Below are 115,343 nucleotides of genomic sequence, written 5' to 3' on the forward strand. Positions count from 1 at the left end.
GCTGCGGATAGCCGCCGTCGCCTATGCGCAGCACCTGCTCCGGGCAGGCGTCGACACAGGCATTGCAGCGGGTGCAGCCTTCAAGGAAATCGCTGGCGGTCCATGGTGGGCGACGGACTTCGGACGCACCCCCCAGGCGCCGCAGCAGGGCGCGGCGGGCGAGCACCAGTGCGCCCCTACGACGGCGGGCCAGGCGGCCCGGCGATCAGCTGGTACATCCACACGATGAAGCCGTAGCCACCGACGATGGCCACCGACAGCAAGGGGAACAGGCAGATCACGAGGAACAGGAACAGCCGGGTTTCCTTGCTTTTTTCCGCGTCGGCAGCGGTCTTTTCAGTCATGGGGGTCAGCCTCCCGCCAACAATTGGGAATCAGACTAGACCCTGCTTTATGTGTGGGCAAAGTCGTACAGGCGCTGTTCTTTTTTCCTATAGCGCTTTTCGTTCAGCAATGGTTCAGCGGATGGACAGGTTGCGTTCAGTGGCCCGTCGTTAACCTGCTCCCCGTCAACAGATCATTGAAGACCTGACGGGAGAATCCCCATGAAAACCATGAAGAAAATCGCCCTCGCCAGCGCCATTCTCGGTGCCTCCGTCGCCGCCACTGCGGCCAATGCAGCCGATACTTTCGTCGGCATGACCTGGGGCGAAACCAGCAACAACATTCAGAAATCCGATGCGCTGAACCGCAACCTCGACAACCCGAATTTCGATAGCGTGATCAACAACAGCAGCACCTGGGGCGTACGCGCCGGCCAGCAGATGGAGCAGGGTCGCTACTACGTCACCTATGAATACGTTTCCGACACCGACAGTGGCCTGAAGCTGCGCCAGCAGAACCTGCTCGGCAGCTACGACGCCTTCCTGCCGCTGGGTGACAAGGGCACCAAGCTGTTCGGTGGCGGCACCGCCGGCCTGGTCAAGCTGGAGCAGGACTCCAAGGGCTACAGCCGTGACAGCGACGTCGGTTACGCCATCGGCGTGCAAGCCGGTATCCTCCAGGAAGTCGGCAAGAACGCCTCTGTCGAAGGTGGCTACCGTTACCTGCGCACCAACGCCAGTACCGAAATGAGTCCGCATGGCGGCGGCAAGGTCGGATCGCTGGATCTACACAGCAGCTCCCAGCTCTATCTGGGGGCCAACTACTCGTTCTGACCGATACTGCAACCGGGCCATGCTGGCCCGGTTGCCTGATTCAGGGAGCAAGCGCATGAAATTGCTGGTGGTGGAAGACGAGGCGCTGTTGCGCCATCACTTGTATACCCGGCTTGGCGAACAGGGCCATGTGGTCGATGCCGTCGCGGATGCCGAAGAGGCGCTGTACCGTGCCAGCGAATACCACCACGACCTGGCGATGGTCGATCTCGGCCTGCCGGGCATGAGTGGCCTGGACCTGATCCGCGAGTTCCGCAGCCAGGGCAAGACCTTCCCGATCCTCATCCTTACCGCGCGTGGCAACTGGCAGGACAAGGTCGAAGGCCTGGCCGCCGGCGCCGACGACTACGTGGTCAAACCCTTCCAGTTCGAAGAGCTGGAGGCGCGCCTGAATGCCCTGTTGCGCCGCGCCAGCGGTTTCGCCCAGTCGAGCATCGAGGCTGGCCCTCTGCAGCTCGACCTCAACCGCAAGCAGGCGCTGGTCAATGGCGAGTCGTTGCAGCTGACCGCCTTCGAGTACCGCATCCTCGAATACCTCATGCGTCATCACCAGCAGGTGGTGGCCAAGGAGCGGCTGATCGAGCAGCTCTACCCCGACGATGACGATCGCGATCCGAACGTGATCGAGGTGCTGGTCGGCCGCCTGCGCCGCAAGCTGGAGGCGACCTCCGGCTTCAAGCCCATCGATACGGTGCGCGGCCAGGGCTACATCTTCAACGAGTTGTGCAAATGATCCGCTCGTTGCGCCTGCGTCTGATGATCGGCGCGGCGTTGCTGGCCATCCTGTTCATGGCCGCCTTGCTGCCGGCGCTGCAGCGGGCGTTCAGCATCGCCCTGGAAGATGCCATCCAGCAGCGCCTGGCGGCCGATGTGGCCACGCTGGTGTCGGCCGCGCGCATCGAGGGCGGGCGCTTGAACATGCCGGACCACCTGCCGGTGGAGGACTTCAACCTCCCGGAGTCCAAGCTGTTGGGCTACATCTTCGACCAGAAGGGCCAACTGGTCTGGCGCTCCACCTCGGCGCAGGACGAGAGCATCGAGTACACGCCCAAGTACGACGGCCTGGTCGATGAGTTCACACGCATCCGCGATCGTTCCGGCCAGTCGTTCTTCGTCTATGACGTGGAAATCGACCTGGTCGGTGGCAAGCACGCGGCCTACAGCATCGTCACCATGCAGCCGGAGAGCGACTTCCGCGAACTGATGCGGGGTCTGCGTGAGCAGCTCTATGTCTGGCTGGGCGGGGCGTTGCTGGTGCTGCTGGGGATGCTCTGGCTCGGCCTGAGCTGGGGCTTTCGCTCGATGCGCGGGTTGCGCGCCGAGCTCGATCAGATCGAGGCGGGTGAGCGCGAGCGCCTGAGCGACGAGCACCCGGACGAAATGCTGCGCCTGACCGGCTCGCTGAACCGACTGCTCGACAGCGAACGCGCCCAGCGCGAACGCTACCGCAATTCCCTGGGGGATCTCGCCCATAGCCTGAAAACTCCGCTGGCGGTGCTGCAGGGTGTCAGTGAAAACCTCTCGGCGCAGCCGCAGAATCGCGAGCAGGTGCAGGTGCTGCAGACCCAGATCGAACGTATGAACCAGCAGATCGGCTTCCAACTGCAGCGCGCCAGCCTGCGCAAGAGTGGGCTGGTTCGCCACCGGGCGGAGCTCGAACCCTTGCTCGATACCCTTTGTGGCGCGCTGGACAAGGTCTACCGCGACAAGCGCGTGCTGCTGGAGCGCGATATCCCTCCGGGGTTCGCCTTGCCGGTGGAGCGGGGCGCGCTGCTGGAGATGCTCGGCAACCTGCTGGAGAACGCCTACCGCCTGTGCCTGACGAAAGTGAAGGTCAGCGTCCGCAAGCAGGGGCGTTTCGTCGAACTCGTCGTCGAGGACGACGGCCCCGGAGTGCCTCCCAGCCAGCGCGAGCGCATCCTCAAGCGCGGCGAACGCCTGGACACCCAGCACCCCGGCCAGGGCATCGGTACGGCGGTGGTGAAGGACATCATCGACAGCTACGACGGCGAGCTGGCGCTGGAGGACTCCGAACTGGGTGGGGCGTGCTTCAGGATTCGCTTGCCGGGATAGCCCACTCAGCCCATGCTCGCAAGCGCCCACGCACCGAAGCCCCTTTGCAGGAGCGGGCTATGCCCGCGATCCGTCGGCAGGGCCGACGGTCAGCCCCGGTGACATTCCTGCCAGCGTATTCCGGCCTGCTGGATTTCGCGGACAAGGTCCGCTCCTACGGGCGATGGTCCGCGCAATCCTGTAGGAGCGCGCCATGCGTGCGATCGCGGGAATGGCCCGCTCCTACAGGTTGATGCCGTGCCTCCCTGTCATTCCCCCTGCTGCGCCCGATAAGCCCCCGGCGTCAGTCCCGTCCATTTCTTGAACGCCCGGTGGAACGCCGACGGCTCGGAGAACCCGAGCTGGTCGGCAATGTCCTGGATCGACAGCTCATCGCGGCCCAGGTAGTAGATCGCCAGGTCGCGGCGCAGCTGATCCTTCAACTCCTGGAAGTTTGGCCCTTCTTCGCGCAGGTGGCGGCGCAGGGTTTGCGGGCTCATGTGCAGCTGCGCGGCCACCTGTTCCAGGTCCGGCCAGTTGCGGCAGTCGCGGCCGAGCAGGCGGCGGATCTGGCTGGTCAGGCTGTCGCCGCCGTCGGGGCGGGCGAGCAGGTCGGCGGGGGAGTCCTTGAGGAAGTGCTTGAGGGTGCGCTCGTCCTGCAGCAGCGGCATGTCCAGGTAGCGCGCCGGCAGCAGCAGGCTGGTGCTCTGGGCAGCGAAACGGCGCGGGCAGGGGAACAGCAGGTCGTACTCGGCCTGGTGCTCAGGCGTCGGGTAGCTGAAGGTGGCTTCCTCCAGGCGGATGCGCTGGCCGATCAGCCAGCTCGCCAGGCGGTGCCAGATCAGCAGCAGGCTCTCGGCGAGGAAATGGTCAGGGTCGCGCAGGTGGCTCTCGTCCAGGGTCAGGCGTGCCCAATCGCCCTCGCGCACCAGGCGGATCGCTGGCGCCTCGGGAAACAGGCCGTAGAACAGCGAGCCGCGGCTCAGTGCCTTTTCCAGGGTCCGGCAGTGGATGATGGCGTTGCACATCATGGCGAAGGTGCCGCGCTTGCTGGGGCTGCTGCCAAAGCCCATGTACTCGTCGTCCAGCGCTTCCCACAGGCGCTGCATCAGTCGCGTGAACTGGTCGGGGTCGATGCGCGCGCGGGGCTCGTCGAGCACTGCCGGGGCGATGCCGGCGTCGCGCAGCAGGGCCGCGACGTCCAGGCCCTGGCGCTGTGCGCCCTGCACGGCGGCGCGGATGAAATGGCTGGCGATGGTGCGTTCTCGCATGGGAAGTCCTTGTTGCTCCGTCCACGCGTCGTTCGTGCGCGCGGTGTGTCCGGCCGTCCCGGGGCAGGGGGGCCGGGGTCTACAATCTACGGTACGGAGGTCCTGGCGGATACCCGCCAGAGGGCGGGAAATCCGCCAGTCAGGAGGCGGGTTTCCGCCATTTTTAGCTGCCGATGTGCCGTGCCTTTTCGTGCAAGTTATTGAAATTAAAGGATTAAATTTGTTTATAAAGGTCTGGCACAGCACTTGCCATAAGCGTTCAAGGCCTGCCCGTGGGCAGGCCCTGAAAACAAATTCTCCCACTGCAGGGAGATAACGCGTTCGGTCTTGCGTCCCCTGGCGGGAACGCGGGCCCGTGAGGACAGAGCTGCCATGACCAAGCAACCCTTCTACAATAGCCTGTACGTGCAGGTACTGATCGCCATTGCCATCGGTATCGCGCTGGGTCACTTCTACCCCGACACCGCCAAACTGATGAAGCCGTTGGGCGATGGCTTCGTCAAACTGATCAAGATGGCCATCGCGCCGATCATCTTCTGTACCGTGGTCACCGGCATCGCCGGCATGCAGAACATGAAGGCCGTGGGCAAGACTGGCGGCATGGCGCTGCTGTACTTCGAAATCGTTTCCACCATCGCACTGATCATCGGTCTGGTCGTGGTCAACGTCGTGCAGCCGGGCGCCGGCATGCACGCCGATGTCGCCACGCTGACCGCCGAAATGAACAAGAACGCGGCGCTGACCGGGTTCATTGCGTCCGGCGAGAAGCAGAGCACCATCGACTTCTTCATGAACGTGATCCCAAACACCGTGGTCGGCGCCTTCGCCAACGGCGACATCCTGCAGGTGCTGTTCTTCTCGGTGCTGTTCGGCTACGCGCTGCACCGCATGGGTGACTACGGCCAGCCGCTGTTCCAGCTCATCGAGCGCTTCACCCACGTGATGTTCAACATCATCAACGTGATCATGAAGGTCGCTCCGCTCGGCGCCTTCGGTGCCATGGCCTTCACCATCGGCGCTTATGGCCTGGGTTCGCTGGTGCAGCTCGGTCAGCTGATGCTGTGCTTCTACATCACCTGCATCCTCTTCGTGCTGATCGTGCTCGGCAGCATTGCCCGCTACCACGGTTTCAGCATCCTGCGCTTCATCTCCTACATCCGTGAGGAGCTGCTGATCGTGCTGGGCACCTCGTCCTCCGAGTCGGCCCTGCCGCGCATGATCGCCAAGATGGAGAAGTTGGGCGCCGACAAGAGCGTCGTCGGCCTGGTGATTCCCACCGGCTACTCGTTCAACCTGGACGGCACCTCGATCTACCTGACCATGGCCGCCGTGTTCATCGCCCAGGCCACCGACACGCCGATGGACATCAGCCACCAGATCACCCTGCTGGTGGTGCTGCTGATCGCTTCCAAGGGCGCCGCCGGCGTCACCGGTTCGGGCTTCATCGTGCTGGCTGCGACCCTCTCCGCCGTGGGCCATCTGCCGGTTGCCGGGCTTGCACTGATCCTGGGCATCGACCGCTTCATGTCCGAAGCCCGCGCCCTGACCAACCTGGTGGGCAACGGCGTGGCCACCCTGGTGGTCGCCAAGTGGTGCAAGCAGCTCAACGAGAAGACCCTGCACGACGAACTGGCCGCCGGCCCGGGCAATTCGGCGGAAGTGCAGCCTTCGCATTGAGTTCGCCCGTGAAAGCTTTGGCCCGGTGAACGTGAAGCATCGGAGCCTTTCCAGCCCGCTCTTTTGAGCGGGCTTTTTTATGGGCGGGTGGTTGAGGGATCGTTGTAGGAGCGTCATGCCGAGGTGTTTTCCCGGTGGGAGCGCATTCCGCCGCGATGGATTTCGCGGACAAGGTCCGTTCCTACGAAAGCCCGCCATGCCCTTTGCTCTGGCTTTGGCTCTCGAGGACTTCCAGAGAAACGCCCGCGCACTCCCAGCGCCCCTTCAGGAGGCCGAGTGGAGTCGGGGTTTCAGGGGTTGAGCGGCATGGATGCCGCGAGAGCGTCGTTGGGCCATGGATGGCCCGTCGACGCGTGCCCCTGAAACTTCGATGGAGCGAGGGGATTTTTCGCCTAAGCGAAAAACCGGATGCAGGGGCAAGACCTTTTGGTTCCTTTTGGGGCCCCAAAAGGGACTCGCCCGAGGGGGCGAAACAAAATCTCTCAGCACATGCCGAAGCGGCGCAGATACACCCAAGCCCAGAAGCGGCGGATAACGCTTGACGCGTTATGCGCCCTACGAAGAGCTTCGCGGGCATGGCCCGCTCCTACGGTAAGCAGGGGGGCGGGCGTGCGGATCAGAGAATGATCTTGTCCTTGAGCTTCTCGGCAGCCTGCTGCAGCGCCTCGATGACTCGCTCCTTGTCGTAGTTCTGCACGTTGTTGGTGTCCAGGTACATGGAGAAGCCCGGCACTTCGTGCTCGATGAAGCTGGGGTTGGAGCCCAGGTCGCGGCGGAAGTCGACCACCTGGTAGATCTGCACCGGCTTGCTGAAGCCCTTCACCGTGATCTGGCCCTTGTCGCGGCACATCAGGATGTCCTTCACCAGCGAGTAGGTCTCGTGGCTGATGAGGATTTCGCCGGCTTCGGCGGCGTTTTCCAGGCGGCTGGCGAGGTTCACTTCGCGGCCGATGATGGTGTAGTCCATGCGTGTGTCGGCGCCGAAGTTGCCCACGGTGCAGTAGCCGGTGTTCAGGCCCATGCGCACTTCCAGCGGCTTGGTGATGCCCTGGGCGCGCCACTGCTGGCGCATGACCTTCATGTGCTTGCGCATGGCCACGGCCATGGACACCGCTGCCGCGGCGTCCTTCCGTGCGCCCTGGGTGGAGGGGTCGCCGAAGAACACCATCACGCAGTCGCCGACGAACTTGTCGATGGTGCCGCCGTACTTGAGGGCGATCTTCGACATTTCGTTGAGGTAGTTGTTGAGCATGTCGGTGAGGGCTTCGGCTTCCAGCTCCTCCGACAGCTCGGTGAAGCCCTTGATGTCGGAGAAGAACACCGTGAGCTTCTTGCGCTGGGTTTCCAGGCGCACGCTCTTCTTGCCGCTGAAGATCGACTCCCACACCTGCGGCGACAGGTATTTGGCCAGGTTGCTGGCCAACCGCGCGGCCTTCTCCTGTTCGCGGGTGATTTCCGCGCGGGCCAGGGCCAGGCGCAGGCCCTGCTGGTGAACGAAGAAGGCGGTGATGCAGATGTACAGGGTGGAGAACAGCACGCTGACCAGCGCCACGAGGGTCGGGGTGCCGCCCTTGTAGGCCGGGGCGAGCAGCGCTGCGGTGAAGACCGAGGCGCTGAGCATGACCAGCAGGCCCAGGCCGAGGGAACGCAGGCCGCCGATGATCAGCGAAGAGAAGGCCAGCACCAGCACCAGCATCAGACTCGGTACTTCCGAGAAGCCCATCAGTGCGGTGGCGCTGCCGGCGTGCAGGGCATCGACGAACATCAGGACCAGGCGCGTGCGCTGCGGGTGGTCGTGCTTGAAGCGACGGCTCAGCTGTTGCGCGAGATGCGGGTAGAGCAGGGCATAGGGGACCATCCAGAGGATGTCATAGCCGAAGTACTGGCTGAAGGTGCCGGCGGTGATGGTCGCCGCAACGGCGACATAGGCCAGCACGCGGGAATGGTATTCGCGCAGGGGGGCGGAGGTGAGCGGCCCGGCGGGACGCTCGGTGACGATAGGCTTCATGCGCAGGAATAGTCCCTGGTTAGTGTCGGCGCAATCCAGATTGGCGCCTCCCGCGCGATTGCGGGTGTAGGAATCTTATTCCATGCGCTGCCTGCTGGGCCAGCGGCGGTTCGCGACGGCTCGTCGCGGGCCGCCGGGCCGTCTATCTCAAGCCATGCTGCCGTCGGGCCTCTGGTAGATCGAGCGGCGTGGCTGGGCGAAAACCCGGCGCAGCATCGGCTCGAAGAACTCCAGCGGCAGGGATTCCGCGTCCGGATCGAAGGCGGCGGCGTCGTAGCGGGCGCAGAACTCGATGGTCCGGGCGTACTCCGGGTGGTCCTTGAATTGCTCGCGCAGGTGCCGGTCCAGACCCAGATGATGGAAGAAGTAGTAACCCTGGAAGATCGCGTGCTTCTCGACCATCCACAGGTTCTCCTCGGAAACGAAGGGCTTGAGGATGGCGGCGGCAATGTCGGCGTGGTTGAACGAGCCGAGGGTATCGCCGATGTCGTGGAGCAGGGCGCAGACCACGTATTCCTCGTCACGCCCATCGCGGTGGGCCAGGGTGGCGGTCTGCAGCGAGTGGGTCAGGCGGTCCACCGGGAAACCACCGAAGTCGCCGTCGAGCAGGCGCAGGTGGTTCAGGATGCGGTCCGGCAGCAGGGGCGCGTACTGGGCGAAGTCCTTGGCGATGATCGCCCAGTCCTCGGCGCTGCTGTCTTCCATGTGGGTGAAGCTGGCGCGTGCGTTCATCAGGCTGTGCTCTTGTGATTGTTCTGGGAGTGGCTTCGATGACACCGGTCCAGTCTAGAAGCCTGGGCGGGGCGCGGTAGTGTCTGCAGGGGGCCAGCGGGGTGTCCCGCTGGACGCGAAGGGGGCGGCGGTATCGGCGTTTCAGGGGTTCTGCGGGTCATGCCCGAGAGATTGCAGGAACAGCGAGAACAGCTCCGGCTGCGAGGAGATGTCGAGCTTGTTGTACAGGTGGCGGCGGTGCACCTTGATGGTTTCCGGGGAAATAGCCAGGCGCTCGGCCATCGCCTTGGAGGAGTAACCCCGCAGGATCAGCCGGGCGATCTCCAGCTCTCGTTCGGAGAGCACGCCGGCGCCGAAATGGCTCAGCGCGTCCCGCACCTGTACCGCCACACCGTCGCTGGCGCCCGGCAGCAGGCGCTGGCTGCGCTGTTGCCAGTGCTGCTGCATCAGCGCCAGGACCCAGGGGCAGAGCATCGCCAGCAGGCCGGTCTGCTCGGCCTCGAACAGCTTGCGCATACCCAGTGACAGCGACAGCGCCCCCTGGCCGGGCAGCTGCAGGATGAACTGCACCTCGTCCTCCCGCACGTTGTCGTGGAAGTAGCTGAGGAAGTATTCGCTCTGGCGGAACTGGTCCGGGGAGATTTCCTCCAGCCGGTACAAGCCGCTGGACACACCCTCGCGGCAGGCCTGGTAGAAGGGGTCGAGCTGGTACAGGCCGTCGAGGTAGATGGCCATCGCCGCAGGCCCTGCGTTGGGCTCGGCGTCGTACTCCTCCAGCGCCACCGGGGTGCCGCTGGCCGGGTAGAACATCGCCAGGGCGTTATCGAATGGCAGCCACTGGTGCAGCAGCAGGATCAGTTGCTTCCAGAAACGCGGTTGGCCGATCTGCTCGATGGCGCGGCCGAGGTTGGCGTGCATGCCGACCTCGCGGAACAGGGTGTGCATCGGCGAGTTATCTCCGGCAGGCAGTTGTGGAGGGGCAGGCGTGGATTCGGCCCACGGTTTCCTCCTTTTACCGCTTCGCCGTCAAGGGGGCGTAACCCCAAATGGTGATTGGCCGCCACCCTCGCCATGCCCAGACTGCACACCACCCAGCGTCCCGCACAGAGGGCGCGACAAGGTTCTCGTTCCTGCCTCAGCCACCAATAACAACACGAGGAAACAACGATATGAGCGCTTCCCCTGCGCCAGAAAGCGCGCTCAAGCCCAGCCTGGGCGTGATCGACGTGGTCGCCATCACCGTCTCGGCGGTCACCCCCGCCAGCTCCGTGTTCGTCATCGCGCCCTTTGCCATCCAGCAGGCCGGCAGCGGTGCCTTCATGGCTTTCGTCATCGCCGGCTTCCTGGCCCTGATGTTCGCCTGGTGCTATGCCGAGCTGGGCCGTGCCCACAGTTCCGCTGGCGGCGAGTACGTCTACGCCAAGCGCGTGTTCGGCGGCCTTGCCGGCTACGCCACCTTCCTTACCGTGCTGGTCTCGCTGCTGTTCATTCCACCCGTGCTGGCCACGGGGGCGGCGACCTACCTCAACAATGCCCTGGGGACGAACTTCGATACCCAGACGGTCGCGTTGGTGATAGTCGCCGCCAGCTACGTGCTGGGCATCCTCAATATCCGGGTGAACGCCTGGATCACCGGCGTCTTCCTGCTTTGCGAAGTCGCAGCGTTGTTGGTGATAGTCGTGCTCGGCTTCGGCCATGTCAGCCAGCCGGTGAGTGTGCTGCTGCAGCCGCAGCACATCGACGGCGGAGTGCTGGCCGCCGCACCCTGGGCGCTGGTGATCGGCTCCGTGGGCACCGCGTTGTTTGCCTACAACGGCTTCGGCGGCGCGGTGCTGCTGGCCGAGGACATGAAGTGCGGTGGGCGCAATGTGCACCGTGCGGTGATCTGGTCGCTGGTGCTGGTACTGGCCATTGAGTTGGTGCCGATGACCGCGTTGCTGCTCGGCGCGCCCTCGCTGAAAGACATGATCGCCAGCCCCGATCCGGTCGGTTACCTGCTCACCGCCCACGGCAACGAGACGCTGTCGCGGCTGGTCAGCGCTGGCATCTTCCTCTCGGTGTTCAATGCCATCGTCGCCATCGTCATCCAGGTCGGTCGGGTGATCTTCAGCAGTGGCCGCGACGAGCTGTGGACGCCGCTGATGAACCGCGCTTTCACCCGCATCCACCCGCGCTGGGAGTCGCCCTGGATAGCCACGCTGTTCCTCGGAGTCCCCTCGGCCGCGCTGAGCTTCAGCTCGAACCTGGAGGAGCTGACTTCCTTCACCGTCCTGCTGCTGGTGATGGTCTATCTGGTGGTGGCGCTCTGCGCGCTGTTCAGCCGCGTTCTGCGCCGCGACCGCGAACACCCGTACCGCATGCCGCTGTGGCCGCTGCCGGCGATGCTGGCGGTGATCGGCGCCGGGTATCTGTTGCTCAATCTGCTACTGGACGCCTCCTCGCGGGACGTCATGATCATTGTCGGAATACTGGCCGTGTCGGTGATTCTCTACAGCACCTACGGCAAGCTCAGCCCGGCCTTCCAGAAGCTCTGAAAGCCTGCCCAATGTCTGCCTGCGCTTGCTCATGCTGCGTTAAAAGCAGGCTCGTGCGCGAGTCCGATCAAAATACTCATTTACCATTCGTAAACTGCGCTTTTTCGCCTGTTTGACTCGCTGCGCTCGCCCTTCGGGCCAGCCTTCGGCTGTTACTCCCGTTGGTCGTTGCGCCTTGCCTGAGCTGCGCTCGGCGAGACATTGAACAGGCTTTGCACTCAAGGAGACAGCATGCGCGCTCGTCAACTCGGCATCACCCTTGGCCTGGGCACGCCCGGCCCGTTCAACGCCATCACCGATGTTCCCGGCATCCGCGTCGGCCACAGCACCTTGATCGAGCAACGCGACGGTCGTGCCGTGCGCACCGGGGTCACGGTGGTCCAGCCGCGCGATGGCGCGGCACGGCAGCAACCCTGCTTCGCCGGCTGCCATGTGCTCAACGGCAACGGTGACGCCACCGGACTGGAATGGATACGCGAGGCGGGACTGCTGACCACGCCCATCGCCATCACCAATACCCACAGCGTCGGCGTGGTGCGTGATGCGCTGATCGCCGCCGAACATGCCGAGCTGGCGGACCCGTCGATCTACTGGTGCATGCCAGTGGTGATGGAGACCTACGATGGGCTGCTCAACGACATCTGGGGCCAGCACGTTGGCGCCGAGCAGGTGCGGGAAGCGCTGGCTGCCGCCGAGTCCGGCGCGGTTCGGGAAGGCTCGGTAGGCGGTGGCACCGGGATGATCTGCCATGAATTCAAGGGTGGCATCGGCACGGCTTCACGCAAGCTGCCGGCAGAGCAGGGCGGCTGGACGGTGGGCGCGCTGGTGCAGGCCAACCACGGCCAGCGCCGCGAGTTACGGGTGGACGGTTATCCGGTGGGCCGCCAGCTGGGCGATATCCCATCTCCTTTCGCCGACCGTGGCGAGCCGGGTATGGGTTCCATCGTGGTGATCCTTGCCACCGATGCGCCGCTGTTGCCGCACCAGTGCCAGCGCCTGGCGCAGCGTGCGTCCGTCGGCATCGCCCGCACCGGTGGCGGGACCGAGGATTCCAGTGGCGATATCTTCCTCGCCTTCGCCACCGGCAACCGCGATCTGCCGCCGGCGGACTACGGGCGCAAGGACCTGCCGTTCTCCACACCCTTGGCGATGGTCAACAACGACCACATCTCGCCGCTGTTCGCCGCGGCGGCGGAGGCGGTGGAGGAGGCCATCGTCAATGTGCTGCTGGCCGGGAAGGACATGCATACCGATGACGGCGTGCTGGTGCCGGCACTGACCGGGGAGCGTCTGCTGGGCGCTTTGCGCGAGGCGGGCTGGAAGGGATAACGCGTGGCATTTGTAGGATGGCGTGGAGCGCAGCGATACCCATCGATGGGCCTTGTGCCGATGCAGCATGGGTATTGCTGCGCTCCACCCATCCTACGGACCTGGCGCGGATGAAGGTGTAAGCCTGTAGGAGCAACTGTCTTTTGGGCTCCCGCGTTCGCGGGAGTGACGATGTCGTGCACCGCGCTCCGCAATCGTCTTCCCCGCGAACGCGGGGACCCAGAAACAATGTAGGAGCGGACCATGCCCGCGATCGCGCGCATGGTGCGCTCCTACAGGGGAATGTTCGTGCCATGAAAAAAGCCGGAGCTGCTGGGCAGCTCCGGCTTTCATGCTTTTGCAGGAGCGGACTCCGTCCGCGATCCCGCAGCAGGGCCTGATCAGTTCGGGGTATAGATCTGGTCGAACACGCCACCGTCGGCGAAGTGGGTCTTCTGCACGGTGCGCCAGTCGCCGAAGGTCTTCTCTACCGAGAAGAAGTCCACTTTCGGGAAACGGTCGGAGAACTCGGCGAGGATTTCCGGATTGCGTGGACGCAGGTAGTTGTTCGCCGCAATGGTCTGGCCTTCGTCGGACCACAGGTACTTCAGGTAGGCCTCTGCCTCGGCGCGGGTGCCTTTCTTGTCGACCACCTTGTCCACCACGGTCACCGGCGGCTCGGCTTCGGCGGAGACGCTCGGGTAGACCACTTCGAAGCCGCCACGGCCGAACTCGCGGGCGATCATCTCGGCTTCGTTCTCGAAGGTCACCAGCACGTCGCCGATCTGGTTCTGCATGAAGGTGGTGGTCGCTGCGCGGCCACCGGTGTCCAGCACCGGAACGTGCTTGAACAGCTGGCCCACGAATTCCTTGGCCTTGGCCTCATCGCCGCCATTCTTCAGGGTGTAGCCCCAGGCGGAGAGATAGGTGTAGCGGCCGTTGCCGGAGGTCTTGGGGTTCGGTACCACCACCTGCACGCCGTCCTTGAGCAGGTCCGGCCAATCCGTCAGGCCCTTGGGGTTGCCCTTGCGCACGATGAACACCGTGGCTGAGGTGAAGGGCGCGCTGTTGTTGGGCAGGCGCGCGGCCCAGTCCTTGGGCACCAGGCCGCCGTTGTCGGCCAGGGCGTCGATGTCGGTGGCCTGGTTCATGGTGATGACGTCGGCCGGCAGGCCGTCGATCACCGCACGGGCCTGTTTGCTGGAACCGCCGTGGGACATCTGGATGACGATGCTCTGGCCCTTTTCGGCCTGCCAGTGCTTCTGGAAGGCGGTGTTGTAGTCCTTGTAGAAGTCACGCATCACGTCGTAGGAGACGTTGAGCAGGGGCTGGGCGGCCTGGGCGGCGGAGGCCAGGGCGAGGCCGGCGGCCAGCAGCGAGGCGCTGAACAGACGTTTCATTGCAGATCCTTGATCGGAGAGAAGTTCCAATCGCGCGAATATAACGACCAGTTATATAAAGGAAAAATATCGAATTCTGCTTTGCTTAGAACCAAATTCGCCGACTGGCCGTCGATGCCTGTCAGGCGGCGGGGTCGATGCCCGCCGCCCGCCATAAAGTCAGTCCAGCCCGCTGACTGCGAGCTCCTTCGGATACTCCACGCTGAACTTGAAGGTCGTGCTGCGTTTCTCGCCCGGTTTCAGCTGCCAGTCCCACATCAGCTTGCCGTCGTCCTCCCGGGCGACCGACGGGTCCTCGGGCTCCAGCAGGGCCACCTTGATCTGCTCGTTGCGCGAGACCGGCAGCCGGTCCTTGAACTGCAGGCGCTGCTCGGTCTTGTGGTTGTTCTGCGCGTCGATGCGGAATTCGTAGGTGATGCGTTTGCGACCGCCGGTGAGGCCGGTGGACTCGGTGTAGCGATTGACCAGCTTGCGCTTGATCGACATGGCCTCGTCGCCGCCCAGGGCCAGCTCGAAGGTCTCGCCCGGCATCACCGCGCGCAGCTGGCCGCTGGCGACGAAGGTGTTGCCCAGGTAGGTGTTGAGCGTGCCCGGCAGCAACGGATAGTCGCTGGCGTTGCGGGTATCGGCCTGCAGGTAGGCGGCTTCGCGCAGCGACGGCGTGGCGAGGTAGCGGAAGGTGGCCGGCAGCTTGAATTGGGCGATGGAAACCTTCTGCGAGCTGCCGTCGCTGTTCAGCGTGGCTCGGGTGGGGATGTGGAAGGAGGCGCTGGTAGTGGCTCCGCTGACTTCGGCGATGGCGACCGGCATGTCCGCCAGGGAGCCGGCCACGGCCAGTTCGTCCGCTTCGAAGCGCTGCGCCTTCTTCGCTTCCATCGCCATCATCGGCACGACCGGCGCTGGCGCGGGGCTGGCAGCCAGCGCCACGCGCGGGTCGAAGGTGTCGACGAACCATGGGGAAAGAGCCGGCACGCTACTGCCCAGGTTGGGACGCGCGGTGGAGAGCGTGAGGTCGACGTCGGTCCAGTCCTCGCCGCTGCTTTGCCGGACGATGCCCTGGTAGGTCATCTCGATCTGCTCCTCGCCATCGCGAAGACGGGCGTCGTAGGCCGGTCGCCAGGAAGCGTCGTAGAGGGTGTAGCTGAGCTGCAAGCGGACCTGCGCGGGCTTCTCCAGGGCCACCCGGAGGATGGCGCGCTTGTAATGGGTGCCGTCCCCGGCGAGGTGGCTGCGCTGGTTCTCCAGCTCCTGCTTGCGCTGCTGCAGTTCCTCGCTCTGCTGGTCGAGCTTGCGCTGCTCGTCGAGGATGCGCCCGAGATTGCCCTCGCTCATCTGCAGCAGGTTCTTCAACTCATCGATGCTCGGCAGCGCCTGGCCCTTGGCCGGCTTGGTGCTGCTGGCCTGGATGTCGGCGAGGAACTGCTTCTGGTTCTCCAGCACGCTGCCGCGGTCGCTGATTTCCCGCTCCTGCCGGGCGATCTCGCGCAACTGGCTGTCCAGCTGTTGCAGGCGATTATCCTCGGAGGGCGGCGAGACCTGCGGCGCGCTGCTGACATCGAGCAGGGTCGCCGCGGCGCTGGCGCTGAGCGAGGCCTGCAGGCTGTTGTCGTCGATGCGCAGGGGCAACTGCTCCAGGGCAATCTCATGCTGGCCGGCGGGCAATTGCAGGGTGGCGGTGCGGGTGACGATGGCGCGGTCGGTGTAGACGGTGACCGCGCTGATGCGGCTGTCGGCCACCTGGGGGGCGGCGAGCAACGGGGCGCTGGCCAGCGCGCCGGCCATGGCAAGGATCAGTGGATGGAGTCGAAAGGGCATGGGGTCACCTCGGCAAGGCCGTTCCCTGGAGTGCGGCCGACACAGCGGAGCGCCACCATGGCGTCCGTCCATGCTGCTTGTGACGAAGGGGCTGGAGAAAACGGGTTGAGCGCGGGCGAGGGAATGCCGTCATGACCGACGAACGGCAATTGAGGACGCAGCGGATAAGGCGGGGAGCACCGAGGCGGCCGCAGCCGCCCCGGTGGGAGGATCAGGCGCGTTCGCCGGCCTCGGGGCTGTCGGCGTCGTCTTCGGCCAGGCAGGCCGCGGCGGTGAACAGCACGTCGGTAGAGGAGTTCAGTGCGGTTTCGGCCGAATCCTGGAGGATGCCGATGATGAAGCCGACCGCCACCACCTGCATCGCCACTTCGCTGGAGATGCCGAACAGGCCACAGGCCAGCGGGATCAGCAGCAGCGAGCCGCCGGCCACGCCGGAAGCGCCGCAGGCGCAGATCGAGGCGACCACGCTGAGCAGGATGGCGGTGGGCAGGTCCACGGCGATGCCCAGAGTGTGCACCGCCGCCAGGGTCAGCACGCTGATGGTGATGGCGGCGCCGGCCATGTTGATGGTCGCGCCCAGCGGGATGGACACGGAGTAGGTGTCCTCGTGCAGCCCCAGGCGCTCGCACAGCTGCAGGTTGACCGGGATGTTGGCCGCCGAGCTGCGGGTGAAGAAGGCGGTGATGCCGCTCTCGCGCAGGCAGGTGAAGACCAGCGGGTACGGGTTGCGGCGAATCTTGCTGAAGACGATCAGCGGGTTCACCACCAGCGCCACGAACAGCATGCAGCCCAGCAGCATGGCCAGCAGGTGCAGGTAGCCGAGCAGCGCGTCGAAGCCGGATTCGGCGAGGGTGCTGGCCACCAGGCCGAAGATGCCCAGCGGGGCGAAGGCGATCACCACGCGGACGATCAGGGTCACGCCGTTGGCGACATCGTCCAGCAGGTCGCGGGTGGTCTGCCGGGCGTGGCGCAGGGCGATGCCCAGGCCGATGGCCCAGGCCAGGATGGCGATGAAGTCCGCCTCCAGCAATGCCTTCACCGGGTTGGTGGTGACGCTGAAGAGCAGCGAGCGCAGGACTTCGCCGATGCCGCCGGGCGGGGTCAGTTCGTTGCTGGGGGCGTGCAGGACCAGGGTGGAGGGGAAGGCGAAGCTGGCCATCACCGCGACCACCGCGGCGGCGAAGGTGCCGATCAGGTACAGCAGCAGGATCGGCCGGATGTGCGTGCGCTGGCCTTGCTTGTGGTTGGCGATGGAGGACATCACCAGCACCAGCACGAGTACCGGTGCGACGGCCTTTAGGGCGGAGATGAACAGTTTGCCGAGCAGGCCGACGGCGACGGCGCCTTGCGGCCAGATCAGGGCAAGGGCAATGCCGCAGAGCATGCCGATGAAGATCCGCAGGACCAGGCTGGTGTGCTTGAGTCGCTGCAGGAGGGTGGGAGTTGGAAGCGTCATGACATCGTTCGCTGCATGGAAATGGGATCGCACCGGCGGGCCGGATGCGCGAGGGCGCGGATTATGCCGTCGGATTCCGGGAAATGCGCGGTTACCCGTCGATTGAGCGGTCAGCTTCCGCTTCGGTGGGCGTCAGGTGGCAGTCTGGAGGAGGGCGCCCGGACCGGCATTGATCCATGCCGGTCGCGGCGGGATTAGCGGCCGGGTTCAGCCAAGGTCGTTGAAGGCTTCCGGATCGAGATCGAGGCCGGCGACCCGTTGTACGGCGCCACGCATGGTGACCTGGAAGTCCTCCGCGACGCGGATCTTCAGTTGGCCGCCGGCCAGGTTCAGGTCGATACGTTCCTCGCACAGGCCCAGGCGGCGCGCCACGGCGGCGGCTGCGCAGCTGCTGGTGCCGGAGGATAGGGTGTAGCCGGCGCCGCGTTCCCAGATCTCCACGCGCAGGGCGTTGCAGCCCTGCCATTCCACGAACTGTACGTTGGTGCGCCGGGGGAACAGTGGATGGCGTTCCAGCAGCGGACCGAGGCGACAAGCCAGTTCGCGGCTGGTCTGCTCGACGAACACTACGCAGTGCGGGTTGCCCATGGACACCGCGTTGATCTTCAACGACTCACCGTCGATTTCCAGCGGATAGCCCAGGGCTTCCGGCGCATCGATGAGCACCGGTATGGATGCACAGGCGAACTCGGCGCGGCCCATGGAAATCTCTACGCTGCGGCCTTCGTCGAACACCTGGCTGGTGACGGTGCCACCGGCGGTGACGATGTCGAACGGCTGGTCGGCGACCAGCCCGCAGTCCCACAGGTAGCGGGAAAAGATGCGCAGACCGTTGCCGCTCTTCTCCGCCTCGGAGCCGTCCGGGTTGAGGATGCGCAGGCCGAAGGCGCTGTCCGTGTGCTGTGCCAGCAGGATGCCGTCGGAACCGATGCCGAAGTGACGGTTACAGACCCGGCCGATCTGCGTTGGCGTCAGCGCGAACGGCTCGGGGCCGGCATGGACCAGATAGTCGTTACCCAGAGCCTGGTATTTCACGAAGTGCATGGCGCGATCCGTCGCTGAAGGAAGTACCCGACAGACTATAGACGCGGTCAGGCCTTTTCCGTGTGCAGGGTACGCAGCAGCATCGACAGCAGGCGCTGGCCCAGGATCACCAGCCAACAGGCAAAAATGAAGGGCGCGGTGAAGGCCGGCAGGCCGACCAGTGCGAAGCAGGGTTGCAGCAGCACCGCGAGCAGGATGCCGCACAGTGGCGCCAAGGCACTGCGATAGCGCAGCGACAGGGCGATGCCGGCCAGTGCGCCGTTCAGGCCGAGCAGACCGGCTTGTGCCGAAGCAGCCGGCAGACTGAGCAGCGGAGCGATGAGCAGCGCACCGGCGGCGCCCACCAGAGCCCAGAAGGCGGCGCGGCGGTCGGCCAGCAGCAGGCCGAGGGCGATGGTCAGGCCGGCCAGCGGTTCGCCGAGGAAGATCACTTCGCCGAAGCCCAGTGCCGTCGAATCGAGGAAGCGCTCGACCAGATCGCAGGACAAACAGCCCGGGCCCGTCGCGGGGGCCAGCCCGATGGCCTTGCCCAGCGCCGCGCAGACCCAGCCCATCAGTACGAAGGCCAGCGTATAGGCCGGCAGGCCGAAGCGCAGGCGCGACTGGCGCAGCATTCCCGCCTGCACGACCACGGAACTGAGAATGGCCGCGACGCAAAGCACCAGCATGGCCGGCGACCACTGGAACAGGAAGGGCAGCATCAGGCCGACGAGGACCGGGTTGTAGTCGTACAGGCCGGCATCGACGTCCGTCCGCGGTACGCGCAGGAAGCGCGCGGCGAGGGCGCTGAGCAGGCTGCCGAGCAGTGCGCCGGGCAACAACCGGGGGGCCGACCAGGCGATGCTGAGCAGCAGGATCAGGCCGAAGCGTGCGTCAGCCTGCAGATAGATCTGGCCGAATCCGACCAGCCGGGTGCGAGCGAATTGAATGAGGGACATGGTGCTACAGGGTTGTGGGATGCGTGGACTGCGCGGCGCCCGGTGATGGGCGCATCGAGGCGCGCAGCGTAGTGCATCTTGTGACGCCGGCATACGGGCCCGCGCCACCGGGTGGAAAAGAAAAGAGGCTGCCTGCGGGATCGCCGCTGACAGCCTCGAAATTCCATGGCCAGCATGGGAGTTGCTCGTGGGGGGCCATGGACCGACAAGCATTCGGTCAAGGTCAAACCCGGACGGACGGGGACGCGGCCCCGTATTCCCGGCCCCGTCCGTCCGGGAGTGACTCGGTGCGGAGGCGCGCCTTGGGGCGCGGCTCCTGAACTCGGTTGCCTTCTCCCCAACCCTTTCCTTCAGGGTGAGGGTGGGGGAGAGGGACTTTGTCTTAACCCTCCAGCGCCGGCGCGACCGTCTCGATGCGCAGCATGTTGGTGCTGCCCGGCTGGCCGAAGGGCACGCCGGCGGTGATCACCACAGTGTCGCCACGGCGCGCCATGCGCTGGGCCAGGGCGATGTCCAGGGCGGTGGAGCAGATCTCGTCGACGTGGGCGAGCTGCGCGTTGACCACCGAGTGCACACCCCAGGCCACGGTCAGGCGGCGGGCGGATTTCAGTTGCGGCGTCAGGCTGAGGATCGGTGCCTTGGGACGCTCGCGGGACGCACGCAGGGTCGAGGCGCCGGACTCGGTGTAGTTCACCAGCACCGCTACCGGCAGGATGCGGCTGATCCGGCGGATCGCGCAGCTGATGGCGTCGGAGACGGTGGCGTCGGGTTCCGCGCGGTTGAGTTCGAGTTGGCCCTGGTAGTCCGGCTCGGCTTCCACCTGGCGGATGATCTTCGCCATCATTTCCACCGCTTCACGCGGGTACTGGCCCGAGGCGCTCTCGGCGCTGAGCATCACGCAGTCGGCGCCTTCGCTCACGGCGTTGGCCACGTCGGTCACCTCGGCGCGGGTCGGCGCCGGGGAGAAACGCATGGATTCGAGCATCTGGGTCGCGACCACCACCGGGCGGCCGAGCTGGCGGCAGACCTGGATGATGCGCTTCTGGATACCCGGCACGCTCTCGGCCGGCATTTCCACGCCCAGGTCACCGCGGGCGACCATGATGGCGTCGGCCAGGCGGGCGATGGCTTCGATGGACTGCACCGCCGACGGCTTCTCGATCTTGGCCATGAGGAAGGCCTTGTCGCCGATCAGGGCGCGGGCTTCCTCGATGTCTTCGGGACGCTGCACGAAGGACAGTGCGACCCAGTCCACGCCCAGCTCCAGACCGAAGTCCAGGTCACGGCGGTCCTTGGCGGTCAGCGGGCTGAGCTTGAGTACGGCCTCCGGCACGTTGACGCCCTTGCGATCGGACAGCTCGCCGCTGTTCATCACGCGGGTCTCGATGGCGTCGGCGTGGGCGTTGACCACCTGCAGGCGGATCTTGCCGTCGTCCAGCAGCAGGCTCATGCCCGGCTCCAGCGCCTGGATGATTTCCGGGTGGGGCAGGTTGACGCGCTTGTCGTCGCCCGGGACGTCGCTCAGGTCCAGGGTGAAGCTCTGGCCCTTTTCAAGCTGCACCGCACCGTTGGCGAAACGGCCGACGCGCAGTTTAGGACCCTGCAGGTCCATGAGGATGCCGATGGGGTAGTCCAGCTCGGCTTCCACTTCGCGGACCCAGGCGAAACGCTGGGCGTGGTCGTTGTACTCGCCGTGGCTGAAGTTCAGGCGGAACAGGTTGGCGCCTGCCTCGACCAGAGCACGGATGTCGTCACGGCTTTTGATCGCCGGGCCCAGAGTAGCGAGAATTTTTACTTTCTTATCAGGAGTCATTTGTCGTTCTCGAGGACCAGGATGGCGCGGAAGTCGTTGACGTTGGTACGGGTCGGCCGGGTGATCACCAGGTCGCCCAGTTCGGCGAAGAAGCCGTAGCCGTTGTTGTTGTCGAGCTCATGCAACGGGTTGAGGCCGGCCTTGAGGGCGCGGTTGTAGCTGCACGGCGTCATCAGGGCACCGGCGTTGCTTTCCATGCCGTCGATGCCGTCGGTGTCCCCCGCCAGGGCCCAGATGTTCGGTTCGCCCTTGAGGTCGGCGGTGAGGCTGAGGAGAAACTCGGCGTTGCGTCCGCCACGGCCGGTGCCGCGTACGGTCACGGTGGTCTCGCCACCGGAGAGGATCAGGCATGGCGCCTTCAGCGGCTGGCCATGCTTGCGGATCTGCCGGGCGATGCCGGCATGGACCTTGGCGACCTCGCGGGATTCGCCTTCCAGGTCACCCAGGATCAGCGTCGGGATACCAGCGGCTTCGGCCTTGGCGGCCACCGCATCGAGAGCGTGCTGGGGCGTGGCGATCAGCTTGAAGTGGCTGCGCGACAGGCACTCGTCACCGGGTTTGACGGTTTCCGAACGCGGGTCTTCCAGCCAGGCACGCACATTCGCCGGGACTTCGATGTCGTAGCGCTTGAGGATGGCCAGGGCGTCAGCGGAGGTGGTCGGGTCGCCCACTGTCGGGCCGGAGGCGATCACCGTGGCCTCGTCGCCGGGTACATCGGAAATCGCGTAGGTGTACACGCTGGCCGGCCAGCAGGCGCGGGCCAGGCGGCCGCCCTTGATGGCGGAGAGGTGCTTGCGCACGCAGTTCATTTCGCTGATGGCGGCGCCGGATTTCAGCAACGCCTTGTTCACGCTGCGCTTGTCGTCGAGGCTGATGCCTTCGGCCGGCAGGGCGAGCAGGGCGGAGCCGCCACCGGAGAGCAGGAAGATCACCCGGTCGTTCTCGGTCAGCCCGCTGATCAGTTCCAGCACGCGGCGCGCAACGCGCTCGCCGGCATCGTCCGGTACCGGGTGCGAGGCTTCCACCACTTCGATGCGGCGGCAGTCGGCGCCGTAGCCGTAGGGGGCCACGACCAGACCCTGGACCTGACCGTTCCAGTGCTTCTCGGCGACTTCGGCCATGGCACCGGCAGCCTTGCCGGCGCCGATGACGATGGTGCGGCCACCCTTGTCGGTGGGCAGATGCTTGGCCAGTACCTGGGCCGGGTGCGCGGCGGCAATGGCGGTGTCGAACAACTCGCGCAGGAAGGTGCGTGGGTCCAGGCTCATGACAGGCTCCGGTGATTCTTCTTGTGGTGTATCCATGGCTCAGGCTTCTGTCTCCAGAAGACTCAGCGATGGATTCGAACGCCCCGGCCGGCGAGGCCGTGATTCCCTACGGCCGGGTGTTCGATTCTGGTTTCTGGTCCCCCGCCTTCGTGGGGGTGACGTGCTTTGCGTGGTCCGGACATCACTCCCATAACGCCCTGACCTGCACCGCTTTCGTCATCCCCGCGAAGGCGGGGACCCAGTGGGCAACGCTCAGTCCTTGCGGATCGAGAAATTGGCCATGTGCTCCAGGCCCTTGATCAGGCCGGAGTGGTCCCAGTTGCTGCCGCCGATGGCCGCGCAAGTGCTGAACACTTGCTGGGCGTTGGCGGTGTTGGGCAGGTTCAGGCCCAGTTCGCGAGCGCCGGCCAGGGCCAGGTTCAGGTCCTTCTGGTGCAGGCTGATGCGGAAGCCCGGATCGAAGGTGCCCTTGACCATGCGGTCGCCGTGCACTTCGAGGATGCGCGAGGAGGCGAAACCGCCCATCAGCGCTTCACGTACCTTGGCCGGGTCCGCGCCGTTCTTGGCGGCGAACAGCAGGGCTTCGGCGACGGCCTGGATGTTCAGGGCGACGATGATCTGGTTGGCGACCTTGGCGGTCTGTCCGTCACCGTTGCCACCGACGCGGGTGATGTTCTTGCCCATGGCCTGCAGCAGCGGCAGCACGCGCTCGAAGGTGTTCGGGCAGCCACCGACCATGATGCTCAGGGTCGCGGCCTTGGCGCCGACTTCACCGCCGGAAACCGGGGCGTCCAGGTACTGCGCGCCGGTGGCCTTGATCTTCTCGGCGAAGGTCTTGGTGGCGGTGGGGGAGATCGAGCTCATGTCGATCACGACCTTGTTCGGGCCCACGCCTTCGGCGATACCGTCCTTGCGGAACAGTACGTCTTCGACCTGCGGGGTGTCCGGCACCATGACGATGATGAACTCGGCTTCCTGGGCAACTTCCTTGGGGGTGGCCAGGGCGATGCCGCCGGCTTCTACCAGGGCAGCGGGAGCTGCGTCGTGGTGGGTGGAGACGAAGATCTGGTGGCCGGCTTTCTGCAGGTTCTGCGCCATGGGCAGGCCCATGATTCCGGTGCCGATGAATCCGATTTTGGCCATGAGGTGTTCTCCTGGTTTCTCTTGTTGGGTTATCGGGCCCCCGCGTTCGCGGGGGTGACGCTGGAAAGGTTCGGTTTCCCCGTCATTCCCGCGAACGCGGGAACCCAGCAAAAAAGCATCAGATGACGTTGTGGCTCTTCAGCCAGCCCAGACCGGCTTCGGTGGTAGTCTTGGGCTTGTATTCGCAACCGATCCAGCCGCTGTAGCCGATGCGGTCCAGGTGCTCGAACAGGAAGCGGTAGTTGATCTCGCCGGTACCCGGTTCGTTACGGCCAGGGTTGTCGGCCAGCTGGATGTGGTTGATGGCCGGGAGGTTCTTCTCCATGGTCCGGGCCAGGTCACCTTCCATGATCTGCATGTGGTAGATGTCGTACTGCAGGAACAGGTTGGCGCTGCCGACCTTCTCGCGAAGCTCCAGGGCCTGCTGGGTGTTCTTCAGGTAGAAGCCGGGAATGTCGAGGGTGTTGATCATTTCCATGACCAGCTTGATGCCCGCGGCTTCGAGCTTGTCCGCCGCGTACTCCAGGTTGTTCAGGAAGGTGTTCTCGATGGTGGCGCAGTCGTAGCCCTGCGGGCGGATGCCGGCCAGGCAGTTGACCTGCTTGTTGCCCAGCACCTTGGCGTAGGCGATGGCCTTGTCCACGCCGGCGCGGAATTCCTCGACGCGATCCGGATGGCAGGCGATGCCGCGCTCGCCCTTGGCCCAGTCGCCGGCGGGCAGGTTGAACAGCACTTGTTCCAGCTTGTTGGCGTCCAGGCGGGCCTTGATCACCTCGGCCTCGACGTCATAGGGGAAGAGGTACTCGACACCGCTGAAACCGGCCTTGGCGGCGGCATCGAAACGGTCGAGGAAGTCCACTTCGGTGAACAGCATGGACAGGTTGGCGCAGAAACGGGGCATTGTGTGACTCCTTGATGGCGTGTTGCTCGAACAGCCCCCTCTCGGCAAGGAGAGGGTCAGGGGAGAGGGCCTCGCGGCGCCTCTCCCGCAGATGGATCAATCCAGCAGAGAGATGGCGGTCGGTGCGTCGGCACCCTTGAGCGCCAGTTCCTCGAACTCGTTCACTGCGTTGATCTCGGTACCCATGGAGATGTTGGTGACACGCTCCAGGATGACTTCCACTACGACCGGCACGCGGTGCTTCTGCATCAGCTCGCGAGCCTGGACGAAGGCAGCGCCGATCTGCTCCGGGTCGAAGACGCGGATGGCTTTGCAGCCCAGGCCTTCAACCACCGCAACGTGGTCCACGCCGTAGCCGTTGAGTTCCGGCGCGTTGACGTTGTCGAACGCCAGCTGCACGCAGTAGTCGATCTCGAAGCCACGCTGCGCCTGACGGATCAGACCCAGGTAGGAGTTGTTCACCAGCACGTGGATGTACGGCAGGTTGAACTGCGCACCGGCCGCCAGTTCTTCGATCATGAACTGGAAGTCGTAGTCGCCCGACAGCGCCACGACCTGACGGCTCGGGTCGGCCTTGACCACGCCCAGCGCTGCCGGAATGGTCCAGCCCAGCGGGCCGGCCTGGCCGCAGTTGATCCAGTGGCGCGGCTTGTACACGTGCAGGAACTGGGCGCCGGCGATCTGCGACAGACCGATGGTGCTGACGTAGCAGGTGTCCTTGCCGAAGAACTCGTTCATTTCTTCGTAGACGCGTTGCGGCTTGACCGGCACGTTGTCGAAGTGGGTCTTGCGCTGCATGGTGCGCTTGCGCTCGCGGCAGGCTTCCACCCAGGCGCTGCGGTCCTTCAGCTTGCCGGCGGCTTTCCACTCGCGGGCTACTTCCAGGAAGACTTCCAGCGCGGAGCCGGCGTCGGAAACGATGCCCAGGTCCGGAGTGAAGACGCGGCCGATCTGGGTCGGTTCGATGTCCACGTGGACGAACTTGCGGCCCGCGGTGTAGACGTCGACCGAACCGGTGTGGCGGTTGGCCCAGCGGTTGCCGATGCCGAACACCATGTCCGATTCCAGGACGGTGGCGTTACCGTAGCGGTGCGAGGTCTGCAGACCGCACATGCCGGCCATCAGCGGGTGATCGTCCGGGATGGTGCCCCAGCCCATCAGGGTCGGGACTACCGGTACGCCGGTCAGCTCAGCGAACTCGACCAGCTTGTCGGAGGCATCGGCGTTGATGATGCCGCCGCCGGCGCAGATCAGCGGACGCTCGGCGTCATTGAGCAGGGCCAGGGCTTTTTCGGCCTGGGCACGGGAGGCCTTCGGCTTGTTGACCGGCAGGGGCTCGTAGGCGTCGATGTCGAATTCGATTTCGGCCATCTGCACGTCGAACGGCAGGTCGATCAGCACGGGGCCCGGACGGCCGCTGCGCATTTCAAAGAAAGCCTTCTGGAAGGCGTAGGGCACCTGGCCCGGTTCCAGAACGGTGGTTGCCCACTTGGTGACCGGCTTGACGATGCTGGTGATGTCCACGGCCTGGAAGTCTTCCTTGTGCATGCGTGCACGGGGAGCCTGGCCGGTGATGCAGAGAATCGGGATGGAGTCGGCGGAGGCCGAGTACAGGCCGGTGACCATGTCGGTGCCGGCGGGGCCGGAGGTGCCGATGCACACGCCGATGTTGCCGGCGGTGGTGCGGGTGTAACCCTCGGCCATGTGCGACGCGCCTTCGACGTGGCGAGCCAGGACGTGATCGATGCCGCCGAGTTTCTTCATGGCCGCATACATGGGGTTGATGGCGGCGCCCGGCACGCCGAAGGCGGTATCGACGCCTTCGCGACGCATTACCAGTACGGCAGCCTCGATTGCTCTCATTCTGGCCATATTTTGTTCCTCGGTTCTTATACTGATTGTGTACAAAAGTTGAGGTGATTCTATGCAGGCTTCGGCGAGAAGGTCAAGGCGGGTTGTATACGTGGGACTGGGCGGTCATTTTTCTTGTAAACCCAGATAAAACAGTATGTTGCGCGTAAAGCTGATCCGTGGGTCAAACTGTCGTTTGAAAAAATGTATACAAAAATAGGTGCTCATTGTCCTTTTGTGTTGCTTTGGTCAGGGCGTTCGGCTACTAGATTGCGTACAGATTTCTGATGCGGATGTGTGCAGGCGAATCGCCAGTGCCGTCCGTGCCCCTGACTTACTCAACCTTGAAGAGGAAAACCTCATGAGCACTATCAGTCTGGAAACCGCGCTGGATATCACCCGCCAGGCCCTGGCCGCCAGCCGCGAGTTGTCCACCGCGCCGCTGACCATCGCCGTGCTGGATGCCGGCGGGCACCTTGTGACCCTTCAGCGGGAGGATGGCGCCAGCATGCTTCGTCCGCAGATCGCCATCGGCAAGGCCTGGGGCGCCGTGGCGCTGGGCAAGTCGTCGCGTCTGCTGGCGGCGGACGCGCAGCAGCGCCCGTCCTTCATCGCAGCGGTGAACACGCTGGCGCAAGGCAATGTGGTCCCCGCGCCGGGCGGCGTGCTGATCCGTAACTCGGCCAATGAAGTGATCGGCGCCATCGGCATCAGTGGCGACGCCTCGGACATCGACGAGCAGTGCGCGATCCGTGGCGTGCAGGCGCTGGGGCTGGTGGCCGACGCGGGCTGATCGAAGAGGGGAAGGGCGCGCAGTTCACCGCGCGCCAAATGCTTTCTGTAGGAGCGTTGAGGTTCGCGAGCAAGCTCGCTCCTGCAGTTCCAGCGGGCGGGAAAGTGCGATCAATCAGATCGACAGCGGCCGCAAACGCCCCTGGGACTTGGGCTCGTTGCCGTTGTCCGGCGCGGTGCCGCGCAGCACCAGGCGGGTAATGGTCTCGGTGGCTGCCTCGAAATCGGCGTCGCTGAGGCTGGTCTTGCCGGTGACCATGGAGATCTGCCAGTCGAAATCGGCGTAGGTCTGGGTTGCCGCCCAGATGGTGAACAACAGGTGATGCGGGTCCACCGGGGCGAGCAGGCCGCGGTCGATCCAGCTCTGCAGGCAGGCGATGTTGCGCTGGGCCTGGGCGTTCAGCTCGTCCAGGTACTCCTTCGGCAGGTGCGGCGCACCGTGCATCAGTTCGCTGGCGAACACCTTGGAGGCGTGGGGCAGCTCCTGGGAAATCCTCACCTTGGATCGGATGTAGGCCTTGAGTGCCTCGCCCGGCTCGTCGTCCTCGCGGAACGGCGCGGAAGCCTGGAGCAGGGGTTCGACGACGCTTTCCAGAACGCAGCGGTAGAGATTTTCCTTGGTCTGGAAGTAGTAGTAGACGTTGGGCTTGGGCAGGCCGGCGCGAGCGGCGATGTCGCTGGTCTTGGTCGCCGCGAATCCCTTTTCGGCGAATTCCTCGCTGGCTGCGCGGAGGATGAGGCGCCGGTTACGCTCGCGAATGCTAGTCATGGATGCTGGTCTTCTTGTGCTGCTGTTGTTGCCCAACTTAGCCGGGCATGGTAGCACCGGCCTCGTAGCCCTCTCAAGGCGACGGTCTGCGGGCAATTTCCTGACTTGCGGGTCGAATTCGTGTATACATCGGTCTGCAACTCATGTATTCCTAGCGCACTTTCGTCTGGCCAGCCTGCCAACCGGAATCCTGACTACCCATGCCTGACTCCCAACTGGTCGATCCCTTCGGTCGACGCATCACCTACCTGCGCCTGTCGGTCACCGACCGTTGCGACTTCCGCTGCACCTACTGCATGAGTGAAGACATGCAGTTCCTGCCGCGCGATCAGGTGCTGAGTCTGGAGGAGCTGGAAGCGGTGGCGGACGCCTTCATCGGCCTGGGTGTGCGGCGTATCCGCATCACCGGCGGCGAACCGCTGGTACGCAAGGGACTGACCGGCCTGCTGGCGAAGCTTGGGGCGCGCCGGGAGTTGGACGACCTGGCCATCACCACCAACGGCTCGCAACTGCGCGAGCGTGCCGCCGAATTGCGTGCCGCGGGCGTGCGTCGCCTGAATATCAGCCTCGATTCCCTGCGCCGCGAGCGCTTCGCCGCCTTCACCCGCGCTGACAAGCTGGAGCAGGTACTTGACGGCATCGATGCCGCCCGTGAAGCGGGCTTCGAGCGGATCAAGCTGAACACCGTGGTGCAGAAGGGGCGCAATGACGACGAAGTCTGCGACCTGGTGGCGTTTGCCCTGGGCAAGGGCATCGACATCAGCTTCATCGAAGAGATGCCGCTGGGCACCGTCAGCAGTCACGAACGCAAGCTCACCCTGTGCAGCAGCGACGAGGTGCGCGCGCACCTGGCCGAGCGCTGGCAATTGCTGCCGACGCCCGAGCGCAGCGGCGGGCCTTCTCGCTATTACCGCATCGATGGCTACGACAGCCGCATCGGTTTCATTTCCCCGCACAGCAATAACTTCTGCGGCGATTGCAATCGCGTGCGGGTGACCGCCGAAGGCAAGCTGGTGCTGTGCCTGGGTCATGAGGGCGCGCTGGACCTGCGCCGCCTGTTGCGCGAACACCCCGGCGATGTCGCGTGCCTGCGCGCCGCACTGATGGAAGCATTGCGCCTGAAGCCCGAGCGCCACCATTTCGAAGCCGACCAGCAGGTGCAGGTGCTGCGGTTCATGAGCATGACCGGCGGCTGAGTCCGCCACGGCGGGCCAGCGGGCTTGCCCGACAGAACAACAACAATGTCACCAGGAGGGTACTTTGAAGCTCAAGGCTTTCTGCTGGGCGCTCGCCAGCATCGTTTCCACCGGGGCCATGGCGCAGACCTATGTGGTCGGCGTCGAGAACCTGCCATTCGCACCGCACTACGTCACTGACGCGCAGGGTCGTTACCAGGGCTTTGCCCGGGACCTGCTCGATCTCTTCGCTGCCTCCGCCGGCATTACCCTGGAGTACCGCCCGATGCCTGTGGACGCGTTGCTCCCGGCGCTGCTCAAGGGAGAGGTCGATTTCAAATACCCGGACAACCCCAATTGGGCGCCGGAGCAGAAGGCTGCCAAGTCGCTGCGCTACAGCCAGCCGGTGACCCAGTACGTCGACGGTGTGCTGGTGGCGCCCGATCGCCTGGGGCAGGGTGTCGGCGCCCTGAAGCGGCTGGCGTTGGTGGAGGGCTGGACGCCGCGTGGTTACGAACAACAGGTGCAGTCCGGGCAGATCGGCATCGAGCCCAGTGCAGACCTCCGGCAGATGATCCACACCGCACTGAAGAAGCAGGCCGACGGCGCCTACTTCAACGTGGTGGTCGCCACCTACTACCTGGACAACATCCGCGCCCGCCCCGGTGCGCTGGTGTTCGATCCGTCGTTGCCGCACACGCGCAGCACCTTCCAGCTTTCCACGGTGAAGCAGGGGGAACTGATGGATCGCTTCGACCGCTTCCTCAGCGACCACGCCAAGGAAGTTGCCGCGCTCAAGGCCAAGTACGGCGTCGAGGCAAACCTGGACTCCGAGCATCTGGGCGTCGAGCAGTGGAAAGTGGATTTCCTCGAGCGACAGAAAGCAAAACAGAAGGCGCCGGCCTCGCCCTGAGCCGTCATCTTCCCTAGAATCGCCGCTGCCGTTCGCGCGCCAGCCGTAGGGAGGATGAAGTGCGCCGCGCTTTGTTCATCTGCAGCCGCAATTGCTTGCGCAGCCCCACCGCTGAAACCGTCTTCGCCAGCTGGCCGGAGGTCGAGACCGACTCCGCCGGGCTGGCGCCGGACGCGGACGTTCCGCTGAGCGCCGAGCAACTGGACTGGGTCGACCTGGTATTCGTCATGGAGCGCCGGCAGCGCCAGGCGCTGCTGCGCCGCTTCCCCCTGGCAATGCGCGGCAAGCGGCTGGTGTGCCTGGATATCCCCGATGACTTTGCCTACCTGCAGCCGGAGCTGGTGCTCCTGCTGGAGCGCAAGGCTGGTCCCTTCCTGTGGCAGGAGGGGGTATGAACGAGATCCGTATTCCGCTGCGCGAGGGCATGCTCGTCTGTCCCGGTTTCCGTATTCAGGCGCAGCCGGAGCCTTCGCTGGAAATCGACGGCGACCTGCTTTGGGCGCTGGAGCAGCCTCACTGGAGTGATCTGGCTGTCGAGCTGCACGAGCGCGACGGTGCCTGCTGGATATCGCCCTTGCCACTGGAGCGACAGGCTGGCTTCGACCCGCAGCGGGTGATCGGTTGGCGTGACGAGCCGGTGCGCATCGAGCAGCCCGACGACGTCTCGGATGCCGAGGGCGCTATCCACTGGTGGCGCGGCGGTGCGGTGGCCGACGTGCGCGGGCGCATCAGCCATTATCCCTGGGGACGACTGCTGCGCGTGGAAGGCGGCGGATTCGGGCCTGAGCACTTTCTCTTTCCCCGTGGTCACGCCTGTGTCTACCTGGGGCATCTCGACACTGACTGGCGCGCATTGCGCTTCGAACTCTTTGCCTGACTGAGCATCTTAATAGGTAGCGGCCCAGCGGTTGGCGCCGACATGGCGGGAGCGTTGCGGCTTGCCGGCTTTTGCGCCGAGCGGCAGCACCTCGTGCCTTACGTGCAAGTAGTCAAAGATGAGGAAACCCATAATGACCATAACAAAGCGGGTGAAAAGCCTTGCGGCCATGCTGGTGCTGGCGCAGTTGGGCGTGGTGGCGGAGGTCCCGCTGGCACAGGCGAGCATGGTGGCGACTGGTGAGGTGCTGCAGGCGCAGCAACAACAGGTCGACCGCGAGCAACTGCTGAAGATGCTCGATGACCAGGGCGTGCAGAAGAAGTTGCAGTCCATGGGCGTTGAACGCAGCAAGGTCGAGCAACGCATCAAGAGTCTGTCCAACGAGGAACTGGCACAGTTCAATCAGCAGCTGAACCAGGCGCCAGCCGGTGGTTTCATCGAGATCATCATCCTGTTCCTGCTGATCTTCGTCATCACTGACATGCTCTGCATCACCCACATCTTCACCTTCGTCAGGTGCCAACGTTGAGTCGCTGGGCCATGGCTGCCGCGTTGGTGGCGGCCATGGTGCTCGGCGGCTGCGCGCAGGCGCCGAAGTTGCCGTCCAGCGTGGAGGTGCTGCCCGAGCGTGTGGAACTGAGCGATGTGCAGTTCTTCCCGCAGCAGGAATTCCAGTGCGGCCCCGCCGCGCTGGCGACCATGCTCAACCAGCGCGGCGTGCGGGTTACGCCGCGGCAACTGAAGGATCGTGTGTTCCTTCCGCAACGACAGGGCAGCTTGCAGGTTGAGCTGGTCGCGGCGGCGCGGGAGAAGGGCATGCTGGTCTATCCGTTGCAGCCTCGCCTGGAGGATGTGCTGAGCGAGGTGGCTGCGGGCAATCCGGTGCTGATTCTGCAGAACCAGGGGTTGGACTGGCTGCCGGTGTGGCATTTTGCGGTGGTGGTCGGCTTCGATCGGCAGCGCCATGAACTGATCCTGCGTTCGGGGATTACCGAGCGGTTGGTGATCGACTTCACCGCCTTCGATGTCACCTGGGCTCGCAGCAAGCGTTGGGCGGTACTGACCTTGCCGCCGGATCGTCTGCCGGCCACGGCGCAACCCACCGCCTGGCTGCGTGCCGCCCATGATCTGGAGGAAACCGGTCAGCCAGCCCTGGCAAAGCAGGCGTATCGCAAGGCAACACAGGCCTGGCCGCAGGATGCGCTGGGCTGGTTCGCCCTGGCGAACGCGCAATACGCCGGTGGTCACCTGGGCGAGGCGGAGTCGTCCTTGCGGCATAGCGTGGGTGCACGCCCCGATTTCGCCGCGGGCTGGTTCAACCTGGGCAATGTGCTGGGCGAGCGGGGTTGCTCGAAGCAGGCGCGCGAGGCGAGCAGTTGTGCGGCTCGGTTGGCGCCGGCGGACTCGCGCTTTTCGGTGGCGCCCGGTGGAACTGCAAATCCCTCGGCGCGCTGTGAATCGCTGCCGGCTTGTCCGGGCGGCTGACTCGCTCCCCGGAAAAGAAAACGGCGCCTCACGGCGCCGTTTTTCTTCGAGCGGAGCGTTACACGCCCAGCTTGTCGCGCATGGTGTAGTACCAGGCACCGATCGCGGAGAACGGAACCTGGAACATGCGGCCGCCCGGGAAGGGGTAGTGCGGCAGGGTAGCGAAGGCGTCGAAACGCTCGGCCTGGCCACGCAGGACTTCGGCCAGCAGCTTGCCTGCCAGGTGGGTATAGGTCACGCCGTGGCCGGAGCAGCCCTGGGAGTAGTAGATGTTGTCGCCGATACGGCCAACCTGCGGCAGACGCGAGAGGGTCAGCAGGAAGTTGCCGGTCCAGGCGAAGTCGATCTTCACGTTCTTCAGTTGCGGGAACACCTTGAGCATCTTCGGACGAATGATCGCCTCGATGTTCGACGGGTCGCGCGCACCGTAGACCACGCCGCCACCGAAGATCAGACGGTTGTCGCCGGTCAGGCGGTAGTAGTCGAGCAGGTAGTTGCAGTCCTCGACGCAGTAGTCGGTCGGCAGCAGGGACTTGGCCAGGTCGGCGCTCAGCGGCTCGGTGGTAATTACCTGGGTGCCGCACGGCATGGACTTGGAAGCCAGCTCCGGTACCAGGCCGCCGAGGTAGGCGTTACCGGCAACCACGATGAACTTGGCCTTCACGCGGCCTTTCGGGGTGTGCACGACCGGGTTGGCGCCACGGTCGATCTTCACGGCAGGGGACTGCTCGTGGATCACGCCGCCCAGCGACTCAACGGCTGCGGCTTCGCCCAGGGCGAGGTTCAGCGGATGGATGTGGCCGCCGCTCATGTCGAGCATGCCGCCGACATAGCTGTCGGTGCCGACGACTTCGCGGATGCGCTTGGCGTCCATCAGTTCCAGCTGGGTGTGGCCGAAGCGCTCCCACAGCTTCTTCTGGGACTCCAGGTGGCCCATCTGCTTGGTGCTGAGGGCCGCGAACACGCCGCCGTCCTTCAGGTCGCACTGGATGTTGTACTTGGCGATACGGTCGCGAATGATGCGGCCGCCTTCGAAGGCCATGTCGCCCAGCAGTTTCGCCTGCTTGGCGCCGACACTGCGCTCGATGACGTCGATGTCACGGCTATAGCTGTTGACGATCTGGCCGCCGTTACGGCCCGACGCGCCGAAACCGACCTTGGCGGCTTCCAGCACGGTGACCTTGAAACCGTTTTCCAGCAGGAACAGGGCGGTAGACAGGCCGGTGTAGCCTGCGCCAATCACGCAGACATCGGTTTCCACCTCGCCCTGCAGTTCAGGACGGGCCGGGACCGGGTTGGCCGAGGCTGCGTAATAGGAAGAGGGGTAGGAGGTGTGCGGCATAATGCACCTGTGTTTGTTATTTTTTACGAGATGTGAGGATGCTACCTGAGTCGAATCTGGCCGGCTAGTGCCCGTGCAAAATAATTTACGGACGGTCGAACATAAAAAAATTCTCTTTTTCAGTGGCTTAGCGAAAAAAAGTGCTTGACCGTGAAAAACGATCGCGTAGAATGCGCCCCACACGACAGGCACATAGCTCAGTTGGTTAGAGCACCACCTTGACATGGTGGGGGTCGTTGGTTCGAGTCCAATTGTGCCTACCAAACATAGTCGCTTCGGCGGTTACGAAAAGGGCGATCCGAAAGGATCGCCCTTTTTGTTTGCCCGCAGAAAAGCCTGTTCGCCTGTTATGGTGTGCCCTGGGTGTGTCGGAGGTGATGATGAGCGCTCTACGATCCTGGGTGTTGCTCGGTGCGCTGCTGGCGTCGGGGCCTGCGTTGGCGGAAATGCAGGTGATCTGGCCAAGCGGTTGGAATGTCTCGCGCTCGCCGGAGCCGGCGGCGGTCGATGCTCCACTGATTCGCCAGCGCGGTGTGCGCCTTGCGGAGGATGGCTCCCAGGAGCTGGTCATGGAGATTACGCGCAGCCGTTTGGGGGCTGGCACCTCTATTAATGTGGAGAACGTCATCGTCGAGATGCGCAAGGCGCTGCAGAAGGACTTCCTCCGGCAGGGCCTTCAGGCGGCCTGCAGCAAGCCGCAGGCGGTGAAGCTGGGTGACCTGGATGGGTTGGAGGTGCGTTGCGGCATCAGTCGGAATGGCACTGAGGTGCTGAAGCAGGCCTTGCAGGTGGCCCTGGGTGACGGTGTGGCTTATTCGTTGACGTATGCTGTGCCGGCGGAGCGCTATGCGGCGCTTGCGGATGAAATCGAGTCGGTGAAGGCGGGGATCAGTCTGCACTGATCTTCATCTGGATCGCTGCTTTATTATAGAAGGCAGAAAGCAAAAGCCCCGCTTCGGCGGGGCTTTTCATTTTCAGGCTCAGGCGGCGAGGGTGGCTTGCACGCGCTCGATGACCGCTTGCAGTGGCGCTTCGGCCTGGTACTGCTGGGGATAGAGGCGCTCGGTGTGCTTGGCGATGCCGTGCTCGTTCACCAGGGTGAAGCTGAAGCCGTGCTTGCGCTTGGCCTGGATGACGCAGTTCAGAGGAGCGAAGGCTACCGAAAGGGTGCGAATCGCCTCCTGGATATGCGGGGAGTTTTTCATTGTCTTGTCTTTCCAAATAGGTAACGGTCCTGTGACCGTTGAAATCGTAAAAAGCTCCGGGTGCAATCTGAGGATGCAGAAAACGTGTGACCGGAATATGGCAGCGAATGGAAACTTGAGGGTCGGTTCGCGTCAGTCTGCGGCGTTGGGTAAAGGCAATTGAACTGACGCGGGCGCTATCGCTCGGGCAAGCTTTCCTGGCGCGGCTGACGTGCTCTGGAATCGATGCGGAGGAGGCGCTGGCCGTGGCCCTGTAGTGCCCAGCTTCAACCCTGGATCAAGGTAGGGGAGTGCTGGGAGGGGCGACCTTAGGTTTGGTACTCGCGTTCGGAATTATATGGATTTCTGTCGGCAATGGCCAGTTGGTGCTTGGCCGTTGGTCAGAATCATTGCGAACGGGTAGAGAAAAAGCCGCAGAGCGGGAGCGCTCTGCGGCTTTTTTCGTCTTACTTCTGCAGCCAGGATTCGACGGTTTCGGCGCCGTACTGTTGCTTCCAGGCTTTCAGGGTCTTGTGATTGCCACCCTTGGTCTCGATGACTTCACCGGAATTCGGGTTCTTGTAGGTCTTCAGTTGGCGGCTGCGGCGATGCTGGATCGGCGCCGGTTCGCCAGTGGTCTGCGGGTCAAGAATGTTGATGACATTCCGCAGGTTCATGCCGTACTGGTCCATCAGCGCTTGCAGTTGGTCCTTGAACTCCAGTTCCTTTTTCAGGCTGCTGTCATTCTTGAGTTTTTCCAGCAGGGCGAGTTGTTCTTTAAGCTGGCGTTCGGCTTCGCGGAATTCCGCAAGTTTGGACATCGTGTGCTCCCGTCGGCAGGGGTGAATTGTGGGGGCGATTTTCTGTTCTTGTCGTTATCGCCGTCAACTATGGATATGAATTGTTGCGATTCGGGCAATGCGCCTTAAATCCTTCGGCTGTTATCCGGGAGCGCAGATTAGTTGTTTCTTGAGGGATAATGCGCGGATTAAAGGGGCGGCGCCTGCCAAACCCTTCTGGATTCTGTGTGCTTTATTGTGGTGCGTTGAGTGCGAGTGCTGGATGAATAGTGAGATTGTGCGGTATCGGGTCAATGATTATGAGCTCACGTGCCAGGTGGCAGGGCAGGGCGTGCCGCTTGTGCTGGTTCATGGATCACTCTGCGACTACCGCTATTGGCAGGGGCAGTTCGCCGCGTTGTCGGCTCGCTATCACGTGGTGGCGCCCAGTCTGCGCCATTATTTCCCTGAACAGTGGGATGGCGAGGGCGCGGGGTTCACGACCGAGCAGCATGTGAGTGATCTGCTTGCTTTGCTGGATCAATTGCCTGGTCCTGCGCATCTGCTCGGGCATTCGCGCGGTGGCGGTCTCTGTCTGAGAGTGGCGCTGGCGGCGCCGCAGAAGTTGCGTTCCCTGGCGCTGGCCGATCCTGGTGGGGACTTTACGGAAGATGTATTCCGTATGGCGGGCCTGGTGTCGCCAATATCCCCGGTTGAGCGCAATCAGTTTCGCCAGCAGGCGCTGATCATGATTCGCGCGGGGCGTATTGGCGAGGGATTGCAACTCTTTGTCGATACCGTGAGTGGCGCGGGTGTATGGGAGCGCTCTTCCGGGCAATTCCGCGAGATGGCCACGGCTAATGCCATGACTCTGGTGGGGCAGGTGGCGGATCATTCGCCGCCGATTTCCAATGCTCAACTTGAACAACTGCAATTGCCTGTTCTGTTGATCGGAGGGGCGAAGAGTCCGGAGCCATTCCCGCGCATTATCCAGGCGCTGCAATCGGCGCTGGTCGATGTCCGTACTTCGATGATTCCTGGCGCCTCCCATGGTATGAATGTGATTCGTCCGGCCTCCTTCAATCGCGCCGTGCTGGAATTTGTCGACCAATACTGAGCGAAGTCAGGGCTGCCGCTCGTCAGCTATCCAAGTTTGCAGTAACATCCCACGCCTTGCCCGCCAACGATTGTGGGCAGGTTTCATTCGATTTCTTCCAGTGATCTCCGTCCGCGCGCGAATGCGCAGGGCGCCGACAAGGCGCCTGCCACTGTGAGGCAGGCCTGCCCGGCGGGCGACGCTTACTGGCACATCCCAACCCATGTGGCCTTTCGTAGGGGTCACCACTAGGAGAGGAGGCGCCATGCCCATCATTACTCTTCCCGACGGTAGTCAGCGTTCCTTCGATCATCCGGTCAGCGTGACCGAGGTGGCGCAATCCATTGGCGCAGGCCTGGCGAAAGCCACCCTGGCCGGCAAGGTCAACGGCCGTCTGGTCGATGCCTGCGACATCATCGACAGCGACGCGACCCTGCAGATCATTACCCCGAAGGACGAGGACGGGCTGGAAATCATCCGCCACTCCTGCGCTCACCTGGTGGGCCATGCGGTCAAGCAGCTGTATCCGACCGCCCGGATGGTCATCGGTCCGGTGATCGATGAAGGCTTCTATTACGACATCGCCTTCGAGCGCCCCTTCACTCCTGAAGACATGGCTGCCATCGAAAAGCGCATGGCCGAGCTGATCGACAAGGACTACGACGTCATCAAGAAGATGACCCCGCGTGCCGAAGTCATCGAGACCTTCAAGGCTCGTGGTGAGGAGTACAAGCTGCGCCTCATCGACGACATGCCGGATGAGAAGGCCATGGGCCTGTACTTCCACGAGGAGTACGTGGACATGTGCCGCGGCCCGCACGTGCCGAACACTCGCTTCCTGAAAGCCTTCAAGCTGACCAAGATTTCCGGCGCCTACTGGCGTGGCGACTCGAAGAACGAGCAGCTGCAGCGCGTCTACGGCACCGCTTGGGCAGACAAGAAGCAGCTGGCTGCCTACATCCAGCGCATCGAAGAAGCCGAAAAGCGCGACCACCGTCGTATCGGCAAGCAGCTCGACCTCTTCCACCTCCAGGAAGAAGCGCCGGGCATGGTCTTCTGGCACCCGAACGGCTGGACCGTCTATCAGGTGCTCGAGCAGTACATGCGCAAGGTGCAGCGTGACCACGGCTACGTGGAAGTGCGCACCCCGCAGGTCGTCGATCGCATCCTCTGGGAGCGTTCGGGCCACTGGACCAACTACGCCGAAAATATGTTCACCACGGCGTCGGAAAGCCGCGACTTCGCGGTCAAGCCGATGAACTGCCCGTGCCACGTGCAGATCTTCAACCAGGGCCTGAAGTCCTACCGCGACCTGCCGCTGCGTCTCGCCGAATTCGGCGCCTGCCACCGCAACGAGCCGTCCGGCGCGCTGCACGGCATCATGCGTGTGCGTGGCTTCACCCAGGACGACGCCCACATCTTCTGCACCGAAGAACAGGTGAAGAAGGAGGCGGCCGACTTCATCAAGCTGACCCTGCAGGTCTATTCGGACTTCGGTTTCAGCGACGTTTCCATGAAGCTGTCCACTCGTCCGGCCAAGCGTGTCGGTTCCGAAGAGCTGTGGGATCGCGCCGAAAGTGCGCTGGCCGACGCCCTGAACGAATCCGGTCTGGAGTGGGAATACCAGCCGGGCGAGGGTGCCTTCTACGGTCCGAAGATCGAGTTCACCCTGAAGGACTGCCTCGGTCGTAACTGGCAGTGCGGCACCCTGCAGTACGATCCGAACCTGCCGGAACGCCTGGATGCCAGCTATATCGCCGAAGATAACAGCCGTACCCGTCCGGTCATGCTGCACCGCGCGATCCTCGGCTCCTTCGAGCGCTTCATCGGCATGCTCATCGAGCACTACGCCGGCCTGTTCCCGGCCTGGCTCGCACCGACTCAGGCTGTGGTGATGAATATCACTGACAAGCAGGGCGAATGGGCTGAAGAAGTGGTGCGTCAGCTCGAGCAAAGCGGATTCCGTGCCAAGTCCGACTTGAGAAACGAGAAAATTGGCTTTAAAATCCGCGAGCATACTTTGCTCAAGGTTCCCTATCTGTTGGTCATCGGTGATAGGGAAGTTGAATCGCAGGCCGTCGCCGTACGTACGCGCGAAGGGGCAGACCTCGGCTCGATGCCGGTCGCCCAGTTCGCTGAGCTGCTCGCTCAGGCGGTTTCCCGGCGTGGTCGCCAAGACTCGGAGTAATCATTATTAAGCGTGAAATGAGACAGGATAAGCGGGCTCTCCCGAAACCGCCGATCAACGAGAACATCACCGCCCGTGAGGTTCGTCTGATTGGTGCTGACGGTCAGCAGATTGGCGTGGTCTCCCTCGACGAGGCCCTCCGTCAAGCCGACGAGGCCAAGCTGGACCTGGTGGAAATTTCTGCTGATGCGGTGCCCCCTGTCTGCCGCATCATGGACTACGGCAAGCACCTCTTCGAGAAGAAGAAGCAAGCCGCTGCTGCGAAGAAGAACCAGCACCAGCAACAGATCAAAGAAATCAAGTTTCGTCCAGGGACGGAAGAAGGGGATTACCAGGTAAAACTACGCAACCTGGTACGTTTCCTTAATGAAGGGGACAAGGCCAAGGTATCGCTTCGATTCCGTGGTCGTGAGATGGCCCACCAGGAGCTGGGCATGGAGCTGTTGAAGCGGGTCGAAAACGACCTCGCCGAGATCGGCACCGTGGAACAGCATCCTAAGCTGGAAGGACGCCAGCTGATGATGGTCATCGCTCCCAAGAAGCGTAAATAACCTCCCGGGCACTGGCAGGCCTGATGGTTATCAGTTGTTAACGAATGCGGAGTACTAAACATGCCAAAGATGAAAACCAAGAGTGGCGCCAAAAAGCGCTTCAAAGTGACTGCTGGTGGCATCAAGCACAAGCACGCTTTCAAGAGCCACATCCTGACCAAAATGACCACCAAGCGTAAGCGTCAGCTGCGCGGCACTTCGATGCTCGCTGCTTCCGACGTTCGCCGTGTAGCACGCTCCCTGCGTCTGCGTTGATTTCTGGTAGAGGATAAATAAATGGCTCGTGTTAAGCGTGGCGTGATTGCCCGTCGTCGTCACAAAAAGATTCTGAAGCTCGCAAAAGGCTACTACGGCGCGCGTTCGCGCGTGTTCCGCGTTGCCAAGCAGGCGGTAATCAAGGCTGGCCAATACGCCTACCGTGACCGTCGTCAGCGCAAGCGTCAGTTCCGCGCCCTGTGGATCGCCCGTATCAACGCTGGTGCTCGTCAGAACGGTCTGTCCTACAGCCGTCTGATCGCTGGCCTGAAAAAGGCGGCCATCGAGATCGACCGTAAGGTCCTGGCCGATCTGGCTGTGAACGAAAAAGCGGCGTTTACCGCAATTGTCGAGAAAGCGAAGGCCAGCCTGGCTTAAGCCCCACGACAGTTACCGGATCTCGGTCCGGACGTAACGTCACCGATAGGGGAAGAGCCTTACCGCTCTTCCCCTATTTTGTATCTGGAGTTGGTACATGGAAAACCTGGACGCGCTGGTTTCGCAGGCCCTGGATGCCGTGCGAAACACCGAAGACGTCAACGCCCTGGAGCAGATCCGGGTTCACTACCTCGGCAAGAAAGGCGAGCTGACCCAGGTCATGAAGACCCTGGGCGACCTGCCGGCCGAAGAGCGCCCCAAGGTCGGCGCGCTGATCAACGTCGCCAAGGAAAAGGTTCAGGATGTGCTGAACGCCCGCAAGGCCGAGCTGGAGGGCGCCGCCCTCGCCGCCAAGCTGGCAGCCGAGCGCATCGACGTGACCCTGCCGGGCCGTGGCCAGTCCTCCGGCGGCCTGCACCCGGTCACCCGCACCAAGGAACGCATCGAGCAGTGCTTCACCCGCATCGGCTATGAAGTTGCCGAGGGTCCGGAAGTCGAAGACGACTACCACAACTTCGAAGCGCTCAACATTCCGGGTCACCACCCGGCTCGTGCCATGCACGACACCTTCTACTTCAATGCGAACATGCTGCTGCGCACCCATACCTCGCCGGTACAGGTCCGCACCATGGAAAACCAGAAGCCGCCGATTCGCATTGTCTGTCCGGGCCGCGTGTACCGCTGCGACTCCGACCTGACCCACTCGCCCATGTTCCACCAGGTCGAAGGCCTGCTGGTCGATGAGGACGTCAGCTTCGCCGACCTCAAGGGCACCATCGAAGAATTCCTCCGCGCCTTCTTCGAGAAGGAATTCTCCGTCCGCTTCCGTCCGTCCTTCTTCCCCTTCACCGAACCTTCGGCGGAAGTCGACATCCAGTGCGTGCTCTGCAGCGGCAAGGGTTGCCGCGTCTGCAAGCAGACCGGCTGGCTGGAAGTCATGGGTTGCGGCATGGTCCACCCCGACGTGCTGCGTATGTCCGGCATCGACCCCGAGAAATACCAGGGCTTCGCCTTCGGCATGGGTATCGAGCGCCTGGCCATGCTGCGCTATGGCGTGAACGACTTGCGCCTGTTCTTCGACAACGATCTGCGGTTCCTCGGCCAGTTCCGCTAGCCCGCACGACCGTCAACGCATTTAGGAGAGCAGGATGAAGTTCAGTGAACAGTGGCTGCGGAGCTGGGTAAATCCGCAGGTATCCCGTGACGAGCTGGTGGCTCGTCTGTCCATGGCTGGCCTCGAGGTCGACGCCGTGATCCCGGTTGCCGGCCAGTTCAGCGGCGTGGTCGTGGGCGAAGTGCTGTCGACCGAGCAGCACCCGGACGCCGACAAGCTGCGCGTCTGCCAGGTCAGCAACGGTTCGGAGACCTTCCAGGTTGTCTGCGGCGCGCCCAACGTTCGCCCGGGTCTGAAGATCCCCTTCGCCATGATCGGCGCCGAACTGCCGGGCGAGTTCAAGATCAAGAAAGCCAAGCTGCGCGGCGTCGAATCCAACGGCATGCTCTGCTCGGCCAAAGAGCTGGAGATCAGCGAAGAGAACGCGGGCCTGATGGAGCTCGCCGCGGATGCGCCGGTAGGCGCCAATATCCGCGACTACCTCGAACTGGACGACGCCTCCATCGAGATCGGCCTGACCCCGAACCGCGGCGACTGCCTGTCCCTGACCGGCCTCGCTCGTGAAGTCGGTGCGTTGTACAGCGCCGAGGTCAAGCCGGCAGTAGTCAATTCCGTTGCTCCGCACATCGACGAAGTGCGCAGTGTCGAGCTGCTGGCGCCCAAGGCCTGCCCGCGCTACCTCGGCCGCGTCGTTCGTAACGTCGACCTGAGCAAGCCGACTCCCCTGTGGATGGTCGAGCGCCTGCGCCGTTCCGACATCCGCAGCATCGATGCCGCCGTCGACATCACCAACTACGTGATGATCGAACTGGGCCAGCCTATGCACGCCTTTGACCTCGACGAGATCAAGGGCGGCGTGCGCGTGCGCCTGGCGGAGGAGGGCGAGAAGCTCGTCCTGCTCGACGGCCAGGAGGTCACCCTGCGTGCCGACACCTTGGTGATCGCCGACCACGAACGCGCACTGGCCATTGCTGGCGTGATGGGCGGCGAGCACAGCGGCGTCAGCGCCAAGACTCGCGACCTGTTCCTCGAAAGCGCCTTCTTCGACAACATCGCTGTGGCTGGCAAGGCCCGTTCTTATGGTCTGCACACCGATGCCTCGCACCGCTTCGAGCGTGGCGTGGACTCGCAGCTGGCCCGTCGCGCTATGGAGCGCGCCACCGAACTGCTGCTGCAGATCGTCGGCGGCGAAGCTGGCCCGATCGTGGAAGCAGTCAACGAAGCCGACCTGCCCAAGGTCGCGCCGGTCACACTGCGTGCCGAGCGTGTCACCCAGATGCTGGGCATGACGCTGGAAAACGCCGAGATCGAGCGCCTGCTCACTGCCCTGGAGTTCGACGTCCAGAAAGCCGGTGCCGACGCCTGGACCGTGGGTGTGCCGAGCCACCGTTTCGACGTCTCCATCGAAGTCGACCTGATCGAAGAGCTGGGCCGTCTATACGGCTACAACCGTCTGCCGGTGCGGTACCCGCAGGCCCGCCTGGCGCCGAACACCAAGTCCGAGTCCCAGGCCGAACTGCCGGCGCTGCGCCGCCTGCTGGTCGCCCGCGACTACCAGGAAGCCATCACCTACAGTTTCATCGATCCCAAGCTGTTCCAGCTGTTCCACCCTGGCGTCGAGCCGCTGATGCTGGCCAACCCGATCTCCGCCGACATGGCCGTCATGCGCGCCTCGCTCTGGCCGGGTCTGGTCAAGTCCCTGCAGCACAACCTCAACCGCCAGCAGACCCGCGTGCGCCTGTTCGAAAGCGGCCTGCGCTTTGTCGGTCAGCTGGAAGGGCTGGTGCAGGAAAACATGCTCGCCGGCGTCGTTTGTGGTGCTCGCCAGCCGGAGGGCTGGGCCAACGGCCGCGAGAGCGTCGACTTCTTCGACGTGAAAGCCGACGTCGAAGCGCTGCTGGGTAACGCCGGCGCCATCGAAGCCTTCACCTTCTCCCCGGCGGAACACCCGGCACTGCACCCGGGCCAGACCGCCAAGATCGAGCGCGACGGCGTGCTGGTCGGCTATCTGGGCGCCCTGCACCCGGAGCTGGCCAAAGAGCTGGACCTGGATCGTCCGGTCTACGTCTTCGAGCTGGTACTGGCCGAAGTAGCCAAGGGTCGCCTGCCGAAATTCAGTGAACTGTCGCGCTTCCCCGAAGTGCGCCGTGACCTGGCCCTGATCGTTGATCTGGATACTCCGGCAGAATTCGTGCTGGCCAATATCCGTGAAACGGCGGGCGAATGGCTGACGGACCTCAGGCTGTTTGACGTCTACCACGGTAAAGGCATTGATCCGCTTAGAAAAAGCTTGGCGGTTGGCTTGACCTGGCAGCATCCATCACGCACTCTTAATGACGACGAGGTGAACGCGACTACGCAGAATATCGTCGCCTCGCTGGAACAAAGGTTCAACGCCACGTTAAGGAAGTAGCGTATGGGGGCTCTGACGAAAGCTGAAATTGCTGAACGTCTGTACGAAGAGCTGGGCCTGAATAAGCGGGAAGCCAAGGAACTGGTGGAGCTCTTCTTCGAAGAGATCCGCCAGGCGCTGGAGCATAACGAACAGGTGAAGTTGTCGGGTTTCGGCAACTTCGATCTGCGCGACAAGCGCCAGCGTCCCGGACGCAACCCGAAGACGGGAGAGGAAATCCCGATTACAGCCCGGCGTGTCGTCACCTTTCGTCCAGGGCAGAAACTGAAGGCTAGGGTTGAAGCTTATGCTGGAACCAAGTCATAACGACGAGCTGCCCCCCATTCCGGGCAAGCGCTACTTCACCATCGGTGAAGTGAGCGATCTTTGCGCGGTGAAGCCGCACGTGCTGCGGTACTGGGAACAGGAGTTCCCGCAACTCAACCCGGTCAAGCGACGAGGCAACCGGCGCTACTACCAGCGTCAGGATGTACTCATGATCCGCCAGATCCGCGCGCTGCTCTACGACCAGGGCTTCACCATCGGCGGGGCTCGTCAGCGTCTTACCGGCGACGAAGCACGCGAGGACGCCACCCAGTACAAGCAACTGATCCGGCAGATGATCGCCGAATTGGAAGATGTGCTGCATGTGCTGCGCAAGTAACTGAAAAAAATGAAAAAAGCACTTCTCCAAAGCAAATGCTTGGGGTATAGTGCGATCCGCTTCTGAGGGAACTCAAAAGCAACGTCGGGGCGTAGCGCAGCCTGGTAGCGCACTTGCATGGGGTGCAAGGGGTCGAGTGTTCGAATCACTCCGTCCCGACCAAAAATCCCTAGAAAATCCAGTCACTTAGCGGTGACTGGATTTTTTTATGCCTGATGCTTTTGTGGTGCTTGGAAATTTTCCCCACTTTTTGCCCCACCGGAAAATACAGATAATCACCGGACCTCTTTTGACTAAGGATAGGTGACCGCTGCCCGATCGAGAACGGGCAATCGACGGCCACTATCAATGCGCTAGTCGCTGCTGACAGCAACCGCCCAGGAGAGTGCGTCTAACCTCTGCAAATGCGGGTGCTATTTACTTTCCGCCCTTAGCATCACGACCGGCCCCAGGCGGGGGAAGGTTACTCTTGGCGATCTGGTCACCGGTTCAATGCTTGCTGTCGATTGCCAAGCCGACGATAGCTAGTCGCCTTTCTCCACGGTCTGATGGGCTGGCTCAAGCGGATCGGTCCATCTTCTTATCGCCCGATATGGCCAGATCGTGCGCTATCCCATTCCAAATCTCCGTCTATTCCGTCAGAAATGGGGGCGCCGCTACTAAAAGCACTGTCCAAGACCCACGCAATTGAGGCGGAGGTAGTGATGAATACCCTCTAAGAGTCATTCTCCGAGCCATGCCATGACTGCGAATCTGCGGCCTCCGAAGGGACATCCCCTTCATCGGAGGCGCTATGAAATCAAAAATAATAAAAGCGAGAGGGCGGCAACCTATATTGCTGCCGCTGGTATCCCTGACCCTGGCTTCACAGGCCCAGGCTCTGACTTTCAATATCGGGGAGATCCAGGGGAGTTTCGACAGTACCCTCTCCATCGGCACCAGTTGGGCCGTGCGCGATCCGGACCGGGACTTCGTCGGCGTTGGTAACGGCGGCACTGCATCGACCCTGTCGTCTGACGATGGGCGGCTCAACTTCAAGAAGGGCGATGTGATCTCCAACATTTTCAAGGGAGTTCACGACCTCGAGCTCAAGTATGGCGATTCCGGTGTATTCCTGCGCGGCAAGTACTGGTACGACTTCGAGCTGAAGGACGGCCACCAGCGACTCTATGACATCGACGACAGTGGCCGTGACCGCAGCGCCAAGGCATCTGGCGCGGAGTTTCTTGATGCTTTCGTTTACACCGGTTACCAGATCAGCGACCTGCCGGGCACTGTGCGCCTGGGCAAACAGGTAGTCAGTTGGGGGGAGAACCTGTTCATCCGGGGCGTCAATCAGATCAACCCCATTGATGTCGCTGCCTTCCGCCGCCCTGGAGCGGAAATCAAGGAGGGCCTCATTCCGGTCAACATGTTCTATATCGGCCAGGATTTGGCCAGCAACCTGTCCATGGAGGCCTTCTATCAACTCCAGTGGGACAAGACGGTCGTCGACAACTGCGGCACCTTCTTTTCAGGCACTGACGTGGTCGCTGATGGCTGCAACGACCGCAACGTGATTTCCGGCAGTGACTACAACCCGAACAATTCGGGCAACCAGGTGGTGCCTCGCCTGAAGGACCGGGATGCCCGGGATGGTGGGCAGTATGGGTTGGCCCTGCGCTGGTTCGTTCCCCAACTGAACGATACCGAAGTTGGCCTCTATGCCATGAATCTGCACAGCCGGATGCCGGTGTACAGCATGGTCAACAGCTCGGTGCTGGATCCCAGCGATCCTCGCTTCGATCCCAATCTGGTCGGCAACTCCCCAAAGGCTGGCTACCTCATCGAATACCCCGAGGACATGCGCCTATATGGCCTGAGCTTCCAGACCACGCTGGGCAGCACATCGGTTTCCGGCGAGTTCAGCTATCGCCCGAACATGCCGTTGCAGCTCAACAGCACCGACCTGACTTTCGCTGCTCTGGGGCTGGACTCCGTCACCGGTCTGCCGCCCGCCTGGGGTGGCGTGGGGCAACCTGTCAGCCCCGAGGTCATCCAGAACGGTCCGCTGCACCCCGGCGCCTACATGGCAGGCTACAAGCGCATGCCGGTTAGCCAGGTTCAACTGGCGGCGATCCACTTCATCGATCAGGTTGCTGGTGCCGATCGCCTGACCCTCCTGGGCGAGGTGGCCTACAACCGGATCAACGGCCTCAAGAGCGGACCGGGTGAGCTGCGTTTCGGGCGTGATTCCATCTATGGCTACGGTGAAGTCGGCGTACCGGGCCTGTGCGAGAACCTGCTGAACACCGATAACCCGCGTGAGTGCAATGGCCATGGTTTCTACACCCGTAGTTCCTGGGGCTATCGCCTGGATGGAAGTCTCGAATACAGCAACGTCCTGGCCGGTATAAACCTCACCCCTGAAATCGCCTGGTCCCATGATGTGGACGGCTATGGTCCCAACTTCAACGAGGGGGCCAAGTCGGTGTACCTGGCGCTCAATGCCAGCTACCGCAACCGCTACAACGCCTCGCTTTCCTATACCGACTTCTTCGGTGGCAGCTACAACCCGACCACCGACCGCGACTATGTCGCCGCCAGCTTCAGCGCAAGTTTCTAATTCAAGGATAAACGCGATGAAAGTGCATTTGTGGTTTTCGGCCTGCGCTCTGGCCATTGGCTTCTCGAACCTGACGGCCGCCGACTTCAACGGCCTTACGCCCCTGGGTGCTGAAAAGGCTGGCAACAAGGAGGGCACTATCCCAGCCTGGACTGGTGGGTTGCCGACCAATGCGGCGAGTGTCGACAGCAAGGGCTTCCTGTCCAACCCTTTCGCAGGTGAAAAGCCACTATTCGTGATCACTGCGCAGAATGCCGAGCAGTACAGGGCGCATCTGAGCGAGGGGCAGATGGCAATGCTGCGCCGCTATCCGGAAACCTATCGGCTGCCTGTCTACCCGACCCATCGCACGATGGCCTTGCCCGAGCGCCTGTACGAGGCTGCGGCAACCAATGCCAAGGTTGTCAGGCTGGGGGCGGATGGCCTGAGCATCGAGAACTTCACTACCAGTTACTACCCCTTCCCGATCCCTAAAACCGGTGCCGAGGTGATCTGGAACCATGAGGCCCGGTATCACGGCGGCAACTTCCGGCGCTGGATCACCCAGGTCACGCCCCAGGTGAACGGGGATTTCACCCCCGTGCATTTCGAAGAAGAAATCGTCGAGCCAGCCCAGGTGGAGGGCCTCGAGCCGGAGCGCGCGCGCAATCTGTTGCAACTGTTCAAGCAGAGGGTCACCGCGCCGGCGCGCATGGCCGGGAACGTACTGCTGGTGTACGAGACCCTCGACCAGGTGAAGGAGCCGCGTTTGGCCTGGGTCTACAACGCCGGCCAACGACGCGTGCGGCGTGCCCCCCAGGTTGCCTACGACGGGCCGGGCACTGCCGCTGATGGGCTACGCACCACCGACAACTTCGACATGTTCGGTGGAGCAATGGACCGCTACGACTGGAAATTGCTGGGCAAGCGCGAGGTGTATATCCCCTACAACAGCTACGAGCTGGACTCACCCAAGCTCAAGTACGACCAGATCATCAAGGCGGGTCATATCAATCAAGACCTGACTCGTTATGAGCTGCACCGGGTTTGGGTCGTCGAGGCCACCCTCAAGGAGGGGCAGCGCAACATCTACGCCAAGCGTGTGTTCTATGTCGATGAGGATAGCTGGCAGATCGCCCTGGCCGACCATTACGACGGACGTGGCCAACTTTGGCGAGTCGGCGAGGGGCATGCCCAGCAGTATTTCGACCACCAGACCATGGGCTACACCCTTGAAGCGTTGTACGACTTGCAGGCTGGACGTTACCTCGCACTCGGCATGAAGAACGAGGAAATGCGCAGTTTCGAATATGGCTTCAAGGCCCAGATGAGCGATTTCACGCCCTCGGCGTTGCGTAAGAGCGGCGTGCGCTGAGGCACCCCGGAGCTGGGGCTAAGGGCCCCGGCCCAGCAGAAAAATCAATCGCAAACAGGCAGGAGAAGTCAATGAAAGTCTTGTCAATCGGTGGTGGTGGCGGCATGGGAAGGACCACCGCCCGTACCGCTCTGGGGTTTCAATTCGTAGAGAAAATCGTATTGGCCGGGATCGACCACGAGAGGGCAGCACGCTTCGCCCGTTCGCTTGACGACCCGCGCATCAGTGCGATCTCGCTGGATATCACCGACGAGGAGAGTCTGCGCCAGGCCATCCGTCAGTGCGACGTAGTGCTCAACTCATCGGGTCCCTTCTTCCGCTTCGGCTTGCCGGTGCTCCGTGCCGCCATTGCCGAAGGCAAGCACTATTGCGACATCTGTGACGACTGGGAACCGACCTTGGACATGATCGGCCTCCATGAGGAGGCCCAGAGCAAGGGCGTCACCGCAGTCATCGGTCTCGGTGCCAGTCCCGGTATCGCCAACTTGCTGGCGGTCAAGGCGGCAGAACAATTGGACGAGGTGCACGAGCTCTATTCGGCGTGGCGGCTTTCCAACGCCCATAACGAAGACGACGGGTTCTTCGACGAGGGCGAGTCGAATACAGATGCCGCCGCTGTCCATCTGGTCCACTGCCTGACGGAGAAGATCCCGTTGGTACGCGATGGCGCGGTCGAAGAGCGCCTGCCTCTGGAGCACTGCCGCATTGATTTCCCTGGCCATGGCGAACTGGACATCTGGTCCATCGGCCATCCCGAAGCGGTGACGCTGCCTCGCCACTATCCCAGTCTGCGCAATTGCCTGAATGGCATGCTCGGCGTCGACGGGATCATCGACGACTTGCGCCAGTTGGCCGATCAGGTTCGTGCCGGCGCGCTGAGTCTGGAGCAGGCCGCCGCCTTGCTGACGAGCGACGGTGGTCGAGAAAAACGTCGGCAGCGCCTGCAGGAAAACGAAGCCCCCGATGCTCCAGGCATACTGGCCTTCGCAGCTGGTCTCAAGGATGGTCGTCCGGCTCGCGCAGGAGCTCGCTTGAAACGCGTGCCTGGTGGTGGCATGAACGCTGTCACCGGGATTCCCCATGCGCTGTTCCTGCCATTGCTGCGGCAGGGGGCTATCAAGGGTGCTGGGGTATTTGCCCCGGAGCAGGCGGTGGATGCAGATGCATTCTTCGCCTTGCTGGATGGTTTTGCCGAAGGGCGGGATTGTGGTCTGAGCGTGACATTCGCCCATTGATACTGGCGAGAGGAGGGGACATGACCAAGGCTGATGAAGTACCGAAGGAAACCGGCCTGATCGTGCGTCCCCGTTTGCTGGAAAAGCTTGCCAGCGGGCGGCGCATCCGCCTGCTGCTGGCTCCGGCCGGGTTCGGCAAAAGTGAACTGGCTCGTCAGTTCGCCGAACGTTCCGCTTTCAATCCATTGCTCTGGATCGAACTGCAAGGTGCGGAAAGCAGCGTTGAGCAGCTCGGCGCCCGGGTCGCTGAGTTGCTCAATCTACACAGTGATTCCATCGAGACAGTCGAGGACGCGTTGAAGTGTCAGCAGCAAGGCCTCATCGTGCTGGATGGCTACTGCCCGAGCAAAGCCACCGACCAATGGCTTGAAAACCTGTTCGTACATTGTCCCGCCACTCTCCAGTGGTTGATTTGTAGCCGCCATCGTCCCTCCTGGAGAATCGGCAAGTGGCTGCTGGCCGGCGACCTTCTGCTGCTGGAAGGAGAAGAGCTGGCGATGACCGCAAGCGAGATGGAGCTTTTGCTCTGCCAACTGGCGGTGGGCCGGGGAGTCTCCGGGGCGGATCTGCATCGGCAGAGCGATGGCTGGATTGCAGGCACACGTCTGCACCTGCTGTCCTTGCAATCATCCGGCCGAAGGGCCAACGGCCAACTGCACCGTAACCCGCTGGTGCAGGAGTATCTCGACAATGAAGTGCTTGAGTGCTTGCCGGCGGAAATGTTCTCGCTCATGCCGAGCATTGCCCATGCCCCCTTCGTCGATGCCCCCCTCTGTGCGTTTCTTGCCAACGATCCCCTGGCCCTGCGCAAGTTGTTGGGACAGCAGGCCTTCCTGCGCCGCCTGCCCGGAACCCAGGATCGCTTCACGCTATTTAACCCGCTCAAACGGCTCCTCCTGGAGCGCTACCCGGATCAGCGTGAACCCCTGCTAGCCGCCTGCAACTGGCTGCAACTGGCAGGACTGCACGTCGAAGCGTTTCGTTATGCCTTGGCCATCCAGGACACCGCTCGCGCACTGGTCTCCGTTGGACAGATCTCGGCGAGAGACCTGTACGCCGGACAGAACCTGAACTGCCTCCTGGAGGGCATCGATCAACTTGGCTCCACCTGGATCGAACAGCATCCGCAGGCTCTGGAGATCGTCGCCAGAGCCCTGCTGCTTGGTGGGCGGCTGGAGCAGGCCGAAAGCACTATACGGCTCATTGACGAAGACGAGCGTAGCGACCTGCGGCTAGCCCTGGACGCTGAACTGGCTCTCCATCAGGGCCAGGCGCAGAGGGCGCGGGAACTCGGCTTCCAGGCTCTTGACGGCCTGGCGCAAAGCGGACTCTGGGCACAGATGATCTTGTGCTTTTCTTGCCTGACCCGAGCCAGCCTGGCCGTGGGCGACATAGAAACGGCGAAGCGTCTACAGCATCAAGGTCTGGAGCTGGCCCGGCGCAAGGGCGAGGCACTCTTCGAGTGCCTGCTGATGCTGGACCAGGCCCAGATCGAGGAACTGGCCGGCAACCTACCCCAGGCCCTGCGGGTACTCGACCAGCTCGCTCAACTTTTGGCCCAGGGGCCAGGCTCCGCACTGTTGCAGGGAGGAGAGCTGATCCGCCGAGGCTGGCTACTGATACTGACTGGCCAGGAGCCGCAGGCTCGCCATACCCTGGAGGAGGGGCTGCTTTTCACTCAAGAGATCCGCAGCCCGGTCGCCTTCTACGCCCATGCATTGCTTGCGCAGCTCGACGCAAACAGTGGCGACTTCGTCTCCGCACAGCAGCGTCTGACGGATGCGCAGAGGTTGATGCATTCCTGGAATGTCGCCGAGATACTCTATCGAAGCGTCCTGAGCGTCAGTACGGCCAGGGTCTGGCTAAGGAGCCAGCACCACGGCTCGGCCAACCAGCTGCTGTCTCGTCTGCGCGAGCAGTACGAGGGCGAGCTGGCCTTGTCTCCACCTAGTTCCTTCCCCGAACTACATGCCCTGATGGGCTTTCTACAGGCTGAAGCACTGTGCTCCCGGGGGGCGCTCGGCGAGGCCGGTCAACTGCTTGACGCGGTGCTGGATTGGGCAAAGGGCAATGCCTTCGAGGTCATCGTCTGCCAGGCCTTGTACGCGCTGGGTGAAGTTCGCCGGCTGAGGGGCGATATGTCCCAGGCGGAACGATTCCTCGCCTCGGCGGCTGCAATGGCGCTCCGCCAAGGCCAGCACAACCTGCTCACAGGCCTCCAAGCGGAAAAAACCGAGCTTGGGCTGCAGGCTCCTCAGACCGTGAACACTCCGCCGGCTACCCAGGTGGAACTGTTGAGCCCGCGGGAGCTGGCAGTACTCGGGCTGATCGCCAAGGGTTACGCCAATAGCGAGATAGCCACAATCCTCTCGCTTTCTCTGCATACCGTGAAAACCCACGCCAAGCACATTAACGCGAAGCTGAAGGTCAGCAACCGGACGATGGCGGTGGCTCGTGCCAAGGCGCTAGGCCTGCTGCTCTGACCCAAAAGGAAACGACATGTCCCGCTCCCTGCACTTGCCATCGTGGTACTTTGCGCCTGCCTACGGCCTTGGCAGCTTCGGCCCCGCCATCTTCATCCTGACGCCCCAGGTGCTGCTGCTGTTCTTCATGACCGAGACCCTGGGCATCCCCGCTGGCATGGCCGGTGGCGGACTGCTGATCCCGAAGATATGGGAGCTCGTCAGCGATCCGCTGATCGGCCGCTGGTCCGACCGCCTGAACAGCCGCTGGGGACGCCGTCGCCCCCTGATGGCCATTGGAAGCCTGGCCTTTCTTATTGCCTTTGCCCTGATGTTCGCTCCACCGAGTTTCGCGGATTGGCGCTATTCGCTGGCTTGGGTGATAGCGTTCTACACACTCACGTCTACGGCCTATTCGCTGTTCACTGTTCCCTACGCGACCTTGCTCGCTGAGGCCACTGAAGATCCGCATGCTACAACCCGAGTTGCTGCTTGGCGCAGTGGTTTCCTCGCCATCGGCTTCGTCCTCGCCGGAAGCCTGGCCCCCTGGCTGGTGGGGGCCAATGGAGGAGGTGAGCAGGGCTATGCGCAGATGGGAATCCTGGTGGGCCTGATCGCCTTTGCTGGCATGGCTGGGGCGGTAGCTGGCACGGGCGGTATTCCCGTACATCCGCCATTGGCACAGCCATCGAAAAACATGTTGGCGCCATTCCGCAATAAGGCCTTCACCTGGCTGTGGCTGGGCTTCATGGTGCAGATGATCTCGGTGAGTATCAGTACGGCCCTCCTGCCGTTTTACGATAAGTACTGGCTGGGTAACAAGGAAGGCACCATCCCCAGCATTTTTGCTGGCATGGCCCTGCTGACTGTCGCCACTACCTGGTGGTGGACATTGTTGTCGAGGCGCATTGGCAAGCACCGGGCCTTCGTACTAGCGACTGTGCTCTATGCGGCAGCCACGGCCTCTCTATGGCTGATCATGTACGGCTCTGTTGGTTTGTGGATCGCTATTGCTTTGTTCGGCGTTGCAAATGCTGGTCAGCAGTTGTTCTGCTTTGCGATTGTTCCCGACATCATCGCCCAGCAGCGGAGGGATACCGGAATTGCCGAGGAGGGGGCTTTCACCGGTCTATGGATTTGGGGCGAGAAGATCGGCTTGGCCATTGGTACCGGGTTTAGTGGTCTGGTACTGCAACTGTCTGGATTTCAGCAAGGTGCGGGAGCTGAACTACTGGAGCAGACCGAGAACGCTCTAAATTGCATATTGCTGATGGTCGCCTTGGTGCCGGCACTGGTGTGTCTGCTCTCGATACCGGCCTTGCTGTTATCCGCCAAGGCCATGACCAAACAGCTTCGTAGTCAACCGAGATTGGCTCGGCAGGATGCACACTCGAGTGTCGAAGTGTCCAAGGTATAGCCTGGCGACCGACTTGTCTGAATAGCGGCTGTCGTCCTTGCGCTAAACCGGCGACTATCAAGCCGAAGCAAACGAGGAGGAGAGTTCTCGGTACAGATGTCGCCGCCGCAGGGCTCGAAAGGAACTGGGTGGGAAACGCGCGCATCACGGACATCTAACCGCGTGGCGGAGGGCTGTTTCGGAGCGGAAGCAGACCTCCGGCCGAGATGTGTTTATCCAGGATAACCCTTGGTCACCGGATGCTATCGACCCATTGTGGTCATTCAGGAGCTTCAGATTTTGGCCTGTTGTGGCCGACGAACCCAAGAAGCCGCCCTGGAGGGCGGCTTCGTCAGTTTCGCGGGAACTGCTTCGGAGCTTCTGGAAGAGTCGAGTCATTGCTACAGAGCGACGGTGTACTCCTGTTTGCGGTGCGAATAGGGAGGCGCGGAGAATATGCGCCGCAACATAGGTTCGAAGTGCGAAAGAGGGAGGGTGTCGTATTCTGGGTCGAACGAGGGGCAGTCCCACTTGAAGCAGAACGCCTCACATTCCTCGAACCAAGGATGATCCCGATACTTCTCCCTGGCATTCTTGTCCAGCCCGATGACATCCCAGTAGTAGTGCCCCTGGAATACGTCATGGTTGCAGATGATCCAATGGACCTTCTCGGAGACATACGGCTTTATCAGCGCTGCGGCAAATTCAGCATGGTTGTAGAGAGCCATTGGATCACCAATGTCATGAATCAGCGCAGCCACAATCATCTCTTCGCTGGCGCCGTCACGCAGTGCGCGTGTAGCGGTCTGCAAGCAGTGCTTCAGTCGACTGACGGCATAAGGCTGCTCTCCCTCGTCCAATCGATGCAGCTCCGCCAATAGGCGATCCGGCAGGGACTTGGACTGCTCACGCTCCTGGGTCTCGATGAGCTCCCAGTCTTCCCGAGTCATTTGATCAATACGGGTGAATGTCGCTTTTTCCATGATGCTTAGTGCTCTTATGTAACTATCGGGCAGCCCAGGCGTTGAAGCGCTGCTCCAGCTCCTCGCCATTGTCGAGCCAGAACTGGGTGTCCATGCGATGCGCCTTGGCCAGGTTGACCTCGGCGGTTGGCAGGTCTGGCAGCATGCTCGCGCTCATCTGGCTGAGTGCTGCCCTGTTGACCGGGCCGTTGTGCATGATTTCGGCGAAGCGCTGCTGCGGTGTGGGTTGCGATGCGAATGCGATGAACTTCTTCGCCAGCTCCGCGTTCCTTGAGCCTTTGACTACAGCCCAGCTGTCCATGTCGTAGAGGCTGTCCTTCCATACCACTGGAAAGTCATATCCATCCTGGCGCGCGCCCATGGCTCGGGCCGTGTAGACCGAAGTCATTACCACGTCGCCGGCCGCCAGCCATTGCATCGGCTGTGCGCCGGACTCCCACCATTGGATGTAAGGCTTGATCTGATCGAGCTTGTGGAACGCCTGATTGATACCGGCCTCGGTACGCAGTCGATTGCTGAGTTGATCTGCCGGAACGCCATCGGCCAGCAAGGCGATTTCCAGCGTGAACTTCGCGCTCTTGCGAAGAGCACGCTTGCCGGGAAAACGCTGGGTATCCCAGAAATCGGCCCAGCTACCGGGTGCGTCTTTCAAGCTCTTGCCGTTGTATGCGATAGCGGTCGACCAGATGAAAATCCCCACACCGCAGTTGCTCAGAGAGCCGTCTACGTACTGTGCGGGGTCGCCCAGAAGGGAGTGATCCAGCGGCTCGAACAGCCCTTCCTCACAGCCACGCTCCAGCTCGGCTGACTCAACCTCCACGACGTCCCAACTGACCTTTCCCGTATCCGCCATGACCTTGATTTTGGCCATTTCGCCGTTGTATTCGCCGGCGCGGATCTCCTGCGAGAAATGCTTCTGGAAAGGAGCATAGAAAGCCTCCTCCTGCGCGGTTTTGTTCAGGCCGCCAAAGGAGATGACGGTCAGCGGATCGGCCAGCAGAGGGGCCGATAGAGTGGACAAGGCTATCAGTACCAGGGGCTTGTACATCGCAGTAGTGCCTCTTGTTGTGTGGGGGAGGGCACATCAGAACATTGTTTGTTGTATGTTGCAACATACAACAAACAGCGTTCATCTCTTACCCGCTGCCGGCTGATATAGTTGTCGCCCTTTCTGGCCCCATTCACAGCACGTAGGTGCCTAATGCAGTACTCATTTGCCGAAGTCGGTCATACGTCGCTTGGCTCCAGCGTCTATCAAATGCTGCAGGAAACCCTGATGAGCGGGCAGCTGAAACCGGGCGACAGGCTGCGCATCCGAGAACTCTCGGCTCAACTCGGCACCAGCATCACGCCGGTGCGGGAGGCGTTGCTTCAACTGGTCAATGAGCAGGCTCTGGTGATGCAGAGCGCGAGAGATATGCGCGTTCCGGTTCTGAGCGCCGCGCAGTTCGAGGAAACCCAGTCCATTCGCATAGGGCTGGAAAGCATTGCGGCACGGGCGGCCGCGAAACTCGCGACAGAGGAGCAGATCGAAGGGTTGCGTCAGAACATCGAAGCCAACCTGGCTGCGATTGCTCGAGACGACATGATCGAGACGCTGAGGCTGAACCGGAGCTTCCACTTCATGCTGGCGGACATCGCTGAGATGCCGCTGCTGCGCTCGTTTCTTTCCAGCCTATGGATGCGGACTGGGCCGCTGATTGCCGTCCTTTATGAGCGATCAAAACCCATGACGATCGACCATCACGGAGGGGTCGTGGAGGCATTGGCCGCTAGGAACCCAGTGGCCGCAATGCATGCTGTCACGCAAGACATTCTCGATGGCCAGGAGATTGTCTTGGAGTTCCTGCGCAGCCGGATGTGACTCGCTGAGGTATTGGCGAAGCATCACGGTTTCGCAGCAGATTCCGGATCTGTTTCGTACTGCTGTTCATGCTCTATGGGGCCGACCTGAAGTATGTGCTGCTGGCCACCGTAGCCTGGGGCGCTGGCCTGGCGCCGTTCGTCCTTGGCAAACGTGATTGGCGTTTGAAACTGTCTATCGCTGAAGGGATAGACAGTTTGGCGCTTCTAGCCATGTTTCTCGCCGGGCTCCTGGATCTCAGGACTGGCCATCTCCCGCGAACGCCCGCTTCTGGCCGATTGCAGCCGGTGACGATGGGCAGCTTCCGGCCAAAAGCAGCCAGCCAGAGACCTGAGGCACCAACCAGCAAGTGAGGCGACGGAGAAACCTCCGCCGTCTCAATCTTTACAGAGCGGCAGCCTGATTCACGTTCGCAATGACCTGTTCGAGTCGCTGCTTGCTCTGTGCAGAGACTTTCTGCAGCCCTATAGCACGTGCCATGGCATAGAGCAGGTTATCGACCAGTTCCCCGCGCGCCAGGGCTTCTCGCGCCAGAGCTTCAAGCTCCTTCTGACTGATCTCATCCACGGCGCGTAGGCTGTCACTATCGGCAGCCTTTCGGAACGATACTGCGCTGTCATCTTCGAGATGGGATGGCCAATAGAAGTCGCCGACATCTTCTACCGTTTTGCGGTGCGACTTCTCCGCTAGCCGGCTGACGCGTTCCCGAATTCGATTGCCCGTGCGTACCCAGCCATGCGCCCGTGCAATCCGCTGAGCCAGGATAACGTCAAGCACTGGGCCCTCATGGACCACGACGTGAGCGATCATGGCGGTCAGGACGTCGTTGTAATGCTCCTCGAAGAATGCATCCGGGTCGACGGACGCAACGGCGGCAAGCGGATCGACCTTACGGTACACTGCCGACTGCTGTTCACGTATGGCACCAGAAGTGGGGGTAAATGCCCTCGCATATTGGTTGCTGACCGGAGGGGCGTCGGCCACGCTGCCAGCAGGCAGGGCAATCTCCTCTATCGGTGGGGCGTCTTCGCTGGTGACCTCTACTTCCTCTTCCATCACGTCAGAGTGGTGTGCCAAATCGGCTTGCGCACTGGCGTGGCGGGCACGGCTTTCAGTCAGCAAAGCTTCCAGGCGCTCATGGAGTTTTTCGGCGGTTCCGATGGGGTTGATCCACCAGTCGGTCGACCAGACACGCAATATCTCCCAGCCGAGACCACGTAGCACCTGCTCGCGGAGCTTGTCGCGGTCTCGGGCCGTGGCGCTGCGATGATAGGTGGCACCGTCACATTCAACGCCCGCGAGGTAGCGGCCTGGGGCGTCCGGATGAACCACGGCGAGGTCAATCCGGAACGCAGAGACGCCAATCTGCGTCGCAACATGCCAGCCCTTGCGGCCCAACGCTTTGGCGACTTGTTCCTCGAAGGGGCTGTCGAAGCTCCCAAGACTATCAGCGGTCGCCTCGATGATTGCGCGCGGACCGCGCTCGGCGAATTCGAGAAAGTGCTTCATGTCTCGCACGCCGATGGACTGGGTACGGGCCAGATCGATGAGGTCCGGGCTGATGGTGGAGAACACGAGTAGCTCATGGCGAGCGCGGGTAACCGCAACGTTCAAGCGGCGTTCACCACCTGGACGGTTCATCGGCCCGAAGCTCATGGCCATATGGCCTGCGGCATCTCGGCCATAGGTGATGGAGAAGTAGATGATGTCTCGCTCATCGCCCTGCACGCTTTCCAGATTCTTGATGAAAACCGGTTCCAATTGCGTATCGGCAAAGTAGCTCTCGAGTGAGGAGTCCTTGCGCCGCTCGGCATCAAGCAGGTCTTCAATGAGGCGCTGCTGCTCGCCGTTGAAGGTAACGACGCCGAAGGTTAGCTTGTTTTCTTTAACCTCGCGGGTGCGCAGGCGTGCCACGAGATGTGCCACTAGGGCTTTTGCTTCGCCCAGGTTGGTGCGTGAGCCGCCCCTGTCATAGACGCCTTGAACGATGCTCAGGCTTACCGCTCGATCTGAAGTGACCGGTGCCGGGAAGGTGACCAGATTGCCTTTGTAGTACCGATGGTTGGAGAAAGCGATCAGGCTTTCGTGCCGGCTGCGGTAGTGCCAATTTAGATCGAGCGTTGGCAGGTTTGCACTCAGGCACTCGTCCAGGATGCTCTCCAGATCCGGTTCTATATCATCGTCTTCATTCGTCGTTTCAGCGCGATCGAAGAAAGAGGTTGGTGGCATCTGCTTCGGGTCGCCAACCATGATCACCTGGCGTCCCCGTGCGATGGCGCCGATGGCATCCCACACCGGAATTTGTGAGGACTCGTCGAAAATGACCACGTCGAACACAGTCGATGTCGTCGAAAGGTATTGTGCAATGGATAGTGGGCTCATCAGCATGCACGGCGTGAGTTTTGCCAGGGCGGATGGAATCGTCGACATCAGTTCACGAAGTGGCTTGTGCCGAGTTTTCTTCGAAATTTCGTGGCGCAGTACGCCCCATTCCGAGGCTTGAGTGACGCTGTCGGAAGTCGGCAGTCCTGCACACAGGCGAGCTCGCAGCAAGTCTCGGGTGAGCGCGGTAAGTTGCTCGTCGAGCGCGCGGAAATCTCGGATGCGTTGTTCATGCTCAACGCTGACGAAGTTGCGAATAGTCGGCTCTTGGTCGACCGTCGCATTCAACCACCAGCGAGCATAGTTGGCTTGGAACACTTTCTTGATCGTGCCTTGAGCAAGGAGTCCATCTTCAAGGGCTTGTATGAGCGGTCGGAGCCCCAGCCCGGATGCTTCGTCGCGGACTTTGCACCATGCGCTCCAAGCATGCAGGCTGTGCTCGGCCTGGACGATACCTTCACACTGCTGACGTAGCGCGTCTAGGGAATGGCTGCCAATACGTTCTGCGCCTTCGATACTGAATTTCCCAGCCGAGGCCAGTCGCTCCAGGCTGCTATTGAGCTTTGCCGAGGAATCCAGGTACTGCCGACCATACTGGTTAACCAGCCCTTGCGGTTCGAGGAGGGCGTTGCCATCACCCAGTAGCTGCGTCAACGCCGACTTCAGGGGGGTGATTTCATCGGGGGTACGTGCCAGCTGGGAAATGGCGGTTGCGATGTGCCCTTGGAAATTCACTGCGGCCAAGGCCACGTCTGTCTTGGTGTGCAAACCGGTCCAGGTGCCGGATGTGAGGTCACGCAGCTCAGCGTATTCCTTCAGACTCCGTTCGCTGTTTGCCCGCTGTTCGAGCAAGTTGTGCTGTGCCTGAAGTGCCGGCCCACACTTGCCGCTGGCGATCAGGTCATGGTCCTGTTCCAGGCACCCTTCTTCGACTATCGCACGACGTTCTTTCTGGAATGCAATCGCGGCAGCGAGATTGGTTTTACTCGTTTTGAGACCCTGCCATAGGCCTGCGTCGGCTAACTTCAGAGACTCGCCGTGGGCAGTAATTTTCCGCTCAAGCACACGTTGTTCACGCATCGCATCAAGTGTGCCCTTCAGCGCAGGGCCGGCCGCACCCTGACTGATCAGTTCAAAGCCTACATCCTCCCAGCCACGGTTCTCCTTGGCTGCTTGAATGGCGACTTGAAGCGTTTTCACCTGGTGGATTACAGCCGGATCTGAGTTCGCTCCCCGCCAGAACTCGGCGGTTTCGGAACCGAGCCGCAGGCCTTCTATCTGCTGACGCCCAGTCCGTATTGAGATCAAGTTCTGGAGGTCGGCGGGGATGTTGGCTTCGGAGTTACCGTCGATGACCTGACTCAGTTGCTGCTTGATCCGCCGCTTACCCAACCAGGATTTAGGCCAGAACGATTGGTCGGCCTGGTTCCATTCGTCAAGTAACGCGGCGACATCCAGATCTTCAATGCCAGTGCCATAGGTAACCGATAGGCACTGATGCAATGCTGCGATTTCGTCAAACAGCTTGAGTGCCTGTGACAGCACGACCATGGTCGGAACGGGGAGTGGCTCCGGCAACGACTGCGTCAGCCGGGTGTGCTGTTCAAGAAGCTCCAAGCCATCCTTGCATGCAGTAATCGTGGTTTGCGACCAGGGCGCTGGGAGCTTGCCGTTGATCTCGCGATGCAGGGTTACCAGATCACAGCCTTGTTGTAGGCGCTGTGCAACTAGGCGGGCATCTGGCCTAAGGGCAAATCGCCAATCCTGTCCGGCTGCCTGGGGCAGGGTGGTGGCGAGAGCGGAGAGGCCGTCGCGCACAGTAAGAGTGAGCTCTGCGTTGGGGATGTTGGCTGCCCCAATGAAGTTTGCTGCGTCCTTTGCAGTCGAATTGATCGTCGGGATAACCTCGCGCGCGGCTAGGATTACCTGCTGCTGCCAAGTTGGTGACCAATCGTGCTGGCTAATAGCGCCAAGGGGGTGTTCGGTCAGCTTGTGGTACCCAATTGATTGCGCATTTACTTCCAGCCGATCAGTGATTTCCAGCAGGCGATGCAACGCCTCTCGGTCGTGCATCAGCGGTGTGGGCCATGACAGCGAAATGACGGGCAGGTCTTGGCCGGCGATGGTGGCGCCGATTGCGTCGTAGATGCTCAGCCCATTTGGGTAGCGATGGTGCAATCGATCGACGTAGATGTTTAGGCCCGTGCGCAGCGACTCAAGGCGTTCGGCCTCGACTTTCCAGGTCTCAGTGTCCGCGTTGCCGCGGGCCTGCCACGCGGAATTGAGTTGCGACAGCACATCCGTCTTGCTCGCCTTATTGGAGTGGACCTCCAGGCAGAACTCGCCTAGCCCCACTTCGCGTAGGCGGCGGTACACCACATTGAGCGCTGCGATCTTCTCCGAGACGAAAAGCACGCGCTTATCTTCGGCGATGAACTGGGCGATCATGTTCACGATGGTTTGGCTTTTGCCGGTCCCCGGCGGCCCGATCAGGACGAAGTCCTTCTGCTGTGACGCAGCCAGCACCGCCGACAGCTGTGAAGAGTCATAGGGCAGGGGGCAGAAAACCTGCTTCGGACTGTACTCTGCGTCGAGCCTGTTGCTGGCAGGGAAGGGGGTATTGGTGGCTGAGACATACGCGTCGCGGGGCGTATCCAGCAGATGACGCACCACTGGGTTGTCCCGCAGAGCATCGGTGCGCTCGGTGAGATCCTTCCACATCAGATATTTGGCGAAGGAAAACATTGAGAGAACAACGTCCTCACTCACTTCCCAGCCTTTGATGTCCTTGACTGCATGCGCGACATTGCGCCAGATCGCATCGATGTCCAGGCCCGATTCGTCTCGCGGCAACTCGCCCTCGGCAACGCCAAGGTTCAGATCGTAGTCCTGGCGCAGCATTTCGATCAGGGTCGGGTTAAAGCGTGGTTCGTCGTCATGCAGGATGATCGTAAAGCCCGAGCGCGCACTTTTCCGCTCCAGCGTCACCGGAATCAGGATCAGCGGTGCACGATAGCGTTGGTTGTCCCGATCCTCCCGTGTCCATGAAAGGAATCCAAGAGCGAGGAACAGGGTGTTGGCACCTCCTTCCTGAAGGTTGGTCCTGGCTCCCCGGTACAGCTCGATCAAGCGGCTGTCGAGTTCTGCTTGTGACAGGGCGATGAATACCTCATTGCGCTTAAGCGCATCCAGGGCGTGTTGCCTCCGAACGTTTTCGTGCTCACGGGCTTCGTAAAGCTCCTTGTCGCGCGGATCCGCGCCATCCATCAGATCCGGTCGTATCATCAGTTTGATTTGCTTGCCGGTGGCTAACAAATCTTCCAGCGCACCTGGGCTAGGTGCCTCCAGCTTCAGCGCTTTTTTCCCGGCTTTGAAATTGAGCAGGTTGTTTCGTAGAGACAGGTCGAGCAGCTTGCGCTGCCAGCGACCGAGACGATCCCGAGGGTCGAGGCCGGCGACATCCACGGTGTCCGCGACATCGCTCGGTAAGGCCATGGGCGCTTCGATCTCGGGGGCAACCACTGGGGTGGTTTCTTCTTGAGCGGCACCACTGCCATGAACCTGCGCATCGCCGCTGGCCATTGGCTTGATTCGCTGCAATCGTGCTCGACGAATGTCCAACGCCATTTCGAACGAACTCTCTTTACCTTCGGCAAGGTGATCTGCCCCACGTTCGATGGCGTAACGCAACCCCACCGAAGGGCGCTGGGTTACGAGGGTGGTTTCGAACAGCACGAGTTCGTTGAGCTTCATGCGCTTGCGCAGCGCGGTGATATCGTCGACGACAGTTGTCGTGAACTCTTCGTTCTTCAGCCATACGCCGGCAAACGCGTGGCCATGCGTAAAGATGATCAGAGGATTAAGGCCTGCTTGCTCAAGTAGGGCACAAAACAGCATGGTGGTGTCGAAGCAGGTCGCAAGACCGTGCTCAGCCAGGTGGCTGGGGCTTCGCACTTTCTGCCCGTCTCTTTCGAAACTGGCCGGCGGTAGCGCATAGTCCAGCCCCATGGACACTACCGTACTCCAGACTGCGGAAACGATTTCCCAGGCATGCTCTGAGCCGCTGGTATAACCATCGAGAGCGGCGCTCTTGCCGTTCTTACGCAGCAGTTCGGCCGCCTTCTTAAGCAGGGCTTCCACGGCCAGATCGTTGGGCTGCACGAACGCGGCCGTTAATTCCGGAAGATGGGCCAGTCCCCCCCACTGATTCCGTGGTAATACCTCCAGCCGGAGTTCAGTCTGAGCAATGACTGTGCGGGGCTCTGCAGGAGAGTCGGCTCTGCAGGTCAGGACGAAGTTGAGCGTCGAGTGCTCGGCCTCGGTCAGTTTGGCGAGCATGCCTCCATCGACGGCTAGGTCGAGTCCTGGAATTTGCCGAAAAGCCTTCGCCGCGAGCTCAGAGATATGCCAGGTTTTTGGCTTGAAAACTGCTGGATCGGAGGACAGCGTAAGCTCTAGATCGCTGTACCTCGTTGTGGTTTCGTTGATGACGCGTAGTTCACGGATAAGTGGAACAGCATTCTGATAGTCGGCGAGGTTGAGCTTGGCGACGACGGTGGTTTGGATCTTCACCGTTTTGACTGGCGCCGGTTCGATTGGCGAAGTGTCTTCCACAATCAAAGGCTCGGAGATTGGGGTAGCTACCTCATGGCTGGGCTGGTCACTACTTCCACTCTCAACTACATCGTCGCTCATCTGAGCCTCCCTGGCGCTTAGGGTCAGCCATTAGCCAAGCTGAGCCTTCTTGATTAGTTTCGGTACGTGCTTGCTGCAACGCTCTCAGCGAGCCAGCTCAATAAAAAAACTAGCTGGCGGATTGCAGGCTGCTCGACTGTAGGTCAAACGCGTGCAGTGGAATCTAGTTGTTTCCCTGCGCATGCATTTCGCCACTATAAAGGCATTCGGCGTGATGGTAGCTATTTCGTGGGGATTGAGGCCATGGGCTGAATTCAGCGGGCGGGAAGTACGCCCATTGAGGCCACACTAGACCGTCCGCTATTGGCCGATTGCTACCGCTGGCGAGAGGCAGCTTCCGACCCGAAGCAATGGGATGGACTCCCCCTCACCTCGGCACCTTCAGTCTGGCACTCAAGGTGCCGAGGTGAGGGGGAGTCCATATACAGATATTCAGTATTCATCTTTGACCGAAGACGACTGTCGACGACTGCTCGCTCTGCGACTATTGGATGGCGCCATGTGTCGTTCGTTGCGAATGCGGTCCCATTTCTTGTCCTGTGCTTCGTCACGACAAGGCCCGAACGAAATATCAGCGGGATGATCGGGCCTGTATTGGGTTCTTTGCACTAACAGGGGCTTTCAGGAGACTTATCTGCGATTTGGCTGGGTATTTTGCCGCCAATCCTCACTGGATAACCGGAGAATCTAACCAGCTCCGGCCTAAGCAAGCATGCCCCTGGAATCGCGCCATATGATGAAGTGCTTTACGTTCAGCCACAAAGTCCTTCTGGCTGCCTCACTGGTCGTTTTTTCCGCCTTCACCCTGTTCAGTCTCTACAACGACTTTCACCAACGAAGCGCTATCCGTACCAATCTCGAGACTCACCTGAGCGAGATCGGTGTGCTTGCCGGGAACAATGTGGCTAATTGGCTTGAAGGTCGTATTTTGCTTGTCGAACAGACCGGCCAGAGCATCTCGCGCGATAGTGATTCAGCCTCGCTCGGCACTCTACTGGAGCATGAGGTGCTGTCATCCACCTTCGGCTTCATTTATCTGGGTCAGGCCAATGGCGTTTTCACCCAGCGGCCAGACGAAGAAATGCCCTCCGGATACGACCCGCGAGACCGCCCCTGGTACAAGGCTGCCCTGGCCGCCGGCGGGACCACCCTGACGGAGCCTTATGTCGACAGCAACACAGGAGAGTCGACCATTACCATCGCCACGCCCGTACGCTCTGCCGGCAAGACCATCGGTGTAGTCGGTGGCGACATTGGCCTGAAGACCCTGGTGCAGATCATCAACTCGCTGGACTTCAGCGGCATGGGCTACGCCTTCCTGGTCAGCGGTGACGGCAAGATCCTCGTGCACCCGGACAAGAACCTGGTGATGAAGACCCTGGCCGAGGTCTACCCGCAGAACACCCCGCGCATCGGCGCCGGCTTCAGCGAGGCCGAACTGGACGGCCATACGCGCATCCTCAGCTTCACCCAGGTGCAGGGGCTGCCCTCGGTGAACTGGTACATCGGCCTGTCCATCGACAAGGACGCGGCCTACGCAATGCTGAGCAAGTTCCGCGCCTCGGCCATCATTGCCGCAGCCATCGCCATCGTCGCCATCCTGCTCCTGCTGGGCATGCTGATCCGCGTGCTGATGGCCCCGCTGACCGACATGGGCCGCGCCATGCAGGACATCGCCCAGGGCGACGGCGACCTCACCCAGCGCCTGAAGGTCGCCAGCAACGACGAGTTCGGCGTGCTGGCCAACGCCTTCAACCGCTTCGTCGAGCGCATCCACGAATCCATCCGCGAAGTGGCCTCCACCGCGCGCAGCCTGCACGACGTTTCGCAGCTGGTGGTCAACGCCTCCAACTCGTCCATGAGCAACTCCGACGAGCAGGCCAACCGCACCAACAGCGTGGCTGCCGCGATCAACGAGCTGGGCGCCGCCGCCCAGGAAATCGCCCGCAACGCCGCCGATGCCTCGCACCACGCCACCGACGCCTCGCACCAGGCCGGCGATGGCCGCCAGGTGGTCGAGCAGACCATCAGCGCGATGAACCAACTGTCCGACAAGATCAGCTCGGCCTGCGCCAACATCGAAGCGCTGAACAGCCGCACGGTGAACATCGGGCAGATCCTCGAAGTGATCAAGGGCATCTCCGAGCAGACCAACCTGCTGGCCCTGAACGCCGCCATCGAAGCGGCCCGCGCCGGGGAAGCCGGCCGTGGCTTCGCCGTGGTCGCCGACGAGGTGCGCAACCTGGCGCACCGTGCCCAGGAATCGGCGCAGCAGATCCAGAAGATGATCGAAGAACTGCAGGTCGGCGCCCGCGAAGCCGTGGACACCATGACCGAGAGCCAGCGCTACAGCCTGGAAAGCGTGGAGATCGCCAACCGCGCTGGCGAGCGCCTGGCCAGCGTCACCCACCGCATCGGCGAGATCGACTCGATGAACCAGTCGGTGGCCACCGCCACCGAGGAGCAGACCGCCGTGGTCGACTCGCTGAACATGGACATCACCGAGATCAACACCCTGAACCAGGAAGGCGTGGAGAACCTGCAGGCGACCCTGCGCGCCTGCGCCGACCTGGAGAACCAGGCCGGGCGTCTGCGGCAGCTGGTGGACAGCTTCCGCATCTAGACCTTCGCCTGCCCCTCGAACGAGGCAGAAGCGAGAATGGGATTAACGAGGCGGCTTCGCCGTGGAGCCTCTCAGCGCCTCCAGCCGCTGGAGCCGTCGGGAGGCTTTGTCGCCAAGTGCCTTCAAGAGATGCATGGCGAAGTACTCCACCTGCGCCATGGCGGGAACCAGCGTGTCGTAGGCCGAGCCGGAGACGATATCCGACACGACGACGTGGCTGCTTAAATCCGCAATGGGGGACAGCCACTTGTCAGTGAACAGCACCAAGGTGGCGCCTTGTTCGCTGGCAAGTTTGCCCAGGTGAAGGGTATCGGGCTGATAGCGCCGGTAGTCGAAGATGACGACGATGTCCTTGCGTGAGACATCGACGATGGCATCCAGGTCCTGCGTCGGGTTGCGCCCGAGGATCTCGGTGTTCCCGCGTATTTCGCGCAGGTGGGAGTAGAGGTATTCGGCCAGCGGTTGGCTGAATCGGCCGCCACGAATGTAGATCCGGCGATTGAGGTCAGCCAGCAACCGAACCACATCGGCGGCCTGGGTGGCTTCGTTGATTCCCGATTCGACCAAGGTGCCCAGCTCCCGTCCGAACACGTTATCGGCGTCGTCGTGCGTGTGGTCGATCAGTTTCAACGGAGAGCTGAGCTTGAGTTCCAGCTCGTTCAGCCACGCATTCTGGAATTCCGGAAAGCCTGAGTACCCGAGCTTCACCGCGAAGCGCAGGACTGTCGGTGCACTCACATTCGCTTGTTTGGCGAGTTGATGAATCGAGCCTAGTGCGACCACCGGGCTGGGGCCGGTCAGCAGCCTGACCAGCTTGCGCTCGCTTGGAGTGAAGGAGGGACTGCTGTCCTGTATCTGCTGTCGTATCGATCGCTGAGACGTCATATCTGGAGTCTGTGGTTACGCACATGTGGCACGCCGATTATGGGCGGGCCGGAAGTCTTGCTTGGATTGTCCTCCTGCAAACTACCAACTTTTGGGCCTTGAGTGCGAGTGTCGCGTCCAGGCTCCTGCTCTTGAAGCAAGGGCTGGAAAAAGCCCGGCAGGGCGCCGGGCGTTAGTGGGAGGAGTCGGGAGCCTCTGCCTCTAGGCGCCCGCCGGCTCGGCGGGCGCTACCTTGACCCGGTACTTGAAGAGGTAGATGAAGGCCAGCCAGCCGAACCAGGCAGGCATGAGGGTCAGGGCGGCCCGAGTATCCGGCTGCAAGGTGAGCAGCCAGAGGGTGAAGATGAAGAAGCCGATGCAGAGGATGCTCAGCGGGACGCCAAACGGCATCTTGAAGCTCGATGCGAGATGCAGGTCCGGGCGCTGCCTGCGGTAAACCAGGTAGGTGACCAGGATCAGCGTCCAGATGAAGATCAGCAGGGTGGATGCGACGGTAGACACCAGCGTGAAGACCGTCATGACCTCCGGGATGAAGATCAGCAGGCCCGCCCCGATCGAGATGCACAGGCAGGAGAACAGCAGGCTGCTGCCGGGCACCCTGGACCGGGTGGTGCCGTTGAAAAGGCCGGGAGCCTGTTGCGCCGAGGCCATGCCGAACAGGGTCCTGCTCGTGCAGAAGACGCCACTGTTGGCGGCGGAGATGGACGAGGTCGTCAGCACCAGGTTGATGAAGCCGGCGGCCAAGGGCAGGCCCGACAGCAGGAAGAGTTGAACGAACGGACTGCGCTCGGGGGAGATCTGGCTCCAGGAGCAGACGCCGATGATGCAGGCCAGGGACAGGACGTAGAAGATCATGACCCTGATCGGTACCGCGTTGATGGCCTTGGGCAGGGTCTTGTGCGGGTTCTCCGCTTCAGCGGCGGTAGTCCCGATCATCTCGATACCGGCGAAGGAGAAAATGGCGATCTGGAATCCGGCGAAGAACCCGGCGACGCCATGGGGCAGGAAGGCATCGCGATCCACCAGGTGGGCAAACGAAGACTGCACGCCATTGGGTGAGGTGAAAGAGGTGCCGATCAGGATCAGGCCGGAAACGATCAGTGCGACGACCGCGACCACCTTCACCAGGGTGCACCAGAACTCGATTTCGCCAAAGACCTTGACCGTCACCAGATTCAGTGCGAGGAGGGCGATGAGGATCGACATGGCCGGAGCCCAGGCCGGCAGCTCGGGGAACCAGTACTGGATATAACCCCCGATGACGACGCAGTCAGCGGTTGCCGCGACGATCCAGGTCAGCCAGTACGACCAGCCGATGAAAAAGCCGGCCCAGGGACCGAGGTAGTCCGCGCAGAAGTCCGCGAAGGTCCTGTAGTTCAGGTTGGACAGCAGCAGCTCCCCCATGGCGCGCATGACGAAGAAGAGCACCATGCCGATCATGAAATAGGTGAGGACGATGGAGGTGCCCGAGGTGCTGATGGTCTTGCCGGCACCCATGAAGAGCCCGGAGCCGATCGCTCCGCCCAGTGCAATGAATTGAACGTGACGATTGGAGAGGCCCCGGTGCAAATCCGTGGATGCGTCATTCATGCACACAGGGGCGGGGAGGTCTTGTTTGTGGGGGGTACTCATTCCTACTTCCGTCTATCTATTTGTACTTGTGTAAAGGCGAATAGGCGCGGGGAGCTTTCGCCCCGCGCCTGGGCAGGTGCTTGGTTTCCGGTGTCAAAGGCCGTTCGAGATGTGTCGGACGATCGTCAGTGGGTCCGGGCTGTTGATGATCGAGTACATCAGGTGCCGCCGTTGCCGGGGGAGGCGCTCGGCACAGCGCTTTGCGGTTTGCCGGATGGACTGCGCGGAGCCGTAGATTTTCTGGCTCAGAAGCAGCGCTACGATGGCATCGAGCGTTGTGAATGGAATCTTTCTGGCCATGCCTGTCCTGTCCCGGTGTGTCGTTGCCCGTAATTGGTGATGTGCGTGCTATGTCAGTAGTCGCAGTGAAAGTCGACTTGCCCCTTCAGCGCCTGGCCCTGTCTGTACCGCGACAGGTTCTCCAGGAACTGCCTGGCCATCAGGTTGGGAACCAGAGGGCCCGCAACATGGGCGGTGATGGTCAGGCGTGGTGTTGTCCAGAAAGGGTGCTGGCGAGGCAGGGGTTCTTCCCTGAACACGTCCAGCACCGCCCAGGCGAGACGCCCATCGGCCAGGGCGGAGATCAGGGCCTGGTCGACGACCGAAGTGCCACGTCCGGCATTGATGAACACGGCGTTCGGATTGACCGCGTGAAAGAAGCGCTCGTCGAAGATGTCGGCGGTTTCCGGCGTGTCCGGCAGCAGGTTGATGATGAAATCCGAGGCGCCAGCGGCACTCAGGAGCTGGTCGGGGCCGATGATGCGATCGAATGCCGGATCAGCCTTGGCGCCCCTGGCCATGCCGGTGATCGTCACGCCGAACGGGCGGAGGAAGCGGGCCAGGTCGCAGCCTATTTCACCGGCTCCTGCAATCAGGACTCGGGCGCCGGAAAGCCCTGCGGGTGTCCCGGAGTCCCAGGTAGCCTGCGCCTGGCTTAGATCCCGACGTCGCAGGTGTTGCGTATGCGCGAGCAGGTGGGTCAGTGCGTACTCGGCTATCGCCTGCCCGAATACCCCGACGGCCCGGCTGAGTCGGTAGGACTTGGGCAAGCCGGGAGCCAGGAGCGGTTTGTAGCCGGCCCAGGTGGATTGAAGCCAGCGAGGCGAGTAGCCCAGCCTGAGCAGCGCCGCGGCACGATCGGGCTCGCCCAGCCATATCTCACAAGTTTCGACTTCGGCGGAGTTGCTGAGCTCCTCGATGATCCGGATTTCGGGAGCCGCCAACGCCAGTATCGATCGGATTTCGGCGGCGCGGGATTCCAGAAGTAGTACAGGAGTTGCCAATTTGACCTCGGCCGGAATTCCGGAAACGGTGGCGGCACATGCGCCAAGGGGCGGGTGATTCATACGGAAAAAAAAGGCCGGTTGAGCACCGGCCGAGAGGTGACAAGCAAGGGAGAACTTAGGCCTTCAGCTCATCCATGACGCTGAGTACGGCCTTCTGAGCAATGTCGATGATCTGATCCACCTCCTTCTCGGTAGTAACCAGTGGCGGGGCGAACCCCAGGATGTCGCCGTGAGGCATGGCGCGGGCGATCAGGTTGAGGTCGCGTGCAGCTTTCGATACGCGGGCACCGACTTTCAGGGCGGGGTCGAAGCGTGCCTTGGTTACCGGGTCGGCTACGAACTCGATGGCCGCCATCAGGCCGACACCGCGAACCTCACCCACGATCGGGAGATTGGCGAAGGTTTCCTGCATGGACTTCTGGAAGTACTCGCCGACGCGGCTGACGTGGCCCGGGATGTCTTCGTTCTCGACGATGTCCAGGACGGCGTTCGCGGCGGCGACACCGATCGGGTGGCCGGAGTAGGTGTAGCCATGGGAGAAAGCGCCTACGCGGTCTGCACCTTCTTCCATGACCTTGTAGACCTTCTCGCCTACGATCGATGCGGACAGCGGGGCGTAGGCAGAAGTGAGGCCCTTGGCGACGGTGATCAGGTCCGGCTCGATGCCGTACTTCTCGCAGCCGAACATGGCGCCGGTGCGGCCGAAACCGGTGATGACTTCATCGGCGATCAGCAGGATGTCGTACTTCTTCAGGACCGGCTGGATCGCGGCCCAGTAACCGGCCGGGGGCGGTGTGATGCCGCCGGTGCCCAGGACGGGCTCGGCGATGAATGCACCAATGGTGTCCGGGCCTTCGCTCAGGATCAGCTCTTCCAGCTCCCGCGCACGACGGGCGGAGAACTGTTCTTCGGTTTCGCCGGGCTCGGCGCCCCAGTAGTGATGCGGCACACCGGTGCGCAGGATGCCCGAGACCGGAAGATCCATGTAGTCGTGATAGAAGCTCATCCCGGTCATGGAGCCCGATACGACGGAGCAGCCGTGATAGCCACGATCGCGGGAGATGATTTTCTTCTTCTTCGGCAAGCCGCGCAGGTTGTTGTAGTACCAGACGATCTTGGCCTGGGTTTCGTTGGCATCGGAGCCGGACAGGCCGTAGAACACCTTGCTCATCTTGCCCGGCGCCATGCGGACCAGACGATCCGAGAGACGAGCCAGTTCGTCGGTCGTGTGCGCTGCGTAGGTATGGTAGTAGGCGAGCTTGTGGGCCTGGCGCGAGATCGCCTCCGCCACTTCCGTACGGCCGTAGCCGATGTTCATGCAGTACAGGCCGGCGAAGCCATCGATGTACTCGCGACCGGTCGCATCGGTGATGCGGATGCCCTTGCCCGTCTCGACGATGGTCGGGTCGCCCAGCTTGCCGCTGGCGAAGTCCTTCAGGTGGGTGAACGGGTGCAGTACGGAGCCACGGTCTTGAGCGGCGATGAGTTCTTGAGTGTGCTTATCCATTGTTGTTCTCCTTAGATTAAAGGCCGCCTACGCAGACGTATTTGAGCTCCATGTACTCAGCCAAACCGTGCCTGGAGCCTTCCCGGCCAAGGCCGGATTGTTTCCAGCCGCCAAAGGGGATTGGCGCGCCGGTAAATTTCGGGGTGTTCAGGGCGACCATGCCGTATTCGAGGCGGTCGGAGACCCGGGCCGCGCGGCGCAGGTCATTGGTGTAGACGTAAGCCGCCAGGCCGTACTCGGTGTCGTTCGCTCGCCGAACCACCTCGTCTTCGGTGTCGAAGGGCAGAACTGCAGCCACCGGGCCGAAGGTTTCCTCGAAAGTGATATCCATCTCGTCGGTCACGTCGGCCAGTACGGTCGGGGAGACGAAGCTGCTGCCCAGATCGTTTTCCATGCCGCCGGTGAGAACGCGAGCGCCCAGGGAGATCGCGTTGCCTATGTGATCGCGGCACTTGTTGGCCACGCTCACCCGGGTCATCGGGCCGATATCGACATCTTCTTCCAGGCCATGGCCCACCTTGAGGGCTGCGGTGGCTTCCGCGAATGCCTTCACGAACGGCTCATAGATGGAGCGCTGTACATAGATGCGGTTTGCCGCCAGGCAGTCCTGGCCGGAGGTCGCGAACTTCGCACCGATGCAGCCTTGCACCGCCTCTTCGATCGAGCTGTCGTCAAAGACGATGAAAGGCGCATGGCCACCCAGTTCAAGCGAGACTTTCTTCACTGTCTCGGCCGATTGGCGCAGGAGAATGCGGCCTACCTGGGTCGATCCGGTGAAGCTGAAGGCGCGCACTTCCGTTCGCTGCAGCAGCCTGGCCGAGAGCTTCGGTGCGTCGCCGGTGACGACCTGGAAGACGCCCGCCGGGATGCCGGCTTCTTGTCCAAGCTTGGCCAGGGCGAGCGCGGAGAGAGGGGTTTCCGGAGCGGGCTTGACGATCATGGGGCAGCCGGCCGCCAGCGCAGCACCAGCCTTGCGGGTGATCATTGCGCTCGGAAAGTTCCAGGGGGTGATCGCCGCAGTCACGCCAATGGGTTGCAGCTTGGTGGTCAACTGGCTGCCATCGAGGTGACTGGGGATCGACTCACCGTAGCTGCGCTCGGCTTCGGCGGCGAACCACTCAAGGAAATTGGCGCCATAGGCGATTTCGCCCAGGGACTCCTTGAAGGGCTTGCCTTGCTCGGCGGTCATGATGATCGCCAGGTCGTACGAATGTTCCCGGGTCAGCGCTGCCCAGCGACGCAGGATCGCCCCACGTTGAGCTGGAGGCGTGTCGCGCCAGGACTCGAACGCTTCGGTCGCGGCATCGACCGCCTTGTCGATCCAGCCTTCGCTGCAATGGGCAACCTGGGCAATGGTCTCGCTGGTTGCCGGGTCGACTACCGCCAGACAGGTTTCACCTTCGATCCACTGCCCATCGATGTAGGCACGTTTTTCCAGAAGGTCGGGGCGGCGCAACTTCTCGAGCGCAGCCTTGGCAAGGTTTTTCATGTTGTGGGCCTCAACGCCAGACGGGTGTTTATGGAGGCCATTCTAGGAATCGGTGCGGGTCGGATTTCTGCGTAAAAATCTCTGATCGCGATTGGAAACTGAGTATTTTTTGGAATTTCGCAGGATTTATGTTCTGCGAGGAAAGTTCGCATGGAACTTCGACAAACAGGGTAGGGCGGCGCGGGTGCGGCCGCCCTCGTTGAGCGGATCAGAGGGCTCTGGTGAGCTCGGCGATGACCTGTTCGCGGGTCGAGATCCTGCAGTAGCCGCCGAAGGCGGAAAGCGCGTTCTGGTGGCGCGTCTGGTTATAGCTGGCGCAGGCATCGGAAACGCAGACCATGAAATAGCCGCGGTCGGCGCCGTCGCGGACCGCCATGTCGATGCATTGATCGGTGAGCACGCCGACGACGATCACCGCGGTGACGCCCAGGTTGCGCAGGACATAGTCGAGGTTCGTGGAGTTGAATACGCCCGAAGAGGTCTTGGGAAGGACGATGTCGTCTTCGCCGGGGGCAATGGCTTCCACGACCTTGCCTTCCCAGGAACCCCTGGGTACGAGCAGGCCGGAGAGCTTGTGGTCCAGGGATCGATCACGACCGTCTCGGGTCAGGCTTTCGATCACCGTATAGATCACTTCGCTGCCGGATTCACGGGCGGCAGCTATCAGGCTCCGTATGCCGGGTACCACTTCGTTCATCACCCGGTGGTAGTACTCCGGGTGGTGTTCCTGGATGTAGGGCGAGACCTCAGCGTTCTGGACGTCGACGATCAGCAGCGCGGTGCGCTTGGGGTCCACCAGGGTTGCGCGGGTCATGCCCGTTGTTTCGAGACGCTTCATTGCAGCTTCCTCTTGTTCGGATTGCCGGGTTTTCGAGAGTTCCTGCACTTCATGTGGGGGCGGCATGCGGGTGCAGGATTTCAATCAGCCTGTCTTCCTCCGTCAGCTGAAGCGCTGCCGCAGGTGAGGTGTACAGCGTGCCTATTGCAGGTCGATTTGACGGCTGCTACTGTAACGAACGTTACATAGCCTTATCAAACTATTGTTAGTGAAACGATGGTTTCGTTGACGGGAGCGGGCTCTGTAGACGGCAAGGGAGCGTTGGGCTCCCGCGGCAATCGTTACACCGGCGCGGTCGGCTACAGGCGGCCGCTGCCAATCCAAGAGCGAAAAGACAATGCAAAACAATAAGATGAGTCAGACCCTCGTTCACTTCGTCAGTCACGACTACGCAGGTATCACCCGCGCGAGGACCTTCCCCGAGCAGCGGCTGGAGTCCAATTTGAAGAAGGGGTTGTGCTGGACACCGGCCAACCTGGCCCTGAACCCGTTCGGCAGCATTGTCGAAAACCCATGGGGTGCGTCCGGGGACCTGATCATGATGCCGGACCGGGACAGCGAGGTTTGCGTCTCGGGTGATGACTCGACGAGCCCGCTGCGGTATTTCCACACGGACTTCCTGAACATGGATGGAAGTCCCTGGGAGGCTTGTCCGCGCCAGTACCTGAAACGCCAGGTGGCCGGTCTCGCGGAGCTGGGCATCAAGGCCATTGCCTCGTTCGAGCATGAATTCATGTTCACCGACATCCAGGTTCCGGCCCCGTGTTTTTCCCTGGAGGCCGCAAGATCCGAAGAGCAGCTGTGCTCACTCATCGTGGCGGCGCTCATCGAGGCCGGTGTCGATCCGGAAATGTGCATTCCCGAATATGCCGCCCGGCAGTTCGAGGTCACCTGCAGCCCCGCACAGGCACTCAAGGCAGCCGATCGCGCGGTCAACGTCCGGGAGGTGGTGCGGGAAATCTGTCGACGACAGGGGCGGCGGGTGTCGTTCTCGCCTGTCAGTTCGCTCAATCCCGGAACCAATGGCGTGCACGTCCATGTTTCCCTCTGGAGCGAGGACGACCTGCCGCTGACGTACGATCCCGGCCGGCCGGGCCAGCTATCGGAACTGGCCAGCCACTTCAGTGCCGGCGTACTCGAACACATGAACGCCCTGACGGCGATTACCGCGCCGGGTGTGGTGTCCTACCAGAGGCTGCGCCCGAACAGCTGGAGCGCGGCTTATGCGTGCATTGGCCAGCAGAATCGCGAGGCCTCCATTCGCATCGCCCCCATCGCGCATCTGGATGGCAACGATGCGGCCAGGCAGGCCAACATCGAATATCGCGCCGCCGATGCGCTGGCATCTCCGCACCTGGTACTCGGCGCGATCCTGGCCGCCGGTATCGACGGCATCAAGCGCAAGCTCGCAATGCCGGAGTTGGTCAACACCAATCCGTCATCCATTCCCGCCAGCGAACACGCCCGGTTCGGTTTGCGTGCGTTGCCTGCCGATCTCGATGAAGCCCTGCAGGAACTGGCCGCAGACGAAGTCATCAAGTCCGGCCTCGGGGCGGCGTTATTTGATTGCTATCAGGCGATCAAGAAAAGCGAGATCAGGGAAATGAACAACAAGGACGAGAAGGAAGTTCGCGATATTTATTCTGCTGTCTACTAAACAACAAATACCAACGGGGAACGCCCTGGGTCGTTCCCTTAGTTGAGGAGAAAAGACATGCAATCCCCCAAAGGCGAAGTCGCTCTCAAGCGCACGCTGACCGTGCGCGACATGGTCATTTACGGAATGATATTCATGATCCCCATCGCTCCAATGGGGATATATGGCTACATCGTCAGTGAAGCCAAGGGCATGGCCACAATGGCCTATCTGGTGGGCATGATCGCAATGATCTTCACCGCCTTGAGTTATGCCCGGATGTCTTCAACCTGTCCCAAGGCCGGCTCCATCTATGCCTATGCGAGTCATGCGCTGGGTGCCCGCATCGGGTTCCTGGTTGGCTGGCTGGTACTGCTGGATTACATCCTGCTTCCGGCGCTCTGCTATATCGTTTCCGCGCTCGCCCTGGAGGCAGTCACGGGGCTGTCGAAGTGGCTATGGCTGGCGGCATTCATCGCGTTCAACACCGTGGTAAACGTGCGTGGCATCCATATCACGGCGAGAACCAATGATGTCTTTGCCATCTGCCTGATGACAGTGTTCGTGTGGTTTGTGACCCTCGGCCTCTACATGGTGTTTGGCGGTCACCTGGGGCAGCCATCGATTGCGCCGTTGTACAACGCTGAGACCTTCAGTCCGGGGCTGATCATGAGTGCGGTGTCGATCGCCGCATTGAGTTTCCTGGGGTTTGATGCCATCAGTACGCTTGCCGAGGAGAACTCCGGCAAGCCCAGCGATGTGGGCAAGGCCACTATCACGGTTCTGTTCCTGATGGGGGCCCTGTTCATCATCCAGACCTGGGTGGCGGGCATGGCCTGGCCCGATTTCGGCGCTCTCGCCCAGGACAAGGACAATGCGTTCTACACCATCGCCTACGCGGTGGGAGGTACGCCGCTGAAGATCGCGTGCGCCGTCGCCACAGCGGTTTCGTGGGGATTCTCCTGTGCGCTTGTGGCACAAACCGCCATTTCGCGGATTCTGCTGAGCATGGCGCGTGACGGTCAGCTCCCGGCTGCCCTGGCCCGTCTGCATCCGCGCTATCAGACGCCGTATGTGAGCACAGTGTTCGTGGCCGCGGTGTCCATGCTGGTCAGCGTCCTGTTCATGTCCCATGTCGACTCGCTGACTTCACTGGTGAACTTCGGCGCGCTGTCGGCGTTCTTCGTGCTGCATCTGTGCGTGCTGAACCAGTTCATGGTTCGTACGCCCTCCGGCAACTGGGTAAAAGACGGCGTGGTTCCTCTGATTGGCCTGGCAGTCATTGGCTATGTGTGGATCAGCCTGGATATGCATGCCATGAAGATGGGACTTGCCTGGCTTGCAGTGGGCGTCATCTACCTGGCGATGAACAGCCGGAAAATCAAAAGACTCCAGTTCTCTTAACCATCTTAAGGAAACGGCGCCGCAAGGGCGCCGTGCCCAGGAGCAAGATTCATGCGGCAACGAACTCACGTCATCTCAGGAGCATCGCTGGGCACCAGCAGGGAGGTGCATAGCTTTCATTTTGGAACGGAGGGGGCGCGCAAGGTTTACATCCAGGCCGGACTGCATGCCAGCGAACTGCCAGGCATGCTCGTCAGCCACTACCTGAGGGAGATCCTCCTGCAGGAGGAAGCGAGCGGGAACCTGGTGGGCGAGGTTGTGCTGGTGCCGGTGGCCAACCCGATCGGACTGGACCAGACCGTGCTGACCTACCAGATGGGGCGCTTCGACCTGTACACGGGCGAGAACTTCAACCGGTACTTCCCGGATCTCTCAGTCGAAGTGGCCGAGGCCCTGAAAGGACGCCTGGGGCCCGATGGCGATGGGAATGTCGCGCTGGCCCGGGCCGCACTCAGACTGCAGATCGAAAGGCTGCAACCTGCGAGGCATGTCGATGCCCTGCGCAAAGTGCTTCTGAGCCTTTCCTGTGATGCCGACATCGCGCTGGACCTGCATTGCGACTGCGAGTCGGTACTGCACCTGTATGCTCATCCGGGCAATCTGGAGGAGGTCATGCCGCTGGCGGCCCTGATGGGGGCGCAAGCGACGCTCTATGCCCAGGAGCAGGGAAACAGCCCGTTCGATGAAGTGAGTGTGAGTTTCTGGGTGAAGCTGCAGAACTTGCTCCCTGGTTTCCCCATACCCACGCCCACCATCAGTGTTGCCATCGAGTTGCGCGGGCAGCTTGAAGTCAGCCACCGCCAGGCCCGGGAAGATGCCGGTCGCATCCTCGACTACCTGCGCTTGCAGGGCGTACTGCGTGGGCGGGACGAGGTTCTGGTTCCCCCTCTGTATCACAAGGCAACGCCGCTGGACGGAACCGAAGTGCTGTTCTCGGAAGCGCCTGGGGTGATTGTTTACCTCGCCCAATGCGGTGACATGCTCGAACCCGGTGATCCGGTGGTGGACGTCCTCGATCCCGTCATCGGTGAGACGAAACGCTATTGTGCGGGTGTCAAAGGTGTTCTTTTCGCCAGGCAGAACCGACGCTACGCAATGCCGGGAATGGACCTGGCCTACATCGCGGGGGAAACACCTTTGAGAGGTGGGCATCTGCTTTCGGCATGAGCTCCGGAGGCTGAGTGACAAGGCCACGCTTGGGCGTGGCCTTGTCACTCCCGGGTTATTGATTCTTCAGGATACGAGGGTTGGAGTTGCCCCAGACGGTGTAGAGATCAGCCAGCAGGGCATTGTTGAAGTCCTCGAGTTCGCCTTGGGAGATTTCGGCGGCTCCTTGCCTGCCGAAAAGCACGACTTCGTCGCCTGGCTTCACACCGCCCTTAAGGTCCGTGACATCGACCATGACAGTGTTCATGGAGATCTTTCCGACTGTGGGAACCCGCTGGCCATTGATCAGGACGTAGGACTTGTTCGTGAAGGCCCTTCGATAGCCATCGGAGTAGCCTACGGGAACGTTCGCCAGCAGCGAGTCACGTTTCAGCGTCAGTGTCCGATCGTAGCCAACCGTATTTCCGGCAGGGTAGGCATTGACCGACGCTACGGTGGACTTGAAGGAAAGGACCCTTTGGTATTCCTTGCTGTTCTCGACAGGGTCACCGTAAAGGATGTTCCCAGGCCGAACCATATCCAACCAGGCTTCTGGAACGTTCTGGATTGCAAAGGACGCAGCGGTATGAAGCGTCAATTTAGAGCGATCCAAGTGCGCCGCATCGATCAGCCACTTCGATTGCTCCTTGAATGCCTCAAGACCTTTCAGCACGTCCGATCGTTCCTCGACCGCGAAGTGCGTCATGATCCCCACCAGTTGAATGCCATCGAGCCGGACAAGTGCCAGGGCGTCTTGCTTACCCTTGTCGGTGGAGACCTCCAGTCCGTTGCGACTCATCCCGGCCGAATTCAGGGCAAGGTGTATGCGCAATTTCTCGCCGTGCTTCCTGGCAATCTCGGCCAGCTCACGGGCAAATTCCAGTCCGCCGACGAGCTCTTCCACGTCGTACGGCAGGGCAGTCTCGACTTCGCTCGGGGTGGCGGTACGCACTCGCATCAGGCGACCGGTGAATCCTTTCTCCCTCACGACGCGCGCTTCTTCGTTACTGGCGACTGCTATGCAGGGAACCTTCATGGCGATGACAGAAGGCACGAGAAGGCCAATCCCGTGCCCGTAGGCATCTGCTTTCATGACGGCGCAGATCTGGCTCTTTCCCTGCAACTTAACTTGTAGGGTCCTTATATTGTTTTCGAAAGCCGCCTTGTCAACTTCGATCCATGCATTGGTCGCCTTGACTTGCTCTGCATAGGGTTTATTGGAAGTTTCTGCCGATAGTAACGGTGCAGCTTGTGCGCCACCCATAAAAGCCAGGGCAATTGAAAGAGCCAGCGTCGAACGTGCGTATTTGATCATTCTTGCATTTTCCTTTGCGGCTTGTTGTTTTGATTGATGCATGCTGGTGGCGAAGCGGTTCTCTGGGAAAAGAGAATGCGCAATCTCGCCAGCAATCGATGCTACAGAGCAGTGAATGTGTTTATGTGCGTTTGACGCGATGAGATATATGCTTCCTGCGAATTAGAAGTCGTATATGCAGGAACGCGGAGGCGGTTTCAGATTGGCGTATTTGCGGCAGGACTGGTTGGCTTGAAGGGGTTTGACGTGATTCAGGAAGGTGGCAGGAGGATTTTGCTTGGCCAACTTTCAATAGCTGGCCGGATTGGCTGTTCAAGGAACGGGTTGGCAGCGCTTACTTTATTACTTCAGAGAGACCTGGGATTGGGATGGTAAAGCCAGTCTTCACTCTGTCCATGATGACCATGGTCTTGAACCACTTGATGTTGGAGTTATTATAGAAAAATTGCCGGGTGAACTGCTCATAATCCTCGATGCTCTTCGAGGTAATGATGAGGACGAAGTCTGCGTCTCCCGTGACGTAGTACCCGCTCATGACTTCGGGGGTGTTTCGAATGGACTGCTTGAACTTGTCGATAATGTCGGCTCTTTCCCGCTCAAGGGATACCAGGACCAGCATCATCACGTCTCGGCCAACGGATTTAGGATTGACGATCGAAACGTCTGCCTGGATGACACCTTCGGCCCTCAAGCGTTTGAGGCGGCGCTGAACACCCGTGCTGGAGAGTCCAACCCTCTCACCCAACTCTTCGCTGGAAACCCGGTTGTTCCTTTGAAGCTCGTCAAGCAGTCTCGCATCGATCCTGTCCAGTTCCACGTCTATACCCTGTTAAATTGGACTGTTTCAAATAAAGGGCGGAGGCCAGCCCGTGCTGGACCTCCGGCTATTCATTTCAGCCAAGCGCCTGGCTGGCATTGACACTGGGTTGTAATACCTTTCCAAGGAATGACTTTACCCGAGGATTGGAACAACCGTTGAAAAACTCCTTCGGTGGCAGGTCTTCTTCGATTTTCCCCTGGCTGAAGAAGATGATCCGGTCGGCGACCTCGCTGGCAAACCCCATCTCGTGCGTGACGATCAGCATCGTCATGCCGCTGGCCGCCAGCTTCTTCATGACATCCAGAACCTCCGTGACCATTTCCGGGTCGAGTGCCGAGGTGGGCTCATCGAAGAGAAGTACGCGCGGTTCCATCGCGAGCGCGCGGGCGATGGCGACACGTTGCTGCTGGCCACCCGAGAGCATCGCCGGATACTTGTGGCAGTGATCGGCCATCCCCACGCGCGCCAGCAGGGCTGATGCGACTTCGTGGGAATTGGCTTTGGACAGGCCCCGTACCTTGCGAGGGGCGAGGCATACATTTTCCAGAACCGTCATATTGGAAAAGAGGTTGAAGCTCTGGAATACCATGCCCACTTCCCGGCGCAGTGCCGCCAGGCTGGAAGGTTTGTCCGACACCTCGACGCCATCGATTACGATCGAGCCCGTCTCGTGCTTCTCCAGTCGATTCAGCAACCGAAGGAATGTCGACTTGCCCGAGCCAGAGGCTCCGAGAATGGCGACGACCTCGCCCGGCTTGAAGTCCACCGACACCCCATTGAGGATGTTTGCCGCACCGAAACTCTTGCAGACGCCGCTTACCTTGATCAGGGCTTGTTCGCTCATGTTCATGCTTACTTTCTCTCAAAGCTCAGATGGCGTTCCAGGGCATTGGTGACTTGCGTCAGCCCCGTAGTCAGTACCAGGTAGATCGCGGCCGACGTCAGCAGTACGGGTACAGGCTCGAAGGTCGCGGACTGGATGCGGCTTGCGGCGTTGGAAAGCTCGACCACCCCGATCGCGTAGGCCAGGGATGAGTCCTTGAGCAGGGATACGCCGTTGTTGACCAGGGGCGGCAAACTGATCCGCAGCGCCTGGGGGAAGACGACGGAGCCGAAGATGGTGAGGCGCGACAGGCCGAGCGCATGGGCGGCCTCGATCTGCCCCTTGGGCACCGAGAGCAGGCCGGAACGAATCGCTTCGGCGTTGTATGCACCGACGTTGAAGGCCAGGGCAATCGCGGCCGACGTGAAGTCGCTGAACTCCAGTGCGGGGAAGATTGCCGGCAGCGCGAAGAAGGTGAACAGGATCTGGAGCAGCAGGGGCGTGCCCCGGGCTACCCAGATGTACAGGGAGCAAAGCCAACTGAGCGGCCAGACCGAGGACGTCTTGCCCAAGGCGACCAATGTGCCGATTATCACGCCCAGCACGCCGGACAGAAGGGTCAGTTCGATGGTGACGACTGCCGCCTGAGCGAGTTGATCGGCATTGGGACCGATCGGGTTCGGCACATGCCTCAGTATCCACTCCATACCCACGACGAAAGCCAAGGTAACAAGAATGGCCGCCACAGTCTTGATCATCGATAAGTTTGCGGCTGTTCGAATTATCCTGCTTTGCATGGGTTTGGCGCTTGACGACATTTTACACCTCTTTCGTATATAGCTTGTACGGCGGGGTCAACATGCCCGCCGCGGAGTTTCATAAACTCCGCGGCGGGTAATCGAGAGCAGGAATCAGTTGGTTGCGACGCTTGTCGAGCCGCCCTTGCAGCGGACATCTTCGTTGAACCACTTTTGAGAAATCGCTGCGTAAGTTCCATCGTCCAGAATGTCTTTCAGGACGCTATTGTATTTATCGAGAAGCGGACTATTGCCTTTCTTCACCGCGGTTGCGATTTCTTCATCGAAGAGCATGTTGCCCAGATACAGGGTATGGGTGGAGCCCTGGATCTGGCTGCCCTTAGCCTGGGCGGTCAAGGCAACGAACTTGTCGGTGATCCAGGCGTTGGCGCGGCCGGAGATGAGCGCATTGCGGGCGTCATTGTCGGAAGAGAGATTGCGGACCTGCTTGATGCCCGGCACTTTCTGCACGGCCTCGAAGTAGGTCGAGCCCGTTTGTACCGAAACGGTCTTTCCATTCAGGTCGGCTGCGGATTTGATGTCCGGCCTGGTGGAGACAATGATGCCGCCGGTGCAGTAATGAGGGTTGGTGAAATCGACGGCCTTGGCTCGTTCTGGTGTTACGCCGAAAGAGGCGATTACGAGATCCCAGCGATCCTGGGAAAGTCCCGCGAGCAGGGAATCGAAGGCCATGGGCTTCCATTCCACCTTGACGTTCATGCGTTTGGCGATTTCATTGCCAAGATCGATTTCGAAGCCGGTGAGTTTTCCGCCATCGAAGTATTGGAAGGGAGGGAAGGTGCCGTCTGTACCGATGACTATGGTTCCGCTCTTCTGGATTTCATCCAGAGGGCGGGCGCTTGCTGTTTGGAAGCCGATGGCACCCACCAGGGCAATAGCCATGAGAATGGACTTCTTCATGAACGCAATATCTCCTGATAAATTATTGTTAAGGCAGAGATAGTTTGTGTACGCCTCTTTGTAATCACGACAAACAGGGAGTTGAGTTTGTCGAAGAGTTCGGCCGACCAAGTTGTCGTGAGGCTTGATGAAATTATCTTCGCAATCCGAGCGGTAGTTCTTCGTATTCCGCTGTTTTGTGCAGGATTAATGCGTAGATAAGATTTTTTGCGCAAAAATTGCGCTTGGCCTTGCCGCGTTGAACGGCCGTTATGACATGCGGCCATCCTTGCTATTGCCAATGGCGTTACACCGGGCATGGATGGCGGACGATAACTTTTGATGAGGTTCCAGCAACACACTGTCTGCGATGTGAACTCGCCCGGCCAGGACCGCAACTCGAATCCTTCGTGCAACGGGCTCAGGCATTTTTGGGGCTCTTCAGATCGGCCGCCGCTTCCTCCGCACTGTTCCTGAGGCTGACGACCATCAGCGCCGCAGCCAGGGCCAGCAGGATGGATACCCACCAGAGGCTGTCGTACAGGCCGGTCCGATCGTAGAACCAGCCCCCGAGATAGGCGCCCATCGCGCCCCCCAGGGCATGCCCCGCCGACAAGAGACCCAGGGCGAGCCCCAGCGACCTTATCCCGGTGTGAGCCGAGAGCAGCCCGGCGGTGACCGGGACGGTCGAATAGTCGAAAAGCCCGAACAGAACGGCAAAGGCCAGGAGCAGTTCGTAGTTGTCGCCGATGCGCAGCAACATCAGGAAGCACAAGGCCCGCGCCAGGTAGATCGCAAAGAGCAGCAGCGGCCGATGCATGCGGTCGGCAAGCCAGCCCGCCATGATCATGCCCAGCAGGTTGAATCCGGACAGAATCCCGAAAGCGGTGGCACTGGGAACAGGGGCGAAGCCGCACAGGTTTGCATAGGGCAGGAAGTGGGTTTCGATGACGCCGCTGGTGGTGAATCCGCAGATCAGATAGCTCCAGAACAGGGCGTGGAAAGTCCCGCTGCGGGCCAGGGCAAGGATCTGCGCGCGCACTGAGGAGGAAGGCGCCGGGGCATCCGCCCTGGGGCCGGGCGCATTCGAAATTTTCTTGGACAATACCGCGACTGTCAGTGGGATCAGTAGCAGCGCCGCTGCGCCCAGCCCCCAGAACCCGGCCTGCCAGAACCCACCGGCGATGAGCAGAGAAAGTACGGGGAGGACCAGCAACTGGCCTGCGCTGGAGCCGGACAGGCTGATGCCGGTGGGAAGCCCCGCTCCGCGTGGGAATCGGTGTGCAATCACGGTTGCGAACACGTGCTGCGCGATGCTGCCAAACCCCAGGCCACCCAATAGGCTGAAGCCTGCGAAGAGCAGCCAGACCTGGTCCGGGCTCTCCAGCCGGGCGACGATGAACATGCCGGCGGCCAGCGAGGCGAGGCCGCCACTGAGTACGACACGAGCGCCATAGCGATCGACGACGCTGCCGACCAGCGGGGCCACCAGCGCCATCATCAGCATCGCCAATGCAGCAGCCAGCGACAGCGTGGTCCTCGGCCATTCGAAGCTGTGTTCCCAGATCGGCATCGCCATCGATAGCGCCGAACGAGATGAATAGGAGAGGGCGAGGGTGAAGAAGCCCAGCGCCACCAAGAGCCATGCTCGCAGGGCCTTCGGGGCATCGTTGGTAATCAACATGTTTCGCCTTGATTCGGTTGGGATGCTGGTGCAAGTTGAAGACTGGTTTTCGGGAGGGACTTCGGGTGAGCGCGCGCTGGAGTCCAGGCGGCGATCCTCGATGCTCACCGCTGGAGCAGCATGGCGTTTCAGGTGGCTTCGGGCAGCGCCGGGTCCGCCTTCTTCGGCGGCCGGATCGAGCCGATGTACACCGCCAGGATGGTCAGCAGGGCGCCGCAGACCTGCAGGGTTGAGTTGGTCTTGCCGAGAAAGGCAATGTCGATGAAGTAGGTGATCACCGGCTCCAATAGCAGGATCAGTCCAGCCAGGCCCAGGCTGATGGCACCGATCGAACGGTTGACCAGCAGCCAGCCGACGAATTGCACCAACACCCCGTAGATCACCAGCATCAGCAAGGTCCAACCATCGTGGATCGCCAGGCTTTCGCCATTGGCCAGGGCGTAGGCGAGCAGTACCAGTGCTGCCCACAGGCTCAGGTTGAGCATCTGGGCAATCTTGTCGCCACCGCCGTCCGGCAACTGGGTGTTGATCTTGAGGAAGTACACGCAGATCGCGTAGGCCAGCCCGGAGAGTACCCCGTACACCACCCCCTTGATTCCCACGGCATCGGTCATTTCCGGCATCAGCAACAGGTACAGCCCGATAAAGGCCAGGGTGATCGAGATGAGGAAGTTCACCGAGGGCTTTTCCTTGAGGAGGTAGAAGCCCAGGAAGGTCATGAAGAACACCTGGCAGTTGGTCAGGATCGAACCGATGCCGGGGCCGACGATGTAGATGCTCTGATGCCACAACGCCAGGTCGATGGCCAGGAACACGCCGGCCAGCGCCGTATAGAGCTGCGCCCTGAAACCCCTGAGCCGGACTGGAATGCGGCGAATCTTGAGCAGCAGGAAGAACAGGACCGAGGCGAACAGCATCCTGTAGAAGCCAGCGCCGCCGGCCCCGATCTGGGCGAAGGCCACAGTCAGGGCAGAAAGGCTGAGCATCAACCCGCCGACGGTCAGTTCGAGGATTGCCCGATTGCTGTTAGTCGACATGGGCGAATCCACCGAACGGTCCCAATTTGCCCGGGGTCCCGTCGCACGGCGCCGGAAGAGGGTGGCGATAACGCAGGGGCTGGGACTCAATGTCCGCGAGCAGGTCCAGCATTGGTGTATCCAGGTTCGAGAGGCTCATCGGTATAGGTGCGTCGTGGGATGTGAAGGGAGGCAGGCGATCTGAACTTCGTGCTCGCTCGGGCCGCCGTTTTCGCAGTTGATGGAATGGGGGCTTGAGGGCTCGCGCGTCAGGCGCGATGCGCCGCAAAGCCCTTCCGGGCCGTTCGGTTTCGACTCAGGGGAAATCGTGCGATCAGGTTCGTTGCCCGATGGAAGATCTCAGGTCCGCTCGGCGGCCAGTTCCAGCCACTTCTGTACGGCGGGGTAAGCCAGCACGTTGTTGATGTACGACTGCAGATGGCCCGGCACTTCGATGCCGTAGCGACGGAAGCGAAAGACCACGGGTACGAACATGGCATCGACGATGCCGAAACTGCCGCAGAGGAAACTGTGCGAGCCACTGGCCGCGAGCAGGTCGCTCCAGATCGCGAACACGCGCTGGATCTCCTCGCGGGTTTGCGTCTGCAACTCGTCGACCCGATCGCCGGTGTTCAGCCCGAACGACATCTGGGTGCGCAGGTGGGAGAAGCCGGAATGCATCTCCGCCGAAGCCGCGCGGGCCTTGGCCCGCAGACGAGCGTCCGCGGGCCAGAGATGGGCCTGGGGGCAGGTTTCCGCGATGTACTCGCAGATCGCCAGGCTATCGTTGATGACGAGGTCGTCGACCAGTAGCGCGGGGACCTTGCCCGAGGGCGCGTGGGCGAGGATGCGCTGGCGGGTATCCGGCTGTTCGAGCCGGATCTGCAGGGGCTGGAAGGGGACGCCCGCGCTCACCAGGACCAGCCAGGCGCGGAACGACCAGGAGGATTTGCCGAAGTCTCCAATCACCAGTTTCGCCGACATCACGCTTACTCGCTCAGGTTGCAAAGGGAGTGGTAACGTTAGCCAGCGGCCCCTGGAGCGTATTGTAAAAAACTGGACAACCCTTGGAGCAACGGTGGAGGAAGGGCAAATCGCTTTGAACGAGGACTTCGTCAGGTTCCGGCGCATACCCGAGGGCGATAGCGAGCTGCTCTCGGCGCGTTTCAGCAACCAGACGTTCGGACGCCATTCCCATGATCGCTATGCCGTCGGAGTCATCAGCGGCGGCATGGAGCGAATGTATTACCGTGGCTGCTATTCCCTGGGCGGCGCGGGCAGCGTGGTCACCATCAGTCCGGGCGAAATCCACGATGGCTTGCCCGCCCATGAGCAGGGCTGGATGTACCGCATGCTGTACCTGGACCCGCAGTGGCTCAGTCGCACGCTGATGCCCTGGCAGGGGAGTGAGTACATTCATCTGTTCAAGACAGCGTTCCGCCAGATGCCGACGCTCGCGCGGACCTTCCTGCACCATCACCAGGCGATCGAGGCATCTCCGTGTGCCCTGGAGCGGGAAAGCCTGTTGCTGGAGCTGGTGCCGCAGCTCTTCGAGTGCAATGGTGTGCGTAGCCCGTCGGTCGAGGCGTTCGAGCGGCGGGCGGTGCAGCAGGTCCGCTGCAAGCTCGAGGACGACTTCAATCAGCAGGTTTCCCTGGAGCAGCTGGCCAACCTGGTGGGCCTGGAGCCGCTGTACCTTATCCGGGTGTTCAAGAAGAGCGTGGGCGTGTCGCCCCACAGCTACCAGATCCAGGTCCGTATCGCCCAGGTCCAGCGCCTGTTGCGTGCCGGCATGAGCATTGCCGATGCCGCCATCGCCTGTGGTTTCTTCGACCAGAGCCACATGACTCGCGCATTCAAGAAAGTGGTCGGTATCACTCCGGGCAGTTTTCGCGCAGGGCGTTCACCGACCTAGAACGCGACCACCTGCTCAAGGACGCGGCCTTGTGCCTTGCTGTCGCAAGTGTCGTCCCTGATGTCCTTTAGGCCGGCCCGGACTTCTTCCGGGCGCGACCTGGCGCTGTCTTCGGTTTGCTTTCCGCAGGGGTCACTGTAGGTCGAGCGCGACCGAGACGTACTTGGTGTCCAGGTACTCCTGGATACCCCATACACCCCCTTCACGGCCAAGGCCGCTCATCTTCACGCCGCCGAATGGCGCTTGGGGGGTGGAGGGAGCACCATCGTTGATACCCACGATGCCGTAGTCCAGGCGCTCGGACACGCGGTGAGCGGTGTCCAGGTCGCGTGTCCAGAGGTAGGCAGCCAGGCCATAGGGCGTGTCGTTGGCGGCGGCGACCACTTCATCGACGGTTTCGAATTCGATGATCGGCGCCACCGGGCCAAAGGTCTCCTCTTCGAGAATTCGCATGCCCCGGGTGACATTGCGCAGCACCGTCGGTTGGTAGTACAGCCCACCCAGCGCACGACCGCCGACAACGACGCTCGCCCCACGGTTGACGGCATCGGCAACGTGCTCGCTGACCTTCTGCAGCCCCTGTTCGTCGACCAGCGGGCCAATCTGGGTCTCGCTGTCGGAGGGATCGCCGACACGCAGTTCCTGTACGCGCGCTGCCAGGACATCGACGAGCTTCAGGCTGATCGACTTGTGGACGTAGATGCGGTTGGTGCAAACGCAGGTCTGGCCGGCATTACGGAATTTGCAGGCCATGATGTCGTCGACGGCGCGCTGGATGTCCGCGTCGGCGAAGACGATGAAGGGAGCATGGCCACCCAGCTCCAGGGACATGCGTTTCATGGTTTGCGCCGATTGACGATACAGCAGTACGCCAACCTCGGTACTGCCGGTAAAGGTCAGCTTGCGGATACGCCGCTCCTTGAGGAAAACCTCGGAGACTGCGGCGGCCTGATTGGTGGTGATGACCTGGAAGGTGCCTTCCGGGCCACCGACCTCTCGCCAGCATTTCTCCAGCAGGATCGCGGTGATCGGTGACTGCTCGGCGGGTTTCACGATCACGGTGCAACCAGCCGCCAGTGCCGGTGCGACTTTGCGGGTGATCATGGCCGCCGGGAAGTTCCACGGCGTTACGGCGAACACCGGACCAACCGGCTGGCGGTTGGCGTACAGGCGCTTGTTCTCGTGCTGACTGGAGAAGGTCTCGCCATAGAGGCGCTTGGCCTCTTCGGCATACCACTCGGCAAAGCCGGCAGCGTACATCACCTCGCCCAGTGCCTCCTTGATGGGCTTGCCCATTTCCTGGCTGATGACCGATGCGATCTCTTCGGCCCTCGACACAATGCGATCGAACCACTTGCGCAGCAGCTGGCTGCGATGGAAGGCAGTGGTCTGCTTCCAGCTCTCGAAGGCAGCGACGGAAGCTTCAACCATGCGTTGAGCGTCCTCAGCTCGACAGTCGGGGACACGCGCGAAGACACCTTGGGTTGCAGGGTTGATGACGTCGTAGAAGCCGCCTTCGGCGGCACCGCCAGCAAGCGATGGCAGTTCCCAATTGGCACCAGACGCTACGGTTATGTTGTTGTTCACGAATTCACTCTCCAGCGAAATGTTGCTCAGCGAATACGGACGCGACTTAAGCGTTCGCTGCGACCAGAGCGCGTTCGAACATGCGCAGCGCTTCAGCAACGTCCTGCTCGGAGATGACCAGCGGGCAGATGAAGCGAACGACGTTGCGATGGACACCACACTTGATGACCAGCAGACCTTCTTCGCGGGCAGCATCGATGATGCGTTGAGCCAGCGCGGCATCGGGTGCTTTCGAGTCACGGTCGGAGACGAACTCGACGGCCGCCATGGCGCCGATAGCGCGGACGTGGCCAATGCTCCTGAAGCTGGGCTCGAGGGCCTTGAAGCCTTCCAGCAGATGAGCACCGATGGCCTGGCTGCGTTCCAGCAGGTTCTCGCTCTCGAAGATCTTGATGACTTCCAGAGCAGCGGCGCAGCCCAGCGGGTTGCCGCCGTAGGTGCCGCCCAGGCCACCCGGCTTCGGCGCGTCCATGATTTCGGCACGGCCAACGACACCGGAGATCGGCAGGCCACCGGCCAAGCTCTTGGCGACGGTGACCAGGTCCGGCTGGATGCCCGAATGCTGGAAGCCGAACAACTTGCCGGTACGGCCGAAGCCGGTCTGGATTTCGTCGCAGATCAGGACGATGCCCAGCTCTTCGGTCCTCTTGCGCAGGGCGCGCATGAATTCGACAGGGGCAGCAACGAAACCGCCGTCGCCCTGTACCGGCTCGATGATGATCGCAGCGACGCGATCGGCGGCGATCTGGGTGTCGAATACTTCCTGAAGAGCCTCGAGCGCCTTCTCGGTGGTCACACCACGGTACTCATTCGGGTACGGCACGTGGTACACGTCCGGAGCGAGCGGGCCGAAGTTCTGGCGATACGGCTGGCTCATGCCGGTCAGGGTCATGCCCATCAGGGTGCGGCCGTGGAAGCCACCGCGGAAGGCAATCACGCCCGGCCGGTTGGTGTAGCCACGGGCGATCTTGATCGCGTTCTCCACGGCCTCGGCGCCGGTGGTGAGGAACACCGACTTATAGTGCTCATCGCCTCCCACCAGCTTGTTCAGCCGGGCGGCCAGCTCCACGTACTGGTCGTAGGCCGCGACCTGGAAACAGATGTGCGAGAAGACATCCAGCTGCTTGCGGACAGCCTCGACAACGCGCGGGTGATTGTGGCCGACGTTCAGCACGCCAATGCCGCCGACGAAATCCAGGTACTTCTTGCCTTGGTCATCCCAGACATAGGCGCCGGCGGCGCGGCTGATAGTGATCGGATGCGCGACGGCGACACCGTTGGAAACGTGTTGATTGCGAGCTTCGATAGAGGACATGAGGATCACCTTTTGTGACAGTGACGCCATGCTATCCGCCGCTCAAACGTCCAAATACCTACTCGAAGAAGCAGGCTGACAAGAAAACTTGGCACCTCAAATAGGAGGTGAATCCGGAAGATCGGTACACGTCGGGCAGCCGTCAGAGACGCAGGGCATCACGGTCGGCAGCTGTCAGGCGCGGTTCAGGGGAGGGAAGGGGACTGCGTCACATCCGCGACATGCAAGTCGGACGTCTGCGATGAACGACCAGGCAGGGTGTGAGATGCGCTGACAGCGCTGTCACTGGTCTTCAGAGAGGAACCGATACATCTGCGTAGCAACCTGCAGCTTGAAGCGGTCGTCAGGATTCTCGAAGGAGATACCGAGGATCTCCTCCATGCGCGCCACGCGGTAGCGCAGGGTGCTGATATGGATGTCCAGCGCCTTGGCGGTATTGAGCAGCTGGAATCCCTCGGCAGCCAGGCACATGGCGGTCTCGATCAACGAGTTCCCGCGCTTGGGGTTCTCCAGCGGCGCGATCAAACGCTCCAGGAGCATCCGCCTGGCGTCCTCGTCACCCATCAGAGCGCGGGGGAACAGTACTTCATCGAAGTTGTGCAGCTTCCCCGGTCGCAGCAGCGGCATCAGTGCCAATACGTCTTCCGCCCCCTGGGCCATGCCTGAGGCGCCCCGCTGGACACGGCTGACTGCCATGGCGCCGCCATCCTCCCTGATCGATTTCCAGACCTCTTCGGGCGGTATCTCGGCAGGTAGCAGGAAGCTGATCTGGTTCAGGGATACGGAGATGAGCGCCGGCACACCCAGGCTCTGCATGACGTGAGAGATGCGCTCGGCACTGCAGCTGCGACGATGGAATCCATCCATGCCCAGCGGAATGGGTTCGTCGAGCAGCACCAGGCACACCCGGTAGTCGCGGCTTTCGCTCCAGCCCGAAGCCTTTGCGCGCTCGATGGCACTGGGCGTCGCTGAGAACTTGCCTTCGAGCAGGCCGGCCACGAACGCGTAGCCCAGGCGCGTCTCCTGATCCGAAAGCTCCCGCTGGTGTGTCAGGTGCAGCGCTGCGATGACTGCTGCATGTTCCAGCGCGCGTGAATCAAGCTCCTCGAATTCACCCTCGACGTTGTCCAGCCAGACAATGCCGATCACTTCATCGCGGGAGCGAATCGGGCAGCCCAGGCGGGGCCTGCGCAGACCATGGGCTTCGCCGAAGAGCGCCGGGGTATTGGAGTGGAACGCATTGAACAATGACTCGCGCAAGGTGATCTTGCCGATGATCTCGCGCTCATCAGGCTCACAGCAGCCAGGCCGTGACGCCCCCAGCAAGGTGCCGTCCGCCGAGACGATGGTGGCCGGCTTGTCCAGTGACTGCTGCAACGCAACGGCCACTCCCTCGAGGTTGCTGGCGTCAATCGCAGCAGCTGTCAGCGCCCGGTGAATGAGATCCGAGCGGCGAATGATCTCGGCCTGCACGTTGATGATTCGAGCCAGCACATCATGGGTGATTTCACTGAACTGAATGTCCCAAGGCAACTCAAGCAAGGGCAGGTCGCACTGGTTCGCTTCGTCGATGGCGGCCTGGGTGAAGTGTTCCCTGAAGTGGGGTACGGCCAGCACCACGCCAGCCAACCCTATCCGACTGAGGCTACGCACCATCTCGCGGCAGGTCTGGTCATCCTCGGGCCAGTTGTAGCCGGTGGTGAGCAGCAGTTCGCCCGGCTTCAACCAGTTGGTGATTTCCGGGTGATCGACGATGTGCACCCAGGAGATCTCGCGATCCATCGCGCGGCTTCCGGCAACGACCGTAGCTTCTCGTAAAACCGTGTGCTCGATGGCGGTGGCGAGTTTCATGGATGCCCTTAACGTCTGCTGGCGGATCGATCATAGCGTCGCGGCGCTCGGCACCGATGATATTGCCATCCGGCGTGTCGGGCACACCCCGTGCGGACTGGCCACGTCCATCGAAGGGAAACGGAGCTGGATTGCACCTGGCGATTGCTGTGCGGAGCTCGGGAGCACGCTCAGCCAGGGCATTGCGCGCCTGGCTGAGGTATCACTGTTGGCTATTTGCTGGCCCAGGACATGAAACGCTGCTCCAGCGCTTCACCGTTCTCGGTCCAGAACTCGACGTTCATTTGCAGGGCGTTCTTCATGTTCTCGGGCGCGGTCGGCAGCTCGCTGGCCAGTTTCTTGTCCAGCAACGCGGCAGCGGCGGTGTTGGACGGACCGTAGGCCATTTTCTCCGTGTACAGTTTCTGCTGCTCGGGCCGCATGGCGAACGCGATGAACTGGTAGGCCGCATCCAGGTTCGGCGTGCCCTTCGGAATCGCCCAGTCATCGAACTGGTAGAGGTTTCCGTCCCAGACGATCTTCAGATTGGCGCCGCTTTCCTGCGCGGCATGGATACGACCGTTGTACGAGGAGCTCATGACCACGTCGCCCGACATCAGGTACTGCGGCGGCTGCGCGCCTGCCTCCCACCACTGGATGCTCGGCTTGATTTCGTCGAGTTTCTTGAAGGCACGGTCAACGCCAGCCGGCGTTGAAAGCACCTTGTAGACATCGGCAGGCGCCACGCCATCGGCCATGAGGGCAAACTCCAGTGCCCCGCGTGCGGATTTGCGCAAGCTGCGCTTGCCGGGGTATTTCTTCAGGTCCCAGAAATCCTTCCAACCGGTAGGTGCGACCTTGAGCTTGTCGGCGTTGTAGGCCAGGACGTTCGACCAGACGAAGATGCCGACGCCGCAGTCGGTTTGCGCGCCCTTGACCAGCGGGTCCTTGATGCCCAGGCGCGAATAATCGAGCTGCTCGAAGAGTCCGTCCTCACACCCCCGTACGAGGTCGGTGTCTTCCACGTCCAGTACGTCCCACGAGACGCTTTTCGTATCGACCATGGCCTTGACCTTGGCCATCTCGCCGTTCCACTCGCCGGCGATCACCTGCTTGCCGGACTCCTTCTCGAACGGTTTGTAGAAGGCCCCCACCTGAGCCTCCTTGCTGGCGCCACCGTACGAGATGACGGTGACGCTGTCGGCCAGGGCGTTGCCTGCGATCCCTAGCCCGCTCAAAGCCACGAGTGCCAGTGCTTTTGCCTTCATTGTTGCGCTCCTGTAAAGCTGCAAATCATTGTTTGAATTAGAAAAAGGCAGAATTTGAAAGGTGGACGGTTCAGGTCTGGCGAGTCTTGCTGCTGTTGTACTTTCACCATTGCGGATGTCGCTGAGCGGCAATGAGATTTTGGAGTTTCGGAACTCAAGAACCTGACTGTCCCGGCTGATCGTATGCAAATTGCTCCTGAGGCGACCACCTATTCCAAGTAGCAAGAGCGGGCTAATTATTAGTCAGGAAAGTTGGAGCCATTCAACTTATGGATGAATGCTGGTGCCGCTCGGGGCCCATCCAATGGGCTCTGATACCGGGAGCCAAGCGTGATCCTCCTGATGTCGAGCAAGAGCGTTATCTGACTGCCATAGATGAAGATGAAGAGGAGGGTGATATCCGCTCTGGTCCTATCTCACCATGCCATTCCTGTTCACCCTTCCGGGCGTCAAGGTGGAAGAGCTTCCTCCATGGGAGGAGGGTGACCAACAGTGGCGTCGGTTACGGGTGAACTTCCCGGATAGCGTGGCTACGCACTGCTCGACGCAGGACTTCTATTTCGGTGAGGACTTCCTGTTGCGGAGGCACGACTATTGTGTCGATGTCAGCGGAACGCTGCCTGCTGCCCAGTACGTTCACGATTACATCGAAGCTGATGGGCTGCGCATGCCAAGCAAACGGCGCGCCTATCGACGAGATTAGCGCGGCCAGGCGATCGAAGAGCAATTGCTGGTTTCCATCGATATCACCAATCTACGGTACACATGAATTGACAGGCCAGTTAGGGGCGAAAGATGCCGCTGGTCAGCGGCAGCTTCCCCCATAGTGGGCGCTCATGGTGACCAAGATCGGTTAATAAGCCTCTCCGCCGCAGTCTGGCCGCGTAGTCGACGAACAGCTTCATCCTCATTCCAGTAATGGAAAACTCATCTGGCTGGACTCAGAACCAACAGAAACGTCATTTCAATAAATGGAGCGGGAGCTTTCCTGAGTTTTCCTTTAGTCGTCAAGATACATATTTTTTAATGCTTGCTTGAGATAGAGTTTCTGCTTAATTTCAAGTTTAATTAATAGTTCAACTACTTCGTTTTGCTTGATGTCGTGTCTTTTTCACGTGATCGACTTCGTTGAGCAGAAGGCTGTTAGCCGTCCGATTCTTTCCTTCGGTATGCACGCCGTCACCTTCGGAACTGTATCCGTTCCGCCGGGCTGCTTCGTGCCGGCAATCGGGGCTCATGCCTGCATGGCTGAGACTGATGACCCTATGGCTGAGTTGCGAGGAGAGTCAACGAGTCGGCCTTCTGTTGACGTTGCCTCGCTGATAACAGAGCAGCCAGGCGCTGGCGTAAAGCCCCCTCAGACATTGTCTGTCCGGTCTAGTGGGTGGAGGCCCGAGATCGGCGAGATTGTGCTGGCTGTCGGTTTTCCTGAACTGGATTTGTCGGAGGTGGGCGAGTCAGAGCAGAACGCACTCCTCACCGAGGGAATGTATGGTGCTTATGGCCGAATAATTGACGTCCAACTCGAAGGAACCAGTCGCTCAAACAGCACCCCCGTGTTTGTTGTGGAAAGTGATTGGCCGTCTGGGATGAGCGGAGGCCCTGTCTTCAACCGCAGTGGTGAGGTGATAGGGATAGTGAGCCGATCCCAACCCCCCCGAACCTAGTGCGCCCGGGTGGGGTTTGCTGCGTTCCTGGGGTCTATCCCGGATCTGGAACACTTGGCGCCTACCTTAGACAAAGACAATCCCGGCTGGCGCCAGTGCTGGGGTGTCTTTTCTGCAGGCGGAGACGCGCCGAGCAGCATGCATCCGTCTAGAGAAGCGGCAGAGATAGCGGCTCAAGAGCTTGATCCGCCGGGGGACATCCGGTGGATATCCAATCGCATAGGTAGCGATGATTACGTTGGGGGTGGCGACTGCCTCTAGATTCAAGGCATCGCTTGTTTTTGGTTTCGCCGTGTTACTCAGGTTGGGTGATATGCCAAGCTTGGATGACGACTTTGGTCCGCGCCGCCTGTTTTGCCTGTTACTATTTCCGGCGCTTCGCTTCAACTGGTCGGCTGTCAATTTGGGCGGAGAAATTGCTCTCAAATTTGATAAATGTCAAATTGCCATCAATTGATAGTAGGATGCTTAAGCGACGCCCGAGAAGCAGGCGCATTGTGAGCACCGACACTTGGGCTACCTGTCGGCAGAAGCCGGATTGAGGGTGTGGCGAGATGAAAGATGTTTTCCAAATTGAGCCGCATACTGAGATCGACCGGGCTCAGTCCTACATCCGAGCCTATCCGCACATTCTCGCCGCCTTGAAGTCCCCCCAGCCATTGGATGAGCAGGCGTTCGTTTGTGGCGCGCACATGGTCTATGGGTGGATGCCGACGATACTGGAAATCCACATCAGTGGGACAGTTGATGCCCACGCTGGGGCGGCACTGCTCAACAAGGCACGGACCGAAGGACGACTCGATAACGAGGAGATCAAGCAGTTGGCTGGCCTGATTAATCACTCGGTTGTAGGGGCCTCCAAACTGTTGCATTTTGTGAATCCTGAAGCCTTTGCGATTTGGGACTCCAATATCTATTACTTTCTTCATGGGGAGCCTGGAAATAACTCCCGCGTTAACAAAGTCGGTAGGTACGCTAGCTACTCGAATTATCTAAGGCGCTTAACGCAGGACCAACGATTCCCGGAGTTTCACTCATCCGTTAATCGCAAGATGGGCTACGCAGTTTCCCCGCTACGAGCGCTTGAGGTAGTGATGTTCATCAACGCCGGCGCCTCCAAAAAATCGACCAAACGAAAGGGCGCAGTGACAGCAGTTTGAGCGTGGTTTCCGAGCAGACCACCAAGGGGACCGCTCTGGGCTGGTCGCAGGAACGGCCGCTTGCGCGGGGCCATGGGTAGCGAAGACAACCGAGTTTGAGGACTCGAACGCCAGACGACTGGTGTCATTTCGAGTGGTGATGGATTCGCCCGAGAGACTTACATGGAAGAGAGTACTCAGCACCTTACCGAGCGCTATGTCTCCTCTCGCAGCCAGCATCCGGCTTGGCTGCTATTGGCCTCCCGACGGGCGCCTCTGGTCCTTAGCTGCCTGCGCACTCTATTCGATAAAGCCAACGATGGAATCGTTGTAGAGGATGCGCTTCAAGGCTTGTCAGAGCTCCTTGCCAGCTACGCAAGCCAAGAGCTTTTCGAGATCGATGCTGACAACGTCCACCTTCAGGCGGGGCGCGAGTTGCGGGAGTGGATCAAGCGACGCCTGATCGTCGAACGCGAAGGTCGTGTCTACGCGACGGATGCTCTGGAGGTCGCAATCCAGTTCGTGGAGTCGCTAGACAGCCGAATGATGACGTCTACGGCATCACGCCTGTCTGTCGTACAGCGCGAGATCGAGAATCTCGAGACCAATCTGAACCCCAGCCCGGCGGGTCGCATCGCTAGCCTGCGTCGTCGCATCCAAGATCTCGAGCATGAGCTGAAGCAGGTGGAAGCTGGCTACATTGTCGTTCTTGATGAGGCCCGGGCAATTGAGGGGATCCGGGAGGTATATAGCCTAGCGACCAGCCTGCGTGCGGACTTCAGGAGGGTTGAGGACTCTTGGCGCGACGCAGATAGAGCACTTCGCCAGTCCATCATTAGCGAGCAATATCACCGTGGCGACATCGTGGATCTGCTGCTCGATGGACAGGATTCTCTATTGAGTACCCCGGAAGGGCGGGTGTTCGATAGCTTCCAACAGCAGCTGCGACAGTCCATTGAATTGGACGAAATGCGCGTGCGGGTCCGAACGATTCTTCGGCATCCCGCTGCTTCCAAAGCGCTCCAACGTAGCCAGCAGAAAGAAATGCGATGGCTAGTTCTGAGACTGGTTCAGGAGTCTCAGTCGGTGCTGCAGGCTAGAGCGCGCAGCGAAAGGGACGTTAAAGGATTCATGAAGACGGGGCTCGCGCTGGAGCACCATCGCGTTGGTCAGTTACTCCACGACATTTTCAGTGCCGCGCTGGGGTTGGACTGGCAGCGCCAAAGCCAACGTCGAAAAGCTGTGCCATTGCCTCCCATTGGAATTCCGATCTCGGGCATCCCGTCCGTCGGGCGCTTGCGATTTAAAGACTTCAGTACTGGGGCCGAGGCAGAGCTAAATCTCGATGTTGTCTCCGCCGGCTTAGACGAAATCGATGCGGACTTTTGGGATGCATTTGATGGGCTGGATCGAAATGCACTCATCCGCGAGACCCTGTCGGTTTTGGCTCAACAGGGAAGACCTTTAAGTCTCGGCGAACTAGCGGCTTTGCTGCCACCTGCACATGATCTAGAGACATTTTCTCTCTGGCTGGGGATGGCCCGCGAGGCGGGTCTCCATGTGTACGAGAATGAGGCTGAAAGCGTCGAGCTAGTTGACTCAGAACAGCAACGCTGGCGGTTCCATCTTCCTCTCGTCGGTATGGATAGCGCTGCACTCAAAGACATTGATTGGGAGTTGTGAGCATGGCGGGAATTTTCGATCAATTGGCAAGTTCGGCAGTGGACGATCCGAGGTCGGCTGACCTGCCGGCCGATGAGACAGAACAAGCGGCTCCCCCTCAGACTCACGAGCCATCCGACGATAGTCGTCGCACTCATGGCCGCATTAGAGAAACCGTGCAGGAGCTTCTTAAGTACGGCTTGCTGGAGGACAGCCACAAACCCAACCTCTATCGCCTTGCCGTCACCCATGCCGTTGAGATCGCGAACGTTCTCGAGCCCCTCGACCTGGGCGTCAGTATCGACGAGATACGGGGGCTTGCCGTTGTGACCGTCCGGCAGGACACCCGGGCTGAGGCAGATGAGTGGTCACACCCGCTCGTGCGGAGGCAGCGCCTGAACCTGGAGCAATCACTGCTCATCGCGATACTGCGCCAGCACTTCATTGTGTCAGAGCAGGAAAGTGGTATTGGCACGACGGTCGCGCAGGTTGCGGTGGACGATCTAATCCCTCAGCTACAGGTCTACCTTGGCGATTTGGGCAGCGATGCGAAAGAGCGCAACCGCGTTCTCACGCTACTGGACCAGTTGAAAGGACATGGTCTGGTGTCTACCCCTGACGCGCATGACAACATCATCATTCGCCCGATCATTGCTCACTTGGCAAACCCTGAGAACCTGCGGGCTCTGCTAGCTTGGATTCAGGACCAACAGCGGCTGGAAAGTGATCCCAACGATCTGGCCATGGAGGTCGAAGAGTGAAGCAGGAAGCTTTTTGGCGGGATAACGAAACCTTCGTCCTCACCTCGGTTGAGATGTTCAACTGGGGCGGCTTTCAAGGGTTTCATCGGGCGCCGATTGACGGTGCGGGGACCGCAGTCATTGGTCCGACTGGGAGCGGGAAGACGACCCTCGTCGATGCGCTAATGACCCTCATCTGCGCGAACCCTCGGTACAACCTTGCATCCACCGGCGGCCACGACAGTGACAGGGATCTTGCCTCGTATGTTCGTGGTGTGACCGGTCCTGGAGATGGGAGTGCTGGTCAGTCGCACATCGCTCGTTCTGGTAAGGCGATTACGGGAATTTCTGCGACACTCAATCGTGAGTCTGGGATGGTTCGGCTTGGTGCGCTGCTCTGGTTCGAGGGCACCAGTTCATCTTCCACCGACATGAAGAAGCTCTGGATATTCAGTACCTCTCCCGACCATACGCTTGAACACTGGCTCAGTGTCCAGCACGAGGGGGGGATGGCCGCTCTGAATAAGATGGGGAGCTCGGAAGCGGGGATTTGGACGTACCAAAGCAAAAAGCAATACCTCGCCCGACTGCGGGATTTCTTTGAGGTCGGAGAGAACGCATTCAACCTTCTGAATCGAGCCTCAGGGCTGAAACAGCTCAATAGCATCGACGAGATTTTTCGTGAGCTGGTGCTGGATGATCGTGCGGCGTTTGATCGTGCTGCAGAGGTGGCTGACAGCTTTGATGACCTCACTGAAATCCATCGCGAGCTCGAAGTTGCGCGCCGGCAACAGCGTGCGCTAGAGCCGATAGCAGATCTATGGTCGCGCTACCAATCGCTTGAGAGCCAAGCAAGTGAGAAGGCAACCCTGCAGCGACTTGTGCCTGTTTGGTATGCGGAGCAGGGGCACCGTTTGTGGCTAGCGGAGACTGAGCGTCTGCGGATCGAGCATCGACAGGCCGAGGCGGAGGTGGCCTCTGCGCATGAGCTCCTCGAAGCACAGAGGCGGCGCGCTGGCGGGTTACGACAGCTCTATCTACTGAAAGGCGGCACCAACATTGACCAGCTGAGAGCGCGCGTGCGTGATTGGAGCGCAATTTCATCGCGGCTTGAACTAGCCTCACGGCAGTATCAGTCGCTTGCTCGGAATCTAGGTCTGCCAGGGGAGCTCGACTCATCGATATTGCGTGAGAACCAGGTTAAGGCAGAGGCGCGGCTTGTTACTCTGAGGTCAGATCTGGAGCAAGCCAAAATGACGTCCTTCCAATTGGGCGTCGTAGAGACTGAACAGTCGACCTTGCTCGCAAGACTTAAGACTGAACGACAAGAGGTTGAGCGTCGTCCCGGGTCAAATTTGCGCCCTAATTTCCAGAGTCTTCGCTCTGATTTAGCCATGGAGCTTGGTCTCGACGAAACCGCGCTGCCGTTTGTGGCAGAACTCGTCCAGGTCAAGAGCGAAGAGCATCGTTGGAGAGGGGCCATCGAGCGGGCAATCGGTGGTCACCGACTGCGGATTCTGGTGCCACCGGAGTCTATCGGACGGGCGCTTCGTTGGATCAATAATCGGCATAACCGACTGCACGTTCGTTTGTTGGAGGTGAAGCGTCCTGAGTCAGCTGCGGCCTTCATGCCGGATGGCTTTACTCGAAAACTCACATACAAGGATCACCCCTACCGAGAGGCGCTTAAGGTACTTCTTGCTGAGAATGATCGGCACTGCGTCGACGGCCCAGAGGTGCTGAGATCTACACCTCATGCGATGACTGCTGAAGGCCTCATGTCGGGTAAAGCCAGCTTTTACGATAAGCAGGACCAGTCGCGTTTGGAAGACGATTGGCTCACGGGCTTCGATAACCGCGACCGCTTGGCCCAGTTGGCTAGTCAAATTCATGAGGTCAGCGACCGGCAATTGCACGCTGCTCAAGAGCTCAAAAATGCTCTAACAGCAGTTAGCTTGCTTGAGGGCCAAATTACGGCCTTGGAGCAAATCGCCAAGGTCGATTTCGCGGGAATAGACCTTCCTGGAGCGCAGAAGCAGCTCGACGAGCTGAATCAGGGGATCCAGGAGCTGTTGCGGCCTGACACTGACCTTGCGGCGGCAAAAATAGCCGTGGATCAGGCTGAGGAGCTGATCCGTGGGCTAGATCAGCAGCACCAAAAGGCGATCGCGAAGAGGGCCACGGTGAATACCAGCCTAGACCAGGCTGCATCGAGTACTCGCAAGGCCTTTAATCAGTCTGAAGCAGGGATGAGCGACCAGGAGCGTGAGCTCGCGATTAGATACTTGCCAGAGGTCGCGCCGAAGTACTTGGCAGAGATCGGCGAGCTTGAGCTGCAATTCACTCGAGACCTGCAGAGTGAGATCAGCGGCTTCAAGGACAGACTCAGCAAGATTCAATCTGAGCTTGCAAGAAAAATGTCGGATGCGCTGAAAGAGGATACCGGAGCACTGGTAGACGTGGGGCGAGAGCTCGATGACGTGCACAAGTACTTGGATCGGCTGAAGGTACTCACCGAAGAGGCCTTGCCAGAGAAGCTGAAGCGATTCCGAGACTACCTAAACCGCTCCTCCGATGATGGTGTGACTCAGTTACTGAGTTACATCGAGCAGCAGGTCGCGCTGATTGAGGAGCGACTGGACGATCTGAATAGCACGATGTGCCGGGTCGATTTCCAGACAGGGCGGTACCTGAGATTGATCGCAAATAAGGTCTCGCATGACAGCATTCGTTCACTACAGCGTGCGCAACGTGCCCTCAATTCGGCCAGGTTCATAGAGGACGAAGGGGAGAGCCACTACAAGGCCCTGCGAGAGCTTGTGGTGATTCTGCGGGAGGCTTGTGAGCGGAATCGGACTCAGGCCGCTCGTGCGTTGCTTGATCCGCGCTTCCGGCTGGAGTTCGCAGTCTCTGTGATCGATCGAGAGACAGGTAATACGATTGAAACCCGGACCGGCTCGCAAGGTGGGAGTGGTGGCGAGAAAGAGATCATCGCCTCCCATGTCTTAACTGCATCGCTGAGCTATGCCCTGTGCCCAGACGGGAGTAGAAGACCACTTTTTGGCTCCATCATCCTGGATGAAGCGTTCTCCCGCAGCTCTCATGCCGTAGCGGCTCGAATCATCGGGGCGCTCCGTGAGTTCGGCTTGCATGCCATCTTCATCACTCCAAACAAGGAAATGCGGCTACTGCGCCACCACACTCGATCGGCGATCGTAGTTCACAGGAACGGCATGGATTCCAGTTTGGTCTCCCTTAGCTGGGAAGCGTTGGACGAACACTATCAACAGCGGATGAAGGTGCAGAGTGAAATCACCACTTGAGATCAGCCGAAAGCTAGCTCGTCAGTGGTATCAGTCAGAGACCCGTAGCAAGCGACTTCTTGGCCTAAGTGAGTGGCCGTTGTGCATACGAATCGGGGCTGCCTCTGCTAGGGAGTTTTCGCAGGATCCCGGCGCCGTACAGCGCCATGCTGATGCTTGGAAGTCGGTGCCAGTTGGAACGGTGAAGTGGGAGCCAGTCAGCTATCGCGCTGGAGCTGAACCAGTTCCGCTTCCTTCGCAGTGGTGTCTACGCACGCCATCCGAATGGATCGCTGCAACGATGGATATGGCGATAGGCAAAGAGTATGCAGATCTTGAGCACATCGTTGAGTGCACCGATGTGACCTTCAGGGCATTGCTCGTTACTCAGCGCAGCCTCTGGATCAAGAAAAATCCAACGGAGGTCATTGCAGCCGCAGATTTGGCCTTACGTCTCGAGCCGGGGTGTGCGATGGGGCGGCCACTGCGATTGTTGGCCGAGCATGGCGTGGATACGAAGTTCTTCGAGCGTAATGCTGGACTGCTTACTCGGCTACTGGATGAGCGTTTTCAGGGAGTGCCGTCTGAGCTGGGGCTCACTACCTTCCTTGGGGCCCTGGAAGAGAACGAACACTGGGTACTGGTTGCACCTCTGTGTGATGGACTGCTTCCCTTTAAGAAGCTTCGCCTCACAACCGCTGAGCTCATGGAGTCTCGGCTTCCAGGGGCTCGGCTGATGGTCATTGAGAACGAAAAATGCCTTCACCAACTGCCTGAGCTTGACGACACCGTCGCGGTTCTTGGTTGTGGTCTCGATCTGCAGTGGATGGCAGCATCCTGGTTGCGAGAGAAGCAGCTTGCTTATTGGGGGGATATCGATAGCTGGGGCTTGCTAATGCTAAGTAGTGCCCGAGAGTTCTGTCCTGATATCTCTGCTCTTCTCATGTCAAGAGATGTGTATGAGTTATACGGCTCTAGGTCTGCAGTCGAAGAGCCCGTCACGGCTCAGGCGTTTCCTCCATCCGGACTTTGCAGTGAGGAAAAGGATCTTTACTCAGACTTGTTAGGGCTGAAAAAGGGGCGCTTGGAGCAGGAGTATTTGCCCTCAGTTGCTGTAGAGGCGGCAATATGTCAGTGGATAGACAGGTGTTCAAATGATCTGTAGTGGCCGCTCATGACGCCAAAGTAGCAGCCTAAGTAGAGGTGAGTACTACGCCGGGGCTGCTTTGTTACTGAATCCGGGCCCCAAAATCGGTCCAGACTAGCAACACTGCGAGTGCAGGGGGATCCTCTGGCTTGCCGGTCCGCTGGGGCTTCCGATGATCTATAGGAAAAGTGGTTGCAATGGCTTCCAGGTATCTGATTTCAGATGTTAGGAGGTAGATGGTGGCATGGGCATAGCCATCGTCGACAGCCCGTTATTTGGTGTTTCCCACGTGGCAGCCGAGAGTGATCGAGTAAGGTAAGTAATTGGTTGTTCTTCAGTAGAAATTCCCTACCTCAGAGAGTTTCATAAGCCCATCGAGCTTCTCTCCTAAAAGCTGCCATGCCTCTGTTTTTTCCTTGGCGTAGTCGTGGTGCAGGTAATGCCGGCGTACCTTGGAACCGCCCAGCAGGTGGTTCTGGCAGCGATCGATGATCTCCAGCGTCACACCGAGCTCCTGCATCATGGTAGCGCCTGTGCGACGCAAGTCATGAGGCGTCCACTCACCTTTAGCGCCTCTGCTCAGCACTAGTGAGTCATCGTGATGGCGGCCGGCTACTCCAGGATGACGGAACGTTTCTGTTCCGGGTCCATACGCTTGGGTAGGCTGTTGGGGCGGCGGGCGTTGATCAGGCGGGCGAAGTCATGGGCGACGAACCAGGGTTGGCGTTCGATCAGGATCGCGCGCAGTTGGTAGGTGTGGTGTTGGAAAACGACAGGCTTGTAAGCGTCTTGCATGGTGAGGCTCCATCTACGAGGTTGAGGAGCCGCCACACGTCGTCGCTATTCGAAGGGTGGCGGACCGCGCAGGGTTAGCGAACCGGGAGATGGAACCGGCAGACCCGAGGGTCTCCCCGCGCGATCCGCCATAGAGCCAGTAGTGAATACTGCAGGCGTGAAAGGGCCTACAGGAAATATTCGCTCTTTCCTGCATGCGCTTTCAGCGCAATCGCGCCATCTCTACAAGTCGCTAAACGTGGCCACGGGATTGACCGTGACGGCTGGAGAATGGCGGACGGCTTTCCGAAGCGGCAACCTGCAAAGCTCGTAGGAATCCAGGAAGCGCGTTGAGGTGTGAGGTCCTGGTGAGTCTTCTCTATATAGAAGAGGCGGCTGAGAGGGACGGCGCATCGGCTTGGGCCCGTCCGCCATCGGTGCTCCTGACGGTGTGCGGTCGCCGGAAGGCTTGCTTCTATATAGGAGAGGGAAGGGGAGGCAGATATTTGTCATCTTTCTGCAAAAAGTCGTTGACGGGCTCTTTTCAGTCCCTATAATGCGCACCACTCCCAGCGACGAAGCGCTGAAAGAACTTGAAAATCAAGTACTTACAGAGATTCGGAGTTGAGGGTGGTGATCAGGCAGGTGATTCACTTGCCGCTTTCCATTGGCTGCTCCGGCAGCGAGCTGAAAGGAAGATCGCCGAGGTGCTTGACAGTGAGCTTGATCGCTGTAGAATGCGCCTCCCGCTGATGAGAGGTTTGACTTCTCGGAAGCCCAAGCGATTGAGTAGAAAAGAAATTTTCGAAAAATAAGGCTTGACGGAAGATGAGGTTAGCGTAGAATGCGCGCCTCGGTTGAGACGAAAGCCTTGACCAACTGCTCTTTAACAAGTCGAATCAAGCAATTCGTGTGGGTGCTTGTGATGTAAGACTGATGATCGACTGATTATCAGCAACGCAAGTAACACTCGTGAATTCGAGAGTTTTAGCTCTTTAAATAGAGCATGCGATTGCTGAGCCAAGTTTAGGGTTTTCTCAAAACCCAAGCAGTATTGAACTGAAGAGTTTGATCATGGCTCAGATTGAACGCTGGCGGCAGGCCTAACACATGCAAGTCGAGCGGATGATGGGAGCTTGCTCCCGGATTCAGCGGCGGACGGGTGAGTAATGCCTAGGAATCTGCCTGGTAGTGGGGGACAACGTTTCGAAAGGAACGCTAATACCGCATACGTCCTACGGGAGAAAGCAGGGGACCTTAGGGCCTTGCGCTATCAGATGAGCCTAGGTCGGATTAGCTAGTTGGTGGGGTAAAGGCCTACCAAGGCGACGATCCGTAACTGGTCTGAGAGGATGATCAGTCACACTGGAACTGAGACACGGTCCAGACTCCTACGGGAGGCAGCAGTGGGGAATATTGGACAATGGGCGAAAGCCTGATCCAGCCATGCCGCGTGTGTGAAGAAGGTCTTCGGATTGTAAAGCACTTTAAGTTGGGAGGAAGGGCAGTAAGTTAATACCTTGCTGTTTTGACGTTACCAACAGAATAAGCACCGGCTAACTTCGTGCCAGCAGCCGCGGTAATACGAAGGGTGCAAGCGTTAATCGGAATTACTGGGCGTAAAGCGCGCGTAGGTGGTTTGGTAAGATGGATGTGAAATCCCCGGGCTCAACCTGGGAACTGCATCCATAACTGCCTGACTAGAGTACGGTAGAGGGTGGTGGAATTTCCTGTGTAGCGGTGAAATGCGTAGATATAGGAAGGAACACCAGTGGCGAAGGCGACCACCTGGACTGATACTGACACTGAGGTGCGAAAGCGTGGGGAGCAAACAGGATTAGATACCCTGGTAGTCCACGCCGTAAACGATGTCGACTAGCCGTTGGGATCCTTGAGATCTTAGTGGCGCAGCTAACGCGATAAGTCGACCGCCTGGGGAGTACGGCCGCAAGGTTAAAACTCAAATGAATTGACGGGGGCCCGCACAAGCGGTGGAGCATGTGGTTTAATTCGAAGCAACGCGAAGAACCTTACCTGGCCTTGACATGTCCGGAATCTTGCAGAGATGCGAGAGTGCCTTCGGGAATCGGAACACAGGTGCTGCATGGCTGTCGTCAGCTCGTGTCGTGAGATGTTGGGTTAAGTCCCGTAACGAGCGCAACCCTTGTCCTTAGTTACCAGCACGTTATGGTGGGCACTCTAAGGAGACTGCCGGTGACAAACCGGAGGAAGGTGGGGATGACGTCAAGTCATCATGGCCCTTACGGCCAGGGCTACACACGTGCTACAATGGTCGGTACAGAGGGTTGCCAAGCCGCGAGGTGGAGCTAATCCCATAAAACCGATCGTAGTCCGGATCGCAGTCTGCAACTCGACTGCGTGAAGTCGGAATCGCTAGTAATCGTGAATCAGAATGTCACGGTGAATACGTTCCCGGGCCTTGTACACACCGCCCGTCACACCATGGGAGTGGGTTGCTCCAGAAGTAGCTAGTCTAACCGCAAGGGGGACGGTTACCACGGAGTGATTCATGACTGGGGTGAAGTCGTAACAAGGTAGCCGTAGGGGAACCTGCGGCTGGATCACCTCCTTAATCGAAGATCGCAGCTTCTTCATAAGCTCCCACACGAATTGCTTGATTCACTGGTTAGACGATAGGTTTGCTGCTCGGTTGGTTTGAGCGCGCCCCCGGCTCTTGGATAGAGAGCGGGTGAGGTCGACAAGCTGGCAAAGCCCGAACGATTGGGTCTGTAGCTCAGTTGGTTAGAGCGCACCCCTGATAAGGGTGAGGTCGGCAGTTCGAATCTGCCCAGACCCACCAATTGTTGTGGTGTGCTGCTGATCCGATACGGGGCCATAGCTCAGCTGGGAGAGCGCCTGCTTTGCACGCAGGAGGTCAGGAGTTCGATCCTCCTTGGCTCCACCATTAAAAATCGTCGAAAGCTCAGACATGAATGTTCAGATTGAACGAACATTGATGTCTGGTCTTTGTGCCAGAACTGTTCTTTAAAAATTTGGGTATGTGATAGAAGTAGACTGAATAATCTCTTTCACTGGTGATTATTCAAGTCAAGGTAAAATTTGCGAGTTCAAGCGCGAATTTTCGGCGAATGTCGTCTTCACGTTCGAGACAATAACCAGATTGCTTGGGGTTATATGGTCAAGTGAAGAAGCGCATACGGTGGATGCCTTGGCAGTCAGAGGCGATGAAAGACGTGGTAGCCTGCGATAAGCTTCGGGGAGTCGGCAAACAGACTTTGATCCGGAGATCTCTGAATGGGGAAACCCACCCGAGATAACTCGGGTATCTTGTACTGAATACATAGGTGCAAGAGGCGAACCAGGGGAACTGAAACATCTAAGTACCCTGAGGAAAAGAAATCAACCGAGATTCCCTTAGTAGTGGCGAGCGAACGGGGACTAGCCCTTAAGCTTCTTTGAATCTAACAGAACGCTCTGGAAAGTGCGGCCATAGTGGGTGATAGCCCCGTATGTGAAAGGTTCTTTGAAGTGAAATCGAGTAGGACGGAGCACGAGAAACTTTGTCTGAATATGGGGGGACCATCCTCCAAGGCTAAATACTACTGACTGACCGATAGTGAACCAGTACCGTGAGGGAAAGGCGAAAAGAACCCCGGAGAGGGGAGTGAAATAGAACCTGAAACCGTATGCGTACAAGCAGTGGGAGCCTACTTTGTTAGGTGACTGCGTACCTTTTGTATAATGGGTCAGCGACTTATATTCAGTGGCGAGCTTAACCGTATAGGGAAGGCGTAGCGAAAGCGAGTCTTAATAGGGCGTTTTAGTCGCTGGGTATAGACCCGAAACCGGGCGATCTATCCATGAGCAGGTTGAAGGTTAGGTAACACTGACTGGAGGACCGAACCCACTCCCGTTGAAAAGGTAGGGGATGACTTGTGGATCGGAGTGAAAGGCTAATCAAGCTCGGAGATAGCTGGTTCTCCTCGAAAGCTATTTAGGTAGCGCCTCACGTATCACTCCAGGGGGTAGAGCACTGTTTCGGCTAGGGGGTCATCCCGACTTACCAAACCGATGCAAACTCCGAATACCTGGAAGTGTCAGCGTGGGAGACACACGGCGGGTGCTAACGTCCGTCGTGAAAAGGGAAACAACCCAGACCGTCAGCTAAGGTCCCAAAGTTATGGTTAAGTGGTAAACGATGTGGGAAGGCTTAGACAGCTAGGAGGTTGGCTTAGAAGCAGCCACCCTTTAAAGAAAGCGTAATAGCTCACTAGTCGAGTCGGCCTGCGCGGAAGATGTAACGGGGCTCAAACCATACACCGAAGCTACGGGTGCATCGCAAGATGCGCGGTAGAGGAGCGTTCTGTAAGCCTGTGAAGGTGAGTTGAGAAGCTTGCTGGAGGTATCAGAAGTGCGAATGCTGACATGAGTAACGACAATGGGAGTGAAAAACTCCCACGCCGAAAGACCAAGGGTTCCTGCGCAACGTTAATCGACGCAGGGTTAGTCGGTCCCTAAGGCGAGGCTGAAGAGCGTAGTCGATGGGAAACAGGTTAATATTCCTGTACTTCTAGTTACTGCGATGGAGGGACGGAGAAGGCTAGGCCAGCTTGGCGTTGGTTGTCCAAGTTTAAGGTGGTAGGCCGAACACTTAGGCAAATCCGGGTGTTCAAGGCCGAGAGCTGATGACGAGTCATCTTTTAGATGATGAAGTGGTTGATGCCATGCTTCCAGGAAAAGCTTCTAAGCTTCAGGTAACTAGGAACCGTACCCCAAACCGACACAGGTGGTTGGGTAGAGAATACCAAGGCGCTTGAGAGAACTCGGGTGAAGGAACTAGGCAAAATGGCACCGTAACTTCGGGAGAAGGTGCGCCGATGAGGGTGAAGCATTTACTGCGTAAGCCCATGTCGGTCGAAGATACCAGGCCGCTGCGACTGTTTATTAAAAACACAGCACTCTGCAAACACGAAAGTGGACGTATAGGGTGTGACGCCTGCCCGGTGCCGGAAGGTTAATTGATGGGGTTAGCGAAAGCGAAGCTCTTGATCGAAGCCCCGGTAAACGGCGGCCGTAACTATAACGGTCCTAAGGTAGCGAAATTCCTTGTCGGGTAAGTTCCGACCTGCACGAATGGCGTAACGATGGCGGCGCTGTCTCCACCCGAGACTCAGTGAAATTGAAATCGCTGTGAAGATGCAGTGTATCCGCGGCTAGACGGAAAGACCCCGTGAACCTTTACTGTAGCTTTGCACTGGACTTTGAGCCTGCTTGTGTAGGATAGGTGGGAGGCTTTGAAGCGTGGACGCCAGTCTGCGTGGAGCCAACCTTGAAATACCACCCTGGCATGCTTGAGGTTCTAACTCTGGTCCGTTATCCGGATCGAGGACAGTGTATGGTGGGCAGTTTGACTGGGGCGGTCTCCTCCTAAAGAGTAACGGAGGAGTACGAAGGTGCGCTCAGACCGGTCGGAAATCGGTCGTAGAGTATAAAGGCAAAAGCGCGCTTGACTGCGAGACAGACACGTCGAGCAGGTACGAAAGTAGGTCTTAGTGATCCGGTGGTTCTGTATGGAAGGGCCATCGCTCAACGGATAAAAGGTACTCCGGGGATAACAGGCTGATACCGCCCAAGAGTTCATATCGACGGCGGTGTTTGGCACCTCGATGTCGGCTCATCACATCCTGGGGCTGAAGCCGGTCCCAAGGGTATGGCTGTTCGCCATTTAAAGTGGTACGCGAGCTGGGTTTAGAACGTCGTGAGACAGTTCGGTCCCTATCTGCCGTGGACGTTTGAGATTTGAGAGGGGCTGCTCCTAGTACGAGAGGACCGGAGTGGACGAACCTCTGGTGTTCCGGTTGTCACGCCAGTGGCATTGCCGGGTAGCTATGTTCGGAATAGATAACCGCTGAAAGCATCTAAGCGGGAAACTAGCCTCAAGATGAGATCTCACTGGGAACTTGATTCCCCTGAAGGGCCGTCGAAGACTACGACGTTGATAGGTCGGGTGTGTAAGCGCTGTGAGGCGTTGAGCTAACCGATACTAATTGCCCGTGAGGCTTGACCATATAACACCCAAACAATTTGCGTGTTGTACGGTGAAGACGTAACGAACCGAAAGTTCGTGTGAACCGCAAATTACCTGTCACATACCCGAATTCGGATGAGCGTGTGCGCAAGCCACGAGCGTCCTAAAGAATTGCTTGACGACCATAGAGCGTTGGAACCACCTGATCCCATCCCGAACTCAGCAGTGAAACGACGCATCGCCGATGGTAGTGTGGGGTTTCCCCATGTGAGAGTAGGTCATCGTCAAGCTCCTATCCCAAAGCCCCGGTCAGCTTCGCTGTCCGGGGCTTTGCTTATTAGTGTAAGCATACCGAATTCGGATGAACGCCAAGGCGAGCATCCAACCGAATTGCTTGACGACCATAGAGCATTGGAACCACCTGATCCCATCCCGAACTCAGCAGTGAAACGATGCATCGCCGATGGTAGTGTGGGGTTTCCCCATGTGAGAGTAGGTCATCGTCAAGCTCCTATCCCAAGACCCCTGATCAGCGAGAGCTGGTCGGGGGTTTTGTTTTTGCGCGCGAAAAATAGTTTCGGAGCCTTCTATGTAGGGCGCAGTTAGCCGGTGATGAGGGTGTTGGGCGGCTCGCGGGCATGGCCGACTCCTACAAGAGTGCGGATAGTCCAGGCGGGCATGGAAGGCTTCGGCAGTGAGGGAGGAGGGGGCAGCAGGGCTTCTACGCCGCGCCCCAGGGCTGCCTTCTCGATTCGGGGTAGCAGGGGGCTGCCCGATGCCTTTGCGCTGCTGCTGTGGTGCTATGAGGAGGCTGCGTACGGCATTGTCTTCAGGGCGCCTGTGCTGACGATCTCAGCGCCCAATTGAGTAGGCGCTGACCCGGCAACCGGACTGCACGCTCAGGCGTGGAGGGTGTCGCCACCGGCTCGGCGACGCTCGCGGGACGGTCCTGGCCGTTGCTGCTTCCCTGACGGCTGCCACTATCACCTCGCTAATGGCTGCAGCGTCTTCGCTGCGAGCTTTCCTGGTCGCACTCTCCCCGTTGTCATGGGCGGGTAGACAAGAATCGCAGACAACAAAAAAAGCGCCCTAGGGCGCCTTTCTTGTTTGGGTCACTGATCAGCCGTTGTGGCGCTTCAGGACCAGGGTGGCGTTGGTGCCGCCGAAGCCGAAGCTGTTGCTCATGACGGTGTCGATCTTTGCGTTTTCGCGAGTCTCGCGCAGGATCGGCATGTCGGCGACTTCCGGGTCCAGCTCGTCGATGTTGGCGGAACCGGCGATGAAGTTGCCTTCCATCATCAGCAGGCAGTAGATAGCCTCGTGAACGCCAGCGGCGCCCAGGGAGTGGCCGGACAGGCTCTTGGTGGAGCTGATGGCCGGGGCCTTGTCGCCGAACACTGCACGCACGCCACGGATTTCAGCGACGTCGCCGACCGGGGTGGAGGTGCCGTGGGTGTTCAGGTAGTCGATCGGGGTGTCCACGGTCGACAGGGCCTGCTGCATGCAGCGGATGGCGCCTTCGCCGCTCGGGGCAACCATGTCGTAGCCATCGGAGGTGGCGCCGTAGCCGACGATTTCGGCGTAGATCTTGGCGCCGCGCTTCAGGGCGTGTTCCAGCTCTTCGACGACGACCATGCCGCCGCCGCCGGCGATGACGAAACCGTCACGCTTGGCGTCGTAGGCGCGGGAGGCCTTCTCCGGGGTCTCGTTGTACTGGGTGGAGAGGGCGCCCATGGCGTCGAACAGGCAGCTCTGGCTCCAGTGTTCTTCCTCGCCGCCGCCAGCGAAGACGACGTCCTGCTTGCCCAGCTGGATCTGTTCCATGGCCTGGCCGATGCAATGCGCGCTGGTGGCGCAGGCCGAGGAGATGGAGTAGTTCACGCCCTTGATCTGGAAGGGCGTGGCCAGGCACGCGGAAACGGTGCTGCCCATGGTGCGGGTTACGCGGTATGGGCCGATGCGCTTGACGCCCTTCTCGCGCAGGGTGTCGATGGCTTCCATCTGGTTCAGGGTGGAAGCACCACCGGAACCGGCGATCAGGCCGGTGCGCGGGTTGGAGATCTGCTCGGGGGTGAGGCCGGAGTCCTTGATTGCCTGTTCCATCGCCAGGTAGGCGTAGGCGGCGGCGTCGCCCATGAAGCGGAAGACCTTGCGGTCGATCAGCTCTTCCAGGTTCAGGTTGACCGAACCGGAAACGTGGCTGCGCAGGCCCATCTCGGCGTAGCTCGGGTTGTGGCGGATGCCAGCACGGCCTGCACGCAGGTTGGCGGAGACGGTGTCTTTGTCATTGCCCAGGCAGGAAACGATGCCCAGACCGGTGATCACGACGCGACGCATGCGGATACCCTTAGAAGCTGTCAGTGGAAGTGAACAGGCCGACGCGGAGGCCTTCGGCGCTGTAGATTTCGCGGCCATCAACGCTGACGGTGCCGTCGGCGATGGCCAGGATCAGCGAACGATTGATCGTACGCTTGATATGGATGTTGTAGGTGACTTTCTTGGCGGTCGGCAGGACCTGGCCGAAGAACTTCACTTCACCCGAACCCAGGGCGCGGCCGCGGCCGGGATTGCCCTGCCAGCCGAGGTGGAAGCCCACCAGCTGCCACATGGCGTCGAGGCCCAGGCAGCCCGGCATGACGGGGTCGCCTTCGAAGTGGCAGGCGAAGAACCACAGGTCGGGGTTGATATCCAGCTCGGCGACCAGTTCGCCCTTGCCATACTTGCCGCCGGTTTCGCTGATGTGGGTGATGCGGTCGATCATCAGCATGTTGGGGGCGGGCAGTTGCGCATTACCCGGGCCGAAGAGCTCGCCGCGGCTGCAACGCAGCAAGTCTTCTCGGGTGAAGGCGTGTTGTTTGGTCATGCGAGCTCCTCAAAAATCTTGGATGGCAGGCGGTGTTGGCTTCTGCCTGCGGCGCCGCGTTCCGTTTTTATTGTCACGGTCTCACGCGGCAGCCTAGTCATAGACTATTGCCTTTAGGTGAAAGTCACAGCGTCCGGCGAACGCTTGTTCACTTTTCGTCGGCGCCTTGTTGTTGTCAGGGGCAGATGCCCGTGGTCGGTCCGCAGTGTGGTGCATGCGTGCGCGCGGATCAACGGCCTGGAGCAACCCAGCGCTGCAGGATCCGTTGCAGTTCCGCCCGCTTGAACGGCTTGGCCAGGTAGTCGTTCATCCCTGCCTCCAGGCAGGTTTCCCGGTCGCCCTGCAGGGCGTTGGCGGTCAGGGCGATGATCGGCACCTGCTCGCCACCGGGCCTTGAGCGGATCTGCCGGGTGGCCTCGTAGCCATTGAGCACCGGCAGCCGGCAATCCATCAGGATCACCGCGTAGTCGCCGCGCTCGGAGGTGCGGACCGCCTGGACGCCATCACCTACCAGCGTGACGCGATAACCCAGGCTGCGCAACATAGCTTCTATGACCGTTTGATTCACTGGGTTGTCCTCGACAAGCAGAACGGACTGACCAGCGGCAAGCGTATCGGCACCTGTCTCGCCTTCCTCGGTGGCGGCCTGGCGCTCGCGGAAGGGCAGGGGGATTTCCAGGGTAAAGGTCGAGCCACAGCCTTCCTCGCTGCTGGCACCGAGGGTTCCGCCCATGCGTTCGGCCAGGGTCCGGGCGATGGCCAGGCCCAGGCCGGTGCCGCCGTAGCGCCGTGAAGTGGACGAGTCGGCCTGCTGGAAGGCGTCGAACATGTGCTCCAGACGCTCTTGGGAGATGCCGATGCCGCTGTCCTGTACCGAACAGCTGAGCCACAGGACCTCATCGTCCAGCGCCTGCCAGGTGGCTTCCAGCCGCACGCCGCCTTCTTCGGTGAACTTCAGGGCATTGCCCAGCAGGTTCACCAGGATCTGCCGGATGCGCGTCGGATCGCCCTGTACTTCGAGGGCGTTCAGGCCGTCCTGCACCGCCAGTTCCAGTTCCAGGCCGCGCTGATGGGCGCTGTGCTGGAACACCTGCACGGAGCTCTGGATCAGTTCCAGCAGGTTGAACGGGATGCGCTCCAGCTCCAGTGCACCGCGCTCGATGCGGGAGAAGTCGAGGATGTCATTGATCACCTTGAGCAGGTGCTCGGTGGATTCGGTTGCCAGCGCGCTGTATTCGGCCTGCTCCTGGTTCAGCTCGGTGGTTTCCAGCAGCTGCAGCATGCCCAGCACACCGTTCATCGGCGTGCGCAATTCGTGGCTCATCATCGCCAGGAAATCGGACTTGGCGCGGTTCGCCTCTTCGGCTTCCTCTCGTGCGGCCACTAGCTGGGCGATGCTGCGTTCCTGCTCCAGGGCGGCTTGTTGCAGGCCGCGGGCGAGGTTGTTGATGTGCCGGGCGAGGTCGCCGACTTCGCCGTCGTCGGGCACCGGCAGGGTGGTGTGATAGTCGCCACTCTGGATCGCCTGTACCGCGCGGCCCATGGTGCTGATTGGCGCGGCCAGGCGGTGCGCCAGGCGCCGGGCGAGGAGGTAGGTCAGTACCAACGCGAAGAGTGCCAGCAGGCTGGCCTTGAAGAGAATCTCCTGTTGGCGCTCGCTGAAGGCATCGCTGGCCATCCCAACCACCACGCGACCGAGGTAGTCATTGCTGGACGCCGGGGCTGCGTTGGCATCGAGGGCGACGTCCAGGTTGCCGTCATTGAGCTGGATGTTCTCGCGCTGGATGGCGGCGTGGAAGATTTCCACCTTGGCGGTGCCTTGCGCCGGATCGGCGGCGTGCTCGACGTAGACCAGGATGTTGTCGCTGCGGTCGCGCACTTCGATGAAGCGCACGTGAGCGGTGCCCAGGGTGGCCCGCAGCAGGCTTTGCAGCACTGGCAGGTTGCCGGAGATGACGCCGTACTCGGCGGCCGGTGCCAGCTGGTTGGCGATCAGCTGGCCGGTGTGATTGGACTCTTGCCGCAGGTCCTGCAGGCGCGAGTAGGTGAAATAGCCGGTGAGCAGCAGTGTCAGCAGCAGCGCCGGACCGAGGCTGATGGCCAGCATGCGTGTCTGGATATTCCAGCTCTTGCGGGCGCTCATGGGGAGTCTCCTTCGGCAAGACGATGCGCGAGCGAGGCGTCGTCCTGCAACTCGATGCCCAGCGAACGCGCCACCTGGCGGTTGCTTTGCACCTTGAAGTGTTCAGGGTAGAGGCTCGGGGGCCATTGCGACGGCGACTGGTCGAGCAGTGGGGCCAGGGTGTCCAGCCAATCGTTCTGGTCGCTGTAGGTGCTCGCCAGGCTGCCGGCCCTGACGAACGCCACGGTGGGGCCGATCAGGGCATGGTTCTCGGCATAGGCGCTGAGCAGGATGCCTTTGACCGTGCGCGGGTTGTAAAGCAGTTTGTCGTCCAGTCCCAGCAGCAGGTCACTGTTGTCGAGCAATTCACGCAGCGGGCGTGGATCATCACTGCGCTCCTGTTCCTGGGTGATCAGTTCGACGCCCAGCTGCTGGGCGTGCTCCGACAGTTCCTTCAGCAGGAACTCGCTGGAGGGACTGAACAGCACGCCGATGCGCTGCGGTCGCGGATGAAGCAGCAGCGCCAGTTGCAGCTGCCGGGAGGGTGGCGGATCGCTCCAGAGCAGGCTGATGCCCTCGGGACGGCGACCGTCGAGCAGTTGCTCTGCTTCCACGCGGCTGACCAGCAACGTCAGTGCCGGTGGGCCCTGTTCGCTGGCCAGGCGCCAGTTCAGCGCGGCCGTCCCCAGCAGCAGCAAATGGGTCTCCGGGGAGAGCGTCGAGGCGGGGGGCAGCCTGTCGGGGGACTCCAGGCGAACCTGGTCCTCCGGGCGGCGTTCGGCGAGCGCCTGGCTGAACGCCTGGACGGAAGCGCTCTGGTCGCTGCTGACCAGCAGCAGTTCGCGGGCCTGCGCCGGCAATGCCAGCAGGTAGACCAGGCCGAGCAGCAAGGACCTGAGCAGG

General features: G+C 60.8%; 88 protein-coding genes, 4 tRNA genes, 4 rRNA genes and 1 pseudogene (2 of these 97 running past the window's edge). 49 read left to right on the forward strand and 48 right to left on the reverse strand.

Going from position 1 to position 115,343, the window contains the following annotated elements; translation table 11 throughout:
- Positions 1-166, reverse strand: the 5' end (the start) of a protein-coding gene (napF, locus tag GA645_RS09595) for a ferredoxin-type protein NapF (protein ID WP_152222150.1). 311 nt of this gene lie to the left of the window's left edge; only the first 166 of its 477 coding nucleotides appear in the window; the start codon lies at positions 164-166; the stop codon falls past the left edge of the window.
- Positions 167-176: 10 nt separating this feature from the next.
- On the reverse strand, positions 177-344 hold the full coding sequence (gene napE / locus GA645_RS09600) for a periplasmic nitrate reductase, NapE protein (protein WP_152222152.1): 168 nt from the start codon (positions 342-344) through the stop codon (positions 177-179).
- Positions 345-545: 201 nt separating this feature from the next.
- On the opposite strand from napE, the gene GA645_RS09605 reads away from it, so the two are divergent.
- The 3 genes from GA645_RS09605 to GA645_RS09615 are packed head-to-tail and all read left to right on the forward strand — an operon-like array spanning position 546 to position 3,230.
- Positions 546-1,157 carry an outer membrane beta-barrel protein gene (locus GA645_RS09605; RefSeq protein WP_152222155.1) on the forward strand — a complete coding sequence of 204 codons (612 nt, stop codon included), beginning with the start codon at positions 546-548 and terminating at the stop codon, positions 1,155-1,157.
- 55 nt (positions 1,158-1,212) lie between these two features.
- On the forward strand, positions 1,213-1,890 hold the full coding sequence (locus GA645_RS09610) for a response regulator (RefSeq protein WP_152222157.1): 678 nt from the start codon (positions 1,213-1,215) through the stop codon (positions 1,888-1,890).
- Positions 1,887-3,230, forward strand: a complete 1,344-nt coding sequence (locus GA645_RS09615) for an ATP-binding protein (protein ID WP_152222159.1) — start codon at positions 1,887-1,889, stop codon at positions 3,228-3,230. The genes GA645_RS09610 and GA645_RS09615 overlap by 4 nt, the downstream gene beginning before the upstream one ends.
- Before the next feature lie 248 nt (positions 3,231-3,478).
- On the opposite strand, the gene GA645_RS09620 is transcribed toward GA645_RS09615, so the two are convergent.
- Positions 3,479-4,480, reverse strand: a complete 1,002-nt coding sequence (locus GA645_RS09620) for an AraC family transcriptional regulator (protein WP_152222161.1) — start codon at positions 4,478-4,480, stop codon at positions 3,479-3,481.
- Between the two features lie 372 nt (positions 4,481-4,852).
- On the opposite strand from GA645_RS09620, the gene GA645_RS09625 reads away from it, so the two are divergent.
- On the forward strand, positions 4,853-6,157 hold the full coding sequence (locus GA645_RS09625) for a dicarboxylate/amino acid:cation symporter (RefSeq protein ID WP_152222163.1): 1,305 nt from the start codon (positions 4,853-4,855) through the stop codon (positions 6,155-6,157).
- A gap of 616 nt (positions 6,158-6,773) precedes the next feature.
- On the opposite strand, the gene GA645_RS09630 is transcribed toward GA645_RS09625, so the two are convergent.
- The 3 genes from GA645_RS09630 to GA645_RS09640 form a co-directional block, all read right to left on the reverse strand.
- Positions 6,774-8,165, reverse strand: a complete 1,392-nt coding sequence (locus GA645_RS09630; protein WP_152222165.1) for an adenylate/guanylate cyclase domain-containing protein — start codon at positions 8,163-8,165, stop codon at positions 6,774-6,776.
- Between the two features lie 147 nt (positions 8,166-8,312).
- Positions 8,313-8,897: an HD domain-containing protein gene (locus GA645_RS09635; RefSeq protein WP_152222167.1), complete on the reverse strand. Its 585-nt coding sequence runs from the start codon at positions 8,895-8,897 to the stop codon at positions 8,313-8,315.
- Positions 8,898-9,038: 141 nt separating this feature from the next.
- Positions 9,039-9,842: a helix-turn-helix transcriptional regulator gene (locus GA645_RS09640; RefSeq protein WP_152222169.1), complete on the reverse strand. Its 804-nt coding sequence runs from the start codon at positions 9,840-9,842 to the stop codon at positions 9,039-9,041.
- A 224-nt stretch (positions 9,843-10,066) separates the two neighbouring features.
- Between GA645_RS09640 and GA645_RS09645 the strand changes: the two genes are divergently transcribed.
- Both GA645_RS09645 and GA645_RS09650 read left to right on the forward strand, forming a co-directional pair.
- A complete protein-coding gene (locus GA645_RS09645) occupies positions 10,067-11,431 on the forward strand; it encodes an APC family permease (RefSeq protein WP_152222171.1) in 1,365 nt (454 codons plus the stop codon).
- A gap of 231 nt (positions 11,432-11,662) precedes the next feature.
- Positions 11,663-12,760: a P1 family peptidase gene (locus GA645_RS09650; RefSeq protein WP_152222173.1), complete on the forward strand. Its 1,098-nt coding sequence runs from the start codon at positions 11,663-11,665 to the stop codon at positions 12,758-12,760.
- A gap of 380 nt (positions 12,761-13,140) precedes the next feature.
- Here the strand turns inward: GA645_RS09650 and GA645_RS09655 are convergent, their stop codons facing one another.
- The 10 genes from GA645_RS09655 to gcl all read right to left on the reverse strand — a co-directional run bounded on the left by GA645_RS09655 (position 13,141) and on the right by gcl (position 26,389).
- The gene (locus tag GA645_RS09655) at positions 13,141-14,139 is read right to left on the reverse strand and encodes a sulfate ABC transporter substrate-binding protein (protein ID WP_152222175.1); all 999 of its coding nucleotides are present in this window, start codon (positions 14,137-14,139) and stop codon (positions 13,141-13,143) included.
- A 159-nt stretch (positions 14,140-14,298) separates the two neighbouring features.
- Positions 14,299-15,954 carry a mucoidy inhibitor MuiA family protein gene (locus tag GA645_RS09660; RefSeq protein WP_256676120.1) on the reverse strand — a complete coding sequence of 552 codons (1,656 nt, stop codon included), beginning with the start codon at positions 15,952-15,954 and terminating at the stop codon, positions 14,299-14,301.
- 211 nt (positions 15,955-16,165) lie between these two features.
- Complete coding sequence (gene sstT / locus GA645_RS09665; RefSeq protein WP_152222177.1) at positions 16,166-17,410, reverse strand: serine/threonine transporter SstT; 1,245 nt, start codon at positions 17,408-17,410, stop codon at positions 16,166-16,168.
- A 207-nt stretch (positions 17,411-17,617) separates the two neighbouring features.
- Positions 17,618-18,454: a diaminopimelate epimerase gene (gene dapF / locus GA645_RS09670; protein ID WP_152222179.1), complete on the reverse strand. Its 837-nt coding sequence runs from the start codon at positions 18,452-18,454 to the stop codon at positions 17,618-17,620.
- A gap of 47 nt (positions 18,455-18,501) precedes the next feature.
- A complete protein-coding gene (locus GA645_RS09675) occupies positions 18,502-19,392 on the reverse strand; it encodes an urea transporter (protein WP_152222181.1) in 891 nt (296 codons plus the stop codon).
- Positions 19,393-19,774: 382 nt separating this feature from the next.
- Positions 19,775-21,205 carry a pyruvate kinase gene (gene pyk / locus GA645_RS09680; RefSeq protein ID WP_152222183.1) on the reverse strand — a complete coding sequence of 477 codons (1,431 nt, stop codon included), beginning with the start codon at positions 21,203-21,205 and terminating at the stop codon, positions 19,775-19,777.
- Positions 21,202-22,473, reverse strand: coding sequence for a glycerate kinase (locus GA645_RS09685; protein ID WP_152222185.1), 1,272 nt, complete (start codon positions 22,471-22,473; stop codon positions 21,202-21,204). The genes pyk and GA645_RS09685 overlap by 4 nt, the downstream gene beginning before the upstream one ends.
- Positions 22,474-22,725: 252 nt before the next feature.
- On the reverse strand, positions 22,726-23,616 hold the full coding sequence (locus GA645_RS09690; protein ID WP_152222187.1) for a 2-hydroxy-3-oxopropionate reductase: 891 nt from the start codon (positions 23,614-23,616) through the stop codon (positions 22,726-22,728).
- Between the two features lie 118 nt (positions 23,617-23,734).
- A complete protein-coding gene (hyi, locus tag GA645_RS09695) occupies positions 23,735-24,517 on the reverse strand; it encodes a hydroxypyruvate isomerase (RefSeq protein WP_152222189.1) in 783 nt (260 codons plus the stop codon).
- Between the two features lie 96 nt (positions 24,518-24,613).
- Positions 24,614-26,389, reverse strand: a complete 1,776-nt coding sequence (gcl, locus tag GA645_RS09700) for a glyoxylate carboligase (RefSeq protein ID WP_152222191.1) — start codon at positions 26,387-26,389, stop codon at positions 24,614-24,616.
- Positions 26,390-26,729: 340 nt separating this feature from the next.
- Between gcl and GA645_RS09705 the strand changes: the two genes are divergently transcribed.
- A complete protein-coding gene (locus GA645_RS09705) occupies positions 26,730-27,161 on the forward strand; it encodes a heme-binding protein (RefSeq protein WP_152222193.1) in 432 nt (143 codons plus the stop codon).
- Positions 27,162-27,275: 114 nt separating this feature from the next.
- Here GA645_RS09705 and GA645_RS09710 read toward each other — a convergent pair whose 3' ends face one another.
- Complete coding sequence (locus GA645_RS09710) at positions 27,276-27,929, reverse strand: TetR/AcrR family transcriptional regulator (protein WP_152222195.1); 654 nt, start codon at positions 27,927-27,929, stop codon at positions 27,276-27,278.
- 200 nt (positions 27,930-28,129) lie between these two features.
- Here GA645_RS09710 and moaA point away from each other — a divergent pair, with 200 nt between their 5' ends.
- The 6 genes from moaA (at position 28,130) to GA645_RS09740 (ending at position 32,379) form a co-directional block, all read left to right on the forward strand.
- The gene (gene moaA, locus GA645_RS09715; protein ID WP_152222197.1) at positions 28,130-29,125 is read left to right on the forward strand and encodes a GTP 3',8-cyclase MoaA; all 996 of its coding nucleotides are present in this window, start codon (positions 28,130-28,132) and stop codon (positions 29,123-29,125) included.
- Between the two features lie 64 nt (positions 29,126-29,189).
- On the forward strand, positions 29,190-30,017 hold the full coding sequence (locus GA645_RS09720; protein ID WP_256676121.1) for an ABC transporter substrate-binding protein: 828 nt from the start codon (positions 29,190-29,192) through the stop codon (positions 30,015-30,017).
- Between the two features lie 59 nt (positions 30,018-30,076).
- Positions 30,077-30,412: a low molecular weight protein tyrosine phosphatase family protein gene (locus GA645_RS09725; protein ID WP_152222199.1), complete on the forward strand. Its 336-nt coding sequence runs from the start codon at positions 30,077-30,079 to the stop codon at positions 30,410-30,412.
- Positions 30,409-30,894: a hypothetical protein gene (locus GA645_RS09730; protein ID WP_152222201.1), complete on the forward strand. Its 486-nt coding sequence runs from the start codon at positions 30,409-30,411 to the stop codon at positions 30,892-30,894. The genes GA645_RS09725 and GA645_RS09730 overlap by 4 nt, the downstream gene beginning before the upstream one ends.
- A 169-nt stretch (positions 30,895-31,063) precedes the next feature.
- Entirely contained in the window at positions 31,064-31,423 is a 360-nt protein-coding gene (locus GA645_RS09735; RefSeq protein WP_372239802.1) for a PA2779 family protein, read from the forward strand.
- A 35-nt stretch (positions 31,424-31,458) separates the two neighbouring features.
- On the forward strand, positions 31,459-32,379 hold the full coding sequence (locus GA645_RS09740; protein ID WP_152228010.1) for a PA2778 family cysteine peptidase: 921 nt from the start codon (positions 31,459-31,461) through the stop codon (positions 32,377-32,379).
- Positions 32,380-32,437: 58 nt separating this feature from the next.
- Here the strand turns inward: GA645_RS09740 and GA645_RS09745 are convergent, their stop codons facing one another.
- The gene (locus GA645_RS09745; RefSeq protein ID WP_178119510.1) at positions 32,438-33,721 is read right to left on the reverse strand and encodes an FAD-binding oxidoreductase; all 1,284 of its coding nucleotides are present in this window, start codon (positions 33,719-33,721) and stop codon (positions 32,438-32,440) included.
- A gap of 186 nt (positions 33,722-33,907) precedes the next feature.
- Between GA645_RS09745 and GA645_RS09750 the strand changes: the two genes are divergently transcribed.
- Positions 33,908-33,984: transfer RNA gene (locus GA645_RS09750), tRNA-Val, on the forward strand.
- A 117-nt stretch (positions 33,985-34,101) separates the two neighbouring features.
- The gene (locus GA645_RS09755) at positions 34,102-34,623 is read left to right on the forward strand and encodes a DUF4946 domain-containing protein (protein ID WP_152222205.1); all 522 of its coding nucleotides are present in this window, start codon (positions 34,102-34,104) and stop codon (positions 34,621-34,623) included.
- Between the two features lie 78 nt (positions 34,624-34,701).
- Here the strand turns inward: GA645_RS09755 and GA645_RS09760 are convergent, their stop codons facing one another.
- Together GA645_RS09760 and GA645_RS09765 are read right to left on the reverse strand one after the other, a co-directional pair.
- A complete protein-coding gene (locus GA645_RS09760; protein ID WP_152222207.1) occupies positions 34,702-34,926 on the reverse strand; it encodes a hypothetical protein in 225 nt (74 codons plus the stop codon).
- A 446-nt stretch (positions 34,927-35,372) separates the two neighbouring features.
- Complete coding sequence (locus GA645_RS09765) at positions 35,373-35,726, reverse strand: histone-like nucleoid-structuring protein, MvaT/MvaU family (RefSeq protein WP_152222209.1); 354 nt, start codon at positions 35,724-35,726, stop codon at positions 35,373-35,375.
- Positions 35,727-35,967: 241 nt separating this feature from the next.
- Between GA645_RS09765 and GA645_RS09770 the strand changes: the two genes are divergently transcribed.
- The 15 genes from GA645_RS09770 (at position 35,968) to GA645_RS09845 (ending at position 53,395) form a co-directional block, all read left to right on the forward strand.
- Positions 35,968-36,801, forward strand: coding sequence for an alpha/beta fold hydrolase (locus GA645_RS09770; RefSeq protein ID WP_152222211.1), 834 nt, complete (start codon positions 35,968-35,970; stop codon positions 36,799-36,801).
- Positions 36,802-37,045: 244 nt separating this feature from the next.
- Positions 37,046-38,968 carry a threonine--tRNA ligase gene (thrS, locus tag GA645_RS09780; RefSeq protein ID WP_152222213.1) on the forward strand — a complete coding sequence of 641 codons (1,923 nt, stop codon included), beginning with the start codon at positions 37,046-37,048 and terminating at the stop codon, positions 38,966-38,968.
- Positions 38,968-39,519 carry a translation initiation factor IF-3 gene (gene infC / locus GA645_RS09785; protein WP_178119621.1) on the forward strand — a complete coding sequence of 184 codons (552 nt, stop codon included), beginning with the start codon at positions 38,968-38,970 and terminating at the stop codon, positions 39,517-39,519. Before thrS ends, infC begins: the two co-directional genes overlap by 1 nt.
- A 60-nt stretch (positions 39,520-39,579) precedes the next feature.
- Positions 39,580-39,774 (forward strand): 50S ribosomal protein L35, encoded by a 195-nt coding sequence (gene rpmI, locus GA645_RS09790; RefSeq protein WP_017516491.1) that lies wholly within the window; start codon positions 39,580-39,582, stop codon positions 39,772-39,774.
- Between the two features lie 21 nt (positions 39,775-39,795).
- Positions 39,796-40,152, forward strand: coding sequence for a 50S ribosomal protein L20 (rplT, locus tag GA645_RS09795; protein ID WP_003099086.1), 357 nt, complete (start codon positions 39,796-39,798; stop codon positions 40,150-40,152).
- 97 nt (positions 40,153-40,249) lie between these two features.
- Positions 40,250-41,266 (forward strand): phenylalanine--tRNA ligase subunit alpha, encoded by a 1,017-nt coding sequence (pheS, locus tag GA645_RS09800; protein ID WP_024763164.1) that lies wholly within the window; start codon positions 40,250-40,252, stop codon positions 41,264-41,266.
- 34 nt (positions 41,267-41,300) lie between these two features.
- Positions 41,301-43,679: a phenylalanine--tRNA ligase subunit beta gene (gene pheT, locus GA645_RS09805; protein ID WP_152222217.1), complete on the forward strand. Its 2,379-nt coding sequence runs from the start codon at positions 41,301-41,303 to the stop codon at positions 43,677-43,679.
- A 3-nt stretch (positions 43,680-43,682) separates the two neighbouring features.
- Complete coding sequence (ihfA, locus tag GA645_RS09810; RefSeq protein ID WP_003090661.1) at positions 43,683-43,985, forward strand: integration host factor subunit alpha; 303 nt, start codon at positions 43,683-43,685, stop codon at positions 43,983-43,985.
- Positions 43,966-44,322 (forward strand): MerR family transcriptional regulator, encoded by a 357-nt coding sequence (locus GA645_RS09815; protein WP_015476661.1) that lies wholly within the window; start codon positions 43,966-43,968, stop codon positions 44,320-44,322. Before ihfA ends, GA645_RS09815 begins: the two co-directional genes overlap by 20 nt.
- Before the next feature lie 85 nt (positions 44,323-44,407).
- A tRNA-Pro gene (locus GA645_RS09820) sits at positions 44,408-44,484 on the forward strand.
- Between the two features lie 631 nt (positions 44,485-45,115).
- Positions 45,116-46,927, forward strand: coding sequence for a DUF1302 domain-containing protein (locus GA645_RS09825; RefSeq protein ID WP_152222219.1), 1,812 nt, complete (start codon positions 45,116-45,118; stop codon positions 46,925-46,927).
- Positions 46,928-46,943: 16 nt separating this feature from the next.
- Positions 46,944-48,281, forward strand: a complete 1,338-nt coding sequence (locus GA645_RS09830; protein WP_152222221.1) for a DUF1329 domain-containing protein — start codon at positions 46,944-46,946, stop codon at positions 48,279-48,281.
- 71 nt (positions 48,282-48,352) lie between these two features.
- The gene (locus GA645_RS09835; protein ID WP_152222223.1) at positions 48,353-49,516 is read left to right on the forward strand and encodes a saccharopine dehydrogenase family protein; all 1,164 of its coding nucleotides are present in this window, start codon (positions 48,353-48,355) and stop codon (positions 49,514-49,516) included.
- Between the two features lie 20 nt (positions 49,517-49,536).
- Positions 49,537-51,999 carry a LuxR C-terminal-related transcriptional regulator gene (locus GA645_RS09840; protein ID WP_152222225.1) on the forward strand — a complete coding sequence of 821 codons (2,463 nt, stop codon included), beginning with the start codon at positions 49,537-49,539 and terminating at the stop codon, positions 51,997-51,999.
- A gap of 16 nt (positions 52,000-52,015) precedes the next feature.
- On the forward strand, positions 52,016-53,395 hold the full coding sequence (locus tag GA645_RS09845) for an MFS transporter (protein WP_152222227.1): 1,380 nt from the start codon (positions 52,016-52,018) through the stop codon (positions 53,393-53,395).
- A gap of 380 nt (positions 53,396-53,775) precedes the next feature.
- Here GA645_RS09845 and GA645_RS09850 read toward each other — a convergent pair whose 3' ends face one another.
- Together GA645_RS09850 and GA645_RS09855 are read right to left on the reverse strand one after the other, a co-directional pair.
- Entirely contained in the window at positions 53,776-54,357 is a 582-nt protein-coding gene (locus GA645_RS09850) for an HD domain-containing protein (protein ID WP_152222229.1), read from the reverse strand.
- A gap of 22 nt (positions 54,358-54,379) precedes the next feature.
- Entirely contained in the window at positions 54,380-55,405 is a 1,026-nt protein-coding gene (locus tag GA645_RS09855) for an ABC transporter substrate-binding protein (RefSeq protein ID WP_152222231.1), read from the reverse strand.
- A gap of 153 nt (positions 55,406-55,558) precedes the next feature.
- Here GA645_RS09855 and GA645_RS09860 point away from each other — a divergent pair, with 153 nt between their 5' ends.
- On the forward strand, positions 55,559-56,221 hold the full coding sequence (locus GA645_RS09860) for a GntR family transcriptional regulator (protein WP_152222233.1): 663 nt from the start codon (positions 55,559-55,561) through the stop codon (positions 56,219-56,221).
- A gap of 384 nt (positions 56,222-56,605) precedes the next feature.
- Here GA645_RS09860 and GA645_RS09865 read toward each other — a convergent pair whose 3' ends face one another.
- Positions 56,606-63,298: a DUF3320 domain-containing protein gene (locus GA645_RS09865; protein ID WP_152222235.1), complete on the reverse strand. Its 6,693-nt coding sequence runs from the start codon at positions 63,296-63,298 to the stop codon at positions 56,606-56,608.
- Between the two features lie 733 nt (positions 63,299-64,031).
- Here GA645_RS09865 and GA645_RS09870 point away from each other — a divergent pair.
- Complete coding sequence (locus tag GA645_RS09870; RefSeq protein WP_152222237.1) at positions 64,032-65,921, forward strand: methyl-accepting chemotaxis protein; 1,890 nt, start codon at positions 64,032-64,034, stop codon at positions 65,919-65,921.
- Between the two features lie 42 nt (positions 65,922-65,963).
- Here GA645_RS09870 and GA645_RS09875 read toward each other — a convergent pair whose 3' ends face one another.
- From GA645_RS09875 to GA645_RS09905, 7 genes are all read right to left on the reverse strand, one after another.
- Positions 65,964-66,806, reverse strand: coding sequence for a MurR/RpiR family transcriptional regulator (locus GA645_RS09875; protein WP_152222239.1), 843 nt, complete (start codon positions 66,804-66,806; stop codon positions 65,964-65,966).
- A 201-nt stretch (positions 66,807-67,007) separates the two neighbouring features.
- Complete coding sequence (locus GA645_RS09880; protein WP_152228014.1) at positions 67,008-68,396, reverse strand: amino acid permease; 1,389 nt, start codon at positions 68,394-68,396, stop codon at positions 67,008-67,010.
- 135 nt (positions 68,397-68,531) lie between these two features.
- Positions 68,532-68,738 (reverse strand): hypothetical protein, encoded by a 207-nt coding sequence (locus GA645_RS09885; protein WP_152222241.1) that lies wholly within the window; start codon positions 68,736-68,738, stop codon positions 68,532-68,534.
- Between the two features lie 53 nt (positions 68,739-68,791).
- A complete protein-coding gene (locus tag GA645_RS09890) occupies positions 68,792-69,784 on the reverse strand; it encodes a D-2-hydroxyacid dehydrogenase (protein ID WP_152222243.1) in 993 nt (330 codons plus the stop codon).
- Between the two features lie 55 nt (positions 69,785-69,839).
- Positions 69,840-71,231 carry an aspartate aminotransferase family protein gene (locus GA645_RS09895; RefSeq protein WP_152222245.1) on the reverse strand — a complete coding sequence of 464 codons (1,392 nt, stop codon included), beginning with the start codon at positions 71,229-71,231 and terminating at the stop codon, positions 69,840-69,842.
- 16 nt (positions 71,232-71,247) lie between these two features.
- Complete coding sequence (locus GA645_RS09900) at positions 71,248-72,720, reverse strand: NAD-dependent succinate-semialdehyde dehydrogenase (RefSeq protein WP_152222247.1); 1,473 nt, start codon at positions 72,718-72,720, stop codon at positions 71,248-71,250.
- 208 nt (positions 72,721-72,928) lie between these two features.
- Entirely contained in the window at positions 72,929-73,558 is a 630-nt protein-coding gene (locus GA645_RS09905; protein ID WP_152222249.1) for a cysteine hydrolase family protein, read from the reverse strand.
- 352 nt (positions 73,559-73,910) lie between these two features.
- On the opposite strand from GA645_RS09905, the gene GA645_RS09910 reads away from it, so the two are divergent.
- From GA645_RS09910 to GA645_RS09920, 3 genes are read left to right on the forward strand one after another with little or no spacing between them, the layout of a single operon-like run.
- Positions 73,911-75,215, forward strand: coding sequence for a glutamine synthetase family protein (locus GA645_RS09910; protein ID WP_178119511.1), 1,305 nt, complete (start codon positions 73,911-73,913; stop codon positions 75,213-75,215).
- A 57-nt stretch (positions 75,216-75,272) separates the two neighbouring features.
- Positions 75,273-76,598, forward strand: coding sequence for an APC family permease (locus tag GA645_RS09915; protein ID WP_152222253.1), 1,326 nt, complete (start codon positions 75,273-75,275; stop codon positions 76,596-76,598).
- A 51-nt stretch (positions 76,599-76,649) separates the two neighbouring features.
- Positions 76,650-77,765 carry a succinylglutamate desuccinylase/aspartoacylase family protein gene (locus GA645_RS09920; protein ID WP_152222255.1) on the forward strand — a complete coding sequence of 372 codons (1,116 nt, stop codon included), beginning with the start codon at positions 76,650-76,652 and terminating at the stop codon, positions 77,763-77,765.
- A 55-nt stretch (positions 77,766-77,820) separates the two neighbouring features.
- Here the strand turns inward: GA645_RS09920 and alr are convergent, their stop codons facing one another.
- The 8 genes from alr to GA645_RS09960 all read right to left on the reverse strand — a co-directional run bounded on the left by alr (position 77,821) and on the right by GA645_RS09960 (position 86,083).
- Positions 77,821-79,059, reverse strand: coding sequence for an alanine racemase (gene alr / locus GA645_RS09925; RefSeq protein WP_152222256.1), 1,239 nt, complete (start codon positions 79,057-79,059; stop codon positions 77,821-77,823).
- Positions 79,060-79,393: 334 nt separating this feature from the next.
- Positions 79,394-79,876 carry an Lrp/AsnC family transcriptional regulator gene (locus GA645_RS09930; RefSeq protein ID WP_152222258.1) on the reverse strand — a complete coding sequence of 161 codons (483 nt, stop codon included), beginning with the start codon at positions 79,874-79,876 and terminating at the stop codon, positions 79,394-79,396.
- 76 nt (positions 79,877-79,952) lie between these two features.
- Positions 79,953-80,708, reverse strand: a complete 756-nt coding sequence (locus GA645_RS09935) for an amino acid ABC transporter ATP-binding protein (RefSeq protein WP_218572373.1) — start codon at positions 80,706-80,708, stop codon at positions 79,953-79,955.
- A gap of 23 nt (positions 80,709-80,731) precedes the next feature.
- Positions 80,732-81,460 carry an amino acid ABC transporter permease gene (locus GA645_RS09940; RefSeq protein WP_218572351.1) on the reverse strand — a complete coding sequence of 243 codons (729 nt, stop codon included), beginning with the start codon at positions 81,458-81,460 and terminating at the stop codon, positions 80,732-80,734.
- A 153-nt stretch (positions 81,461-81,613) separates the two neighbouring features.
- The gene (locus tag GA645_RS09945) at positions 81,614-82,420 is read right to left on the reverse strand and encodes an ABC transporter substrate-binding protein (protein WP_152222264.1); all 807 of its coding nucleotides are present in this window, start codon (positions 82,418-82,420) and stop codon (positions 81,614-81,616) included.
- A gap of 400 nt (positions 82,421-82,820) precedes the next feature.
- Positions 82,821-84,083 (reverse strand): MFS transporter, encoded by a 1,263-nt coding sequence (locus tag GA645_RS09950; protein WP_152222266.1) that lies wholly within the window; start codon positions 84,081-84,083, stop codon positions 82,821-82,823.
- A gap of 128 nt (positions 84,084-84,211) precedes the next feature.
- A complete protein-coding gene (locus tag GA645_RS09955) occupies positions 84,212-85,120 on the reverse strand; it encodes a DMT family transporter (protein WP_152222268.1) in 909 nt (302 codons plus the stop codon).
- A 339-nt stretch (positions 85,121-85,459) separates the two neighbouring features.
- On the reverse strand, positions 85,460-86,083 hold the full coding sequence (locus GA645_RS09960) for a glutathione S-transferase family protein (protein ID WP_152222271.1): 624 nt from the start codon (positions 86,081-86,083) through the stop codon (positions 85,460-85,462).
- Positions 86,084-86,198: 115 nt separating this feature from the next.
- Between GA645_RS09960 and GA645_RS09965 the strand changes: the two genes are divergently transcribed.
- Positions 86,199-87,014, forward strand: a complete 816-nt coding sequence (locus GA645_RS09965; RefSeq protein WP_256676126.1) for an AraC family transcriptional regulator — start codon at positions 86,199-86,201, stop codon at positions 87,012-87,014.
- Between the two features lie 132 nt (positions 87,015-87,146).
- Here the strand turns inward: GA645_RS09965 and GA645_RS09970 are convergent, their stop codons facing one another.
- From GA645_RS09970 to GA645_RS09985, 4 genes are all read right to left on the reverse strand, one after another.
- On the reverse strand, positions 87,147-88,601 hold the full coding sequence (locus GA645_RS09970; protein WP_256676127.1) for an NAD-dependent succinate-semialdehyde dehydrogenase: 1,455 nt from the start codon (positions 88,599-88,601) through the stop codon (positions 87,147-87,149).
- A gap of 46 nt (positions 88,602-88,647) precedes the next feature.
- Positions 88,648-89,916, reverse strand: coding sequence for a 4-aminobutyrate--2-oxoglutarate transaminase (gabT, locus tag GA645_RS09975; protein ID WP_152222274.1), 1,269 nt, complete (start codon positions 89,914-89,916; stop codon positions 88,648-88,650).
- Positions 89,917-90,198: 282 nt separating this feature from the next.
- Complete coding sequence (locus GA645_RS09980) at positions 90,199-91,767, reverse strand: PucR family transcriptional regulator (RefSeq protein WP_152222276.1); 1,569 nt, start codon at positions 91,765-91,767, stop codon at positions 90,199-90,201.
- A gap of 212 nt (positions 91,768-91,979) precedes the next feature.
- The gene (locus GA645_RS09985; protein ID WP_152222277.1) at positions 91,980-93,014 is read right to left on the reverse strand and encodes a polyamine ABC transporter substrate-binding protein; all 1,035 of its coding nucleotides are present in this window, start codon (positions 93,012-93,014) and stop codon (positions 91,980-91,982) included.
- Between the two features lie 421 nt (positions 93,015-93,435).
- On the opposite strand from GA645_RS09985, the gene GA645_RS09990 reads away from it, so the two are divergent.
- The 7 genes from GA645_RS09990 to GA645_RS10020 all read left to right on the forward strand — a co-directional run bounded on the left by GA645_RS09990 (position 93,436) and on the right by GA645_RS10020 (position 102,689).
- A complete protein-coding gene (locus GA645_RS09990; protein WP_178119512.1) occupies positions 93,436-93,717 on the forward strand; it encodes a hypothetical protein in 282 nt (93 codons plus the stop codon).
- A gap of 562 nt (positions 93,718-94,279) precedes the next feature.
- Complete coding sequence (locus tag GA645_RS29265; RefSeq protein ID WP_372239803.1) at positions 94,280-94,681, forward strand: serine protease; 402 nt, start codon at positions 94,280-94,282, stop codon at positions 94,679-94,681.
- 554 nt (positions 94,682-95,235) lie between these two features.
- Positions 95,236-95,841, forward strand: a complete 606-nt coding sequence (locus GA645_RS10000) for a hypothetical protein (RefSeq protein WP_152222281.1) — start codon at positions 95,236-95,238, stop codon at positions 95,839-95,841.
- Positions 95,842-96,003: 162 nt separating this feature from the next.
- Complete coding sequence (locus tag GA645_RS10005) at positions 96,004-97,503, forward strand: DUF3375 domain-containing protein (RefSeq protein WP_152222283.1); 1,500 nt, start codon at positions 96,004-96,006, stop codon at positions 97,501-97,503.
- 2 nt (positions 97,504-97,505) lie between these two features.
- On the forward strand, positions 97,506-98,243 hold the full coding sequence (locus tag GA645_RS10010) for a DUF4194 domain-containing protein (protein WP_152222285.1): 738 nt from the start codon (positions 97,506-97,508) through the stop codon (positions 98,241-98,243).
- Positions 98,240-101,545 (forward strand): ATP-binding protein, encoded by a 3,306-nt coding sequence (locus GA645_RS10015; protein WP_178119514.1) that lies wholly within the window; start codon positions 98,240-98,242, stop codon positions 101,543-101,545. Before GA645_RS10010 ends, GA645_RS10015 begins: the two co-directional genes overlap by 4 nt.
- The gene (locus GA645_RS10020) at positions 101,529-102,689 is read left to right on the forward strand and encodes a Wadjet anti-phage system protein JetD domain-containing protein (RefSeq protein WP_152222287.1); all 1,161 of its coding nucleotides are present in this window, start codon (positions 101,529-101,531) and stop codon (positions 102,687-102,689) included. The genes GA645_RS10015 and GA645_RS10020 overlap by 17 nt, the downstream gene beginning before the upstream one ends.
- A 316-nt stretch (positions 102,690-103,005) precedes the next feature.
- Here GA645_RS10020 and GA645_RS10025 read toward each other — a convergent pair.
- Together GA645_RS10025 and GA645_RS10030 are read right to left on the reverse strand one after the other, a co-directional pair.
- A pseudogene (locus tag GA645_RS10025) lies at positions 103,006-103,284 on the reverse strand (integrase); the annotation flags it as partial.
- Complete coding sequence (locus GA645_RS10030; RefSeq protein ID WP_152222289.1) at positions 103,284-103,466, reverse strand: hypothetical protein; 183 nt, start codon at positions 103,464-103,466, stop codon at positions 103,284-103,286. The pseudogene GA645_RS10025 and the gene GA645_RS10030, both read right to left, overlap by 1 nt.
- Before the next feature lie 1,035 nt (positions 103,467-104,501).
- Here GA645_RS10030 and GA645_RS10035 point away from each other — a divergent pair.
- The 6 genes from GA645_RS10035 (at position 104,502) to rrf (GA645_RS10060) (ending at position 109,964) form a co-directional block, all read left to right on the forward strand.
- A 16S ribosomal RNA gene (locus GA645_RS10035) occupies positions 104,502-106,038 on the forward strand.
- Between the two features lie 151 nt (positions 106,039-106,189).
- Positions 106,190-106,266 (forward strand) — tRNA-Ile (locus GA645_RS10040).
- 29 nt (positions 106,267-106,295) lie between these two features.
- Positions 106,296-106,371, forward strand: a tRNA-Ala gene (locus GA645_RS10045).
- A gap of 232 nt (positions 106,372-106,603) precedes the next feature.
- Positions 106,604-109,495, forward strand: a 23S ribosomal RNA gene (locus tag GA645_RS10050).
- 134 nt (positions 109,496-109,629) lie between these two features.
- Positions 109,630-109,745: ribosomal RNA gene (gene rrf, locus GA645_RS10055) — 5S ribosomal RNA — on the forward strand.
- 103 nt (positions 109,746-109,848) lie between these two features.
- Positions 109,849-109,964 (forward strand): 5S ribosomal RNA (gene rrf, locus GA645_RS10060).
- The 16S, 23S and 5S rRNA genes sit together here with 2 tRNA genes alongside, the layout of an rRNA operon.
- A 610-nt stretch (positions 109,965-110,574) precedes the next feature.
- Here the strand turns inward: rrf (GA645_RS10060) and fabB are convergent.
- The 4 genes from fabB to GA645_RS10080 form a co-directional block, all read right to left on the reverse strand.
- The gene (fabB, locus tag GA645_RS10065) at positions 110,575-111,792 is read right to left on the reverse strand and encodes a beta-ketoacyl-ACP synthase I (RefSeq protein ID WP_152222291.1); all 1,218 of its coding nucleotides are present in this window, start codon (positions 111,790-111,792) and stop codon (positions 110,575-110,577) included.
- Positions 111,793-111,802: 10 nt separating this feature from the next.
- Positions 111,803-112,318, reverse strand: coding sequence for a 3-hydroxyacyl-[acyl-carrier-protein] dehydratase FabA (gene fabA / locus GA645_RS10070; protein ID WP_152222293.1), 516 nt, complete (start codon positions 112,316-112,318; stop codon positions 111,803-111,805).
- Positions 112,319-112,547: 229 nt separating this feature from the next.
- Complete coding sequence (locus tag GA645_RS10075; protein ID WP_152222295.1) at positions 112,548-114,461, reverse strand: ATP-binding protein; 1,914 nt, start codon at positions 114,459-114,461, stop codon at positions 112,548-112,550.
- A protein-coding gene (locus GA645_RS10080) for an ABC transporter substrate-binding protein (protein ID WP_256676129.1) crosses the window boundary here: on the reverse strand, positions 114,458-115,343 show its 3' portion. 35 nt of this gene lie beyond the right edge of the window; 886 of the gene's 921 nt are visible here — the last part of the coding sequence; its start codon lies off the right edge, out of view; it ends in the stop codon at positions 114,458-114,460. Before GA645_RS10080 ends, GA645_RS10075 begins: the two co-directional genes overlap by 4 nt.

It is taken from the genome of Pseudomonas sp. SCB32 (assembly GCF_009189165.1).
Classification (GTDB): Bacteria; Pseudomonadota; Gammaproteobacteria; order Pseudomonadales; family Pseudomonadaceae; genus Pseudomonas.

Bases quoted from the DNA above. Each gene is read 5' to 3' on its own strand.
- GA645_RS09630 (WP_152222165.1), bottom strand. From the start codon at position 8,165: ATGAAGCCTATCGTCACCGAGCGTCCCGCCGGGCCGCTCACCTCCGCC.
- rpmI (WP_017516491.1), top strand. From the start codon at position 39,580: ATGCCAAAGATGAAAACCAAGAGTGGCGCCAAAAAGCGCTTCAAAGTG.
- gcl (WP_152222191.1), bottom strand. From the start codon at position 26,389: ATGGCCAGAATGAGAGCAATCGAGGCTGCCGTACTGGTAATGCGTCGC.
- GA645_RS10075 (WP_152222295.1), bottom strand. From the start codon at position 114,461: ATGAGCGCCCGCAAGAGCTGGAATATCCAGACACGCATGCTGGCCATC.
- GA645_RS09990 (WP_178119512.1), top strand. From the start codon at position 93,436: ATGCCATTCCTGTTCACCCTTCCGGGCGTCAAGGTGGAAGAGCTTCCT.
- GA645_RS09760 (WP_152222207.1), bottom strand. From the start codon at position 34,926: ATGAAAAACTCCCCGCATATCCAGGAGGCGATTCGCACCCTTTCGGTA.
- GA645_RS09835 (WP_152222223.1), top strand. From the start codon at position 48,353: ATGAAAGTCTTGTCAATCGGTGGTGGTGGCGGCATGGGAAGGACCACC.
- GA645_RS09770 (WP_152222211.1), top strand. From the start codon at position 35,968: ATGAATAGTGAGATTGTGCGGTATCGGGTCAATGATTATGAGCTCACG.
- GA645_RS09915 (WP_152222253.1), top strand. From the start codon at position 75,273: ATGCAATCCCCCAAAGGCGAAGTCGCTCTCAAGCGCACGCTGACCGTG.
- GA645_RS09850 (WP_152222229.1), bottom strand. From the start codon at position 54,357: ATGGAAAAAGCGACATTCACCCGTATTGATCAAATGACTCGGGAAGAC.
- napE (WP_152222152.1), bottom strand. From the start codon at position 344: ATGACTGAAAAGACCGCTGCCGACGCGGAAAAAAGCAAGGAAACCCGG.
- sstT (WP_152222177.1), bottom strand. From the start codon at position 17,410: ATGACGCTTCCAACTCCCACCCTCCTGCAGCGACTCAAGCACACCAGC.
- GA645_RS09735 (WP_372239802.1), top strand. From the start codon at position 31,064: ATGCTGGTGCTGGCGCAGTTGGGCGTGGTGGCGGAGGTCCCGCTGGCA.
- gabT (WP_152222274.1), bottom strand. From the start codon at position 89,916: ATGTCCTCTATCGAAGCTCGCAATCAACACGTTTCCAACGGTGTCGCC.
- GA645_RS09905 (WP_152222249.1), bottom strand. From the start codon at position 73,558: ATGAAGCGTCTCGAAACAACGGGCATGACCCGCGCAACCCTGGTGGAC.
- GA645_RS09830 (WP_152222221.1), top strand. From the start codon at position 46,944: ATGAAAGTGCATTTGTGGTTTTCGGCCTGCGCTCTGGCCATTGGCTTC.
- GA645_RS09825 (WP_152222219.1), top strand. From the start codon at position 45,116: ATGAAATCAAAAATAATAAAAGCGAGAGGGCGGCAACCTATATTGCTG.
- GA645_RS29265 (WP_372239803.1), top strand. From the start codon at position 94,280: ATGGCTGAGTTGCGAGGAGAGTCAACGAGTCGGCCTTCTGTTGACGTT.
- GA645_RS09745 (WP_178119510.1), bottom strand. From the start codon at position 33,721: ATGCCGCACACCTCCTACCCCTCTTCCTATTACGCAGCCTCGGCCAAC.
- GA645_RS09895 (WP_152222245.1), bottom strand. From the start codon at position 71,231: ATGGATAAGCACACTCAAGAACTCATCGCCGCTCAAGACCGTGGCTCC.
- GA645_RS10005 (WP_152222283.1), top strand. From the start codon at position 96,004: ATGGAAGAGAGTACTCAGCACCTTACCGAGCGCTATGTCTCCTCTCGC.
- GA645_RS09980 (WP_152222276.1), bottom strand. From the start codon at position 91,767: ATGAAACTCGCCACCGCCATCGAGCACACGGTTTTACGAGAAGCTACG.
- GA645_RS09645 (WP_152222171.1), top strand. From the start codon at position 10,067: ATGAGCGCTTCCCCTGCGCCAGAAAGCGCGCTCAAGCCCAGCCTGGGC.
- GA645_RS09755 (WP_152222205.1), top strand. From the start codon at position 34,102: ATGAGCGCTCTACGATCCTGGGTGTTGCTCGGTGCGCTGCTGGCGTCG.
- GA645_RS09945 (WP_152222264.1), bottom strand. From the start codon at position 82,420: ATGAAGAAGTCCATTCTCATGGCTATTGCCCTGGTGGGTGCCATCGGC.
- pheS (WP_024763164.1), top strand. From the start codon at position 40,250: ATGGAAAACCTGGACGCGCTGGTTTCGCAGGCCCTGGATGCCGTGCGA.
- ihfA (WP_003090661.1), top strand. From the start codon at position 43,683: ATGGGGGCTCTGACGAAAGCTGAAATTGCTGAACGTCTGTACGAAGAG.
- GA645_RS09885 (WP_152222241.1), bottom strand. From the start codon at position 68,738: ATGGCCAGAAAGATTCCATTCACAACGCTCGATGCCATCGTAGCGCTG.
- GA645_RS09955 (WP_152222268.1), bottom strand. From the start codon at position 85,120: ATGTCGACTAACAGCAATCGGGCAATCCTCGAACTGACCGTCGGCGGG.
- GA645_RS09860 (WP_152222233.1), top strand. From the start codon at position 55,559: ATGCAGTACTCATTTGCCGAAGTCGGTCATACGTCGCTTGGCTCCAGC.
- GA645_RS09870 (WP_152222237.1), top strand. From the start codon at position 64,032: ATGATGAAGTGCTTTACGTTCAGCCACAAAGTCCTTCTGGCTGCCTCA.
- GA645_RS09635 (WP_152222167.1), bottom strand. From the start codon at position 8,897: ATGAACGCACGCGCCAGCTTCACCCACATGGAAGACAGCAGCGCCGAG.
- alr (WP_152222256.1), bottom strand. From the start codon at position 79,059: ATGATCAAATACGCACGTTCGACGCTGGCTCTTTCAATTGCCCTGGCT.
- GA645_RS09765 (WP_152222209.1), bottom strand. From the start codon at position 35,726: ATGTCCAAACTTGCGGAATTCCGCGAAGCCGAACGCCAGCTTAAAGAA.
- GA645_RS09640 (WP_152222169.1), bottom strand. From the start codon at position 9,842: ATGCACACCCTGTTCCGCGAGGTCGGCATGCACGCCAACCTCGGCCGC.
- GA645_RS09710 (WP_152222195.1), bottom strand. From the start codon at position 27,929: ATGACTAGCATTCGCGAGCGTAACCGGCGCCTCATCCTCCGCGCAGCC.
- GA645_RS09625 (WP_152222163.1), top strand. From the start codon at position 4,853: ATGACCAAGCAACCCTTCTACAATAGCCTGTACGTGCAGGTACTGATC.
- GA645_RS09610 (WP_152222157.1), top strand. From the start codon at position 1,213: ATGAAATTGCTGGTGGTGGAAGACGAGGCGCTGTTGCGCCATCACTTG.
- thrS (WP_152222213.1), top strand. From the start codon at position 37,046: ATGCCCATCATTACTCTTCCCGACGGTAGTCAGCGTTCCTTCGATCAT.
- dapF (WP_152222179.1), bottom strand. From the start codon at position 18,454: ATGCACTTCGTGAAATACCAGGCTCTGGGTAACGACTATCTGGTCCAT.
- GA645_RS09675 (WP_152222181.1), bottom strand. From the start codon at position 19,392: ATGTCCCTCATTCAATTCGCTCGCACCCGGCTGGTCGGATTCGGCCAG.
- GA645_RS09605 (WP_152222155.1), top strand. From the start codon at position 546: ATGAAAACCATGAAGAAAATCGCCCTCGCCAGCGCCATTCTCGGTGCC.
- GA645_RS09660 (WP_256676120.1), bottom strand. From the start codon at position 15,954: ATGCCCTTTCGACTCCATCCACTGATCCTTGCCATGGCCGGCGCGCTG.
- GA645_RS09650 (WP_152222173.1), top strand. From the start codon at position 11,663: ATGCGCGCTCGTCAACTCGGCATCACCCTTGGCCTGGGCACGCCCGGC.
- GA645_RS09840 (WP_152222225.1), top strand. From the start codon at position 49,537: ATGACCAAGGCTGATGAAGTACCGAAGGAAACCGGCCTGATCGTGCGT.
- GA645_RS09900 (WP_152222247.1), bottom strand. From the start codon at position 72,720: ATGAAAAACCTTGCCAAGGCTGCGCTCGAGAAGTTGCGCCGCCCCGAC.
- pyk (WP_152222183.1), bottom strand. From the start codon at position 21,205: ATGACTCCTGATAAGAAAGTAAAAATTCTCGCTACTCTGGGCCCGGCG.
- GA645_RS10010 (WP_152222285.1), top strand. From the start codon at position 97,506: ATGGCGGGAATTTTCGATCAATTGGCAAGTTCGGCAGTGGACGATCCG.
- GA645_RS09815 (WP_015476661.1), top strand. From the start codon at position 43,966: ATGCTGGAACCAAGTCATAACGACGAGCTGCCCCCCATTCCGGGCAAG.
- GA645_RS09940 (WP_218572351.1), bottom strand. From the start codon at position 81,460: ATGATCAAGACTGTGGCGGCCATTCTTGTTACCTTGGCTTTCGTCGTG.
- GA645_RS09875 (WP_152222239.1), bottom strand. From the start codon at position 66,806: ATGACGTCTCAGCGATCGATACGACAGCAGATACAGGACAGCAGTCCC.
- GA645_RS09910 (WP_178119511.1), top strand. From the start codon at position 73,911: ATGAGTCAGACCCTCGTTCACTTCGTCAGTCACGACTACGCAGGTATC.
- GA645_RS09920 (WP_152222255.1), top strand. From the start codon at position 76,650: ATGCGGCAACGAACTCACGTCATCTCAGGAGCATCGCTGGGCACCAGC.
- GA645_RS09985 (WP_152222277.1), bottom strand. From the start codon at position 93,014: ATGAAGGCAAAAGCACTGGCACTCGTGGCTTTGAGCGGGCTAGGGATC.
- GA645_RS09865 (WP_152222235.1), bottom strand. From the start codon at position 63,298: ATGAGCGACGATGTAGTTGAGAGTGGAAGTAGTGACCAGCCCAGCCAT.
- GA645_RS09685 (WP_152222185.1), bottom strand. From the start codon at position 22,473: ATGAGCCTGGACCCACGCACCTTCCTGCGCGAGTTGTTCGACACCGCC.
- GA645_RS09960 (WP_152222271.1), bottom strand. From the start codon at position 86,083: ATGTCGGCGAAACTGGTGATTGGAGACTTCGGCAAATCCTCCTGGTCG.
- GA645_RS09855 (WP_152222231.1), bottom strand. From the start codon at position 55,405: ATGTACAAGCCCCTGGTACTGATAGCCTTGTCCACTCTATCGGCCCCT.
- GA645_RS09730 (WP_152222201.1), top strand. From the start codon at position 30,409: ATGAACGAGATCCGTATTCCGCTGCGCGAGGGCATGCTCGTCTGTCCC.
- GA645_RS09620 (WP_152222161.1), bottom strand. From the start codon at position 4,480: ATGCGAGAACGCACCATCGCCAGCCATTTCATCCGCGCCGCCGTGCAG.
- rplT (WP_003099086.1), top strand. From the start codon at position 39,796: ATGGCTCGTGTTAAGCGTGGCGTGATTGCCCGTCGTCGTCACAAAAAG.
- moaA (WP_152222197.1), top strand. From the start codon at position 28,130: ATGCCTGACTCCCAACTGGTCGATCCCTTCGGTCGACGCATCACCTAC.
- GA645_RS09740 (WP_152228010.1), top strand. From the start codon at position 31,459: ATGGTGCTCGGCGGCTGCGCGCAGGCGCCGAAGTTGCCGTCCAGCGTG.
- pheT (WP_152222217.1), top strand. From the start codon at position 41,301: ATGAAGTTCAGTGAACAGTGGCTGCGGAGCTGGGTAAATCCGCAGGTA.
- GA645_RS09690 (WP_152222187.1), bottom strand. From the start codon at position 23,616: ATGGCCAAAATCGGATTCATCGGCACCGGAATCATGGGCCTGCCCATG.
- GA645_RS10000 (WP_152222281.1), top strand. From the start codon at position 95,236: ATGAAAGATGTTTTCCAAATTGAGCCGCATACTGAGATCGACCGGGCT.
- GA645_RS09950 (WP_152222266.1), bottom strand. From the start codon at position 84,083: ATGTTGATTACCAACGATGCCCCGAAGGCCCTGCGAGCATGGCTCTTG.
- GA645_RS09890 (WP_152222243.1), bottom strand. From the start codon at position 69,784: ATGAATCACCCGCCCCTTGGCGCATGTGCCGCCACCGTTTCCGGAATT.
- GA645_RS09655 (WP_152222175.1), bottom strand. From the start codon at position 14,139: ATGAAACGTCTGTTCAGCGCCTCGCTGCTGGCCGCCGGCCTCGCCCTG.
- GA645_RS09705 (WP_152222193.1), top strand. From the start codon at position 26,730: ATGAGCACTATCAGTCTGGAAACCGCGCTGGATATCACCCGCCAGGCC.
- hyi (WP_152222189.1), bottom strand. From the start codon at position 24,517: ATGCCCCGTTTCTGCGCCAACCTGTCCATGCTGTTCACCGAAGTGGAC.
- GA645_RS10030 (WP_152222289.1), bottom strand. From the start codon at position 103,466: ATGCAAGACGCTTACAAGCCTGTCGTTTTCCAACACCACACCTACCAA.
- GA645_RS09880 (WP_152228014.1), bottom strand. From the start codon at position 68,396: ATGAATGACGCATCCACGGATTTGCACCGGGGCCTCTCCAATCGTCAC.
- GA645_RS09615 (WP_152222159.1), top strand. From the start codon at position 1,887: ATGATCCGCTCGTTGCGCCTGCGTCTGATGATCGGCGCGGCGTTGCTG.
- fabA (WP_152222293.1), bottom strand. From the start codon at position 112,318: ATGACCAAACAACACGCCTTCACCCGAGAAGACTTGCTGCGTTGCAGC.
- GA645_RS09845 (WP_152222227.1), top strand. From the start codon at position 52,016: ATGTCCCGCTCCCTGCACTTGCCATCGTGGTACTTTGCGCCTGCCTAC.
- fabB (WP_152222291.1), bottom strand. From the start codon at position 111,792: ATGCGTCGCGTCGTGATCACCGGTCTGGGCATCGTTTCCTGCCTGGGC.